This window comes from Ktedonobacter sp. SOSP1-85 (assembly GCF_016587415.1).
Lineage (GTDB): Bacteria > Chloroflexota > Ktedonobacteria > Ktedonobacterales > Ktedonobacteraceae > Ktedonobacter.
Map to the genome: position 1 here is coordinate 2,075,459 of NZ_BNJI01000002.1, position 115,343 is coordinate 2,190,801.

At 55.2% G+C, this 115,343-nt stretch carries 51 protein-coding genes and 5 pseudogenes (2 of these 56 running past the window's edge); 26 read left to right on the plus strand and 30 right to left on the minus strand.

Translation table 11 applies throughout. The features are described from left to right. The 5 genes from KTE_RS37310 to KTE_RS37330 all read left to right on the plus strand — a co-directional run. A protein-coding gene (locus tag KTE_RS37310) for a BTAD domain-containing putative transcriptional regulator (RefSeq protein ID WP_201390766.1) crosses the window boundary here: on the plus strand, positions 1-1,747 show its 3' portion. The gene continues 386 nt to the left of window position 1, outside the view; the window shows 1,747 of its 2,133 coding nt (coding positions 387-2,133); the start codon falls outside the window, past its left edge; it ends in the stop codon at positions 1,745-1,747. Positions 1,748-1,818: 71 nt separating this feature from the next. Next, positions 1,819-2,343 (plus strand): flavoprotein, encoded by a 525-nt coding sequence (locus KTE_RS37315; protein WP_201390768.1) that lies wholly within the window; start codon positions 1,819-1,821, stop codon positions 2,341-2,343. A gap of 862 nt (positions 2,344-3,205) precedes the next feature. Next, positions 3,206-3,424 carry a hypothetical protein gene (locus KTE_RS37320; protein ID WP_201390770.1) on the plus strand — a complete coding sequence of 73 codons (219 nt, stop codon included), beginning with the start codon at positions 3,206-3,208 and terminating at the stop codon, positions 3,422-3,424. A gap of 18 nt (positions 3,425-3,442) precedes the next feature. Continuing rightward, the gene (locus tag KTE_RS37325; RefSeq protein ID WP_201390772.1) at positions 3,443-4,456 is read left to right on the plus strand and encodes an MvdC/MvdD family ATP grasp protein; all 1,014 of its coding nucleotides are present in this window, start codon (positions 3,443-3,445) and stop codon (positions 4,454-4,456) included. Then, positions 4,425-5,585 carry a protein-L-isoaspartate O-methyltransferase gene (locus tag KTE_RS37330; protein WP_201390774.1) on the plus strand — a complete coding sequence of 387 codons (1,161 nt, stop codon included), beginning with the start codon at positions 4,425-4,427 and terminating at the stop codon, positions 5,583-5,585. Before KTE_RS37325 ends, KTE_RS37330 begins: the two co-directional genes overlap by 32 nt. A gap of 152 nt (positions 5,586-5,737) precedes the next feature. Here the strand turns inward: KTE_RS37330 and KTE_RS37335 are convergent, their stop codons facing one another. Then, positions 5,738-7,585, minus strand: a complete 1,848-nt coding sequence (locus tag KTE_RS37335) for a hypothetical protein (RefSeq protein ID WP_201390776.1) — start codon at positions 7,583-7,585, stop codon at positions 5,738-5,740. Between the two features lie 434 nt (positions 7,586-8,019). Here KTE_RS37335 and KTE_RS50125 point away from each other — a divergent pair, with 434 nt between their 5' ends. Further along, a complete protein-coding gene (locus KTE_RS50125) occupies positions 8,020-8,187 on the plus strand; it encodes a hypothetical protein (protein ID WP_374226847.1) in 168 nt (55 codons plus the stop codon). Positions 8,188-8,497: 310 nt separating this feature from the next. Here the strand turns inward: KTE_RS50125 and KTE_RS37340 are convergent, their stop codons facing one another. The 4 genes from KTE_RS37340 to KTE_RS37355 all read right to left on the minus strand — a co-directional run bounded on the left by KTE_RS37340 (position 8,498) and on the right by KTE_RS37355 (position 12,100). Next, positions 8,498-8,959, minus strand: coding sequence for a hypothetical protein (locus KTE_RS37340; protein ID WP_201390778.1), 462 nt, complete (start codon positions 8,957-8,959; stop codon positions 8,498-8,500). A 1,114-nt stretch (positions 8,960-10,073) separates the two neighbouring features. Further along, entirely contained in the window at positions 10,074-10,538 is a 465-nt protein-coding gene (locus KTE_RS37345) for an SRPBCC family protein (RefSeq protein WP_201390781.1), read from the minus strand. A 43-nt stretch (positions 10,539-10,581) separates the two neighbouring features. Further along, entirely contained in the window at positions 10,582-10,818 is a 237-nt protein-coding gene (locus KTE_RS37350; protein WP_201385056.1) for a hypothetical protein, read from the minus strand. A 991-nt stretch (positions 10,819-11,809) separates the two neighbouring features. Continuing rightward, entirely contained in the window at positions 11,810-12,100 is a 291-nt protein-coding gene (locus KTE_RS37355) for a hypothetical protein (RefSeq protein ID WP_201390783.1), read from the minus strand. Between the two features lie 253 nt (positions 12,101-12,353). On the opposite strand from KTE_RS37355, the gene KTE_RS37360 reads away from it, so the two are divergent. The 6 genes from KTE_RS37360 (at position 12,354) to KTE_RS37385 (ending at position 24,621) form a co-directional block, all read left to right on the plus strand. Continuing rightward, entirely contained in the window at positions 12,354-14,462 is a 2,109-nt protein-coding gene (locus tag KTE_RS37360) for a UvrD-helicase domain-containing protein (protein ID WP_201390785.1), read from the plus strand. Between the two features lie 17 nt (positions 14,463-14,479). Then, entirely contained in the window at positions 14,480-16,144 is a 1,665-nt protein-coding gene (locus KTE_RS37365) for an Hsp70 family protein (RefSeq protein WP_201390787.1), read from the plus strand. Positions 16,145-16,488: 344 nt separating this feature from the next. Further along, complete coding sequence (locus KTE_RS37370) at positions 16,489-17,772, plus strand: DNA double-strand break repair nuclease NurA (protein WP_201390789.1); 1,284 nt, start codon at positions 16,489-16,491, stop codon at positions 17,770-17,772. A gap of 40 nt (positions 17,773-17,812) precedes the next feature. Then, positions 17,813-19,537 (plus strand): ATP-binding protein, encoded by a 1,725-nt coding sequence (locus KTE_RS37375; protein ID WP_201390791.1) that lies wholly within the window; start codon positions 17,813-17,815, stop codon positions 19,535-19,537. A gap of 42 nt (positions 19,538-19,579) precedes the next feature. Continuing rightward, positions 19,580-20,905 (plus strand): metallophosphoesterase, encoded by a 1,326-nt coding sequence (locus KTE_RS37380; protein ID WP_201390793.1) that lies wholly within the window; start codon positions 19,580-19,582, stop codon positions 20,903-20,905. Beyond that, on the plus strand, positions 20,902-24,621 hold the full coding sequence (locus KTE_RS37385; RefSeq protein WP_201390795.1) for an AAA family ATPase: 3,720 nt from the start codon (positions 20,902-20,904) through the stop codon (positions 24,619-24,621). The genes KTE_RS37380 and KTE_RS37385 overlap by 4 nt, the downstream gene beginning before the upstream one ends. A 463-nt stretch (positions 24,622-25,084) precedes the next feature. Here KTE_RS37385 and KTE_RS50130 read toward each other — a convergent pair whose 3' ends face one another. The 3 genes from KTE_RS50130 to KTE_RS37400 all read right to left on the minus strand — a co-directional run bounded on the left by KTE_RS50130 (position 25,085) and on the right by KTE_RS37400 (position 27,917). Next, positions 25,085-25,465 carry a DUF488 family protein gene (locus KTE_RS50130; protein ID WP_201390797.1) on the minus strand — a complete coding sequence of 127 codons (381 nt, stop codon included), beginning with the start codon at positions 25,463-25,465 and terminating at the stop codon, positions 25,085-25,087. Positions 25,466-25,737: 272 nt separating this feature from the next. Next, positions 25,738-26,262 (minus strand): hypothetical protein, encoded by a 525-nt coding sequence (locus tag KTE_RS37395; protein WP_201390799.1) that lies wholly within the window; start codon positions 26,260-26,262, stop codon positions 25,738-25,740. Then, a complete protein-coding gene (locus tag KTE_RS37400; protein ID WP_201390801.1) occupies positions 26,259-27,917 on the minus strand; it encodes a hypothetical protein in 1,659 nt (552 codons plus the stop codon). Before KTE_RS37400 ends, KTE_RS37395 begins: the two co-directional genes overlap by 4 nt. A 1,363-nt stretch (positions 27,918-29,280) precedes the next feature. Between KTE_RS37400 and KTE_RS37405 the strand changes: the two genes are divergently transcribed. The 4 genes and pseudogenes from KTE_RS37405 to KTE_RS50135 all read left to right on the plus strand — a co-directional run. Further along, complete coding sequence (locus KTE_RS37405) at positions 29,281-34,686, plus strand: TerB N-terminal domain-containing protein (RefSeq protein ID WP_201390803.1); 5,406 nt, start codon at positions 29,281-29,283, stop codon at positions 34,684-34,686. 30 nt (positions 34,687-34,716) lie between these two features. Further along, positions 34,717-36,072, plus strand: a complete 1,356-nt coding sequence (locus KTE_RS37410) for an ATP-binding protein (protein ID WP_201390805.1) — start codon at positions 34,717-34,719, stop codon at positions 36,070-36,072. Beyond that, positions 36,069-38,402 carry a DEAD/DEAH box helicase gene (locus tag KTE_RS37415; protein ID WP_201390807.1) on the plus strand — a complete coding sequence of 778 codons (2,334 nt, stop codon included), beginning with the start codon at positions 36,069-36,071 and terminating at the stop codon, positions 38,400-38,402. The genes KTE_RS37410 and KTE_RS37415 overlap by 4 nt, the downstream gene beginning before the upstream one ends. A gap of 42 nt (positions 38,403-38,444) precedes the next feature. Further along, positions 38,445-38,579: pseudogene (locus KTE_RS50135) on the plus strand (RNA-guided endonuclease TnpB family protein); the annotation flags it as partial. A gap of 17 nt (positions 38,580-38,596) precedes the next feature. On the opposite strand, the gene KTE_RS37420 reads toward KTE_RS50135, so the two are convergent. Continuing rightward, on the minus strand, positions 38,597-38,986 hold the full coding sequence (locus tag KTE_RS37420; RefSeq protein ID WP_201390809.1) for a secondary thiamine-phosphate synthase enzyme YjbQ: 390 nt from the start codon (positions 38,984-38,986) through the stop codon (positions 38,597-38,599). A gap of 410 nt (positions 38,987-39,396) precedes the next feature. Next, positions 39,397-40,114 (minus strand): annotated as a pseudogene (locus KTE_RS37425) (IS6 family transposase). A 185-nt stretch (positions 40,115-40,299) separates the two neighbouring features. On the opposite strand from KTE_RS37425, the gene KTE_RS37430 reads away from it, so the two are divergent. Continuing rightward, complete coding sequence (locus KTE_RS37430; RefSeq protein ID WP_201390811.1) at positions 40,300-40,797, plus strand: hypothetical protein; 498 nt, start codon at positions 40,300-40,302, stop codon at positions 40,795-40,797. A gap of 898 nt (positions 40,798-41,695) precedes the next feature. Here KTE_RS37430 and KTE_RS37435 read toward each other — a convergent pair. The 3 genes from KTE_RS37435 to KTE_RS37445 form a co-directional block, all read right to left on the minus strand. After that, the gene (locus KTE_RS37435) at positions 41,696-42,043 is read right to left on the minus strand and encodes a hypothetical protein (RefSeq protein WP_201390813.1); all 348 of its coding nucleotides are present in this window, start codon (positions 42,041-42,043) and stop codon (positions 41,696-41,698) included. A gap of 1,039 nt (positions 42,044-43,082) precedes the next feature. Then, on the minus strand, positions 43,083-44,021 hold the full coding sequence (locus KTE_RS37440) for an ISAzo13 family transposase (RefSeq protein WP_307812051.1): 939 nt from the start codon (positions 44,019-44,021) through the stop codon (positions 43,083-43,085). Between the two features lie 8 nt (positions 44,022-44,029). Continuing rightward, positions 44,030-44,350 (minus strand): hypothetical protein, encoded by a 321-nt coding sequence (locus KTE_RS37445; RefSeq protein WP_201390814.1) that lies wholly within the window; start codon positions 44,348-44,350, stop codon positions 44,030-44,032. Positions 44,351-44,881: 531 nt separating this feature from the next. Here KTE_RS37445 and KTE_RS37450 point away from each other — a divergent pair. Continuing rightward, positions 44,882-45,787, plus strand: coding sequence for an SDR family oxidoreductase (locus KTE_RS37450; RefSeq protein ID WP_201390815.1), 906 nt, complete (start codon positions 44,882-44,884; stop codon positions 45,785-45,787). A 280-nt stretch (positions 45,788-46,067) separates the two neighbouring features. Here KTE_RS37450 and KTE_RS37455 read toward each other — a convergent pair whose 3' ends face one another. After that, positions 46,068-47,489, minus strand: coding sequence for an IS701 family transposase (locus KTE_RS37455; RefSeq protein ID WP_201390817.1), 1,422 nt, complete (start codon positions 47,487-47,489; stop codon positions 46,068-46,070). 262 nt (positions 47,490-47,751) lie between these two features. On the opposite strand from KTE_RS37455, the gene KTE_RS37460 reads away from it, so the two are divergent. After that, positions 47,752-49,641: an ATP-binding protein gene (locus tag KTE_RS37460; RefSeq protein ID WP_201390819.1), complete on the plus strand. Its 1,890-nt coding sequence runs from the start codon at positions 47,752-47,754 to the stop codon at positions 49,639-49,641. 363 nt (positions 49,642-50,004) lie between these two features. Here the strand turns inward: KTE_RS37460 and KTE_RS37465 are convergent, their stop codons facing one another. Beyond that, complete coding sequence (locus tag KTE_RS37465; protein WP_201390821.1) at positions 50,005-50,757, minus strand: cyclase family protein; 753 nt, start codon at positions 50,755-50,757, stop codon at positions 50,005-50,007. Positions 50,758-50,979: 222 nt separating this feature from the next. On the opposite strand from KTE_RS37465, the gene KTE_RS37470 reads away from it, so the two are divergent. After that, positions 50,980-51,222: a ferredoxin gene (locus KTE_RS37470; RefSeq protein ID WP_201390823.1), complete on the plus strand. Its 243-nt coding sequence runs from the start codon at positions 50,980-50,982 to the stop codon at positions 51,220-51,222. Beyond that, a pseudogene (locus KTE_RS37475) lies at positions 51,219-52,220 on the plus strand (NAD(P)/FAD-dependent oxidoreductase); the annotation flags it as partial. The gene KTE_RS37470 and the pseudogene KTE_RS37475, both read left to right, overlap by 4 nt. On the opposite strand, the gene KTE_RS37480 reads toward KTE_RS37475, so the two are convergent. Together KTE_RS37480 and KTE_RS37485 are read right to left on the minus strand one after the other, a co-directional pair. Continuing rightward, positions 52,165-53,256, minus strand: a complete 1,092-nt coding sequence (locus tag KTE_RS37480; RefSeq protein WP_201390825.1) for an LLM class flavin-dependent oxidoreductase — start codon at positions 53,254-53,256, stop codon at positions 52,165-52,167. The pseudogene KTE_RS37475 and the gene KTE_RS37480 overlap by 56 nt on opposite strands. A gap of 11 nt (positions 53,257-53,267) precedes the next feature. Further along, entirely contained in the window at positions 53,268-53,801 is a 534-nt protein-coding gene (locus KTE_RS37485; RefSeq protein WP_201390827.1) for a DoxX family protein, read from the minus strand. Between the two features lie 221 nt (positions 53,802-54,022). On the opposite strand from KTE_RS37485, the gene KTE_RS37490 reads away from it, so the two are divergent. From KTE_RS37490 to KTE_RS37500, 3 genes are all read left to right on the plus strand, one after another. Next, positions 54,023-54,442, plus strand: a complete 420-nt coding sequence (locus KTE_RS37490; protein ID WP_201390829.1) for a helix-turn-helix domain-containing protein — start codon at positions 54,023-54,025, stop codon at positions 54,440-54,442. A 146-nt stretch (positions 54,443-54,588) separates the two neighbouring features. Beyond that, positions 54,589-54,849, plus strand: coding sequence for a hypothetical protein (locus KTE_RS37495; RefSeq protein WP_201390831.1), 261 nt, complete (start codon positions 54,589-54,591; stop codon positions 54,847-54,849). 414 nt (positions 54,850-55,263) lie between these two features. Then, entirely contained in the window at positions 55,264-56,868 is a 1,605-nt protein-coding gene (locus KTE_RS37500; RefSeq protein WP_201390833.1) for a UxaA family hydrolase, read from the plus strand. A gap of 13 nt (positions 56,869-56,881) precedes the next feature. Here KTE_RS37500 and KTE_RS37505 read toward each other — a convergent pair whose 3' ends face one another. Beyond that, a complete protein-coding gene (locus tag KTE_RS37505) occupies positions 56,882-58,084 on the minus strand; it encodes an RNA-guided endonuclease TnpB family protein (RefSeq protein WP_201390835.1) in 1,203 nt (400 codons plus the stop codon). Then, positions 58,077-58,475 (minus strand): IS200/IS605 family transposase, encoded by a 399-nt coding sequence (tnpA, locus tag KTE_RS37510; protein WP_201390837.1) that lies wholly within the window; start codon positions 58,473-58,475, stop codon positions 58,077-58,079. The genes KTE_RS37505 and tnpA overlap by 8 nt, the downstream gene beginning before the upstream one ends. Before the next feature lie 447 nt (positions 58,476-58,922). Here tnpA and KTE_RS37515 point away from each other — a divergent pair, with 447 nt between their 5' ends. Both KTE_RS37515 and KTE_RS37520 read left to right on the plus strand, forming a co-directional pair. Next, positions 58,923-59,720, plus strand: coding sequence for an inositol monophosphatase family protein (locus KTE_RS37515; protein ID WP_201390839.1), 798 nt, complete (start codon positions 58,923-58,925; stop codon positions 59,718-59,720). Positions 59,721-59,920: 200 nt separating this feature from the next. Beyond that, positions 59,921-60,793, plus strand: a complete 873-nt coding sequence (locus KTE_RS37520; protein ID WP_201390841.1) for a TIGR03621 family F420-dependent LLM class oxidoreductase — start codon at positions 59,921-59,923, stop codon at positions 60,791-60,793. A 258-nt stretch (positions 60,794-61,051) separates the two neighbouring features. On the opposite strand, the gene KTE_RS37525 is transcribed toward KTE_RS37520, so the two are convergent. The 11 genes and pseudogenes from KTE_RS37525 to KTE_RS37600 all read right to left on the minus strand — a co-directional run. Next, positions 61,052-62,986, minus strand: a complete 1,935-nt coding sequence (locus KTE_RS37525) for an ABC transporter ATP-binding protein (RefSeq protein ID WP_201390843.1) — start codon at positions 62,984-62,986, stop codon at positions 61,052-61,054. Positions 62,987-63,021: 35 nt separating this feature from the next. Then, on the minus strand, positions 63,022-64,011 hold the full coding sequence (locus KTE_RS37530; protein WP_201390845.1) for a TauD/TfdA family dioxygenase: 990 nt from the start codon (positions 64,009-64,011) through the stop codon (positions 63,022-63,024). 24 nt (positions 64,012-64,035) lie between these two features. Then, a complete protein-coding gene (locus KTE_RS50140) occupies positions 64,036-65,073 on the minus strand; it encodes a thioesterase domain-containing protein (RefSeq protein ID WP_374226862.1) in 1,038 nt (345 codons plus the stop codon). A gap of 20 nt (positions 65,074-65,093) precedes the next feature. Beyond that, positions 65,094-76,703 (minus strand): annotated as a pseudogene (locus KTE_RS48275) (amino acid adenylation domain-containing protein); the annotation flags it as partial. A 44-nt stretch (positions 76,704-76,747) separates the two neighbouring features. Beyond that, a pseudogene (locus KTE_RS37570) lies at positions 76,748-78,901 on the minus strand (AMP-binding protein); the annotation flags it as partial. 53 nt (positions 78,902-78,954) lie between these two features. Continuing rightward, on the minus strand, positions 78,955-86,766 hold the full coding sequence (locus KTE_RS37575; RefSeq protein WP_201390852.1) for a non-ribosomal peptide synthetase: 7,812 nt from the start codon (positions 86,764-86,766) through the stop codon (positions 78,955-78,957). 52 nt (positions 86,767-86,818) lie between these two features. Continuing rightward, complete coding sequence (locus KTE_RS37580) at positions 86,819-91,462, minus strand: non-ribosomal peptide synthetase (protein WP_201390854.1); 4,644 nt, start codon at positions 91,460-91,462, stop codon at positions 86,819-86,821. A gap of 52 nt (positions 91,463-91,514) precedes the next feature. Then, a complete protein-coding gene (locus KTE_RS37585; RefSeq protein ID WP_201390856.1) occupies positions 91,515-102,557 on the minus strand; it encodes a non-ribosomal peptide synthetase in 11,043 nt (3,680 codons plus the stop codon). A gap of 19 nt (positions 102,558-102,576) precedes the next feature. Further along, positions 102,577-110,406, minus strand: coding sequence for a non-ribosomal peptide synthetase (locus KTE_RS37590; RefSeq protein ID WP_201390857.1), 7,830 nt, complete (start codon positions 110,404-110,406; stop codon positions 102,577-102,579). 135 nt (positions 110,407-110,541) lie between these two features. Beyond that, positions 110,542-111,594: a TauD/TfdA family dioxygenase gene (locus tag KTE_RS37595; protein ID WP_201390859.1), complete on the minus strand. Its 1,053-nt coding sequence runs from the start codon at positions 111,592-111,594 to the stop codon at positions 110,542-110,544. Continuing rightward, positions 111,587-115,343, minus strand: partial view of a non-ribosomal peptide synthetase/type I polyketide synthase gene (locus KTE_RS37600; RefSeq protein WP_201390861.1) — the end only. Its footprint extends 4,016 nt past the window's final position; the window shows 3,757 of its 7,773 coding nt (coding positions 4,017-7,773); its start codon lies off the right edge, out of view; the stop codon is at positions 111,587-111,589. The genes KTE_RS37595 and KTE_RS37600 overlap by 8 nt, the downstream gene beginning before the upstream one ends.

A 115,343-nucleotide genomic window follows, 5' to 3' on the forward strand; every position in this document is an offset into this window, starting at 1 on the left:
AGATCAGTCGCGCCTCTGGGTCGATGTAGATGCGTTTGAACAGTGTGTCAGTCAGGCACGTCGATATGAGAATCCAAAGGATGCAGTCGCCCTCTGGCAAGAAGCCAAAAAGCTTCTTGGTGGCGCATTTCTTGGGGAGGATCGTCATCAAGAATGGGCAAGGCACGTCTGGCTGAAAGCCCGTCGTCAAGGTCTCCTCAAAGATCGCCGTAAGATGATTCGTTCGTTGACGGATGCTTACATTCAAATGGGGCAGCTCTCTGCTGCGGAAGACCTTCTCTCGGAACATATTACCAGTTTCCCAACGGATCAAGATGCGCTCCTTCGTCTTCTCATTCTTCTGGTGCAACAAGGGTGTCCTGATGAAGCACTGATGCATTATGAACGGCTGCAACGATTGCTTTCTGCGACTGGTAAATCCCCATCCACTCATATTACTAGCTTCATAGACCAGCTACAAGAATCGCTAAAAGGCGGCGAATTTACCATTCGTGCCGCAGTACATGCGAGCTCTTTTTCTTCATTAGACCTAGAAGCAGCCCCATGGCTGCCTCAATTTCTATCGAATATGGCCTTCTTCTCGCGAGATAAAATGGGAAGTACATATGATGGCGCGCCTTCATTGCTCACAAACCACATGAGTTCCTTGAAGGATACTACTGAGTTAGAGGGGCAAGATGTGAATATGTTGCGCCGACAGTTGATGTTTCAATTAGGAAGAGGTACAGCAGGAGCATTCCTTAGCTCTATAGGGCGTGGTTGGACAGATAGAGAACTTGTGGAACAGTTTGCGAAAGCACTGCAAAAGCCATCGAGCATTGAACAAACTTTTATTGACCACTTAGAGGCTTCCACAAAAAATAATCGTAAGCGCTTTGTTCTCTCCAAGAATTCTGTAGAAGATATTCGCTCTCTGTATCAAGATGTTTCTGCACATTTGCTTACTCTCATGCGCCTACTCGAACAAACGCCTATGAGGCGTTTGCAATTGTGCTCCCTTGCAGGAGAAACATCACAACTCCTTGGTGATATTTGCTTTTTTGAGGGGAAAAATGAGATTGCTCACAGTTACTATGAAACTGCTTTAGAAGCAGCGCAACAAGCGCAGCATGAAGTTTTACAAGCTGTTATCTTAGGAAGAAGAAGTTTTCTTCCACTCTACGCGGGAAATGCTTCACTCGCGCTTTCATTTTTACAACAAGCTCATGCTTTGGCAACTTCCAATGCCTCAAATACAATTCGGGCTTGGTTAATGATTATCGAAGCTGAGATACATGCCAGTCTTGGAAATGCACTTGCTTGCCAGAAGGCCTTGCAGTATTCGGAAGATTTACTTCAGCAATCCGAAACAGGCATGTCTACCTGTACATTTGCAACGGAAGCTCCCTATGCACCTTTCAATGCGTCTAGATTACAAGGATACATGGGGGCCTGCTATCTTCGCCTCGGTCTCTTCCAAAAAGCTGAGCCTATTTTACAAGCAAATCTCGCTGCAACAACAGCCTCTTCATTACATAGAAGATCTATTACATTCATTGATCTTGCGCAAGCCTATGTACTGCAAGGCGAAATAGAAACAATGCACCTTTATACGACCCAAGCAATACAGGCTCTTGAGCAAACACAATCTCCACGGGTTGTTCAACGTCTTTACTCACTGCGACAGCAGTTACATCCCTGGCAAAATACCAGTTATGTGAAACAACTTGATCAATATCTAACAGCTGTTCCCTCACCCCTCCATTAAAAAAAATACAAAATTGATGTGGTATACTGCACGAGGATAGTGAAACGCAGCACGAGGGAGCATATATCTCAATGAAGAAGGTCCTCTACATTATTACGTGCGCTAGCTCTTCAGCTCCACTTATCTATGATTTAATTCAAAAAGCGCAGGATGCTCAATGGGATGTTTGCGAAATTCTTACTCCTCAGGCAAGAAAATTTGTTGATATCTCACTCTTAGCAAATTTAACGGGGCATCCGGTAAGAAGCGAATATAAACATCCTGACGAACCAGATGTATTACCGCGGGCAGATGCTATTATCGTCTTCCCTGCAACCTTTAACACCATCAATAAATGGGCATTGGGTATTAGCGATACCTTAGCCCTCGGATTGCTTGCGGAATACACTGGACTCAAAAAGCCCATTATCGCGGTTCCTTGCTTCAAAACAGGCGGAGGACTTGATACCAATCCCGCATTTCCCAGAAGCGTTCAGTTGCTTAAGCAAGCGGGGGTTTACGTTCTTTATGAACCTGAAACGTACCCGCCAAAAAATCAGGTTCCTCCTCACATTCTTTTGGACGCTTTGCATACTCTCTTCAATGGGGGAATGTAAAGAAAAAGAAAGCGTGAGATGCGCCCCTATTTTCTTAATAGAGAAACTGACTATTGTTTGATGTCTAAGCACATCCGTATCTGCCTATGTGAGTACGAATTATCTGCTGGTTTTATGAGATGACGCGGAAAGGTATCAAGCAGCCTCTCCCTCAGTGTCCGTGATGAATCTCTTCCCAAACATCTTTACTTCTGAGATAGGGATTCACGGGCTTTACCCTCTTTGCTCTCTGATCAGAGCATCTTTGCTAGCTGTGTTTTCAATGCTTGCCATCTGGGTGCGCAAAGTAGCAGTTTGAACAAAGAGAGTACCAAATCTTGGCATCCCGAGCAGATGGGTCAATCGATGGAATGACCTATTTAACTTTAAAAAGGCCGTAGAGAAAACTAAGCTCTTGTCGCCCGCGTCTTTCTATTCGGCCTTCTCTTCATCTTACTCGCAACTGAAGCGTTTTTGTTTTCTCTTCGTGAGTCATACCTCTACCTCATTTTCAATATAAAAAGCCTATCCTACTCGTAATAGTTCTAAGAAACGCCGAAAAACGCCACTAAATAGCTTTATTGGCTTTATTACAGAAATAGTAATGTAATACTGCTCCAATCCCGTCCTATGCCTGTCCCATTTTTGTCCCAGGTATAATGCTAGACTTGGAAAGGCAACAGGTGAAAACGAAGAAAATGCACAAGGAGGTGAAAAGAGCACTGTTTTAAAGAACATCAACGGCACTGCTCAGAGCAATCAAGGGATAAGCAGCAGGTGTTGGGGAGTGCACCTTTCATGAACAAGGGCGATCTCTCTAGATGCTGATACTCGCTGCATTACGCAGGTTTTTACTTGTATAGAAAGAAAGGAAGTGTCAACGATGAATCCAGTGACGATTGTTGCTCCCTCTGGGAGGGTGTATTACTCCTCTGATGTCGCCACAATTCGTGCGCAACGTCATAGCTCCCTGGGTATGCAGTTTGTCGGGATTACTCCTCTGGCAAATGGAGTAGTCAGCGACAAAAACACGACCAGTTCCAACGAGGAGACCTCCAATGACGGAACGAGCAAGTTGGATCCTGTCTACGATGACGACTAGCACGAGAAAGGCACGCGCATGATTCTCATTCTCTCGCGAGATGGTGATTCCCATGTGCGGCATGTGGTGGCCGAGCTTGATCGGCTCGGCCACCCATGGTACCGCTTCGATCCGTTTGATGTTCTAACCAAGGTGCAGGTGACCGTTTTCCCTGGGGAGTTGCAGCGAAGTTGTCTTCGCTTTCTCGATGGCACCATCCTCTACCCGGATGAAATTACCAGTGTATGGAATCGCCGCCCATCTCCGATAGAAGTGCCAAAGGAGCGCACCGATTTGCTTGCGCTGGAGAAGACCTTTATTGAGCGAGAGGGGAAGGCTGGGATGTGGGGGATGCTGCGTGCGCTTCCAGCGTTTTGGGTTAACCATCCCGACGCCGTGAGCGCCTCGTCCTACAAGATCCGTCAGCTTGAAGTTGCAAGTTCCCTTCAACTCTCACTCCCGCATTCTCTCGTGACCAATGTTCCAGAGCGGCTGCGATCTTTTTATAAGGAGCACCAGGGGCGAGTCGTGTATAAACTCATGGGATATCCAGCGTACGAGGATAGCGCTGGAATTCCCCTCTCAACACATACCAGCCTCATACCGCTAGAGATCGTCGACCAAGCAGAACGCGTCTCGACCACCACCCATTTCTTTCAGGAGTACATCGACAAACAGTACGACGTTCGTGTTGTCATCATGGGAGAGCGCGTGTTTGCCACTGAGATTCACGCGCATTCTGAAGAAGCGCATGTTGATTTCCGCGTCGATTACAGTCGCCTGACCTATCGTGTGCATCAGTTACCAGCAGAAATCGAGCAGCAACTGCTCACACTCAACGCGTTCTATGGACTCCACTTTTCCGCGATAGATCTGGTGCGAGATAGTGAAGGGCGATACTATTTCCTAGAATTGAACCCTTCTGGGCAATTTGCCTGGTTGGAGGAGCCAACAGGTATTCCGCTTCACGCCCACCTGGCGCAATTATTGATACAGGGAAAGAAAGAACAATACATCGCCTATGAATCAGCAAATATCCATCCAGTACCGTGAACAACTGGTAAAAAACATAGAGGCCACGCTTGGGCATTGTCTCACACCTATAGTTCGTGATGCCTTTCTGTCCATTCCCCGCGAAGCCTTTGTTGATCAATACTATCGGCAACGCGGCAATGAACTCGCCTGGGATACGATCCTCGATCCTTCATTAAAAGAGATATATCAGGATCACCCTCTGGTGACGAGACTTGATGCGCGCAAGATGCCGAGCAGCTCCAGTTCTCAGCCCTCTGTTATGACAGCGCAACTAGAGGCGCTCGCGCTTGCTCCAGGGCAACGTGTCCTGGAAATTGGTGCTGGCACAGGCTACAATGCAGCTCTCATGGGGTATATGGTTGAACAGGTAGGGATGGTAGTCAGTGTGGATATCGCTGAGGACCTGATCCAGCACGCAGCAGAGCGGCTCAAGCACGTAGGCATCACGAATGTGCACGCATTCACGGCTGATGGCTATCGAGGATACGCTGAGTATGCGCCCTATGATCGGCTGCTCGCGACCTGCGGAGTTCCAGCCATTCCTCCGCTTTGGCTCCAGCAACTTCGGGAAGGTGGTATATTCATCGCTAATGTGCTCCTTCCATTGGCAAGTATCTTCGTGCGCGTTGAGAAGGTCGGTGATATCGGGATTGGGAAACTCCTGCCTATTCAAGCCAGCTATATGCGACTCACCGGCCCCAATAGCGCCGACCCCTTTCCCAGGTTTCATTGGAAGCAGTTATCGACCTTGCCGAAGCAAACCCTCCAGCTTGGTGAGGATCTTGAAGCTCTTCTGGAGCACTCAAGCGGGTTTGCCATTCTCTTGCAAAGTTACTGCCCCACATTGACAAAGCGGTACCGCCGCCAACACGACCAGCAGGAGGGTCGCTTCGATCTGTACCTTCTCTCCCAGCCACAACAAGAAACCATCATCCATGTTCACAACGATTGCCTTACCATCTATGGGCAGGCAGAACTAATCGTAAGCAGCATACAAGCCTGCCTCCAAGCCTATCACGACTTAGGAAAACCGAGAATTGAAGACTATGCCTTTTCCCTCAGCGAGACCTCCATGGTGATCAATCGGAAGGGACGAGATTTTCCATTGCTCCCGGAGCATGAACAAGCATCTTCTTCCCTGAAGTAGGTGACTTCGGTTGATGAGTAACAGAAAAAAACAGGTAGGTACCCACTACCTGTTTTTTCTGCAGGAGGAATAAGTGAATAGTGAGCAGATGTCCTAACGGCTGGCGCTACCCCATGTACAACAAACAGCACATTGTCGAAAGGACTTGTTGATCAGGGCATAAGACAAATATGTCCGGCCCCTTTCATCTTCCCATCAAAGACAAGATAGAGACCATCTTCGTCCTGCAAACGTTCAAACGTAACAGCTTGATCGTTCAATGTGACGGTTGCAGGAGACCATTCTGGCGGCACCAGTACCTGGAACAGCACGTCCTGACCTGAACCACTATAATCCAGGGTCAGCCGTTGTGCAGAATAGTCAATGCTCATGCGATAGGCAAAATAGGCCTGGTTGCAGTCATAACGCGCGCAGACGTACACCTCCTGCACGCCGGTGAGAGCCCAGCGTGGAGAGAGTGAGACGTGCCGCCACAACCCCTCGCGATCCTGCAAGCCAGCCAGGCCTTCCATGAGAGCGTTTGCCCATTGTGCCAGGCCCCAGGAGGCATAGGGAACCTCGTTGGGCGTGCGATAGCCCACTTCGCCATCGGGCCAATACCAGACGTGCGCGCCGTCAGTGCGTCGCAAGTGTTCGGCATACTGGCGCAGCAGTTCAACGGCGTAGTGAGTACGCCCGTTTAAAAATGCTCCCAGGCACAACTCCCCACCAACCCAGGGCATCAGCCCGCCGTTGGCATAGCCTCCCTGTTTGCAATAAGGCTGGGAGAAGTAGCCAAGTTCGTCTGGATAGCCCGGCTGCAAACTCCACCAGGGATAGGCGTCTCCAGTTTCGGCGTGACGACGGCGATATTCATCGATAATGCTCTGCGCGTGCGAACGATCGGCAAGTCCGCGTGTGATAGCCCAGGTGTTGCCCATCGCGAGCTGCTGTGATTCATCGAAGTCACCGTGATCGATGGGTGAGAGATGAACATGATGCAAGAATTTCAGCCCATCCCAGAGCAAAGCCAGCGCCCGCTGCCTGTAAGCCTCTGCCTTCTCAGCCCAAGAGAGAGCACGCTCATCTTCCCCTAACGAGCGATACATCTGTGACATCGCACAAAAGGCCTGGTAGTAGCCGCTCTGGTCGCAGGTTGCGATCACGTGCCGATTCTCGCCGCTGTCGGAGACGCCATCAATGTCAAAGTCCCACGTATCACAACTATGCTGGCGCTTGACCAGGCGGTGCTGCTCATCCCAATGGCGAGGATCTTGCTGAATGTAATGCAATGCGCGTTCAAGTTGCGGCAGCCTACGCCTCAGCCAGGCATTATCCCCCGTGACGAGCCACGTCTGCCAGATGCCTAGCGTCAGAATATACTCGACATCTGACTCCATACCAACCCGCCACGTTTTGCCATCTCGTTCGATCCCATCAGGGACCATGCCATCCGCGCTCTGAGCGTCCAGGAAATGATCCAGGCCACAGGACATATCCTGCTCCCAGTATTTATAGGCTGGCAGTCCATAGATCCAGTCACGCAGCCAGATGCCATCAAAGTGCCAGGTATCGGCGGAGATATAGCCCACGAACTTGCCCATCGGAAAGCGATACTCGCGCCGTCCTAACAACATAAGTTCCTTCGTGCGAGGATAGATGCCCGCGAAATCCTCATCTGCACACTTAATACCAGTCGCACAATCGAGCAGAAAGTTGAGATAACGGCTGTGCCGCTTTCCGCCGGGCCAGGTAAGGTAGATATAATGCACGCCCAGTGCTCCGGCCACAATGAAGCTCACCTCACCATGATTCTCATGCAGATCGATCGCTGCCTCAAAATAGATCTGCTGATCGCTGTCGCAGACTCGAATAAGGGCGCGGTCATCCCCTTGCTGGCGCCCATGAACAGAGACAGTAACGACATCCAGCGGGCGATAGCGATGAGCATCGGTTGTCAAATACCCGTACGCCTGCCAGGTGGCCAACGATAATGGACTGGTGGAATGAGGTTTTTGCATATCCGAATCCTCCTGCCTCAATACGTTCTGTAACTCTCTCCAGAAGCCAAAGAGAGAGGTAAACATGCTTATTGTACTCGACGAGACCTCTGTAAAAAGGGCCTTTAACCATGTTCTAACATATATTCTATGAACAGTAGAGTTGCTTGAAGCTGAGAATGCCCGTATCATTTTGAGCAGAAAGGGAAATTTTGATTTCTTTGGAGGAAAACGATGCAGCTTCGCTCACCGATTCTCACCATGTATATTGACACTCATGCCAGATTGTAGAAACCATGCTCTTTCGGAGACTAGCCTTGGTGGTCTTTATGACACCGACGACGATATCCTCTCAAACAATTTGTATTCCTCAAGTACAAGATATGAGTGGAAGATGCGAGGTCAGAAACCGCATTACCTGGATGGGGTACAGCCAGTGCTTATAATGGGGGCAAGTGCTCGCCTTTCAGGGCAAAAGCTGTTCTCTTGGCGACTCAGGTGCAGTTTTGGTGAGACCTGATGGCTTTATCGCCTGGCGTGCTCACAATGCTGCAACCCCACCGGTTGGAGCTGATGACATTTTCATTGATCTATCACGGTTACTCGGATACGTTTCCCTCTAACGCGACCTCCTTCGCCTATTGTTCCTATGATAGAGAAGAACCCGCTGTAACAACGCCGGGAAGATCACGATTAGCAATTCGCGCCTTATGCCTGGGGTGAAAGTGGGAAGCAATGACAACTCTATCACTCGCAGTCAGGTGAAACCCTGCAACTGAACAGTGAGGCGATAAGCAAGCGGTAAATAGTATACGTAAGGGGATGTTTGAGGGGGAAATATGGTAGCGAGGGGGCGGCAGGGGCCCACAGGTTCGTGGACCCCGCGCTCTCATCCTCCTTCACTCGGTCGGTCCCTCGGTCGGCGGAGGCGTCCTACTTGTCGGACTGCGACTGCCGCTTCAGCTCGTCGAGCTGAAGCTTTGCCTCGTCAAGCCGAAGCTTTAGCGCCTGGCGTGCTCCGGGCAGATCCCCGCGCTGCATCTCCAGCCAGCCACGGTGCTCAGCCGTCTCGGCGCCCCACCTCTGGACCAGCGCAACGCGTTCCTGGTCCAGCTCGGCAAGCCTCCGATCCTGGCGGTTGAGCCGCTCCTTGACCCCCTGGTCCAGCAAGCTGAACCTCTGGTCGAGGTTCAGGTAGGCCTCCCACCACTCGTTCAGCCACTCGGGGAACTCGTCCGGGTGCTCTGACCGATAGGCCAGTGCTTCGAACTCCTCGTTGATCTCCCTGAGCAGAGTAGCTATGTTGTCGGCCAGCATCTCGCACTCGCTGACCAGACCCTCGTAGCCCCCTTTTAGGGACCAATAACTGGCGTCCCTTTCGTTGCCGAAGTTCACGAGACTCCTTCCGGTTGTCCGTCCTCGTGAAGTTGTGGTATCCGTAGCCAGCGATGAAGGCTGTAGCATGGACACCAGAACCTTTCATAGAAGAGTATATCATTTTTGCCTTTAAAGCACAAGCTGCCGCTGCCGCCCTAATCAGAGATCTCGCGGTACAACTGCTGCCCATTCAGACACCCTTGCTCAATCCGTTGTCGAAGGTATTCATGAACTTGGCCTCCTGTTCGAGGGCAAAATGACGGTACCTTAGAAATCCCTGACATAGGTCTTTTTCGTGCCTGGTAAATGACCTGGAATGTGGATCTGGCACACTCTCGATACTGGTGGCGAAGTCCTCTCAGCCCCATGAACATGGCTTGGCAAGAGCATTCTATGAATCGGAACGAGTGAAAGACATTTACATCTTCCACAGATATGCACGATACGTCATCTTTTGCACGATATTTCGGGCACAATGTCGCTCCTCCACTTGGAGGGCCTCGTTAAGCCCTTCATGCCTGGCTGTATCACCGCACGTATTGAGGTTCGCCACCAGTATCAAAAGAGAGACAGATCCAACCTTCGGGGCATTTACCATGTAACTCAATACCTAATGCGAGCAACAGCCGAACTGGCCAAGCCGCTCGGTATCGCCGTGTAAACCAAAGCAGGATGGAGGCAATCGGCCCCTCCTGCTGCTCCTTGGTACTATCGCAAACCTTGCAAATGATGTGGTAGTGGAAAGTGGTCAAATCGGAACAACAGCTAGAGAAAGTTCGTCTTGATGACCTTGAATATATAGAACCTCGCGAGTTAGAAGGCCTACAGAGTAACATCCATGGGTTGCTGGAGAAAAAGGGGATAGTGGTCACAATGTAACCGGGATTTGGTGGTCAAGAGGGAAGAGGCTGAAGTGAAACTGTATTGCTTCAGCCTCTTTTGCGTTCTCTCATGAGAAACACTTCAATTTCCAGGCAAAGGAAACGTTCCTTCTGTTTTTGGCTTCTACTGAATTGGGGTAACTCCACGAGAGCTTCTCCTGCAGACTCGGCGTCTGGAAAGAGAGCCGGAAGAGGAAGCCGGATGTGATCCAACTTCCTCTTCCAGAGCTTGAGAGGGATGTGCTTCGATCTCAGGGATGACGGTCGGCAACAAGATTCAAGATGATGTTGTGTTCAAGGAGCGCCTTGAGTCCTGCGAGCACCAGGGTGAATCCTTCCACTGAAGCCATCGCTTGTTGGACTTGTTCATCCCCATTGCCACTGAAACCGGTGTTGGTGATGCTGACAAACGTGCTATCGTCTTGGCGCGCGGTAAAAATCCACTCGACGAGATTCGGTGTGCCATAGCCAGACCATTCAATGAGAATTCGTTTCCGTTCTTCAATGGCCTTGACACTTACCTGGGAGGAGACATCATACATCTCCCAATCCCATTGGACACGACTACCCGGTTCCAACCGGCCACTACTCCTGGTAAACCAGAATTTGGTGGTGATTGCGGGATTGATAAAAGCTTCAAATACCTCTGCCACTGGTCTCCGAATCAACATTTCCGCTTTTGCCACCGGCCTCTGTGTGAGTTGGAGGTGTTCCATTGTACTGTTCCTTTCAAATGATGCGTTGCTGTTGGCGACTCGATCACAGCGTGACGGTGTCGTCTTCAACGAGATCCTTTAACCGCTGCAGACGCTTGCCCCACTGCTTGCCAATCGTCTCAATCCACGCGCTAACGGTCTGGAGTGAGTGGGGATCGAATACATACTGCTTCTCGCGGCCCTTTGTCTGCGCCTGTACCAACCCAGCATGGGAAAGCGTATCGAGATGCTTCCCGATCATTCTAGCTTCAACGCACAGTGTCGTGTTTACCTCACCCATAAGTACTTCTCTAAATAGCGATAAAATCCAGTATTATTCATAGCATTTGCTCGCTGCTGATCAGCTTCCATCTACAAGGTAGTATTCTCATGAAGAGGGCGCAAAGCGGTTATGTGTCGATCATCAGAAGGTGCAAGCACCTATACGATCGGGTTTAGAGCAGTGAACACGCGCGTGAGCGAGGGCGACGCGCTGCTCCTCGGCTCTTTGGGGAAATTACCAAATTTTTGTATTATATAAATAGTGTAATTGCTTGTTTCATAAGTGAATTTAAGAAACGCTTGGTAAATCCCTGAAAACCTGAGCCGATTGCGTGGACAAATGCGCATTGGCACCGCAGAGGTGTTGCCTGAGAAAGATGGAGAGGCAGTGGTCAAGATCCATCTGAAAGGATAAGCTACCGTCCTCCCTATCTAATAAACCAGAAGGCCACGCAAAGCTCATTGCGTGGCCTTTGTTTCGATTCTGCATAAAACTTTGTGGGAATGCATGGCTGACGGAACCGATAACCATGCCGGTAATGGTTTGAATGGTTGCCCGGGATCGATTTCTAGCTTGAGAGGCAGCGTATGCAGATAGACGCGAAGATAATCCACATCCTCCTGATACCCTTGTCCCCATGCAGTGCGTAATAGCAGACTGATGGGTGAGCACCTTGCCCCCTTCGCGCATGAGGGTGAATAGCAAGGTGCACTCATAGGAGTGAGGCGAAGTATCTGCCCACGAACGACGACGCATCGCTCCGCGCATTGCAAGCGAATCTGCCTGTCCTCACTTTTCAGCACAGAGCAAGGACCACTGTGTCTTGAGGTTTCACAGGTGAATGCGATAGATGCTCGATAGCGTCTTGCAATGCCTTGTAAGCGGGCGTGGAGTTCCAGTTTTCGACAGGAAAAGAAGACATAATCGTCAACCCGGCATCAAGCATTCTGACGATGTGGGCTTCCTCCTCTACGACAGAACAGATCACTATAGGCGTGCAAGGTGTTGTCTAGCTGATGTGCTGGATCTCCCGTGCATGAGTACAGCAGGCAAGACAGACATCGGGTTGCATCAGACGTGTTGTCATCACTGAGGGATGGCCTTCCAGGTGGGTCAGGTGCGTGACTGCGCAATTGCCTCCTCGTGGCCTCTGCTTCAGTATTCTCGCTTCTTCAGGACTACTCAGAAGGAAAATGTGCAGGAGGTGGTGTGGTACGGTCTCTCTGGAGCGCTCAGCAATCATGGTGATCCTCTTCCCGTGTTTGCTGGAGTAGTGAGGTACCAGTTGCCTGATGCCCATAGCACTCCTTTTTTGCGAGCGTTTGGTTATATTGAGCGATGCTGTTTTCTATCCTCGCAAAAAGTTTTTGTGATGTTTCCCCTGCGAGTGTATGCCCTTGCATTTGCAAAGACATACGGAAGAAGAGTTGAATGAATAAGTTTTACCTAAAAAAAGGTATAATATATTTCTCTCTTTTGTGTTAAAAGATGTAATACAGTATTATTTTTGTGCCGGAACAAATTGTTGCTTGCGTGAGAAATGGGAAGCAAAAATGCCTACTCAGTATCTTGTCACCATGAAACCAGAGTTTCTTACGGAAACCAGGAAGCTGCCTGCTAAAGAGGCGCATCAGATCTACAATAAAATCCTTTTATTAGCGCAGGATCCCAGGCCCGATGCGAAGGTGAAAAAGCAGTTAACACACATGTCAGGTGGGAGGGGTCTGCATCGTATCCGCTCTGGAAATTACCGTATTTTCTATACCTTTGATCAGCACTATGTTGGTGTCCTATTTTTTGATAGGCGCGATGACGATACCTATGATAGCGACATTATTGAGGAGTATCTTGGTGGTTTTTCGGTGGGTGCAGAGCCTGCCAGGGAGTCTGTTCCTCAAGACAAGAAAAAAAACTATCAAGAAGTTGACTATATTGCACAACCTCAGCCTGAGCCCCTTCCTGAGCCAATCACAGTTGAGCTACTGACAAAACTTGAGGTGCCAGTGGTCTATCATCAGCGGCTGCTGCGTATTCAAGATCGGGATGCCCTCCTGTTTAATTGTCCTGGCGTGGATGATGATACGAAATCGCGTATTGATGCGTATTTATTTGAAACGCCTCTAGCTGATGTGCTACAGCAGCCAGATCTGTTGTTGCCCAATGTAGAGGATCTCTGGCGCTATCATGAGGGAGAGCTTGTCACCTTTCTCTTAAAACTCTCGCCTGAGCAGGAGGCTCTGGTCAATCGCTCATTGTCCGCGGGCGGCCCAACGCTGGTGAAGGGTGGTCCTGGCACTGGGAAGAGTACGGTCGCTCTCTATCGCGTGCGTACTCTATTGCAAAAGCTACGTTCAGAAGGCGTGACGGAGCCGCGCATCCTCTTTACCACCTACACCAATGCCCTGGTCAAGTCTTCTCAGCAGCTTCTCGAGCACTTGTTGGGACCAGATATGAAGTATGTCACTGTGCAGACAGCGGACAAGATGATTCTGCGTGCGCTAGCCAAACTTGGTCAAAGTAGAGATATTCTGGAGTCGCAGGAGGCAAAGTGGCTCTTTCGCGAGGCCGCCAGCTCACCGCGCTTTGAGGGAAATGCCCTTCAACAGCAGCTCCAGCGCAGTATGCTTGAGAGACTGGGTGAGGAGTATCTCTGGCAGGAGATCTGCGACGTGATTGAATCTCGACACCATCATACCCTGGAGGAGTATCTTCAGGCCAGGCGTCATGGTCGCGTCATCCGCTTGAACGCGCTTAACCGTAAGGTGATCTGGAGTATCTACGAGCGTTTTCGTGTGCTGGTTGAGGCAACCGGAAAAGATACCTGGCAGATACGTCGTACCCGCGCGGCTGAACTGGTGGAGCAGAGCCGTGAGTATCAGGCGTACGACGCGGTGATTGTCGACGAGGCTCAGGATCTTGCGCCCAGTGCTCTACGCTTCTTGGTTAAGTTGTGCAAGACGCCAAACAACATCTTTGTAGCTGCAGATGCTAATCAATCAATATATGGAAGTGGCTTCAACTGGTCTGATGTGCATGAGTGGCTCAATTTCAAAGGGCGCACTGGCCACTTACACACGAATTATCGTTCAACCAGAGAAATCGGCGAGGCGGCATCTTCTTATTTGCAGGCGCAGAGCCTCTTAGATGAGGAGTATAACGATCACGTGTATGTGCACGATGGCCCCATTCCAATTGTGTGTACTATCGAATCCCAGAAAGATGAGGTGGCGTTTCTTGCACGTCTTTTCCGCAAGGCCGTACATGATCTGCATCACCCTCTGGGTTCGTGCGCGCTCCTCTGTCCAGGCGAGCAGAGTGGTAGGGCGCTTGCTCAAGGCTTGAGCGAAGCTGGCGTAGAGGCGACCTATATGAGCAGTACAGAGTTAGATTTGAAGCGATCGGGGGTAAAAGTCTTGACGCTCCAGGCCTCAAAAGGGCTTGAGTTCCCCATAGTCGCGCTCGCGGGTTTTGATGGCAGCCCATATGCCGTGGTTGCAACAGAAGGTTCCGCAGAGGCCCGTGAAGAGGCAATCGCGAAAGATCGAAGAACCATCTTTGTCGGGATGACGCGTGCCATGAAAGCGCTCTTCGTACTTTTGCCCAAGAATGCTGTTTCTCCCTTGATGGAGGGTTTCCACGCCCAGCATTGGAGCTTAAACTAGTTGAAGGATGAGTGGATATGAAGCAGCAGGCAGAAATTTTTGGCATTGACCTGGGGACTACGAATTCCTGCATTGCTTATGCCGATGAACATGGCAGTGCTGTGGTTGTGCCTAACTATGAAGGTGAGCTTACAACTCCCTCGGTCGTGCAATTTGAGGGCGAGCAGCGTATTGTGGGCAAAGAGGCCAGGCAGTATGCACTGCTCTATCCTGATCTCGTGGTTGAGCGAGTGAAACATTGGATGGGAAAGCCAGGGAAGGGGCATCCTTATCAAGGGAAAACCTATACACCAGAAGAAATCTCCTCCTATATCCTGCGTAAACTAGCCAGTGACGCGCAGGCATATTTAAACCGTCCGGTACGCGATGTTGTGATTACCTGTCCCGCTTATTTTGGCATCGCGCAACGAGAAGCCACGATCAAAGCCGGTGAACTGGCGGGTCTGACTGTGCACGAGGTTATTAATGAACCGACGGCCGCAGCCATGCTCTACGGTTTACTCTCCTCGCCCAAGGATCAGGTAGCCATAGTGTACGATCTTGGAGGAGGAACCTTTGACGTAACCATCATCGAGGTCCGTAATAATGCATTGACGGTGGTAGCCACTGATGGTGAGAGCGAATTAGGCGGGTACCGTTGGGATGTCAAACTGGTCGAATACCTGGATAACCAGTGGATGCTCGAAACGGGTTCAAACGAGAGTCCCGCGAGTTCTGGTGAGATGTCATTGGAGTTGTTGCGCCTGGCTGAAGAGGCGAAGAAGTCGCTCTCTGTACGTCAGAAAACGCCAGTCATGATCAACTATACTGGGAGTCGGGTTGTAATTGAGGTAACACGCGAACGGTTTCAAGCGTTGACCGCCTCATTGTTGCAGCGCACGATTGATGTTACCAAGGCCACAATGGATGCGGCGCGGGCACATGGCGTCAAGCGTTTTGATCAGATTTTGCTTGTTGGGGGATCAACGCGTATGCCCCAGGTTCGTGAGCAACTGGAGGCCGAATTCCATTTGCCCATCCAGATACTGGAGCCCGACCTTGCTGTAGCCAAGGGGGCGGCGTTATATGGTCAAAAACTCCTGGTTGATGAAGTGGTGGAGCGGAAGGTGGGCCAGCAGCGCGGTGTTTCTTCACTCGCGAAAAATGGAATGCCTGTTTTGGTTGAGTCGAAAAGAGAGGCGGTCAGACAGGCTGCTAGTGAAATGCAGCGCGATATTGCTGTGGTAGCAAAGGCCGCGGAACTACAGGTCGTGAATGTTGCCAGCCATAGCTTTGGCGTTGTTGCGACCGATATGCGTCTGAGGAAGCAAGTTATTTCCAATATTGTGTTAGTTAATGAGCCCTTGCCGGTGAAGAAGACACGTATCTATCGGACTGCCGAGGAGTATCAAGCGAACGTAGAGATTCAGGTCTTAGAGAATAGCAGTTCAGAAGCGCGTGTAGAGGATCTGATGCAGGGCGAAGAAATCGCTTATGCTATATTGCGTTTGCCGCCTAGGCTCCCACAGTATTCTCCCATTGAGGTCTCATTCGAGTTACTTCGGGATGGGAGATTGCAGATTACCAGCCGTGAGCCAAAAAGCGGTGTGTCAATAGAAGTCGAAATTCAGGCAAAACGTAGTATAACCGGAAACGCATTCCGGCAGGCGAAAGAGAGAGCATCCAAAATCACGGTTGTATAGCTATTTGCTGAACGCTTTCAGCTTCGAAAAAACTCTTCAGCGGGTGAGGTGGACGGATTAGTGTATTAGATTCAACAGAGATAAACAAAAAGATTGACATTTGTGATATACTTCTGCTTAGCATAATTTACTACACATGTATTTCGGGAAAAGAGAATATCTGGACTTGTATGCTTTGTTAATAGTTATTGGTATGTTTAGAGGGGGAAATCAAGGACTAGAGCAAGAACAGGGGGGCGCCTGATCTCTATTCTGCACTCTTATTTATGCATTACGTGATACCTGCGCTTTTATGTTGAGTGGGCCGTGTGATCGTTGATGATCATCAAGAAGTGGTTTGGAAAATGGCTTCATTTATCGACTTAATTGCTGAGAGTATTCATCTACGGCGAGATGAGTTTCTGACAGGATTTACCGAAAAACCTCACGGAGATATTGAGCAGAGGCTCGCTGCAGGTATCCAGGCGCATTGGCATCCGTTGTCGCCGGAAGTTGTGGGAGATGCGCTCCACCAGAAGCCTCAGGCTGGTGCAGTAGATGGGTCGCGAGCTATACGTGCTTTGAGCATTGGAGCAGACTGGATTGTTGCTCAAGCACTGCTGCTTGGGCCAGACGGTCTGCGCCTATCTGTTGCTGATACCCTGTTGCTGCGTGGGGAGATTGAGCTTCCTGCTCTCAATCGCTGTGCATCGCTACTGATGCGTTCACTTGAACTGGACCTGGCCCTAAAATTTGTACGAGAGGGGTTAGGGAATGTTCTCCTGCTTGATGGATCTCTCTACGCGGACCTCCCCTATTTATTGTACAACCTCGCTATTGGTGGCTATGAAGACCTCCCTTCGAAGGTATTAGGACAATATCTGGATCTCTTTGATCTCTGCCAGCAGCGTGGTGTTCTCTTGCTAGGAATTGCGAAAAGGACTCGCTCAACGATTTTGGGCCATGCCTTGCTTGCAGAGCGTCAACCTGCCATAGCTGCTAATCTTCAGCAAGGAGACCTTGATCAGACGCCAGAGGCGACTATGCAGGCAGTGAGCGCAGAAAACGGCTCTTCCAATGGTAATCAGCACCATCCTGACTTGCTAAGAAGAGATCTCCCTCGATTGCCATCAGATGGTGAACTTCTTTATCGCTGGGCGGTGGGCAGTGGTATCACTGATCCTGTGCTCCTTGGCTCAACGTCCTTTGGCCACACCAGCGCACAAAAGGTGGCGGCTCTGGCTGCACAACTTCGGCAAGCCAAATCAGCGCAGGGGGGGCAGGAACAGTTGAGCCCCTTACATGAGCGCCTGCTTGTTGCCCCAGCAATTGGAACCTTCTACGTGCGCCTGGCTCCCGGTGAGGATGTGTTGCGTGTCGATACTCTGGCTCCCACCTTTGGCCGGGACGATTTACATTTGCTGGAGTTTGATCACACGCTCGCCTCATATATCACTGCGCTGCCTGTTGTGTCCTATTTATTAGGAGAATATGGAGGCCTCTCGGTCTACAATGCAGCATTGTATGTAGTCGATCGGGAAGTGCGCCTTCACTCTGCAACCGTTGACCAGGTCTATCTCCCTGTCTTGCGTCGTCAACTCGGCTATCCCATTCAGTATGATCGCTCGACGAGACGCTTCATCGGCTAGATGGTAAAACGTCTCTATTCCAGATACGAAGAGTCGAAATATGCAAAACGATCGTTCCTCTGTTTGCGGACGCGAGGCTGGTTTTATCGTGGGGGAAACATCTCCTCTTGAGTTTACCTTTGTCAGTAGTCGAGAATTACTTCCTCCACGTTTGGAATACCTGGTTATTCCGGGTGTGGAGGAAAGGGGAAGTGGCGATATAGCTTCAAACGGGGTTGCAGGCTCATTTGTGGATATGCTAGCCCAGGTCGTCGAAATTGGGATAGATTCAGAAATTCTTTCGGAACATCTTACCTATAGCGAGACACAGGCGATCCTAAACGGTTCTTATGCCCCACAACCGAAGATGTACGGGCGTGCGCGTGTTATTGGTTACCTTTCCCATGGTGCCGTGCTTCTGCCTCGCTGCGCAGCCATTCCGGGAAGTAAGGTCTATGTGGCCTCTGACGCACTTCTGCGACAATTTTTTAGCGTAGATGTGGCCGCTGGCGTCCCCATTGGCTCATTGATTAACCGCTCGAATGTTCCTGTTTTGTTGGATCCCAATGGCCTGCGTCGTCATCTGGCCATTATAGCCCAAACTGGTGCTGGCAAATCGTATCTGGCAGGTACATTTTTTGAGAGCCTGCTTCAGCAGGGGGCAACTATTGTCGTCTTTGATCCGAATTCGGACTACGTTCAGTTGCGCAAGCGGGCAGGGCAGGAGGAGCGCCCCTACCATAGTGCCGATAAAACGCCTTTTGCTGATGATATTTTCATTTATCGAATTCCAGGTATTCAAGGTAGACGCTTCCCTGATAGCCTCATTGGCAATGTTCGTCCTTTTACTGCACGCTTTGCTGACCTCAATCACGATGAGATTGCAGACCTTGCAGGTATCTCAGAGCGAGCGTCAAATCAACGTAGAGCAATTGAACTTGCCTGCGAGCGATTGCAAAGGGAAGGGGCGGATTACCGCCCCGAGGAACTCATTGCAACGTTAAAGAGCCTTGCTGCTGGAGATGAAGAGGAAGAGTTGCCAGAGCGGGAGGCGCAAAAGAGTTTCCAGATAGAAACCCTGGGAAACGATGAACGGCGCGCGGCTCGGAAGGCAGCCCAGTATATTGAGGATTTGCGCCGTTTCCCTATTTGGGATTATCACGATGTGGATCTCCAGGAACTTCTACAGCCCCAGCGGCTAACTGTCCTCGACCTTGCCGGGGCTGATAAGGTTGTTGCTGCGTATGCTGCGGAGCGCATTCTGCGCGAGGTCTGGAAGCGAGCAGTGACCGGGCGGCTACAGCATCCGCTTTTTATTGTCCTGGAAGAGGCTCACAATCTCATTCCAGCTAACAGCCAGACCCGAGCCAGCCGTATTATTAATACTATCGCCGCCGAAGGTCGTAAATTCCGTGTCTTTCTTACCATCATTACCCAACGTCCCAGCAAGATTAATCCTGACGCTCTCTCGCAATGTGGTAGCCAAATGATTATGCAGCTCACGAATCCGGACGATCAACGCGCTGTACAGCGAGCTTCTGAAGCGATCTCGGCAGAACTGTTGGAAGATTTGCCTGGACTGAACAAGGGTGAGGCAATTGTATTGGGTCAGTTGACGCGCATTCCTGTGATGGTGCGAGTCACCGGGCGTGCCTCGGCTGAGGGGGGCAGTGATGTGGATATTGTGCGTGAATTACGACGAGCAAGACAAGATGTCAGCGCAGCACGCTTGGCGGCTCAAATACGCAGTCAACCTGTAGTAACACGCCAACAAGAGGAATGGTAGGGCAAGAAATGAAACCAACAAAGATCTTGTGTGGAGGCTGCCATGAATGATGAACGGTTAGCGAAACCAGATGATGGCATACTACGGGTAGTGCTGACAGCCGATAATCACCTCTCAGCATACAGTCCGAAACTCTCACCGGCAAAGCTCATGGAACGGAGAAGACGGCTGGGCATGGCATTCAAACAAAGCGTGGATACGGCTATTGAACGGCGTGCTCACATCTTTGTACAAGCCGGTGACCTTTTTGATACGGTTGATCCACGCAATAAGGAACGCGATTTTGTTGCGGAGCAACTTGGTCGCCTACGATCAACAGGTATTTGTACATTTGGTGTAAGCGGCAATCATGATACGCCACGCCAGCGAACGGAACAGGGTGGTATTGCCCCGCAAGGTGTTTATCATCGCCTGCGTGGGATGCACTTTTTTGACTCTTCAGACAGTATAGAGCCCGTGTTGATCGATGTTGCAGGACTGCATGTAGCGATTGCTGGTTTGAGTTATCGTCCCAATATTCCTCCTGGGGGCGATCCTCTTGATCAGATACAGATAGCCGATCCGCAGGGCTTGCTTGCCCAGGCTGATCTGGGCATCCTAATCCTGCATGCGGCAATCGAGGGGCATGCCTTCCCAGGCGAGATGGAGACTTTTGTACGTCGGAGCAGCCTGCCCCGGCTGGAAGGCTTTCATGTAGTACTGGCCGGGCACGTTCATGCCTATGATCGTTTCTCGATTGGCGATAAGACGATTGTTGTCTGTGGGGCCACCGAGTTGATGGAGTTTGGCCAGAGCGCGGACACCGTTGGTTTTGTCTATTTGGAGTTGACTCAGCGTGGACTGCGCGGTGCCGAGCACGTACCTATTATGCCTCAGCCTCGTCATGTGATCACGCTACGCACTACCGAACTCTGGCCTGCTCAATTGCCCCAAAAAGAGACATCTTTAGCATATGCCCAAAGTGGTGTCGTACAGGATGATGAAACTCTCCTTCCAACTGTCACTGAACGGATTCTGCAAAAGATAGAACCGTATTGTACCCCTGATGCCCTGGTTCGGTTGAGGCTAGAAGGTCCGATCACGCGCGATCAGTACCATGAGCTAGATTTGCGCGGCATCTGGTTATATGGTCAACAACGAGCTTTCTCATTTGAGATAGATGAGAGTTACCTCTCTCTCTCCAGCGACTTTTCGTTGGAGGACATCGAGCGGGGTGAGCGTGTAGCGCCGCGTGAAACGCTGGAGAAGGTTATCCAGGAACAGATGGTACAGGCTGACAATCCTGAGTTCCGTGCTCTTTTGACCAAAACGCGTCAGCGAGTCCTTGATCGTTATGATGAACTCTCTGGAAAGGAGCCAGGCCAATGATTACTTTAAAGTATTTGCGTGCGAACAATTTCAAGGGCCTGCGCTCTGTATATATAGCTTTCCCTGATCAGGGGAGTATCCTGATTGAAGGGCAGAATGAGGCAGGGAAATCCACCCTGTTTGAGGCGATATACGTGGCTCTGTATGGGAAGCCGCTTGTTGGTGAGGAGAAACTCGCACGGCAAGATGAGGTAATACAGCATGGTCAGGCAAGCGCGTTTGTGGAGTTAGCGCTCAGCGTTGGGTCGCAAATATTGATTGTAACGCGTTACTTTGAACGCGGCAAAACCCAACAGGTTACACTTAAAATTCAAAGGCCTGATGGGTCAGAAGAGATCGTACAACGCATACGGGCTGTGAATGACCGTATACTCAAAGAGTTGGGCAACCTTGATGGAGACTGCTTGCGCAACTCCTGTTTTGTGGAACAGAAAGAGTTAGGGCGTATTGAGGATCTGGCTCCTACTGACCGTGAAAAGGCTGTCCATAAACTGCTGGGCTTGGATCGTCTCACCAAATTGATAAGCGAATTTAAGTTTAAACCTGACCAGCGGGAGGAGCTTAGGTTGGCGGAGCGTCGTCTAGTATTGGCTCAACTACAAGCAAAAGAAAGGGTAGCTACGGCCCGGGAAGCTGAGCTGGCCGAGCGGTTGGATGCGGTTAAGGTTACTAAGCATCTAGGGCGCGTGAGCGATCTGGCAGCCCAGCGAGCGGCACTTGAGACTGCTTTGAGCGTATGCAAGCAGCGTGTGCAAGAGGCGCGTGAGCGTTTGGCCTACTGTGAAAAACTGAAAGAGCAGATCGCATGTAGCGATCAGGTGAGCCAGCGCTTGATCTCTCTTGATCACACTTGTGAAGAACTACGCCGTAGCGAAGAAGAACTCGCCCGGCTAAAGGAGATTAAGCAAGCCGCGCTTCCCGCGGCTTCTGCCTATCTGAGCGATGTCACTATAGCTGCCGAGGCTGTAGCCCAAGTCGTGCAAGCACGACAAGACGTTCAGCAAGCAAAAATGTCGCTTGATGAAGCGCAACATCAACTTCGAGAACTAAAGCAGGCCGAAGAGGAGCAACAACGCAAGGAACAAGCGCTGGTCGATGCTCAGGAGCGTCTGAGGAAACGACGTGTAGATGCCGCTATCGAATCCCGCCGACTTGTCCAGGAGTTGAGTGCTCTGGAGGAGAAACGAACACGCCTGGAGCAGGCGCTTACACTGGTTAGGCAATGGGAAGCAGCTTGCGAACAGCGCGACGGTGTCCTGAGAGAAATCGATGCCGCACAAGCCAGGAGACAAGAGCTGCTGAGGCTTCAGGATGCAATACAGCAGTGGGAGAGGGAGGTCCAACGTGCAGAGGTGGCGACTTCCCAGGCCGAACAGGAACTACAGCAGGTGATGAGTGATATTCGCTTGTCTACAGCACATGATGCAGTCTCCGCCTGGATTCGCCTAAAAGGCGTAGAGATGGCAATTAGCGACTATGCGAGGCGACAAAGTATCGTACTTACTCGGCAACAGGCAACAGAAGCGGAGCTTGCAATCGCCCGCAATCGGACGCGTTCCCCACTTTACGCTGGCGTAATTTTGATGGCCCTGGCGTTGCTGGCGTTTATGCTGGGAGTTCTCTGGGCACCAGCCCTCGTCCTCTTTCTCTGTTTGCTAGGAGGGGCTATTGCCTGCTGGCTCTGGTTTATGCAAGCGAGAAAGAGAATGAGAAATCCATCTGCTGTATTGGATCAGTGTAAGCGAGAGTCTCAATACCTCGATATGCAGCGCCAGGCAGCGATTCAGGCAGGAGGCGATCCATTGGCGCTGAGACATTATGAACAACAACTCCAGACGTCCGGCTTTGCCATTCCCGCAGACGTTGTGACTGGTAGTGATCTCCAGGAGAATTTGCGCAAGCAACTGGAGGCGAAGCCAGGGCTCCACGCTTTACAAGAGGCGGCACAGCGGGTACAAGGGAAACACGCAGCCTTAACAGAACAACTAAAGCAGGCACGTGCCTGTGTCGAGGAAAACAGAAACGCGTTGTCTCTTGTTCAAGAGATGGGAGATCCTGCGCCAGTAATTGACGTATTGCAAGCGCGTCTCGCGGAGCATGAGGGATGCGTAACCACGATAGCGCAACAGGCGCAGCAATTCTGGGTGGACGGACTGTGGCCGTCCACTAGCTCCACTGTGCAGTTGGCTCTTGCTACCTGTACAGAAAAGCTAAATGCGGCGAAGGCAGCTCAGGAGCAGCATGAACGTAATACGACGACCTTCATTGACGAGGCTGAGGCTGATCGAAGAAAAGCAGAGATGGCTGTGCACCAGGCAAAAGATCTCGTTATCGCTCGGCAAGCGGGAGATCCAATCACGGGAGTATTACAGGCACAGGAAGCTCTCAACAGAGTAGAGGCGCTCTGTTTGCAGCAGGAAGCAGACATGCACTCTTTGCTACAAAAGATTGCTGTACCAACTGAGAAAGAAGTAGAACTGGAACGCGGGCGGGCGCAGTCGCGGGTGCAGTCATTAGAGGACGATTGGGCGAAGTATCCCTCGCTTCAGAAGGATTATCAAGAGCAGAAAGACCGCTTTAACCAGGAACTGACCTCGACCTCAGTTCAACTCAGAAATCTTCTGGATGCCTGCCAGCTCCTACATATTACGGGATTGCCTTCGTGTCCCGTGATGCCAGAGGAGAGTGCGTTCAATCTTCCTTATGAAGAGGTATTGAGAACAACCCTAAGCATTACAGGAAGTGCCCTCCAGAATGCATTGGATGTGATGGATGAGCTAGGCACGCGCACTGATCTAGAGAAGGCCCTCGGCGAACAGGGGCAAATCGCGCAAAGGATCAAGAGCAACGAAGTAGATGTCCAGCAACATCAGCAAACCATCAATAGCATTCTCACTGGCCGCGGTCTGGCACACCCGTCAATATATACCACTGATAGCCTGATAGTTTGCTGGCCACTTATCGCAGTAGTGTCCTCTGATGAGGAGAACCAGGTGACAAACGACCTGGAGCAGATAAGGAAAGATCTTTACGCAGTTGGTCAACAGGTACGTTCTCTCTCCGACGAATTGCAACAACCTGAGACGCCACTTGATATTGACGAGTGTCAACAGAAGGTAGATGAACTGCGGGAAGAGCGCCAGATCTGTGATTTGGGAGCGAGACTTATTCAGGAAACAAGAGATCGCATCGCGCGTCATGTTTTGCCTATTACTGAGCGCAACATGCAGCCGCTGCTCCAACAATTAACCGGTGGACGCTATCGTGATGTGCGCCTGACTTCGGAAGAGAGCAATGGCGCGCCCAGCACCGTAGACTATCGCATCCGTGTTTGGGATCCAGCGGCAGGGCGCTTTGTGGCAAAGAACCTCTTCTCTGGTGGAACCCGTGATCAATGTTCATTGGCCCTGCGCCTGGCCTTCGCGTTAGCAACTCTCCCCCAGGAGTTAGGTGTAGCACCGGGATTTATTTTCCTGGATGAGCCACTGAGTGCCTTTGATTCCCAGCGTGCCCAGGCCCTGGTTGAATTGTTGTCCACTGGCATCATTGCGCAACAATTCAATCAGGTAATCTTAATCTCCCATGTCCACGCCTTTGATCGCGATGCCTTTCACTATCATGTCCATATGGAAGGGGGACAGATAGTGGCGTCGGATCTGCCTCTGGAAGAGTCAGAAAAGGACGTGCTGGCAGTGTCAGCAACGCGGGGGGGATGATAATTGAAGGCCTTTCAATGCACATGAGTAGAGGAGGCTTCCTTTTTCTCAGGAAACTCTTCGTGTCTGTTGCATTCAGAGCAATGGAGTGTACAGCGAGCTGAGGTCAGAGTAATGGAGAACAAGGAAGCCCTGATTATAGCATGAGTACTTATCCATCCTTGCGTGTTGCAGCATACTTTTTGCGTGAAAAGTTCATTCGATCATCCAGGGATGAAGCAGCTTGCTCATCATTAAATAACGTTTGCTGTTTATTCGAACCCTGGTGGCTAAGTATGAGTTTTTTGATATCTTCTTGCGACTTTAATTCACCAAATTCGTCAATATGTTTGACCTCGATGTTCTCATCTGTAAGGGTATTTCCAATCAATTTGCTGTGATGGCACTCGTGTGGCTTGAACTCAGCACACATCAAAGCTACTGGAATTTGTTTCTCCCATGCCGTGCGTAGTCGATTAATGCCTTATCGGTAAAACTCTCTTTTTCTCACTTTCGCATACGCAACCCGCCCATCGACATAACATGTTTCATCATTGGGGCGCCCTCCCAACGTATCTCCTATGAAGAGATAGCGTATATGATGCTGATGAAGAGCCTTTTCAAGCGACTGCTTTGAAAATTGCTGATTGAAACGGGAGTGAGGTTGAGATCGAACATCTATTAACCACTCTATCTCATATTTGTGTAGCAGGCTTATGAACTGCCCAAACGAGCGTCCGCCATATCCAATAGTGTAGATAGGAACATCAGATAGGGAGGCTTGCAGGGAACTTTCCCATTCTAATTGCACAAGCCCTTCTTGTATCCTACTCATCTTGCTCATACAGATACATGTTTCATTCATATTTTATGTTCCTATCCTAGAACAAGTATACAAATCAACATTACTTCAGGTCAATTTCCCCGTACTCTCATGCTGTGTATATTCTTTGTTCACCTTGTAGGGATTGCACTTATGCAGTGCAAGTCGATATGAAATAGATTTATTGATCTTGCATAGAAAAGACTCAGTTAAAAGTTCAGCAGCACGATAAACCCTTGGAGCAGGTCTAGACCTGCTCCAAGGGTTTATCGTGCTGCTGAACCGACAATGATCGTCAAATGTAGAAAAGCTTACTACACCTTGAAAAGAAATACGTCAATGGTTACGGTGTCGGGCGAATCTCCAAGGCGATAGAGCTTTTCAGTGTAATAGGATGCGTTTTCGAAAGCAAAGCGATCTCTACCTATGCTCTTGCATACATCGTATGTTTTGGCGGCAATATCAAGGGCTGTGGGAATATTATCGGTCGTCGGTGCCCCTCCATAGGCAATCACAAGGCCGACACTTCGCCCATTGAGAAAGCCCTGGCTGCGGATCTGCTTCTTTGCGTTATTGATGGCATCCGCATTATTGCTGAGATAGCCATTGGCATCGATAGTGATGGTAAAGCGATGCGGCTGTAGCTCAAGCCTTGGAATAGGTACAGGCGTTGGCGATGGCGTGGCTGTCGGCGTTGGCGTTGGTTTTGGACGAATGCTCGCTTTAAGTGGCGTAATGTTGGTGTTCGCGATGAGAAAAATCATCGCGAGCGCCAGCAAGAGATCGGCAAAGAGCCAGCCAACAGAGACAGGCGAACTGCGGAAGGACCGTTTCCTCATGCATGTCCTCCCGCGGTAACGGTACTTCTAGTGCGACGTTTTCTAAAGGGCCAGGATACCTCGACGTCAGACAAATCCTCACTTGCCTGCTTGAGATCCTTGACGGATTGAACAAGTTCAGGGCCAACTTGAGCTAGCACGCTGCTGGTCTTATGCAGATCTTTCGATGTTAACTCAAGGGTCTTGTTGGCTTCACTCTCAAGATGTTTGACGGCATGGTCCGTCTGCGTTTGCGCATACTCAAGATTGCGTGACATTTTTTCAATGGTCTGATCGAAGTCAGTTCCTAGATGTGTTGCGAGATCTTCAATTTTTTGTGTGGCACTGATCATATTGGTACTGGCGCTGTTCATGTGCTCTGCCGCGGTGGTCACTCCTCCAACCACACTCTCAATTTCGCGCAGGACATCCCTTTGTGTGGCATTGAGTTCGGCTATTTGTACACTAATCTCCTGCCCAATATTGACGTATCTATCCGCGTTATCAACCAGACTTTGTGAGGCCCCTGCCAGTCCCTGGCTTGCTGTGGCGAGTTCATGGCCGACCTGCGAGAGATCGTTGAGACGTCCCTGATAATTTGCCAGCTCAACATGCAACGACGTCATATCCTGGCGGAAGTCCTTCATCATGGGGACAACGGTCTCTGTCACCAACTCGTGGACGGTGGTTACCGAGTCCGTCGCTGCATTCACCATCTCTTTGGTAGTAGTGCTGGTCTCGTTCAGGACTGTTTGTAGCGCTTGCTCAAAGCGTTCTAGGCGCTGGTTCTGACTCTCTGTAGCGTCATCAATATATTGTTTGACTGTTGTATGGGTGTTGTACAGGAGTAAGTCGAGGGATTGTTCTACTTTCTCGAGCGCACTCTCTTGTGTCTTGGTGGCATTGTCAATGCTCGTTTGTACAAGCGCGGTATTCTCGCTCAGGCATTGCCTAAAGTCTTTGAAGTTCTGCTCCATCATGGTGTTGAGCGAGGTTACGGTATGATTGACAATTTGTTTCAGTGCCTCTGTCGTGCTATCAACGACACTTTTGATGCCATTGACTGCTCGATCCAGGTCTGACTGATCGGTGATCAGGGGGTAGCCCTCTTCCGCGACGCAGGTGACCAGCTCATCAATTTTGCTTTGAAGCTTCCTGGTATATTTTGCGGCTTTGCTCGTCACCTGGCTCTCCAGGTACTGTTCATACAAAATGAGGAGAAGATAGCCGACCAGGAAGATGACGTCCAGGAGAGCGGTCATGGTGAAGGGAAGGACGCGACCATCAAACCCCGCCTGCCAGAGGGCCAGAAACGATCCCTGTTTGTTGCTGCCCGGGGTGGCGATATATTCCTGGTAAGCATTCACACCTTCATAGAGGCCTACCCAGGTGGTGATCAGTGGTGCCAGGCTAAAAATATTGCGCAGACCTCGTACAAAATGCATCCAGCGTGTATTGGTTTGAGCATCTTCAATCTCGTGTTGGAACCCTGGGGGATCGAGCCATAAGTAGGCGGAGTGAGGGGTCAGCGATTTGTATTGTTCACAGATTAATTCAACGCGTTGTATTCCTTCTGAGACTCCTAGCTTTTGCCCCTCGTCCATCAAATCGGCGAGATCGGTTGCGATATGGCTATAGTTTGTATTCTGAGCAAGTCTAGATTCGCGTATGCCCATAGTTGGTCTCCGTTACATTCCTTGTGAGGAGGAAATATTTGTACGAAAAAGAGATAGAAGCATAAAAATTAAAAGACTGACTGATTAAAAACATTTGCTCTGATGTTCTCGAAAATGTTACAACGCTCTCTCATCCCACGACCTTCATTATGATCATTACAGTTGTATTGTGTTAAAAAAGAGCGTGAAAGATCAAGCTATAATCTTTTATAGTTTGATAAAAAAAGCGTTCTGACGATTTTGGAATTTTCGAGGAATCAGCGCATTTGAACGAGCTGGATTTTTATAATGGGTTTTACCCAGAATGCTTACAAATTTATAACTCATCCAAACTATTTGTTATATTAATGAAATGGTATATACTTGTCAAGTATTAAATGCGTAAATATTCTTAGGTGAAAAAAGGTGGTAACAGGCCAAGAGAGAGCAACTATCATTTTTCTCTCATCGAACACCTTCTTGAAGATATTATTTATATGATAGTCTGCGTAAAAAGCAGATGAGCAAGGGAAATACCGCGTTTTTTGCTAAAAATGTCTATTTTTTCTTGACAGTAAACATAGAAATCGATACACTGCTAGCAATAATAAAGCTCTTCAAAAAAGAATATCCCGCAGATGGCATCAGATAGATAGGACAGAGAGAGCAAAACTTTTAGGAAGTGCCAAAAAAAGGTTTCTCTCATGGTGGCAATATTTATGAAAAGAAGTCATTTGTCTCCGCTATCATTTTTATTTCCTGGACATTCACCGCTGATTATTTCATTTGCGTGCGCCCTTTCACGGGTAAAGGAGTTTCTCAAAAGAGATATGCTTGAGTAATGGCATAAGGGTTGAGCGGCATGCGTAAAGCCTCAGCAAGGCTTTAGGTGTGAAGCCCGCTGACAAAGGAGCTTGTGATCCTAGCCGAAAGGACCCAAGACCGAACCCTGTGACCTATGCCGACGAGAGAAACCTTCGTCCGAAGCGTCGTTAGATAAGACGGGTGAAATGGCTGACACACCCGACCCAAAATGGGATGGCGGCTGTCCGGCTATGTGTAAATTATGGCTGGAATTGCTCCGAAGTCCGCCCGGCGTATAGGAGGCGAGCTAAGGGTCACTAGAACTTCTTTACTTGGAATGGGGGAACTCTCAAACCGCTTTACTCGACAGAGACGCGAGAATGCTAGCGTGCGGCAGAGAGGGCGGAGGCGGCATAGTAACCGAACGCCACGCTGTAATGGCGAGGACATGGTGAAGGTCCGCCAGGGAAAGACGCTTGACGAGAGGAAGAATGGATGCAGTGAGGAAAGCAGATGACGGTTGGAGTAGTGGCATCATGTTCTCCAGCAGAGTGGGGGATGCCATGCAACAGGTTGTGCTGTGCTCAAACTGGTGCTCTTCACGGGGGCAACCCAAATCCACCACCTCATACGCAAGGGCCGAATAGGTCATGTCGAGTACTGGAAAGCGCAGTGCGGGGAAACTCGCCTGCTGCGTTTGGACGGGGGGAAAGGACGTAAGTCCCTACCTATCCGTACAATTGTTGATGGTGGCATCGAGGTCAAGTTATCTCAGAACAACCAGTTGCTCAAAGATTGGCAGCCATCACAACTGCGCCATGTATTGCCAGAGCCACTTATTCAGTGGATAGAGAATCAGCGTATTCACCTAGGACCTCAACCTTATCCATTGATAAAACAGTTCTTGCAGAGCCTCTTTCCTCATGTATCGAAAAAGCTTCTTGTTGATTCATCTGCACTCGCTCAACTAGTGGAAGGAACTCAACCACAAGATTTCGCGCTGGTCTGGGAGCTTAATCGCTCTTTGGAGTGTATTGAGGGGCATTATGAAGGTGCGGATCGTTACCTGGGAATGGGCTGGTTTCAAAAAGGGGCGAATATCTGGCCGTTAAAACTTCCCCTTTCGGCTAGCCTGGATGCGCATTTAAAAAATCCGGTGTACTCTCCGCAGCATGCCACTGTCCTGTTAGAGTCGAATATTTCTTACCTACAACAGTATCTACCCACGCGTGCTCATTTCCAGGTTATCACTGACTTTGTCCCACAGGTAGTTGTTCACAATGTGAGTAGTAGCGCTGTTACCCTTGCCTTGCAATGTAATTACCCTCAATTGCTCTCTACGATCAGAGTGCCTCAAGGGGATTTTGATGCGTTGTTAGCTGATCGGACGGTGATTCAATTCTCACGCGAGGCCTTAACCCCTGTCATGACCTATTTGCTGCAAAGCAGTTCGGCGATTACTCTCGAAGGAGAAAGTATTCCCCTCTTTATTCGTGAGCAACTGCCGACCATGCAGCGTTATCACCAGATAAGCGATGATCTGGCGGCTAAAATAAGCCAGGCTCACCCTGTTGTGTCTATTCCTACCTTAAAGCCAACCGTCTCGCTTGCTCATGCATTTGAGAACGGGATTGGTGCGTATAGCATTACCACAACATATAAGTATCAACAGCATGCTCTGAATATAGATGCTTTACTCACTGCGTATCAGCGCTCTCAGCGTTTTGTGCGACAGCATGGGATCTGGTTTGAGTGGCCAGAGAACGCACGCGATTTTGTTGACACGGTATTGCAGCAGCGAGCAGCAGTATTACGACTAGAAGAGGTCATGGGTTTTGACACCCAGCGCCTCGCTCTTCTCCCCGACCAGGCACCTGCTCGCACAATTAAGCCTGTTGGCGCAACATATGTTGAACGAGCGCGTTCTTTATTCATGCAACTGCGGCAACATGGCATACCCGGTGGAATTGTTGCCCCTCATCAGACGGGACTGACAATGATGCTTGAGGCAGCCTGGAAGGACCTGGTGCGGGACAATCCGCAGGCGCGTATTCTCTGGGTAGTTCCTGCGAAAAAGAGAGCGGTTGTGGCAAGCGCTATTCGGAGCCGTCATGTGACTGTTGCATCACCAGAGACCTTGCGTGAAGAGCCTGAGCTCGTATCGCACGCATGGACACTGGTGATTTTCCAGGAACTAGATTACTTGTTGGAGGCAGAGCATGCATCTGAAATCTGCTCCAAAATTTCATGGGCATGGGCGACCTTTTCCATCGCCTCAAAGAGTGCATTAACCCCAGCAATTTTGCGAGTATTACATGTGCCAGAAAAATATTGCGAACAGCTTGGCGCTCATTATCTTTTTGACCCACTGAAAGGCTCTGTTGATATAGTTGCTAGCAATCGTTCAGCTGAATTGAGTAGAGCGCAAAAAGAGTCCGGGCAGTCTGAAATGGAGAAGCCAGCCGTGTCAGGTAGCACTGCAATACCTGATGCGTTTGGGCGTAGCGATGAAGCTCAGAGAGAGAAAATTGCGCAATACCTCGAAATGCTGAAGCAAAACCGGCTGCAGCGTGCCCCTGTAGAAACAAGTAGTAAGCCAAAAGAGTCAACTCTCCCCGAGAGTGCAACAGCTTCTCCATCATCCAAAGCAGAGAAGCCAGCAACTTCTGATCACGCTTCATTAGAGACGGAGGTGGCTGGAAGGAAATATGAAGCTCAACAAGAGAAGCTTCTGCAACATTTCGAGATGCTGAAGCAAAGCCCGGTACAGTATCTCTCAGCTGAATTGAATAAAGTGCCAAAAGAGTCGAAGCCGCTCGAGGAGGAGATCACTTTACCATCGTCAGAGCCAAAAGAGTCGAGGCCAGTCGTTACAAATAGTACTCCAGTAGAGCCCGGAGCAGTTGGAAGGAAATACGAGGCTCAACAGGAGAAGCTTCTGCAACATTTCGAGATGCTGAAGCAAAGTCGAGTGCGGCGCCCCTTATTATCTACCGCACCTGCCATACGGCCTTCTCTTTCATCTGAGTCAAAAATAGAGCAAGCAGCCTCAAATGGTAGTGTAGCTCCCCCAGCATCTGTTCGAATAAATGATGAGCGTGATCCCAATCTAACCATTGCTCGAAAAGCCTTTTTGACGGTGCTTGTCGAACATATCTCTAACCTAAATGTTGCTCACAAAGTGTTTCTAAATTTGCTAGATAAACGCGTATCTGTTCTGCGTTCAGCTCATGGAAGTGCTGAAATTCAACAAGAGACTGTAGAATCAGCAAGCCTATACCGTGCTATTCACACGCAGGTGCCTCTTGCACAAGCTCAAAAGCAAAGCTGGGTGCAGCATGTCTCAACTGAAGCGAATATCGAGCAAAAAGAGTCCAAACAGCCCGAGGGATCGTCTGTCCCTTTACCATCTTCTTCGCAGCCTAAAACGGAGAAACCAGCCGCTTCAGATAGCTCTACGGTAGTATCTGAAGCGGGCACTGGGCATAAATACGAAGCTCAACAGGAGAAGCTTCTGCAACATTTCGAGATGCTGAGGCAAAGCCCAGTACGATATCCCTCAGCTGAATTGAATAAAGTGCCAAAAGAGTCGAAGCCGCTCGAGGAGGAGACCACTTTACCATCGTCAGAGCCAAAAGAGTCGAGGCCAGTCGCTACAAATGGTACTCCAGTAGAGCCCGGAGCAGTTGGAAGGAAATATGAGGCTCAACAGGAGAAGCTTCTGCAACATTTCGAGATGCTGAAGCGCAGTCAGGCACAGCACGTCTCATCTTCCCCCGCTGCACCCGCCACTGGTGCGTCACGCGCAACAGGAGGAACTGACAGCGCTGTTTCTCAGAGTGTAGAGTCCAAACCTGCTTCTGCACCCAAAGGCCGTTCTATTGAACTTAATCAGCATATCATTGTGCGATTGCAGCATGAATCTGAGCAATTGAGAGAACGTCTGACCGTTGAGGATGAAGAAGATCTGCGCTCTTTGTCATCTACAACTCAACAGAATGCAGATATCTTCGGAGGGTCTAGCGATTTACCCAGGACAGAGGCGAAGCCAGTGCCTGTACCACATGAGAAGGTTACTGTCAGGCCAGATATCAAACAGGGGCAGAAGAAAGAGCCAGCCTTACCCCTTATGCGTACAGAAACGCTTTCCTTCTGGGATCAGGCTCGGCAGTGGAAAGATCGGTCGCATGGCCCTGTACCACTGGAGAAATTTAAGCACTACCACCCTGATTTTACGCTTATGAACACCAGCCAGCTCAACTGGTATTTCTACTGGCGTAGTGAGGTCCGTTCTGGTCGCTATCCAGCCACCGATGTGGGCTATATCTTTATTCATGCGTACGAAGCACTGGGATGTATTGGCTTTACGAATCCAGCCCAGGCCTGCGATCGGCTCTTCTCGTTGTGGAAACACTATCGCGAGAGTTTTGCGGATCTCGATAAATATCTGATTCCCTGGATCGCCGATTTTTGCGTAGTGTATACCGTGCCACTGACTCCAATGCAGTGGTATATCCAGGTATTAGCTGTTCCTGATTGTGATATTGATGCACAATTAGTTGCAGAAGCATGGTTGCGCCAGGGCGGTGATTGGACACAAATACCGCCAGCTGTGCTCTATAAACTGACCGGTTTTAATACCCAGACAAAGTTTTACCAGAAGATGCGGCAAAAGCATGCGCTCGACGATGGGTATAAACGGGCGATTGCAGCGGTTGATAACTATCTCAGCTCGAAATTTGATCGTCCCGCATTGATTGCACGGTATGGGAAAGGAAAACGTCAAGCTGTTGAGAGGGAACCGTTTAAATGGGCGTTGGTAGAGAAACCATATGCACCTATCACCGTGGCACATATTAATGCAGCCTTCACTGATGCAGGCTTTTCCCAGGCATTGTCGGGTATCCTGAAATATGCAGATCATGTTCAGCGAAAGTTGTATCAAAGCGCCGTCTCGCCTTTTGCCCCCACAATTGACGTGAATTGGCAAGAAGCAATTGAGGTAGTATTAACGAACAAACCATCTGTCCAGGCGAAAGAACCTGAAAGGCAGACAGTATCTAAGATTGTGATTTCCGCTTCGCCCCAGATACTCCCATCTGCTGTTCCACTGGATGCGGAAGCTCTGGAAAAGTTGCAAGAAGAATCTGATCAATTGCAAGAGCGATTGACTGTTGGGGTGGGGGAAGGAGCTGTATCGCTGAATACAGAGGCTATTTCAAGGTTACGGGCAGAATCTGACCAACTGCAAGGGCGATTAACTATTGAGAAGGAGGAAGACCGGGAAGAACAATCTCCGCAAAGTATATCTATACCAGAGGTGGTACCTGTCGTCACTCCTGTGATCAGGAACACCTCTGTCTCTGAGTTAGAGGTAGATGAAGAGTGGAAGGGTATTGTACAGCAGTGGGGACCTGAACACTGGGAAGTGATTCGACTGCTTCATCACGCCCAGCATAAAGAACTGGTGCTGGTGGAACGTCAGACTCATCGCCCGGTTTCGCGGCTTATTGATGAGATCAATTCCCCTGTCGAAGAAGTCCTCGGTGATTTATTGATTGACCCTGATACGAAAACGATTGCCAGTCACTTGCAAGCAATCGTTGAGACTCTCCTAAGGACGACACATAAATCTATCAAGTTGGTTGTTGAACGTTCTGAGGAGGAGCTTGCCACTCCTGTCAGAAGTAATATCTCTGTCTCTAAGTTGGAAGTGAGTGAAGGGTGGAAGGGTATTGCGCAACAGTGGGGACCTGAACACTGGGAAGTGATTCGACTGCTTCATCAGGGAAAGCAAACAGACCTGACGTCAGTAGAGCGGCGGGTGCATCGCCCGGTTTCGCGGCTTATTGATGAGGTAAATTCTCCTGTTGAAGAAGTTCTCGGTGACTTATTAATTGACCCTGATACGAGAATGATTGCCGACCATTTGCAAGCGATTCTTGAGGTCTTGCTTGGCTGGTATCGTGCCTCAAAAGAAAAATAGGCTGTAGTAGAGAAGGAAGAGCACTATTTTATGACGGACCGGAAAATTTCACCGCGCCAGAGCAGCGCTGTTTTACAGGCATTTAGCAATGGGGTGACGCCCCGTATTGGTCTTGAACATGTCGTGGTGGGGCGTAAAACCGAGGTCGAGGCGATGCTCGATGACCTGGATTACCGGGTTCAAAGCGGTGGGGCGAGCTTTCGCCTGCTGGTGGGACCCTATGGCTCGGGCAAGAGCTTTATGCTCCAGGTCATTCGTAACTACGCGCTCCAGCGTAATTTCGTCGTGGCGGATGCCGATCTGAGCGCTGAACGTCGTTTGACCGGGACGAAAGGCCAGGGGCTTGGCCTCTATCGCGAACTCTTGAAGAATATGGCCATTCGGACGCGTCCTGAGGGCGGCGCTTTTGCCCCTCTGCTGGAACATTGGATGAACTCGATCCAGGAAGAGACGATGCGCTCCGCCAATCTACTCCCTGATGACCCCAAATTCACGCTCTTGCTTGAGCAGAAGGTGCAGGAGACGCTGAGTTCGATCAGCTCCTTATCCAATAGTTTCGATTTTGCTCGTGTTCTGCTCCGATACTGGCGGGCGTATCAGGCAGGCGACGATACGAAGATGGAACACGCCATACGCTGGCTGCGTGGTGAATACCAGGTGAAGAGTGAGGTCTTTGCCGATCTGCAAGTCAGATCGATGGTGACTGATAAAGACTGGTATAACTACCTCAAGCTCTTCGCTGCCTTCTTTCAATTGATCGGGTACAAGGGGTTGATCGTCTTCTTTGATGAAGCAGTCAATCTCTATAAGATCAGTAACGCTGTCTCACGTAACAACAACTATGAGCAACTCTTAACGCTTTTCAATGACGTCAATCAGGGTGTCGCTCAGCACATTGGCTTGATCTTCAGCGGCACGCCTCAACTGGTGGAAGATACGAAACGCGGCCTGTATAGCTATGAGGCGCTGCGTTCGCGTTTGCAGGAGAGCCGTTTCTCCCAGAATGGGCGGCGTTCCTTTGCAGGTCCCATCATTCGCCTGGATACGTTGACTAATGAAGAGCTCTTTGTCCTGTTGCAGAAGTTGCGGCATATTCACGCTCTGCATTATAAATACGAGACCACTATCACGGACAACGATATCCAGCAGTTTATGGAAGTGGTGACGGCGCAAATCGGCTCGGCGCAGTATCTGACGCCACGCGAGGTCACGCGCGACTTTATCGCTGTGATGGAGATAATGCGGCGCGACGAAACGCTTACCTTCACGGGTATTATTCACAAGCAGGAATTTGTCGCCTCGCGCCAGCAGACGAATCCCGAGGAATTGACCGCTCAGACTGAAATTATTGATGACGATTCAGCATTCGCTAGCTTCACCCTATGAGCCAGAGAGACCCCTTTGAACGCTTAGCGCCGTTCATTCAGAGCTATATTTACCGCCATGGCTGGACTGACCTGCGAGAGATCCAGAAGGCCGCGATCCCGGCTATTCTGGATACCAATGAGCATATCTTGATTATGAGTGGCACCGCGAGCGGGAAAACCGAGGCCGCCATGCTGCCAGTGCTCACCCTGCTCGATGAAGCACCAGCCCAGTCGGTTGGTGCCCTCTACATCGGGCCGCTGAAGGCACTTATCAATGACCAGTTTGAGCGGATACAGGGGCTACTACAGGAGAAGCCTGATATTCCGCTGCAGGGTTGGCATGGGGACATTGCCCAGAGTCAGAAGACACGCTTTTTGCGGCAGCCGCGTGGCATTCTGCAGATCACGCCTGAATCGCTGGAGGCGTTGTTGATGAACCGCGCAGGGGAATTGAAGACAATCTTCGGCGACTTGCGCTTTATCATTATCGATGAGATTCATGCGTTTCTCGGAACTGAGCGCGGTCAGCAGGTGCTTTGTCAACTGCAGCGCCTGGAGCATGCTTTGCGTCGACCAGTGAGGCGCATTGGTCTCTCCGCAACCATTGGTGATACGGGTATTGCGTTACAGTGGTTGGAGAGCAGCGATCAATTTTCTCTACCAGCTCGCTTGGTAGAGGATTCAACGCAGGGCCGACGTGTGGAACTGCGGGTGAATCATTTTGTCTTAGCCCCTGAGAAGGGAAAGTACCAGGCTGATATGGCTCCAGTTGAGATCGGGATACGTCGCCGTAAGGCAACTTCGTCGAAAGTAGTATCATCAGTGCAAGAGATATCAGAGCATGGAGAGTTGGAGACTGCCAGCCCTCTCCTCGATCCGCGCAGTGAGTTGCAGCAAGAGATGGTGAGTTACTACCAGGATCTCTATGCCCTGATCAAACGGTGTCAGAAAACCTTGATATTCACGAATCGGCGAGATAAGGTGGAGCGTCTCGCGGCTGAGTTACGCTCTCTTCTGGCGAAAGAGCAGCCAGGTATGGACTGGTTCTATGTGCACCATGGAAGTATCGCAGCAGACTTGCGTGAGGCCGCGGAGACAAAGATGCGCGATATGTCACTGCGTGCCTGTACCATCGCGACCTCCTCTCTAGAACTGGGTATTGATATAGGGCATCTCGATCTCACGGTACAGGTCGATGCACCACATACGGTTTCCAGTTTTGTCCAGCGCCTTGGGCGTTCTGGTCGTCGCGGTACCCCCTCGCGCATGTGCTTTTACACATTCGAGCAGCTGGAAAACAGGGAACAGTTACCAGCTGAGTTAGAGCAGATGCCATGGAATTTTCTGCAGACAATAGCGATTATTCAGCTCTATCTTGAAGAGAGGTGGATTGAGCCACCTGATATTCCCACCATGCCGCTTAGTTTGCTCTATCAGCAAACGATGAGCATATTACGAGCGCGTACGGAATTGACGCCGCCCCAATTAGCGCAGGCGGTACTCAAGCTATCGCCATTTAAAGCGATTAGCCTGGAGGACTATCGGCTGTTTCTCCAGCACCTTGTGGCTCTTGATCATCTCCAGTTGATGGACGAGGGGGCTTTGATTGTGGGGATGAAAGGTGAGCGGCTTTCTGGTTACTACCATTTTTACGCCATCTTCGCCAGTGAGCAGGAGTGCCGGGTTCTGGCGGGAATGCAGGAGGTGGGCATCATCCAGCAGTTGCCCGAAGTGGGTAGCGTCATTGGCCTAGCAGGCTATGCGTGGCGGGTGATCTCTATCGATGAACATGGTCGAATCGTGCACGTTGAGCGAGCGAAAGGCTCTGTCACGCCAGCATGGTTGAGTATGGGGAGTGTGAGCTTCCATGAGCACATAATGCAGCGTGTGCGCCAGGTATTGCAGGAGGAGACGGTGTATCCGTATCTTTCCCCCATTGCTCAACAACGGTTAGCGTTAGCGCGTGAGCTTGCCGGGCGTGCCGAATGGCTCAAGAGTAGTGTGGTTCCTCTTGCCGAAGGGCGTTTTGTGCTGTTCCCCTGGACGGGATCACGTGTCCACCGGACGTTGCTGCTCCTGTTAGCGTATCTGGATTGGTATAGTCGGGATCAAACATACTACATCGAGGTTGTCTATGGAGGGAGTGCTGCTGCACTGTGCGCCGAATTACGTGCCATGAGTTCTCGAGTTCCTGAACTGGTCGAAGGCAAAGTCAAGGAACTCAAAGACGTCGAGTTGTGGCGTGGCAAGTACGATAATCTGACTCCGCGTGCCTTGTTAGAAAAAGCATATATCAATGATGTGTTAGATATCCCTGGAACAATGAACTGGCTTGCAACCTGTTTTTAGTGAAGAGGAACTTTGCTGATCAAATTAATACAATATTCACTCCGCGCCAGTACAGGCAAGCGCATCAATGTTGATGTGAATGGCAGTCTCAATATCATCCGAAAAGCAATCCCCAATTCCTTCGGGCAGGGGATCGAGGGCGTGGCAGTCCGTCCAGTGGGTGCTTCCACATACTGAGCAATGCTTGTCATTGTTTAGATGAACTGTAGATGGAGAGTTCGCTCGCGGGGGCCATCCAGTTCGACCAGGATCACGCTCTGCCAGGTGCCGAGCATAAGCCGGCGATCTGAGTAAGGTATCACGAGACCAGGACCAATAATCGAAGAGAGCAGGTGATCGGGGGTATGCTGTGGGTCATGTGGATGGCGATAAGAGAGTTGAGGAAGCATATGGCGCAGGGCATCGAGCAGGTCCAGGTCAGTTCCCGGATCCAGGTCCGCGGTAGTTAATGCGCAGGTAGTATTAGCCACGAAAATGGAACAGAGTCCATCCTCCGGGCCCTCCTGGCTCAGATATTGCTCAACGAGATCAGTGATATCAATCACCTGATCTTTCTGCTGGGTTCTTACGATAATGGTCTTCATATTATGCCTCTAGAAGATGATTACTTGCTATCGCTAGTCTTAGCACGCCCGTTTTAGGCAAAAGGTTTTAAATGTCTTACCACAAAAACCAATCATGCCACAAAGAAACCAGGAACCAGGCTCTCTTTATTGTAAATCCCAACATTAAACGGCTCTTGTCCACTTCGGGGGCTTAGTGCCTGCTTCTTTGGCTCAGTTTCCTTGCTTTGTTGAATGACGCCTTCAGCGATAGTAACCGTGTTGGCAGTAATATCGCTGGCTGCCAGTTGCGTCGATAATGGGAGCGCCCAATACCCGCTTTGTGAGAACGACTGCCGGTATTGTCAACTTGTTTGCAGAAATGCAATACATTAATGAGCTAGGAAGAGGAAAAGTATTGAAGGCCAGGAAGCATAAGGGGATCTGTGTGGCTACGTGACCAGTTTGACTCCAGTCACCTCATTCCAAGTTTGAAATCTGCCTCGTAAAATGGCATGGTATTCCTCGGCCTTCAAACGGTGACGTCGGGGTTGAAAATGCCCAGCAATGGGACCGGAGGCAGAGAGAAAGCGTTGTGCCTGTTTGGCGGACTTGAATCGCCGCATCTTCTTTTCACGCAGTCGCGTAGGTTGATGCGAATTTTTAGCACGATTGTTCAACACGCGAGTGCTGACGGTGCTCCACACCGGGCAAGATTTCACGTTTCGCCGCCCCATACCTTTTCAGCTTATCAGTGAGAATCACACGCGGAACGTATTGTAGCTCTTTGAGCTGCTTGCAGAAGAACCGTTTGGCCGCCTTTTTGTTGCGTCGGCTCTGTACCAGAATATCCAGTATAATTCCGTTTTGATCCACCGCTCGCCACAAAGAGTGTCTTTTGCCACGAATCGTGAGAAACACCTCGTCCAGATGCCATTTGTCACCGCAACAGGGATGACGACGTCGCCATTCATTGGCGTACGTTTGCCCAAATCTCAGACACCAGTGACGCACTGTTTCATACGTCACGCCAATCCCGCGTTGTGCGAGAAGTTCCTCAACATCGCGGAAACTGAGCGAGAAGCGGAAATAGAGCCACACGGCGTGGCTGATGATTTCGGGTGGGAAGCGAAAGCCTTTGTAGCTCGGAGCAGCGGTGTTTGTTTTCATGAAGCATAGTAGCATACTGTTCAGTTCTCTACCAAGTTGACAATACCAAAAAAAGTATTGCGGAGTTGCATAATAACAGCAAATATGCTACATTCCCAAAAGCGGTCCTGTCAACGCCAAAGTGTCACCAGGTAGCATTCAGAGAACAACCCACACACTCTCCAAGCAATGGCGGAGCTATGGTTGTGTCTCCACCACCGATGAAGGTTGTTCATTTCAGCCCCTCGGGTATTAGGGGAACCCTCGATGCGCCCGCTGATTGTTGGATGACCTCCACGTCAGCACCGCGCGCCAATGCCTGGCGTTGTGGGGTGAAGCATATCATTCATGATCCCTGTTTCAGTACATCTGCACAGGCGAACTACGTGATCTGTGACGCCGACCCTACCGGTGATGGTCGCGGTTTGAAAGCAACGCTTGCCCACCCGTTCCCAGCACCAGGTCCCTATAGTCGTGATATTCAGGCATGGGTGATGAGCTTGAGCGATGGCTCAGGTTGCACATTCGCGAATGGCGCCACGGGTCTATTCGGTGGGGAGCGCCTCAATTACAACTGTACCAGCGGTTGGTGGATTGTCGGTTTTCCGCGTATTGGATCCGTCTGGATGGTCGGGCTCGTAAAATGGGGGCAATCTCCACAAACTCAACCGGTTATGATGTTGGTCCTGGAGGTCTGGTGGTAAATGGGATGTAAGGTGTGTCAATGCCGAGGGTCTTGCTCAATTGACGAAAAGGAGACTCAGAAATGGTTCGGATATTCCATCAGTGTCTTCTGGCGATTGCACTTCTGTTGAGTATGGTATTGATGTTGAGTGATATGTGGAGTCAAGGTGGAGCGCCTGTGCTCCTGTTTCCAGAAGTAGGTTTCTCCACCGTGCTCCCTCAAACTGAGCGGACCCCTTTCGGCGTACTCAGCTTTCCCTGTTGACTCTTGCTTTTTGGCAAGGTGTGTTTGTTCCTGTTTGACGTTGTTCAACTAGTTCCCTCGTCTTTCGGTACTAAAACACGGTCAACACTACCGCCCTTCCCCATGCTCGCGGCTCTCCCGCGCTCAGAGTACTACGGCGGTTCCGCCCCATATGCCCCCTTCGGTGTCCTCACCACCTATCCTTCAAAATTGGAGGAGCGAGAAGCACATGGTTCTCCGGTAGCGCCAGATCACTTTACCCACTTGACCGTAGGTAGGACAACCACATGCGTAGCCTTTGCTACGCTGAGACCATTCCTGCTTTGGTGATGAAGCCTCTACAGCACTCGTGGAGCGAGGGAACGGCTACGACACACAAGTAGCCTGTTCGTCTGATCTCATCGGCTCTTCAACCGTCCTGAGCCGGGTGTGCTATCTTAGTGGCTCTATCCTTCGCGGATTCGACCCGCTTACCCTAGTCAGCTCTCCTCGCAGCACATGCCTCTTGGTACGACGATTTCCCGCACATGCGCCGCATGTCCCTCTCCGGGCTAACCGGTACGCACAGGGCTTATTTGCTTCGCCACCTGCGCCCCCTATCGAGTGAGATCGACAGGGCGGGAGAGGTTAGGAACGGACAACTTCATCTTGTCCGTAGGCTGTTCACAGCCTGGTCATCTGGCACCCGAACGGACGCCCTCAATCGAAGCACACCATGGTGCTGAATCGCTCCCCAGGCGACTTCTCCCTGATGAGGTCCGCGACGGATTCTCCGTGGGAAGAGCAGATGATGTTGATGAAAGTGGCGCACGGTCGCACAGGCGGACCCGGTGTGTTGGAAGCTGAGAAAGACCTCGCGGATGGCAGATTGTACGTGGCCGTTCGGGATCAAGCACAATCGCGTCGGCTTCAGTGTAACACAGCCCGATGGGCAAGGTCAGTTTGAGGGCACCACGCCGAGCCTTGTTGAGGATACTCCCTTGCAGGCGGGCGCGCATGACAAAAAGCTCAGCCTCTGACATGGCACCTTTCAACCCGAGCAAAAGCCCACGCATTGCGCAACGAGGTGAGGAAAAGGAATGAAAGTGACCTGTCATGCGGCTTGGGAGGGCTTTCCAGAGCAGAATAAACCAGGCATCATCAAGAAACCCAGCAGTTAGCCCCCGTCCTGGAATGGTCTCGATTCAGGAGGCGTGATAACAATGGGTATTTGCTATCGGCCACACTTTCTCCTTCCAACATGTCATATGAGTGTGTAACTCTGATGAAATCTGGCGAGCGAAAGGCAACGACAGACATATGATAAAGAGCGAGAGTCAACCGAGCGACGGTGAGGAACAAAACAGAACTGTGTGGGCAGGGTATGCATCTCTAGGGTGGGTCATTGTCTTTATTGTGTTTCATGTGTATTGGGCGTTTGGGGGGCAGTTTGGCTTAGGGGATGCTCCCGCCCTGCTCCCTGCCTTCCCTCACAGTGTGGGGGCATGGCTATTCACTATCCTAGTGTTAGGAATGTTTGTGTCGGGAATCATTGTTCCCCTGGCTATAGTTCAATCCTGGGGGCGTGTCTTACCTCGGTGGATGCTACTTAGGACTCGTTAAAAAATAACTTTCTGCTCTTCTGAGGTCTGAGTCGCCCCAGCGAGAACGGCGAGTGTTGTTTGCAGAGATTGTCTTCGTTTCTCCGCAGGATAACTTTTAGTAAGAGTAGTGTGAATCAGCCAGCGAAGCCCGATTACATGTTGCTCAAAAAAAAGTGTGGTGCAGCATAACTTTTCCAGGCCAAACAGGAGCCTTTTTCGCTCCTGTGCCAGGTCAAAACACGCTCATTTCTGCACTATAACTTTTCATCTGTCCTATTGCAGATGGCTTGAGAAGTGGCTTTATGCAGCGCAGCATAACTTTTCGTTTCTCCAGGAAAAAGGCCGTTTCGGCGGTCTTGATAGAGAAGAAGTGAAAGTGAGGTTGCATGGAAAAGTTATGCTGCAAAGTGTGCCCGTCCTGCATTTTAGATGCCACAATACGCTGAAAAGATATTCTTCAAACCGAAAAAGATTTGATTCAATCGACAGCGAGACGTGGTCGGATGGTATAGTTCCATTGGCGACAGACGCTCTGGTGTTCAATGTTAAGTTGCTGCATTTGATCATCGGACACTTTTTGTCCTTTCTCAAAGGTGCCGTCCACCATCGCAGCCTGAACCGTCAAGCCGGTCTGGGTGGTGGTGCCACGAATAGAGTTGAGCATGATGTCCAGACTACGCAGCGGCTTGCCCGCCCAATTCAGGCTAATTTGGCTAAAGAGCCGATGCTCAATGGGATTCCATTTCGAGCATCCGGTGGGATAATGACACACCGTCACGCTCAGCCCATAACGATCGCTGAGTTGCTCTTGCAGGTGGAGTTTAATGCTGCGCGTCCGAGCACCATTACTGCCTCCGGCATCAGCCAGGATCAACAACTGCGTGGTAGAGGGGAACCGCTGGCGCCCTTCATCTTCCCACCAGCGGGCCAGAGCAGTGACGGCAAACTCTGGGGTATCGGCGGAGGTGCCCACATAGACCGAGCCACGATTGTTGCTGACGTCATAGATCCCATACGGAACGGCTCGCATCAAGGCATCGTGCGGAAAGTCATGCACATTGACGGTCTCGGCTTCTTGCCCCCAAGCTCGCCCGGCGTTTTTGAAGTTGCCAATTAACTCTTTCTTTTTGGTATCCACACTGATGATCGGCCAGCCAGCGGCTTGAAAGATCTGCCTTTGACTCGCGATGATCTCAAACTGCGGCTCGCGATCGGGGTGGGCAGTGCTCGCTTCGCGCTTTTTCGCATTCACACGCAGTGAGTAGCCAAGCTTGCGTAACAGGCGGCCCACAGTGGGGGGACTGGCAGGATGACCTGCGTCCTTCAAGCGCTGAGCGAGATGGCGCAGACTGCTACGCGCCCATTTCTGCTCGCTCATGGGATTCCCAGCCGTTTCTGGCTCGACCAGCCCCTGCAGGGTGTTTTCTAGCGCCGGGTCTTTTTTTCGGCACGTGGCCGACCGGCCCCTGGCAGCCGGACCCGCTGCTCTGGTCGCTCCTCCAGCGAGATGGCGAGTTCCTGTCGTCCCCGCTGGATGGTCTTTTCATCCAGGCCCGTGATTTGAGCGAGCAAGCGATCGCCACCAGTCCCAATGCGGTTGGACTCCACCGCCACATACCAGCGACGTTGTTGTTCATCCAGGCGGCTCATCAGCAGATGAATCTGCTGATGCAGCTTTTGATCCGGAGGAGGCGTGTCTTGCTGGCAATGAGGACACTCGCATTGATGCACTTCTGCTTGTGGCATAGTTTGTTCCCCTCATCTTTGGTTGTACTGCTCGCCTATTCTACCTCTTCTCTTCTCGTTTCACCAGACTGGGAACTTGGTAGTTGGCACGGAATCTCGAACAAATTTGAGCTTGAGAAAGCACCTTGTTCGAAGATTGCTATCTACAGCCTGAACATCAATCTTCGAACACATTGCGCGCTCTCCTTTCAGTAAAAATGGGAAAACGAAACGTGAAAGGTCTTTCATCAGAGACAAACCACCATTGCTCCTTGCTTCAGGTTGCATTTTGAGAGCAGGTGAGACATGTTAGAAGCGACATCCGAGAGTGTGTCATCCTCTTCCAGAAAGCGGGGAAACGGTTTGAAAGGGAAGCACGCGCCATCAGATATGATGACAGGCTTCGAGGAGACCATCACTGCGACATTGGGGGAGAGCAACCTGGGACGTTTCTGTCTCTGCTCTCCGAACTGGCAGAGGCAGTCCGTTCGTTTTTTGCTCTGAAGAGCGGAGAGACGCTCATGCTGTTTTGAGAAGAATGGAAACCTATCGATGGCGCAAACAATACTTGTCACTGGGAGTACCAGTGGCTTTGGTCGTCTGACGGTTGAAACCCTGGCACGCCAGGGATACACCGTTTTTGCGGGAATGCGTGCTGTGGCCGGAAAAAATGCCCCTGCGGCAGCAGAACTCCGCGCTCTGGCGGAACGAGAGCAGCTTGCCTTGCAAAGCATTGAAATCGATGTCACGGACGACACTTCCGTGGAGCAGGCAATCGAATCTCTTGTAGGAATCACGAGTCGTCTTGACGTCGTGGTGAATAATGCCGGGGTGTCTTATAAAGGCCCGCTGGAAGCGTTCACCCTTGAGCAAGTTCAACAGCAATTCGAGACCAATGTTTTCAGCGTGTTGCGGGTGAATCGCGCGGTTTTGCCTCACATGCGCAAGCAAGGCAGTGGGTTGCTCCTGCAAATTGGCTCGATTGCCGGGCGTCTGGCGTTGCCCTTTATTGGACTCTACGCAGCGACGAAATTTGCCCTGGAGGGACTCACGGAGTCGTATCGCTATGAACTCGCTCCCTTTGGCATCGACGCTGCCATTCTTGAGCCTGGAACCTATCCGACGCCCATCTCTGCGAAACATCAGAACGCAGCAGATACCGAGCGTGCTCTCCTGTATCAGGCCGCTCTTGAGGAGTTTCTGGCGGCGTTTTACGCGGAGAACCGATCCGCCATGCCTCCCGATCCCCAGGAGGTGGCCGACGCAGTGGCCAGAGTCATCGCCCAACCAATGGGAGAGCGGCCATTGCACACGGTTGTTGCTTCAGTTGCCCAACGCCAGGCACCCCAAGCGATAAACGACGCTGTCACACAGGAGACCCGGTCCTTTTTTGAGACACTCGATCTCCCCCTGGTGACCCTTGCCCCAAAGGGAGAGCAACAGGAGCAGAAGAAGTGAGCCTCACGCTCCTTTTTAGGAGGAGAGGAGTGATCTCGAACGCTTCGACCGTTCGAGATCACTCCTCTCTGTGTATCGTCAGCGGGAGCACCTACCGCTAGTTTGTTGCCTCGGGGAATCACGCCGGATTTCGAGTGAATATCCTGAGTAATATGAGCTCAATTGGTCACTCTTTGATGGGCTTCAAATGGACCAAAATCCGCAGTCAATAAACCAGCGCTACCGGTACTTTGTTGACGAAGGTTAAGCGGAACTGTAGAGAGCGAGGCCCTGCCCCCGCTCAAGCCCTTGAAAGAGGCGTTGCACGGCAGGAGGCGGGGGCAGTGATGACCAACCGCTCCAATAGCGCCTGAGCATGATCCAGGGCTCGAGCCATCCCCGCACGGCTCGAAGGGCTGCTGGCCACGACACCTGCGGCCGTCTCTCGTGGGCCGTGGTGATTTTTTTCCCCCGCGTCGGCTGGTACGGCCGAGGCACTGGTGGCGGCAGCGGTTGCTGGTTCAGGCGGCTGGCTGACCACGTGGGTCGCACAGACGGTCGGATGACGGAGATGGTACCAGCAAAAGGAGAACGCGCAACAGACCAATTGCCAATGCCGGCGGATCGCGGTGTCGCTTCTCACCTGATATTGTGACCAGCCCAAGGCGTGTTTGACCTGTTTGTAGCTCTGTTCAATCCACATGCGCAACCCATAGAGCCTCATCACTTCTTCCAGCGTGGCTGCAGGCCATGAGGCTTCCATTTCAGAGGAGGCCGGCAGGTTCGTGACCAGGTACGAGGTCGTGGTGTCAGGCAATTGCTGGGGGTCGGTCGTCACCACCATGGCCCGTTCCTTCTGATCTGCTCCAAATGGCCCCGCCACGATCTCCAGCGCCCACCAGTCCTCTTGACTCCCATCGCGAAAGGTCCTGCAGATGCTCACCCACTTGCCTGGATGCTTACTCCCCTTCCATCCAGCCTCGTGGGCGACATCTTGCAAGGTTCCGGCTTCTTCTTCTGGATGCCACCAGGCATGGGAAGGCTTGAGGGCCAGCACATACGGGACCTGCAGATCGGCTAAACCGCTTCGAAAGCCGCGATCCTCGCCATAAAAGGAATCGGCCACCACCGCTCGAAAAGGGAGGGCCTGCTGCACGGCTCGTTGCACCAGTTGCAGGGCAATCTTAAGTTTCGTACGAAAGGCTGGATCGTGTTCCCCCTTGGCAAAATAGAGCGCCGGGGTGTAGGGTTCGACATCCAGCGGGTAGTAGACGTGCTCGTCGGCCCACAGACTGCTGACGGAGACCACGCCATTGTCAATCTTGCCCACATTGGCCAGGTACTGGCGGCTCACATGAGCCGTTTTGTGGCCATCCTTGCGATCCCCTGTCTCATCGATGACGAGGACTCCGTCCTTGGTCGGCATTGTGCTGGGATCCTCGCGCAAGATGGTGAGCCGCTCGGCTTGCACCTTGCGCTCATCCCAGTCCGACTCGGAGAGAAACCATTGTAAGGCTTGCGCTCGTGGCTGGTGCGCTCCCACCAGTGGCTCGGTGTTGACCAGCCCGGTAAGGGTCTTGTTCCGCTCGCTTGGCAGCAAGAGCCCCTCGAGATAGCGGCGGAACCCTTCGCGCTGATTGCTCTTGCCAAAGATGGGGTCAAAGTGCCTCGCATAGTCCTCCAGTGGCCCTGGAGCTGCGGCGACCTCGATGCGTTTCGTCATCTTCTTCTCTCCTCTTTCTCTCTTCTTCTCCTTTCATTCTACTCCCCCTTCCATCCTCGTCAACAAAGTACCGCTACAGCGGTGTTCACAAAGATTGAGCTACCTCATTACTCGGCCTTCCTTTCAAACCAGCGTGCTCGCCCTGGCAATCATCGTGTGGTGAGATTGAAGTCTCTTTTCTACGACACATATAATGACCTTAGAATAATGTTCTTTTTCTCAGCTTGCAGCGCAATTGAGTATTTCCGAAAGAAGCTCTGAGGTGGGTAAAAGCTCGCACCATGTCAAACAACGCACATTGAAACGGGGGGGAACGTCTGCAGGGAAGCCGGTTCCTCACTCCCGCTCTTTGGGGATCACACCTCACGACCAGATGCAACCTCACCAGTTGAAAGCCGTCTGGGAGTCTTTCCCGGATAGTCTTATTGCCTGTGATCGCAACCAGAAGATTGTACGGATCAATGCCGCTGCTTGCAAGCTCTTTGAAGTGGCTTCCCAAGCTCAATGCCAAGGAAAAGACTACAAACAGTTTCTCAAGCACTACATACACTCTGGTGAGCCGTTACCATCCGTTGCCTCAGGGCAGTGGCTGATGTACCTCGCTCTTGCTGGGAAAGCAGGAGCCAGCCCGCCAGAACAGACGCTTCTGCTGGATCTGCCTTCCGGGCGCAAGATCACAGTCACTGTTCGCTCCTTTCCCGTGATTGATCAAGAGCACGGCACGGAAGAAATCGTCTTTGTCTTCCAGGAACGTACGGCAATCTCCCACCTCCAACGTGTCCACGAGTCGATGTTGGACCTACTCACCGCGATCGAGCAGATTCCTGAGCAGATGGATTACACCTTGCCAGAAGAGACCTTCCTCCTCTCGCCTCCGGTGCTTTTCGTGGCCCAGCAGGTAGTGGATGTTATCCGGTCTGTCCTGGATTGTCACCGGGTGAATATGCTCGCGCTCGGTCATCGAACGGGCCATCTGTATTTTGTCGCGGGAAGTGGTTATACCGCTGCACAAGAACAGTACTGGCGGGACATCGGGGGATACTTCCATGGTTCAGAAGTGCTTGACGACGTCGCATTCGCTCGCCTGGGCGCCCACCAGGAGGTGGTGCTTGCGATAAATCAGTTGCACACCATTGAACGCCTCGGGAAACAACTGCCTTTTCCGGCGTCTCTTTACCCCGTGTCCCCTGGCTCCGAGACCATCCTGTTACTTCCTCTGTTTCTGGAACAGCAGTGGGTTGGTGTGCTGATGGTCGTCAAAGCGAGTTCGGAAGGAGCATATACGCCAGAGGAGATCGCGCTCGTGAAAGCCGTCACCGCGCAGACCATGCTGCTCATTGAGGGTATTCACTGTTTTTACGCGCAGGAAGAGAAACAGAAGAAAGCACTTGCCCAGCGCGAAGTGAGTCGCCTGGCGGGCGACTTTCTGACCCTGGCCACGCATGAACTGCGCACTCCACTGACGAGAGTCCTGGGCAATCTGCAATTAGCACAGCGCCGATTGCAGACCTACAAAGGGCAGCTCGCTCCTCCGTGTGCTCAGCTAAACGAACCCATTGCCCATGTTCAGCAACCCCTGGCAGCCGCCTCGCAGAGTGCCCAACTTCAGCAGCAGATGATCAATGACTTGATCGATGATGCGCGTATCCAGACCCATATGCTCGCGTTGTCCTTGAACCCTGAGGATCTGCTCACCCTGCTGAGAGAGGTGGTAGCCGGGCAGCAACACGCTGCGCCAGAGCACACCATCGTATTGGATGCTCCGCCTTTGGAACAAGGCGTGCCTATCCTCGCCGATGCTGAGCGAATCAAGCACGTTCTTACCACCTACCTGACGAATGCGCTCACCTATTCTCCCCCAGGACAGCCTGTGCTGGTGCAGTTACGAATTGCGGAGGCGCTCGCCCGTGTCTCAGTCCATAACGAGGGATCGGGTATTGCGAGAGAAGAGCTCGATCATATCTGGGAACGCTTCTATCGCGCCAAAGGCAGTGCCGTCCAGCATGAACTGGATCTGAGCTTCGGATTGGCCCTCTATTTATGCCGGGTGTTTATTGAACGGCATGAGGGGAGCGTTGGGGTGGAGAGCGCTCCTGGTCAGGGAGCCACCTTCTGGTTTACCTTGCCCATCATCCCATCTCCGGGAGCGTGACACAAGCTCCATGGTAGGGGAGCTCAATCTTTGTGAACACCACTGTAACGATACTTTGTTGATTCGGGAAAGCGCTCCTAAATGTGTGTATCTATTCTGAGCCATTTGCGCTCGATTCAACATCATTTGATGGGTTTACTCTGGGATAGAGTCCCGAATCAACAAAGTACCGGTAAATGAGAGATGTTCGAAGATTTCTGTCGCTGTTCGAAGATTGATGCCTCATCTGTTCGAGATTCTGTGTCAATTATCAAAATTGCTTCAAATAACCACCACTCCTCACACCATTCAACATACTTCTCGGCTTATTATGCCTCCTCTTTTTGCAACACAACCCGTGTACTTGAGGTATCTCCCGGAGAACTATTGTGGATCAAAAAGAGCGATTGGACGCAAGGGAGAGCCGGACCCTCCCTTAATCTTGAGAGGTAAGGCCATAAAATAGAAGCTGGTTGGTACCTTTGCTAATCCATAGAGACCCTCTATGATGAAGATGCCATTGGGCAAAAAATAACGCCCGTGGCCAAAGCCCGCCGTTACCTTGCCATTGACCTGGGCTACATCACAGGCTGGTGTGTCTGATCCAACAGCTTTGATGCCTGTTTCAGAGAGAAAGCGGCAGACATCCTCGGCCAATCCAGGCTCGTTTTCTCCCCACCAGTTTCGTTGGTGAGGCGGTTTCTTTTCTCCATCGATCAGGTATTTGTCGTAGCCAAAGTCAAAGACCACAATATCCCCTTTTTCAATGCCGATGTTTGCCTGTTGCAATACCTCTTCGACCTTACGTAATGGCACAAGATCACCCGGGGCATAGTTTTCCTGGGTGAGGTCTATCTTTTTCGCCGGGCCAAACAAGGCGTTTGCTGGAAATATATCGATGGTTTGCTCCGCTTTGTCAGGAAGGGTATGAGCGGGAGCATCAACGTGGCTGCCGCTATGCTCTGGCAGGATAATGGTCTGGAGAAAGTACCCGTTCTGGGCAAAATTGCGCGCATCCTCCACAATCATCACATTTGGATGGGCATGCCAGCCCGGCATATTTGTAGAGAATGTTGGGGAGAGATCAACAACCTGCATGCTGTTTAATACCTGTGCTAATGCTTGTATTGATGCCATCTGTTCTATTACTCCTGACCATGCATCGCAAGAGGTATGCTGATGCATGGGTTTCCTCTTCTCTTCTCTATCTTCTCAGTTTAGGCCCCCTCTCCAAGCCGCGCCGGGTAGGCGCAGCTAGCGCTTTCTGGTTGATCTTTGTTTCCGGGTTCATACTGAGGAAGGAGTACCTCTCGTCGATAGAGGTGGACGAGAGAAGAAATGGTATGAAGGAGTGTTCACATGAGGATTGTGGTGGATCTGACCCGGTGTCAGAGTTATGGACAGTGCGTCTTTGCTGCCCCGACCGTCTTTCGGTTTCACGGCGAGGAAATCCTTGAATATGATTATACCCCGGATGATGCGTTGCGGGAGCAGGTCAGGCAGGCAGCCGCCGCGTGTCCGGTTCAGGCCATCATGCTTGATTACCAGGATGCGTTCCCTGAGGCGGAAAAGCCATTGGAGCAGGTTGGAGGGAAGGCATGACAGGCCACTCATCAACCAGTTTCTCCAATGGGAGAGTGGTGATCGTCGGTGCCTCTCTGGCTGGTCTGCGCGCCGCAGAGACCTTGCGCTCAGAAGGGCTTACTGGTCATCTGACCCTGATTGGCGACGAGCCCTACGAACCCTATGATCGCCCTCCGTTGTCCAAGACCGTCCAGATGGGATGGATTTCGGAGGAGCATACCACCTTACCCCGACAACGCGATATTGCCGCCGAATGGTTGCTGGGTGTCCCGGCGACTGCACTCGATGTGTCGAACAGGCAAGTGCGGCTCTCCGATGGGCGCCAGGTCGCCTTCGATCGCTTGCTGATCGCCACAGGCACACGCGCCCGCCCCTGGCCCGACTCACAGCAGGCGGCTCTCGATGGGGTCTTTACGGTGCGCACGCGTGACGATGCGGCTCGACTCCGCGCACGCCTGGCAGCCGGTCCCAAACGCGTCCTGGTCATCGGTGCAGGTTTTACCGGCTCTGAGGTAGCCTCTGTCTGCCGTGAACTCGGCCTGGAGGTGACAGTCACCGAACGCAGCGCCACACCGTTGGCAGGTGCCCTCGGCCAGGCAGCCGGGACCTTTGCCGCGGCTTTACAGCGCCAGCACGGCGTGGATCTGCGTTGCAACACCACCGTCATGGCCCTGGAAGGTGATACCTAGAACAAGCTGTGTCGTGCCCGGCTCTCTGATGGTGACGAACTGGATGTGGAGGTGGCCGTGGTGGCTCTTGGCTCTCTGCGCAATACCGAGTGGTTACGAGGCGCCGGACTCGCTGCCGATGCACGCGGCGTCGTCTGTGATGCGTCCTGCCGCGCCTTCGACGCAGACGGGGTGGTCACCGATGACATCTTCGTGGCAGGCGATGTGGCCCGCTGGCCTCATCCACTCTATGATGGGCAACTCCTGGTGGTCGAGCACTGGAGCAACGCCGTCACCCAGGCTGAGACCGCAGCCCACAACATGCTGGCCAGTTCGGCGACCCACCGCGCATGTAGGTTGATTTGACGCGGGCATAGGTGACGTCCCCCGGCTCAATTACGGCATCGGCCAGGAGCGCGGGCACATGGTCGTAGTTGATCCCCGTGTGCCGCCTGGCCCGCACGGCAGCGCGGCGCCTCTCAGGTTCTGAGAACGCCTCGGGTAACTCACGCGCTACCGCTTCGCGCAAGGCCGGAACAACCTCGTGGGCGAACTGTTCCAGCGTCTTCAGATCATCCGACGCAAGAATAAAGGTGCCGATACCGTTGTTAGCAACAAGTGGGAGAAGGTCATCGACCCACTGATTGCTCGGCCCATCGAGAAATCCACCGCGCTCGGGCGAGAATTTTCCTGAGATGTTTACCAGCCGGCGAATCTCACGCGGGTCTCTTCCTGCTTCGCGAGCAGCCTCGTCGATGATCGTATTTGCGGACTGGAGTTCGCCGGGTTGCAGGTACTCAATCGAAGGTAGCCAGCCGTCGGCCTTCTGCCCGATCAGCCGCAGCATGCGCGGTTTGGTGGCTCCCAGCCAGATCGGGATGTCATGGGCCGGCAATGGCCCTCGTTGCGTCCCCTTGAGATGGTAGAAGTCGCCATCGAAGTGTAGTGGTCTGCCGTTGCCACCGTCCCACACGCCGCGGATAATATCGATGGCTTCACTCAACGCAGCAACCGCTTCACCCGGTGTCAGCCGCTGCCCACCCATTGCCTCAATCGCGTCCCAGAATGCTCCGGCACCAAGCGCGAGGTCCAGCCGACCAGCGGAGAGCTGGTCCAGGCTCGCCGCAGAGCGCGCGAGGACCGCAGGTGAGCGCAGGGGCACGTTGAGGACATTCGCGGCGAGGTGAATACGCTCGGTCTGACCGGCAACCCATGACAGGAGCGTCCAGGTATCAAGAAACGCCGGCTGGTAGGGATGATCTTGAAATGTAACGAGGTCATAGCCGAGTGCTTCGCTGTGCCTCGCCAACTCAACGACCGTCTCTGGCGCTTTACTCAGCGGCGTGATGAATGTCCCAAATTTCAGTGAGTGACCGTAGTTCATAGCGAAGATCCTCAGGAAGCGCTGGATGGACGCTCAGGCTGGACACTTGCGCTGGCGCGGGAAGTGAGCATGATTCCAATGAGATCGACCAGCAGGGCCGCGCCTGCCAACACACCAAACACGGGTACTTCTGGCAGGGCGATGCTCAAGAGGGTATCCAGCGCATAGCTCCCAGGCCCGATGAGGCCGATGGTCAGGCTGGCAGTCGCCAGTACCAAGGTATATTCATAGCCGCCTTTTTGGAGGAAAAAGCCGTTTTTCCAGTGCGTCCTGGCCGCCATGACCATCGCGCCGAACATGCCCGCAGCTCCCAATGGTGTCAGGAAGCCGAACGCAAAGGAGAGGCCGCCGCCAAGTTCTCCGACAATAGCCAGGGCGACCCAGAACCACGCTGGCTGATATCCCTGCTTCTCAAAGCCCTGACGCAGTCGAACAGGACCGGAGCCTCCAAACCAGCCAAAGAGTTTTTGCGCTCCATGCCCCGCCATTGTAAGTCCGATGACGATGCGAAAGAGCAGGAGCGCGCTATTCATGGTGACTGTCATATCGTTTCTTTCTTTCTAGCACTGTAGTACATAGAGATCTGATGGAGAGCCATGGCAGACTTCTGTGTCTCGCTTCTCGCGTGTTTGCAGCCAGGCGAAAAGAGTGAAGCAGAAAGATTTCGCTTTCCATCTAACTTTCCTTACGAAACTAATGTTAAGTTAGAAACTAGAATTTGTCAAGGAACTTGTTTTCTGAAGAAAAAGAGAGTATACTTGTCCCTATGAAAGAATCCGAAGCGAAGCATCCAACCGATACGCATCAAGCCTGTGGAAAGACTCCTTTAGGAAGGGCTATCCATCTGCTGGGTGATAGCTGGGTATTGCTGATCGTCATGAACCTGTTGCAAGGTCCTCTGCGTTTTAACATGTTACGTGCGACGCTGGGGCACATCAGTTCCAAGACGCTTGCCAGCCGTCTCAGGCTCCTGGAAGAGTTGGGATTTGTGCAACGGCAGGCTTTCCTGGAGATCCCTCCACGGGTCGAGTACCATCTCACCGAAAAAGGCCGAGAGTTGGGTGACGTGATTGCCGCCCTTGAGCGGTTTGGCAACAAGCATCTTTCTGATTCGGTTGTCTCACCAACGTGTGAGGAGTGCATCGCTCTCGATGGGGAGGCTACCGCTGTTAAAGACGTTAGGTAGCCGGGGCATCTTCATTTGAGAGGGCAAGTCTCTCACCAGCATACAGCTATGCCTTGCTGAAGGTGGTGAACTGAGCAACTCCTCAATACCCCAATCAAACTCCTTCGATGCTGCTCCTCCTGCCTTCCTAGCAGGACCGCCTCGATGTGCTCGGCAATCCAGCCATCCCCCCGACGCGCAGGCCTTTTCTCGCGAACCAGAAAGGGGTTCGCCTTTGTCTGGATTTGGCACCAGGACCAGCGGGACACATCGGACAAATCATTGCCCTCGATTTCGACTCTGGAGATATTTGCCCTCCTGTCATTGCGACAAGTTGGCAGGCATTGTTGTCGGCGTTTGCTGATGATTTAGAAGCAGGGGGCTACTCTTTGTGGGAAAATAGTGCCGGGCAGATCTTTTTGTCTTAATAGCCCTATCAGATCTCCGCTTTCAAAGCCTCTTGACGTTATTGGAGGCGATTCCTTCTGCCCCAATGGGATGGTTCTCTTCCAAAATCATGAAGAGATCTGTTGTCCCAGAAGTTCTGTTTGTTCACAGCAAAAGTAGTCACAAACCCGCTGCCGAAGTTCACGGGCAGTCAATAATCGAGCAGGTTCGACAATCGCTCGCTTCCCATGGATCCACTTCGGCCCCCAGCCTGCCTTCCTGTTCGTCTTGACTGACGTTTGATTCTGTTTGCCCTCGCGGTCTAGGTGCTCAAATGTGGCGAGGAGCACACCCGTCGCATAGGTAGTCTCCCTCTCTTCTCGCACCGTGCCAACATGGAGATATGGTACATTTAAAGCAAGAATATACTCTCAAAGGAGCGAGGAGGAGAATGTATGGACAAGCGATCACAGCCGCGTTTGCAGATACAGGGAAGTGCTTTCTCTCATGACAAACCCATCGACCTCCAGGAGGCTGCTGTCCTCTTGCAGGCAGGCGATGATGTTGCTATTGCTCGCCTGCCATTGAGCAGGGGTCTTGTTCTGCGTTTGCCTGATGGCCGTTTGCTTGAGGTCGGGCAGCGTATCCAGGCAGGTCACAAACTGGCGTTGCGAGGGATTGCGCAGGGCCAGCCAGTGCTCCGCTATGGCTCGATCATCGGTTTTGCGACACAAACGATCGCAGCAGGCTCTCATGTGCATACACACAATCTCGCGGTGGGTACACTCCACCAACAGTATACGTATGGGAGCGAGCTACGCCTGGTCGACCCTGTCCCGCTTCACCAGCGGCGCACCTTTCTGGGCTATAAACGACCCGATGGCAGGGTTGGCACGCGCAACTACTTGGCACTGATTGGCACCGTCAACTGTTCCGCCAGTACGATCCGGGCTATCCAGAAGCGTTTTGGGCCAGAGATACTGTGCCGCTATCCTCAAATAGATGGAATCATCGGTCTAACCCATAAAAGTGGCTGTGCGATGGGACGCCAGGGGATCAACACGCTGCAGCGTGTGCTGGCAGGTATGGCCTCCCATCCAAATGTTGGCGCCTACCTGCTGGTGGGCCTGGGCTGCGAAAGTAATCAGATCCCTAACCTGATCAATGAGATGGGACTGAGTGCAGGGAGGCAGTGGAAGGAACCACTCTCGCTCACCCTTCAGGAGCATGAGGGCGTTGCGCAGACCGTTGAAGAGGGAGTGCGCCTGATCAGTGAATTGCTTCCACGGGTGAATGAAGTGCGACGTGAACCAGTTCCCATCTCCGAACTCACGCTGGCGCTTCAGTGTGGTGGGAGCGATGGTTGGAGCGGTGTGACGGCGAATCCTGCGTTGGGGTACTGTGCTGACGAATTGATCAGGCAGGGAGGGACCGCCGTCCTGAGCGAGACGCCTGAGATCTATGGGGCCGAACACGTGCTGTTACGACGTGCGCGTAGCCAGGAGGTGGGCGAAAAGCTGCTCGCGCGGTTACGCTGGTGGGAGCAGTATGTGGCAATCAACGACATGGAAATGGATAATAATCCCTCCCCTGGCAACAAACTTGGGGGCTTGACGACTATTTATGAGAAGTCACTGGGAGCGATTGCAAAAGGGGGTTCCTCACCATTGAATGCCGTGTACCAGTATGCCGAGTCAATTGCGGAACGTGGCCTGGTCGTCATGGATACGCCAGGATATGATCCTGTCTCCGTCACGGGCCAGGTCGCAGGAGGAGCAAACATTGTGGTCTTTACCACCGGCCGTGGCTCCTGCTTTGGCTTCAAACCTGCTCCCTCTATCAAGGTCGCGACGAACACTCCTCTGTATGAGAATATGCGCAATGATATGGATCTCAATGCTGGCGCCATTCTCGAGGGCGAGGGGGTGAGTGCGGAGGAGATCGGACGGCAGATTCTCGAGGAGGTGATTGCCGTGGCCAGTGGCAAAAAGAGTAAAAGTGAGGCCCAGGATATCGGTGAAGAAGAGTTCGCTCCCTGGATTCTGGGGGCAACCATGTGACGACTCCCCACGGCTACAAGCCGGGGGCTTCTGGAATGACTCGGCCTGCTCGTCCACAGGCTTGACGTGCATTTGCTAAGATATTGAGACTCCCATTGTGGTCGCGGTGGATGACCAGACCACACTGAGGGCACTCGTAGACCCGCACTGACAGCGGCATCGGTTGACGACGACCGCAAGCAGAACAGGTCTGGGATGTATACGCCGGGTTGACTTTCACGACCTGCCTCCCAGCTTCTTCCGCTGTGGCGAGCAAGCGCATGAAAAACTGTGACCACGACGCATCGGCGATCGATTTCGCAAGGCGCGGGTTTTTGACCATATTGCGTACGACGAGCGCTTCCACAGCAATGAAGCCAAAGCGGGCGACCAGTTTGCACACTTCTTGCTCAATGAAGTTTTTGCGTCGATTGGCAATCCGCTCGTGCGTGCGCGCAACAATTTTGCGTTTCTTTTCGCGCTCTTTGCTTCCCTTGGCAGCTTTGGAGAGTTTGCGTTGGGCGCGCGCCAGCCTTGCTTCGTCCTCGCGGAAAAAGCGGGGATTGGCTATCTCTTCCGCTGTGCTCAAGTAGGCAAAGGTTTTCAAGCCAACATCAATGCCGACTTCTTTCTCTGAAGGCGACATGTGGCTCTCCTGGGTCTGCTTCGGAGAGCGTTCCACCGTGATATTCACGAACCATTTGCCCGTCGGAGTGCGTTTGACAATCGCTGTCTTGGGGGTTCCTGTGATCGGGCGATGCAGAACCATTTTCACCTGACCGAGTTTTGCCAGTTCCAGCATTCCTCGGTTCTTCCGGCCCTGGGTATGGATCTTGAAGCTATTGCCACATTGTTTGAAGGTCAGCGAATGATAGCGAAAACGTGATTTAAAGCGGGGAAAGCCCGGTTTTTTCCCTTCTTCGACACGCTGAAAGAACGCGGCAAAGGCCAGATCCACTCGCTTTACCACATCCTGGAGCACCTGGGAGGGCACAAGAGCCAGATCTGGGCGAACTTCTTTGCAGCCGGGCAACTCGGCACATTGATCCTCATACGAGAGAGAACCCCCTGCGATGCGATAGGCGCTTTTGCGTTCATCGAGAGCCGCATTATAGACTTCACAGCAGAGCACCAGCCATGCTTCCAATGTTCGCTCTTGCTTGTGTGTCGGATACAGCCGGAATTGATAGGTTCTGGTCGGCTTTTTCTCTTTTGGTGGTTTCTCTCGCTTAGACATGCTTTTGTTGCTCAATATACTGCTTGATCAAGGAGAGGGGCGCTCCCCCAGTTGTTTCGACAAAATAGGAATTCGTCCACAAGCTCGGCAAGCGGCGTTTCAAGGCAGGAAATTCCTGTCGCAGAAACCGGGAGGAACGTCCTTTGATGAGCTTTATTAGGCGGTGAATGCCGAACTGAGGATCGACACTGACCAGCAGATGCACGTGATCGGGCATGATTTCCAGTTCTTCCACCTCGGCCTGGCATTCCTGACACACCTGGGCAATGATCTCTTTCAGGCGTGTTTCAATTGGCCCGATCAACACTTTTCGCCGATATTTCGGGCACCAGACCACGTGGTAGTGGCAACTATAATACACGTTATGTTTGCTCTTGTAGGTTTCACTCATCGTATACAGTATACAGCTAAGAGCTATTTGCTGTCAAGAGCATTTGTTCGCATTATCCATTTCCCTCCACGCCCTCGCCCCGAAAAAGGAACGCCGCTTTCATCCCCATGACTGAAGTTCAGGGGCTTTTAGTGGCGGTATGGGGTAAACACTCTGGCGATAAGGCAACGATAGAGTCCGCAAAATCTTTGATACGAGAGAGGCGAAAAGTCTTTTTCTACCATCTGGCGGCCTGGCCATGCTGATGATGTGCTTATCAAGCTCTCGCGCGACTTTGCCATTACAAGTGCCGAAGCGCTCCCGTCGGCCATCTACAACTGGAGGGCTAGAGAAGCGCTTCGAAGACACAACATCTCGACAAGTTGACAGACACAACCACAATGCTATACAACAAGAATGGTTATGCATTCAATCATGTATTTAACTAGAAGGATGAGCATATAACATATGGCGTCAACCACTTTTTTATCACTGTCAGAGGTACCCGCTCTCGTCAAAATTGCAGAGGAGGCTATTCACGAAGCTGGAAGTTATCTTCTGGAGCACCTGGGCCGAGCACAGGTACAGCACAGGAAGGCCTACAAAGATGACCTCTTGGACGTGGATCTCGGATCGGAGCGAATTATCCTCTCTGTGTTGCAAAAGGAAGCTCCCTCTATCGGTGTCCTTTCCGAAGAGGCTGGCGTTATTGGAAGGCAAGACCAGTACTGGACTATTGATCCAGTGGATGGTTCCGCCAATTTCCAACATGGGAGTCCTTCCTTTGGTATCGCTATTGCCTTGATTGCAAACCAGGAAACGGTAGGAGGCGTCATCTACCTTCCCACAAGGAATGAGTTATTTACAGCGATACGGGGTCAGGGAGCCTATCTCAATGGAGAAAAAATCAGCGTTTCACGAGCGGCTACCTTAGAGCATGCATTAGTCCATGTTGGGGATCTCTCCTCGTCTAGCGATCCCCGCGTTGTTGAAGAAGGATTGAGAGACTTCGCAGCGATAACTGCTCATGTACACCGAACACGCATCGTCGGTTCCATTGTCACCGAACTTGCAGATGTCGCCTGTGGTAGAGCAGATGCACTGGTAAGCCGTACCTCTAATCCATGGGATATTGAGGCTGGAAAACTCCTTGTTAGCGAAGCCGGAGGCAAGATCACAACCATCACAGATAACAGAATCAAGCCACTGTACCTCTACAGTAACGGCATCATTCACGACACATTTCAGAATCTCCTTGAGCAATAGAGTAGAGAACTGCATACTCTTGTGATTAGCTTGAACCGTGCTAGAAAGCCTCTAGCACGGTTCAAGCTAATCACAAGAGTATGCAGCAGGGAAGCTTCATGGTTGAACAAGAGGTTACTCTCAAAAACAGGCAAAACGCAAGAGTAAGAGCACTGATGCTATAATGGGAGAGGATCTATTCTCTTGAAAGAAGGGTGTTTATGGCGAAAAAAGCATTTCGTTTCGGGGTTGTCACTGGCGGTCACCCATCCCGTTCAGCGTGGATGACGCTGGCACAACGCGTAGAGGAACTGGGCTACTCCACTCTTCTCGTACCAGATGTTCTGGGGACACCGTTGGCAACGATTACTGCTCTTGCCGTGGCGGCCATCGCCACCACGTCACTGCGAGTCGGGAGCTATGTTTTTGTCAATGATTATCGCCATCCTGCCCTGCTGGCTAGAGAGATAGCGACGCTGGATCAACTCTCCGATGGTCGCGTAGAACTTGGACTGGGTGCGGGCAACTGGCCGCGAGACTACCAACAGCTCGGCATTCCATTTGACAAGGCTGGCACACGCGTCTCTCGTTTTGCGGAGGGGCTGTCCATCATCAAACAGTTCTTTACCACCGAAACCGTTGATTTCTCCGGCAAGTACTACACGGCAACAGCACTGCGCCCCGTTCCCAGACCGGTGCAGCAGCCACATCCTCCCATTCTTATCGGCAGCTCAGGTCGCCGCATGCTGACTCTTGCGGCGCGTGAGGCCAATATCATCATGCCAGTATCAGTTGATCCTACCGATGCACCGTTAGAGGAGAAGATCGGCTGGATACGAGAGGCCGCGGGTGAGCGCTTTGAGCATCTGGAGTTCAGCCGAAATGAATTTGGGATTGAATTAACTGACAATCCCATCACCGCTGGCCCCCTCACTCAGGGAGGGATACCAGTGCAATCACGCCCAATGACCACGGCGCAGGCAGTGGAGTATCTGCTGGAGCAGCGTGAGCGCCTGGGCATCTCTTATATTCAGATTCAGGAAAGGCAATCAGAGAACTTTGCTCCAGTGGTTGCTCACTTGAATGGCAAATAGTTTTCCAACGCTTTGCGTAGATGTGATTGGCGGCAGTCCACTGCCAGTTGGAGCGCTTTTTTGAACCTCCGGCCTGTAATGGCGTGGACGTGGCCGTTCAATGGTCAGTTTGGGAGCGACTGGATGGCTCAAGAGCTGAATCGCATACTTGCGTGCATTGCCAGTCGCTGCCACAAACTCGCCATGGATAACGCTTTTTAGTGCTGGTGATGCCTCTTTGTATCGAGGCGCAATAATGAGGTGAGCTTAAAAGCTGATTCAGGCATCTACTTTTTCAAGAACAAATTGTTTCTGATAGAGATCTGCATATAACTCGGATTTCGTTAGCAGCTCCTGGTGCGTTCCCTGGGCCACGATACTACCGTGGTCTAGCACGAGAATTAGATCTGCAGTCAGAATGGTCGAAAGACGATGGGCAATTGCCAGGGTGGTGTGATTCTTAATAAGTGGCTCTAATGCTGTTTGGATCAGGCGCTCAGAGTGGGTATCGAGGGAACTGGTCGCCTCGTCCAATATTAAGATGCGCGGATTCTTGAGCAGAATCCGAGCCAGGGCCAGACGCTGCTTTTCGCCGCCTGACAGGCGATAGCCACGCTCGCCCACCAGAGTATCATAACCATTGTCCAGTTCCAGGATACGCTCATGGATTGCTGCCGCCTTCGCCGCAGCGATCATCTCGTCTTCTGTCGCCTCTGGTCGTACATAGAGCAGATTCTCGCGTATTGTCATATGGAACAGGTACGTCTCCTGCGTGACGGTGCCTATAAGCGAGTTGAGCGAACTTAGCTCCACCTCTCGAATATCATGTCCATCGATTTCAATCACTCCATTATCGATGTCATATAATCTTGACATAAGATAGGTGATGGTTGTTTTTCCTGCGCCACTCGGTCCTACCAGCGCTACGAGCTGTCCTGGCTCAATGTGGAAGGAGATGTTCCTTAAGGTCGCCTGCTGAAAAGGCATTAGCGTTGGATCGTCATTTTCACCCTGGGCTACTGACTCCTCCTCGCTTGCTTCTTTTGTATCATCTTTTGCTATCAGTGGGCCAAATTGTGCATACTCATCATTTTTATACGCAAAGGAGACATTCCTAAAGCGTATCTCGCCTCGTACTTGCTCAGCAGGCAGCCGAAGCGCATTGGGAGCGTCCTGAATACTGTTAGGCAGATCGAGATATTCGAAGATGCGATCAAAAATCGCCAGCGAGCCTTGCAACTCCACCTGCATTGAGAGCAACCGCGAGAAGGGCGCGAAAAACATGCCTTGCAGATACATGAATGCAATCAGATTGCCAACGGTAATCGAGACAAGCTGTATTTTATTGATAATCAGAAAGCCCGCAATGATGTAAACCGCAATGGGCGAGAGGCTCAGAAAGGTATCCATAAACGAGAAGAAGACACGTCCCACTCTCTGCTGACGTATTCCCAGATTTGTCAACTGCTGATTGCCCTTTTCAAATTGTTCTTTGGCAAAGTCTTTGCGCCCATACGTTTTGATTAGTAGCACGCCACTAACTGAGAGAGTCTCCTGCATCAAGGCATTGAGTGATGCCAGACTCTGCTGAGTTGAGGTGTTTAAGCGCCGCCGCACATTGCCTACTTTATAGGTGATCCAGCCGAAAATGGGTAACAGCAGGAATGAGAAGATCGTCAAGAGTGGGCTAAGATAGAACATAGCCACAATCGTGCCAACTGTGTTGATGACGTTGGTCAATGAATTGACGAAGATATCAGTGACCGCGATCTGCGCCCCTGAGATATCATTCGAGAGGCGCGATTGAATCTCGCCAACGCGGGTTGAGGTAAAAAAGCGGAACGGTAGCTCTTGTAAGTGGAAATACAACCGGTTGCGCATATCACGCATCACATGTTGTCCCACAAAGCTACTTAGATATGTCTGCGCAATGCGGGTGAACGCGGTCATGCCGACAGAGATGGCCATAATCAACCCATAGAGCAGCAGGTGATTCATATCGTTATGTGCAATAGCATCGTCAAAGACCTTGGGCAGGAGAAGTGGAAAGACCAGGTCTCCCGCAGCCGTAAGGATAATGACGATGACGATCAGAATAATATGTATTCGGTAGGGGCGAAAGACGCGCCAGACGCGACGAAGCGTTTGAGGCTTCTCCGCTTGCTGGCTATCCGTATGCTTCTTCTTAGAGGCATTCACTGAAGATACTATCATGAGTCTCTATCCTTCATGTGCAGAGAAACACGGTGTTAGTCCTGGAGGTCGTTCAGGTTTAGCATGTTTCCCATCGAAACATAAATCTTGCGCTTCCCCTGGAAGGGGTTGCGGGCATGTGCCATGAGCATGTTGTCGAGGAGAAGAATGTCACCTTGCTGCCAGGGGAAGCTGACTTCAACCTTCTGGTAAGCCTGATTGATCGCCCCCATGACCTCATCTTCGATAACGCTGCCATCGCCATAGAGGCAATTTCGTGGCAGATCCTCGGGCTCAAAAACTGATAGCAGTGTCTCACGAACTTCTTCATCCAGGCAGGCAGGGTGCCAGTGCGGCGCTTGATTCCACCAGACAAGTTCGCGCGTCTGGGGGTGTTTGATAATGGCTGGACGAACCTGGCGTGTCCTTAGCTGATCGCCATCCTTCCACTCAAACTCAATGTTGTTTTTACGACACTGTGCCTCAACTTCCGCGCGCTCCGTTGTGCGAAAAACCTTCTGCCAGGGTAGCCCCAGCCCTTCGGCGTAGTTGCGTACATACATGATCTCTTTCTGGAGAAAGGTTTCTCGTATGGCTGGCTCGATAAGCTGGAAGACTTTCCGACTGTCCGCGATGGGGGTTTCGCCTCCCTGATCAGCAGGTTTGGCACAGTAGAAGAGGATGTTCTTCGGCCACTCGGCATTGAATGAGTTTTCATTGTGCCAGAGTAGTTTCTTCTCGGGCGCATAAAACACGGGTGTATAGAGATTCCCCTTGCCAACCTCTGGAGCCGGAACATGCTCGCCATTCTCGCTAAAGAGTACCGGGCAGATCAATGAGGCGAAACGCTCAAAATCGTCCGGTGTGGGAACTTGAAAATCCCGTAATAGAAGCGCACCATACGTAGAAAGCTCCTGCTCAAGCCAGGATAGGTGACTTTGGGCCCAATCACTGAGATCAAGTGTAGTCACCTTCGGACGTATCACCAGGGGAGACTGCCCCTGCTCAGAAAGGTATCCCGTTTGAATAAGTTGCTCTAATTGCATGTGTCTGGCTCTCTTTCTTTTATGCTATAAACATTGCTTTAGCTTGCTTGCTAACTCGCTGACATATGGTTCCTCGACGACTGTGAGATGGTTGCCTGAGACCAGGTCGAGATGGACGCCCTCAGTGGCTAAATTTTCCCAGCCTTTCACTACTCTGTCGGTGGCGGCGAAATCTTCAGGGCTCTGATCTTTGGTCTGCTCGTCTGTCTCCAGGACACGGAATAGCGTAATCGCACCTGCATAGGGCTGGGGGCGATAGCGCTCTCCCGCAGTGACGATTGCTTTCTGAATACGCCCAAAGAAGCGCACCTGTTCCATGCTCAAGTCGCGTGGAAGAACATCGCGTTGCTTGAGCTGTTCCCCAATATAGGCGAACTGTTCCGCAGGGTCATTTCGCTCTTCAAGCGCTTCGGGTAAGGTGATGCGATAGTGCCTCATGGCATATCTGGCCAGGGCCGCGTCGCTGAATCCTGCCTCCTCTTTTCGCCAGACCTGCTCATCAGGGCTGGGCAGATAGGTATCAATCAAGGCCAGGAGCGCGACATCATGACCCTGACTCCGCAGCTGTTGCGCCATCTCGTAGGCTACCAGACCTCCAGAAGACCAGCCGCCAAGCTGGTAGGGCCCCTGTGGCTGATGCTCCTGGATGGCTGCTACATAGTGGGCTGCAATGCCTTCGAGTGTATTGAATTCCTTCTCGTGCTCGTCGATATTGTGGATCTGCACACTATAAAATGGCCGCTCCGCTCCCATATACCGAGCTAGCTTTCTGTAGACAAAGGCACTCCCACCAGCAGGATGGATACAGAAAAAGGGAGTTTCGTCCCCATGCGGCTGGAGTGGTGCTACGAGGGGATAATGCTCGTATGCCTCCTGATCGCGTAAGAGCGTTGCCAAATCCGCCACGGTCTGGTGTTGGAAGAGCGCAGCCAGGGGCAGTTCTCTGCCGAGGGTCAGCTTGATTCGGGCCATTAAACTCGCTCCCAGAAGCGAGTTTCCTCCCAGGTCAAAGAAGTTGTCGATAACGCTCATAGGGCGTACATCTAGTAACTCTTCCCAGATCTGCCGTAGCTGATACTCTAGCTCGTCACGTGGTCCCACAAATGCCTCAGCTTCTGTGGCAGGGCGTAGAGTGGCAAGCGCATGCCGATCGACCTTGCCATTGGGCGTCAGAGGGAAGGCGTCAAGCTGGACATACTGGCTGGGCACCATGTACTCTGGGAGCACCTGCTTCAGCTCATCGCGCCATGCTTTGACCTGTCGCTTCTCTTCGCCCTCTTCCCCGACGAGATAGGCAACCAGGCGCTGCTCCTCGGGTGTGTCTCCCAGCAGGATCACTACGCTTTGCTTCACGCCCGCCAGCCCATTGAGCGCCGCCTCGATCTCGCCGAGCTCGATGCGGTAGCCACGCAGCTTGATCTGCTCATCGCGTCGCCCCAGGTACTCCAGCGTGCCATCCGCGCGGTAGCGCGCCCGGTCCCCAGTGCGGTAGAGCCGCTCGCCTCCTCGCTCGCTGAAGGGATGAGGCACAAAGCGCTCGGCGGTCTGCTCCGGTCGTTGGCGATAGCCACGCGCCAGGCCCACCCCTCCGATGTAGAGTTCACCCTCCACACCGATAGGGACCAACTCCTGGTGCTCGTCGAGGACGTAGAGCTGCGTGTTCGCGATAGGCCGCCCAATGGGCACCTCGCCCTCCACTGTATCTTCTGCCCCGACCTCGTGGACACAGCAGCCCACCACGGTCTCGGTGGGTCCATACTCGTTGATCAGCCGAGTCTGCGGAGCATGCCTGCGCCAGGGGGCTACCACCTCGCTGGCGAGGGCCTCGCCTCCGATGACCAGCACGCGTACCTTTCCCGCCAGCGCGCGTTCCCCCAGGAGCTCGGTCAGGGCGCGTAGTCCCGCCGGGGTGATCTTGAGCACGCTCATCTGCTGGCTGTTGCGCACCTGCTGGGCCAGGGCCTGAAGGTCTTGCTCCTGCGGGAGCAGCCGGACGCCGCAACCAGCCAGCAGGGCCGGGTAGAGACTGGTCACGGTCAGGTCAAAGCTGGGAGAGGAGTGGACCAGGGCCGCCGTTCCCCCGGCAACGTCATAGGCTTGTCGACTCCACGTGACATAGTTGAGCAGACCCTGCTGGGTGATCATGGCGCCCTTGGGCTGGCCGGTGGAGCCGGAGGTATAGATCATATAGGCCAACTGCTCTGGGAGCACCTGCACCTGGAGGTTCTCCGCGCGCTGCTGGCTGATGGTGGGCCACTGCTGATCGAGACAGAGCACCGGGACCTCGCTGTGGGGCAGGCGTTCGCGTAGCTCCTGCCGGGTGAGCAGGACGCGCAGGCCCGCATCCTGGCTCATGAAGGCCAGGCGTTCGCGAGGATAGGCCGGGTCGAGGGGCACATAGGCTCCCCCGCCTTGAGCACGGCCAGCAGCGCGACGAGGAGCTCAGGAGTGCGCGAGAGGCACAGGCCCACCAGGACCTCGGGTCCCACGCCCTGGGCACGCAGGGTGCGTGCCAATTGGTTGGCGCGCGCATTGAGGGTGGCATAGCTGAGCTGCTCCTCAGCGCAGATGAGGGCGATGCGCTCGGGAGTGCGGGCTACCTGTGCCTCAAAGAGCTGCTGCACACTCAGCGGTGGCAGGGGCTCCTGTGCCTGGTTCCAGTAGTGCAGGAGCTGGTCGCGCTCGTCCTGACTGAGCAGGCAGAGGCGCCCAATGGGCTGCTCGGGTGCGTCAAGGAGCTGCTCAAGCACCAGTTGCCACTGGCGCAGCAAGCGAGCGATGGTGGCAGGGGCAAAGAGGGCCGTGGCGTACTCGATGGTGGTACGCAGGCCCTGCTCGCTGGGGGCGACCACGACCTGGAGCTCGAACTTGCTCGTGTGCTGCTCCAGGCGGAACTCCTCGGTGGCGAGGGAGAGCGGCTCCTCGGCCTGGGTGGGCAGGTTGGGTTGGCTGAAGAGGACCTGGAAGAGGGGCGAGCGGCTGCGGTCGCGCTGGGGCTGGACGGCCTCGACGACCTGCTCAAAGGGGAGGTCCTGGTGGGCATAGGCCTGCAAGCAGACCTGGCGCACCTGGGTGAGCAGGTCGAGGAAGGAGGGCGTGCCCGAGAGGTCGCAGCGCAGGACCAGGGTATTGACGAAGAAGCCAATGAGGCCCTCGACCTCGTCGCGGGTACGATTGGCGATAGGGGTGCCTACGGCGATATCCTGCTGTCCACTCAGGCGTGCGAGCAAGACCTGGAAGGCGGCCAGCAGGGTCATAAAGAGGGTGACGCCCTGGCGCTGGGAGAGGGCTTGCAGCCGGGTGAGCAGGTCGAGGGGCACGAGTTGGTGCAGGCGAGCGCCCTCCACGCGCTGGATGGCGGGACGAGGGGCATCGGTGGGCAGGGTCAGGGGGGTGATGCCCGCCAGCTGGGTTTTCCAGTAGGAGAGCTGCTCCTGCAAGACGGGGCCCTGGAGCCACTGGCGCTGCCAGAGGGCGTAGTCGGCGTACTGGATGGGCAGAGGTGGCAGGGTGGGTAGCAGCCCCTGGGAGGCAGCCTGGTAGAGCTGAATGAGTTCCTGGGTGAGGATGCCGCTGGACCAGCCATCGGAGATGATATGGTGCATCGAGAGCAGCAGGACCTGGTCCTGGGAGTCGAGCTGGAGCAGCCAGCTGCGCAAGAGCGGGCCATGAGCCAGGTCGAAGGGCAGGGCAAGATGCTGCTGGAGGATGCTGCGTGCGATGGGCTCGCGTGCAGCCGGAGGCAGGGAGCGCAGATCGAGTACGGTGAGCGGGGAGGAGGGGGCAGCACCGATATGCTGGACAGCCACTGCGCCCTGGGAGGGGAAGGTGGTACGCAGGCTCTCATGACGCTGGATGACGAGGTGCAAGGCCAGGTCGAGGGCCTGGATATCGATGGAGCCGCGCAGGCGGACGGCATTGGGAATGGTGTAAGCGGTGCTCTGAGGATCGAGCTGGTGCAGGAACCAGAGGCGTTGCTGGGCGAAGGAGAGCGGTAGCGCCTCCTCTCGCGAGACTGGCTGAATCGGCGAGAGGTCCGTGCTCTGTCCCTGGCGCAAGATTTGTTCAATTACCCTGGCCAGGCCGGCTATCGTTGGCGTCTCGAATAGTTTATGGAGAGGGACTTCGATCTGTAACACACTCCGCAGGCGCGAGACCATTTGCGTTGCCAGCAGCGAATGCCCTCCTAACTGGAAGAAGTTCTCGTGAATGCCAACTTGCTTGCTATGAAGCACCTCTTTCCAGACCTCGGTGATGATCTCCTCAAGCGGATTACGCGGCGTGGCAAGCTGTTCCTGGACCTCGTCCTCCGCTGGATTGAGCGCCGCCAGGGTACGGCGATCCACTTTGCCATGGAAGGTACGTGGGAGAGCGTCCAGCATCACGATACGCGAGGGGATCATATACTCGGGGAGCGTATCCTGCATATAGTGTCGAAGCTCTGGCTCCACCTCTTGTAAGCGACTTTTGTGTGCTGGATTGTTGACATAGTCAGACCAGGATTTGCGCGGTACCAGCTCTTCTGGTGGGAAGGGGAGCGCGTTTGGCGTCTCCTGGCGCCTGAAGAGAATATTAAAGCTTCCATCATCGCTGGCGCTGGACCAGCAGATGTCCACCAGGTAGGAGAGCTCCTGGCCTAGCGCCCATATTTCCTGCGGGTCAATTCCTGTCGCCCCAGGCACATTCTGCATGTATGCTTGCACATCTCTTACTGTGGCTAGCTCTTCTTGCTTCCTGGCAAGCAGTTCCACAGCCCTGGCATCGGCCAGGAGACGCGCATTGGGAACCTGTTTAATTCCCAGATTTGCAGGCTTGCTCGCCTGGAGATATATGCGCAGTTTGGGTACCGTCAGCGCCTGCTCGCTCCAATCCAGCCAGGGCGTTGTGCCGGGCAAGGCGCTCTTTCTCTCTCCCACCTGCAACACGACATCGTATTTGAAGCGGGTAATCTCATTGGGGAAGTCACTGCTCTTCAGTTGTACCCGCGCCAGGCTGAGCTGCGGTAGATGCGTGTGTAGCAGCGCAAAGTATGCAGGATCGATCACAAAATCTTTCTCGGATGACATCAGCTCTCGAATACGCTCTTGCATCTGTGCGATAGGCAGCGAGGGCGCCGCCCGATATATCTGCACTGATGTATGAAATGTTGTGAGGAGCGAGAGGCTACGCAGCCCACCAATAAAGATCGACCCGCCTTTTTTAACAAGCGGCGTGATCTGTTCCAGCACGCGCTCAAAGTAGTCAAGATTGGGGAAGTGTTGTACCACTTCATTCAAAATGACGACATCGAAGCTCTCCCTGGCAAAACCCATCTGTGATACCTCGTGCGCTGCTCCCGGTGCGAGCGTGACATTGGCAAACTCCGGCTCACGCGCGGCTAATTGCGCTCGCAGGTGTCGCAGGGCCGCCTCTGAGAGATCTACACCGCTGTACTGGCGACACTGAGGGGCCAATCTGAAGAGGAGGAGACCGGTGCCACAGCCAATCTCTAGTATCTCTAATGTCTCTAATGACCGCTCGGGTTGAAGGGCTGCGACGCGCTCTACCACACCGTTCACGCTATCGAGCACCTCTGCGACTGGCAAGGGGGTATTGGTATAGCTGCTCGTCCAGATATTGGTGTTGATGGCCTCATCTTGTGCTGAAAACGCCTGCTCCTGAGAGTAGAGTTGATCATATACCGTTTGGAACAAGGAAACGTGTTCTGTCTCCACGGTCGCGTCGGTCGTGTCTATCTCCGCGGTCTGCTGTGCGACATAGGCTATCAGGTGTTTCTGGCTGGCTTCATCTTCGTGAACGACAACGGCACATTCCCGTACGACTGGATGCTGCTGGAGAGTGGCTTCGATCTCGCCCAGCTCGATGCGATAGCCCCTTATTTTTACCTGCTGGTCGACACGCCCCAGAAACTCAAGCGTTCCATCAGGCAGGTAGCGGGCCAGGTCGCCCGTGCGGTAGATGCGCTGGCCTGGTTGCTCGCTGAAGGGATGCGGGATAAACTTTTCTGCGGTCAGCTCTGTGTGATGGAGATATCCGCGTGCCAGTCCCGCCCCGCCAATACACAGCTCGCCTGCCACGCCAACGGGTACAGGTTGCTGATAAAGGTCGACCAGGTAGAGCTGCACATTGGGAACCGGGCGACCAATGGGGACGGTAGCTCCCACTCCCTGAGGCCGGTCATGATAGACGCTGCTCCACACAGTTCCCTCTGTCGGCCCATACTCATTGAAGAGCGCGATCTCTGCGTACAGCTCGTGATGCAACTGGCTCAAGGAGGGGGCGCACGCCTCGCCAGCGACGATCACTGTGCGTAAACTACGCAGTTGCTCCTTGCTTGCCTGCTGAAGGATGAGCGTGTAGAGCGAGGGGACCGTCAGGACATGCGAGACGGCGAGACGCGCGATGATCTCAGAAATATGGAGGAGTTCATCCCGCAGTTGCGCGGGTGGAAGCACAAGCGTTCCTCCCTGCGTCAGCGTCCAGAAAATGCCCGCCACCGAGCTATCAAACGTGAAGGGCGAGAGCAGGAGATAGCTCGTGACAGGGTCAGCATAGTAATGGTGACGTGCGAGTGTGGAATGGACAACATTCCGGTGGCTGATAAGCACTCCCTTTGGTCGGCCAGTAGACCCTGATGTATAGATGATATATGCCAGGTTATCGGGCGAGACCTTTGCGGCTGGGTTGAGGGTGCTGGTCTGCACAAGGGATGGCCAATCACTATCCAGGCAGAGGATACGCGCCGCCTGCTGAGAAAGCCTTGTGCGTAGGTGCCCCTGCGTCAGGATGATGGTGAGTTGGGTGTCTTCACGGATAAAGGACACCCGCTCCTGAGGCTGACTGGGATCCAGGGGAACGTAGGCGCCTCCAGCTTTGAGGATTGCCAGCATCGCCACGAGAACCTCGAAGGAACGCTCCATGTAGATGCCCACCGGCACATCTGGTCCGACCTGCAAGGTGGAACGCAGGAAGTGCGCAAGCTGATTCGCGCGCTGATTAAGCGCCGCGTAGGAGAGAAAGCCTCCCTCAAAGGTGACTGCCACCTGATCTGGAGTCCGTTCGGCCTGGGCTTCTATCAATTGATGGAGGCAGAGATCGACCTGAGGCGTGACCTGAGCCTGGTTCCACTCAATCAGCATCTGCTGGTTCTCCGCTGGTGTCAACAGGGCTAATTGCGCCAGGGGGAGCTGGGGTTGGCTCACAATCTCTTGCAGAAGCACATGGAAATGTTGCAGTAGCCGGTCAATCGTCTCAGCCGCGAAGAGGTCAGTGCTATACTCAGCCGTGCATCGTAGCCCTTCCTGCGTATCTGTAATGTTAAGCATCAGGTCGAACTTTGTGGTCAGGCCCTCTCGTGCCAGGCCACTCACGCTGAGCTGTGGAAGTACTTCAAGGGCCTCTGCTTCCTGCTGCGCTTGTTGCAGGCTAAAGGAGACCTGGAAGAGAGGCGAGCGGCTGCGGTCGCGCTCGGGTTGCAGCACTTCAACCAGCTTCTCGAAGGGGATGTCCTGGTGGGCATAGGCTCCCAGGCAGACCTCGCGTACCCGCGCGAGCAAGGTCTGAAATGTGGGATTCCCTGTTAGATCGGCGCGCAAAACCAGGGTATTGATAAAGAAGCCAATCAACCCTTCCAGCGCCGCGTGCGTGCGATTGGCTATGGGAGTTCCCACCGCGATATCATCCTGCCCGCTGTAGCGTGCAAGTAAGTGCTGGAAGGCCGCCAACAGGGTCATGAAGAGGGTGGCCCCTTCGCGCTGGGAGAGGGATTGCAGATCGTCGCGCAGAGGTGGTGGCAAGAGGAGGCTCTGGCGCGCTCCTCGGAAGGTCATCACCGCCGGGCGCGGATAATCGGTTGGAAGTTCGAGAGGCGTGAGCGCGGCCAGCTGATCCTGCCAGTAGCGCATCTGCTCCTCCAGTGCATGGCCCTGGAGCCATTGGCGCTGCCAGAGCGCAAAATCGGCATATTGGATTGGTAGGGGAGGTAGGGTCAAGGCGCGACCCATGGCAAAGGAGACATAGAGAGCCGTCATCTCACGGATAAAGATCTCCATCGACCAGCCATCGGAGACAATATGATGCATTGTAAATAACAAGGCATGCTCTTCTTCATCCAGGCGCAACAGGATTGTGCGTAATAGAGGTCCCTCGGCTAGATTGAAGGGGCGCCCCGCCTCCTGGTACATGAGTTGCTCAACTATAGTCTGGCGCTCCTGGCCTGTGCAGGCCCGTAGATCAAGTAGCGGCAGATATGCCTCCTGCGTTGGAGCGATGATCTGTACCGGCTGGTCATAGCGTACATGGAATGTGGTACGCAGAGTCTCGTGGCGCCGGATCATCTCCTGCAAGCTCTGATGCAGGGCCTGAATCTCTAAGCGCCCCTGTAACCTGATAGCGGTAGGGATGGAGTAGAGGGCCGTATCTGGCTGCAACTGCTCCAGAAACCACAGGCGCTGCTGCGCGAAGGAGAGTGGGATATCGTCCGTCTGTCTCCGAGGCTCCAGAGCTGGAACTTCGAGCCCCTTCCGGCCATACAAGGTTGCCTCTACATGCTGTGCTAATCCTGCAATCGTCGGCTCTTCGAAGAGCACGCGTAGCGGGATATCCATTTGCAACACCGCCCGGATACGCGAGATAACCCGCATCGCGAGCAGTGAATGTCCCCCCACTTCAAAGAAGTTATCGTACATATCTATGTGTTGTATGCCTAGCACATCGCGCCAGGTACCCGCTATGACCTCTTCTATGGCCGTGCGAGGAGCGACCAGACTGGCCCCTCGCTCTCTAGCAGAGATATCCGGCAGGGGGAGAGCGCGCCGATCCACCTTCCCATTCGTCGTCAGGGGCAAGGCATCCAGTTCCACAAAGGCCGATGGGAGCATATACTCTGGTAGCTGTTGTCTGAGATGCTGCCGTAGGGCCTGGATCTTGATGGTGTGCTCCCGCGTAGGAACCAGGTAGGCTATCAAGCGTTTATCGTCCAGCGCTTTGCCCACAAGCTGTACGACGACTTCGCCGATGCCTGGATAGCGACTGATGGTGGCCTCAATCTCACTCAATTCAATGCGGTAGCCGCGCAGTTTTACCTGGTGATCGAGTCGACCCAGATACTCGATATCGCCGCCCTCCAGGTAGCGCGCCTTGTCCCCAGTACGGTAGAGCCTTTCGCCCGGAATACTACTCAGGGGATTAGGGATGAAGCGTTCGGCTGTCAGGCCTGGCTGATGAATATAGCCTCGTGCCAGGCTAACGCCGCCGATATAGAGTTCGCCCGGCACGCCGATCGGAACTGGCTTGAAGGCAGAATCCAACAGATGGATCTGCGTCTGGCTTATGGGACGTCCGATGGGAGGATAGGCAACCCAGCTCGAAGGAGCCCCACTCAGGGTATAGGCTGTAATGACATGGCTCTCGGACGGCCCATAATGGTTATGTAAAGGACAGTCTAATACAGTCTGGAAAAGCTTAATCACCGACGAGGTAATCTGCATTTGCTCGCCTGTTGTTGTCACTTCCTTGAGGTAGAGTGTGCTCGCTTCCCGACGCGTATACTCTTCCGCGAGCTGATGCAATACGACTACCGGAAGTATTACCTTCTCAATCGCCATCAGGGAGAGGAAATCTGCCAGGCCGATGATGTCTTGTCGTAATGCTTCGTCCGCCATCAGTAGCGTTCCACCTGATCCCAAGGTAGAGAAAATCTCCATAAAGCTGACATCAAAACCCAGGGATGCGAATTGGAGCATTCTAGCCTCGGTCAACAAGGTTGCCAGATGCCAGCGGAAGAGATTGCTTAGCGTGCGATGTGGCAAGCCGGTGCCCTTTGGCCTGCCAGTCGAGCCAGACGTATAAATCACATAGGCCAGTTGTTCCTGGCTGATGATTCCCTGCGGGTTCGCTGTTGGAAACGAGGCAATGCTCGCCCAATCTATATCCAGGCACACAGTAGTGGCTTGCCGGGCTGGTACCTTGCCATGGAGCCGCTGCTGGGTTAGCAGCACTGCGATCCGCGCATCCTCGACCATCAGCGCCAGGCGTTCCTCGGGATATGTGGGATCTAGCGGAACACACACGCCTCCCGCTTTAAAAATTGCGAGGACTCCCATGACCATCTCAGGCGAACGTTCCATACAGACGCCTACCGTAATATCCGGCCCAACCCCCAGCGACTGGAGGTAGTGAGCAAGCTGGTTCGTATGCTGGTTTAAGGCTTGATATGTGAGTTGTTTGTCTGCATGGACAATCGCTACTGCATCCGGTCTTGCCTCAACCTGTCCTTCAAAGAGCTGGTGGGCGCAACTGTCTTGCTGAGAGGCCGTTACAGGCTGATTCCAATCGACCAAGAGCAGGCGCTCCTCCTCGCTGGTCAAAAGCGGAAGATCCGCGATACACTGCTGGGGATTGCTCACGATGCCTTCTAATAAGACCTGCCAATGGGTAAGGAGGCGCTCGATGGTTCTCTCCTCGAAGAGATCTCGACAGTACTCGACGTTACAATATATCCCCTCCTCGCTCTGGGTCAGCGCTAAGGTCAGGTCAAACTTGGATGTCGTCTTCTCCTCGGGAAAGCCTTCTAGTTCGAGGCCCGTGGTGTCCTCAAGCGTTTGCTCCTGCTTGTGCTGCAAGATAAACATTACCTGGAAGAGCGGTGAGCGTTGCAAGTCACGTGAAGGCTGTAGCTCCTCAACCAGGCGCTCGAAGGGGAGATCTTGATGTCCATAAGCTCCCAGAGCCGCCACGCGCACCCGCGAGAGTAGCTCTACAAATGAGGGATTGCCTGAAAGGTCGGCGCGCATGACCAGCGTATTGACGAAGAAGCCAATGAGTCCCTCTACCTCTGGATAGCTCCTATTCGCGATAGGGGTCCCAACCGCGATATCGTCCTGCCCGCTATAACGAGCCAGTAGGACCTGGAAGGCTGCCAGCAAGGTCATAAAGAGCGTGACGCCATGCTGCCTGCTCAGATTAAGCAAAGCTGCCGACATGGAGGCCGGGAGTTCGCTATGCGCGCTGGCCCCCCGGAAGGTCTGTATGGGTGGTCGCGGATGGTCAGTTGGTAGCTCCAGCGGCACGATCCCCGCCAGGTGCTCTTTCCAATAATCCATCTGCTGCTGTAAGACCGCCCCTTGCAACCAGGAGCGCTGCCAAAGGGCATAGTCGGCGTATTGTACTGGCAGGGGTGCCAATGGATTGGGTTTCTGCTGGCTGAAGGCCTGGTAGAGCTGGAGCATCTCGCGTGAGAATATCCCGCGAGACCATGCGTCCGAGATGCAGTGATGCATCGTCATCAGCATTATATGCTCCCTGATGGAGAGGCGAACGAGGTGCATACGCAAGACAGGCCCTCGCTCCAGATCGAAGGGCAACTGCGCCTCCAGCTGCGCCAGGCGTTCCCCTTCCTCAACCTGGTCCTGCCCCACCAGCTGGCTCAGGTCAATCCAGGTGACATTTGCCTGGTTGGTTGGATGAATGATCTGTACCGGCTGCCCATCTCGGGTGGCAAAGGTGGTGCGTAGCACTTCATGTCTGTTCACTACCTCCTGCAAGCTCTGCTCAAAGGCGTTGGCCACGATGGAGCCTTTGAGCTTCAAGGCCGTCGGTACATTGTAGGTCGCCTGCCCTGGCTCTAACTGGTCAAGGAACCAGAGGCGTTGCTGGGCGAAGGAGAGCGGCAGCGCCTCGTCCTGGGAGCGCGGCATAATGGCTGGAACCGCCAGCCCCTTCCCACTGAGGACCTCCCGCTGTAGAAGAGCGGTTAGCTGCGCGATGGTCGGGGCCTCAAAGAGCCAGGGAATGGGGACCTCCACGCCGAAGACCGCCCGCACCCTGGCGATCAGCCGCGTCCCCAACAGGGAATGCCCTCCCAACAGGAAGAAGTTCTCCTGCCTGCCCAGTCCCTTCCTGCCCAACACCTCTTCCCAGATGCCCAGCATTAGCTCCTCAACCGGGGTACGCGCCTCCTCTCTCCGCTCGGGCGTCGCCTGTGACTCGCGCTCAGGCCTGGGGAGGCGCTGGCGGTCAAGCTTGCCATTGCTTGTCAGAGGCAAGCGTTCCAGCTGCACCCAGGCGCTGGGAAGCATATAGGCAGGAACCTGAGTCTCCAGGGCCTCACGCAACTGCTGGGCACCGGGTCCCGGCATCTCCCACGGCACGACGTATCCCACGAGTTGCTCGGGTTCGCCCTCCTCCTGCCAGAGCTGGACCACGGCCTCGCGCACCCCTCCATGGTGGCGCACTTGCTCCTCAATCTCTCCCAACTCGATGCGGTAGCCGCGCAGCTTGATCTGGTCGTCGCGTCGCCCGAGGAAGGTCAGCGTGCCCTCCTCGCCCTCGCGCACCCAGTCGCCTGTGCGATAGAGGCGTTGCTTCTCTCCTCCCACGAGAAGCTCGAGGAAGCGCTCCTGGGTCTGCTCGGGTTGCTGGACATAGCCTGCCGCCAGGTCCGCGCCACCCAGGTAGAGTTCCCCACTGACACCGGTGGGCACCCACTGCTGCTGCTCGTCGAGGATGAAAGCCTGCATGTTGGCGATGGGACGACCCAGCGGCACGCTCCGCCCACGCTGCTCCTGGGAAGGAATCGCCACCTGCTCGATGGGTCCCAGCTCATTGATGAGGGCCCCGATGGTGGTCTCGGTGGGTCCATAGTGGTTGTAGAGCCGGTAGGAGCCGCCCAGTTGTTGGAGTTGCTCAACCAGCGACCAGCGGAGCTCCTCGCCCCCAGGAGCAAGTGTGCTCGTGGCAGAACATCACTTCCGCCACCAGCGAGCAAGGCTTGCAGGTGAGAGGGCACGATCTTGAGCACATCGAGAGGAGAGATGCGTGCATAGTCAGCAAAGGCGGCGCCATCACGGATCTGTTCCTCGGAGAGGAGGTGCAGGCAGCCGCCGCAGGCCCAGGCGCAGAAGATGCTGGTATTGCCCAGGTCGGCAGCCAGGCTCGAGACGGTAGCCAGGTGCAGCCCTGGCGTGAGGGCCAGTTGCTCACAAAGGGCCTGGGTGTAGTTGCTCACGCCCAGGTGGGTGACCTCGACGCCTTTGGGCCAGCCAGTGGAGCCGGAGGTATACATCACATAGGCGATTTGGTGTGGCGTGACCTCCACGGAGGGGGGCGTCTTGGGACAGGTCGCCAGCTGCTCGCCAAGGGTCTCCCAGAGCAGGAGGGGAGCGTTTGCCTGAGGGAGACGCTCCTGGATCTGCGCGCTGCTTATGATGAGAGCAGGCTCGATCTGTTCAAGGAGATGAGCCAGGCGAGCGGTGGGAGCCTCCAGGTCGAGGGGCACGTAGGTGCCTCCAGCCTTGAGTACGCCTAGCAGGCTGATGAGGCCAGTGGCCCCTCGGGGCAGGCAGAGGGCGACGCGCCCACCAGAGTGCAGCCCTCGCTGCTGCAAGAGATGAGCGAGCTGGTTGCTCTGCTGTTCCAGCTGCTCATAGCTCCAGAGGTCCAGGCCCCAGCGCAGGGCGGGAGCCTGGGGGTGCTGCTCTGCCTGGTGGGTGAAGAGGGTGTGCAGGGGAGCAAAGAGCCAGTCGCGGTGGATACCTTGCCAGCGGGTCTGGACCTGGCGCTGCTGCGTTTCGTTGAGGAGGGTCAGGGTGCCCAGGGAGGTCTGAGGCGCCGCGATTACCTGCTCGATGACGTGCTGAAGCATGCTCAGGAGTTGCTGCGCCTGGGTGGAGGTGAAGAGGGTTGGCTGGTAGCGCAACTGGAGCGTGAGGCGCTCGCCCATCTGGAGAACGTGTAAATGGAGGGAGGCAGGCTCTTGCCAGGTGCTCTGGCGCAGGAGGCGAGCTTGGAGACCACCAACCTGCCAGTGCTCAGGCCATTGCTGGTAGGCGAAGCTGAGGGGAAAGCGCTGCTCCTGTCGCTCCAGTTCAGGCGCCAGTTCCTCCCAGCGAAAATAGAGCTGCTTCTCCTGTACTTCTTGTAGCGTGAGCACTGTCTCATCCAGGGCCTCTACAAAAGGCATGCTGGCATCGAGGGTGAGGGCGAAGGGAACTGTGCGGGCGTAGGGACCCGGCGCGCGGCGCAGGTCTTCGTCTCCTCGCCCATCGCAGGCCACGCCGATGAGGGGATTTTCCCGCGTGAGCCGCCAGAGCACAACCTGCCAACAGGCCAGGATATATGCTTCCAGCGATGTCTCACTTTGCGTGCTCAACTCCTGTATCTCTAGCTGCCAGGCCCTCTCCAGATATATTTCGAGTGCGTGAGTCTGTCCTCCTGCCAGGCGTACCAGTCGCCCCTCGCGCTCAAATGGGAGAGGTGCCAACCGCTTCTCTTTCACGCCAAAGCCACGCCAGAACTCCTGAGGACCATTGTTCCCTCCCTCCTGCACTAGCTCCTCTTGCCAGGCGCTGATATCGACGTATTGCAGTTCTTCCTCGTCCTGCATCCGGCCCTCCCCATTGAGAATGGCTTGATAACGCTTCAAGAGGTCGTCGAGCACGACCTGGAGCGTCTCGGCATCTGCGCAGAGTGCCGACAGGCGTAGGAGAAGTACATGCCTCTCCTCTTCCAGCTGAAAGAGTTCGATCTTGAGCGCTTCCTCCTCCAGGTGCCCTCCCCGCTGTATGCACTGGGCCTGCCAATGCTCGTCGAGTACAGCCTCTTGCTGGACCTCATTCAGACGACTCAGATTTACGAGTGGCGGGAGGAGCCTGGTGGGTGCTCCTATGAACTGCATAGGCTGATCCATGCCTGCCAGGATGGCGAAGCTAGTTCGCAAGATCTCGTGGCCTTCTACCAGCTGCGTGAGAGCCTCCTGCAATGCTCCAAAGGAAAGGGGTCCCTCGAACAGGAACATTCCCTGTGTGCGCTCGACCTCGTGGTTCTGCAACCATCCCCACAGGCGCTCCTGTTGCTGGGAAAGATGAACCGCTTGTACATCTGCTGTTTGCATGAACTTGCTCCTCTATACCAGATAAGAACTGTCTTTTTTTTCAATAATGATGATCATTCCGCGTTGCCAGGCAATTGGAGGCGTCCAGCCCGGCGCCCCTTGAGTTGCTGGCGCATGGCCTGCTGCTCCTTTGTCTTCCGTTCCTTCTCGTCCTCGGTTGCCATCTCCAGGCTTATTATCTTTGTGTTAGGCTGAGCGACAATCGAGCGCAGTAGGGCTTGATAGCGTTCTGCAAAAGCCACGATGCTCTCTTCGCGGAAGAGGTCAGTGCTATAGTTGATCGAGACATACAACCGGTTCTCGTCTTCGGTGACAAAGAGTGCCAAGTCGAATTTGGCCGTGTTTTTCTCACGATCAACTCCCTCAAGTACCAGGCCGGGCAGCTCGACCTCTGTTGTGGGGACGTTCTGCATCACAAAAAGTACATTCACGAGCGGCGTCCGGCTGCCGACGCGCTCCAGGCGCAGATGTTCAACCACCGTCTCAAAGGGGAGTTCCTGGTGCATGTAAGCCCCCAGGACCATCTCGCGCACTCCTCGCAGAACACTGAGGAACTTGGGGTTCCCGCTCAAGTTGGTGCGCAAAGCCAGCATATTAATGAAAAAGCCGATCAGCCCTTCGGTCTCTAGCTGGGTGCGGTTGGCGCTATCGGTTCCCACGACGATGTCCTCCTGCCCGCTGAGCCGATACAAGAGCACCTGTAAGCCTGACAGCAGTAACATAAAGAGTGTGGCTCCCTCTTGCTGGCTGAGCTTCTTCAGCCGCTGCGTCAGCTCCTCATCCAGGCGAAACGCGTAGCGAGCCCCGCTCTGGCTCATGACCTGTGGGCGTGGGTAATCGCCGGGCAGCTCGACTGCCCGTGCCTCGCTGAGCTGGCGCGTCCAGTAGCGCACCTGTTCGCGCAACACCTCGCCCTGTAACCAGCGCCGTTGCCAGGCGGCGTAATCCGCATACTGGATGGGCAATGGTGTCAGGGGCGAGGGCTGATGCTCCACAAACGCCTGGTAGAGTGCGCTGAGCTCCCGTACCAGGACCCCCATCGACCAGCCATCAGAGATGATATGGTGCATTGAGAGCAGCAAGATATGCTCGTCCTCTCTCTCCTTGAGCAGGGTCGCCCGCCAGAGGGGACCTCGCGAGAGATCAAATGGTTTTTCCGCTTCTGCTTGTATCAGCTGGCTTAATTGCTTTTCCCTATGCTCGCTTGCCGAGTCAGAGAGGTCCACGACTTGCAGGTCCACCTGTGCCTGGAGATGCACGCGCTGTACCACCTCCCCATCCTGCTCTTCAAAGGTGGTGCGCAGGCTCTCATGGCGCTGCTGTAATGCCTGGAGGCTCTGCTGGAGCGCAGTTTGACTCAATCGACCTTGCAGACGTACGGCGTTAAAGATTGTATAGGCGGTGCCCTGAGGATCGAGCTGATGGAGGAACCAGAGCCGCTTCTGAGCGAAGGAGAGTGGTAGATCCTCCGTTCGTGGCACAGGGACAAGCGCCGGTATAGAATCGACTTGCTTCTGGTGCATCTCCTGTTGCAATTTGCCCGCCAGGGCGGTAACCGTAGGAGCCTCAAAGATACTGCCAGGGACCAGCTTCACGCCAAACAGACGATTCACGCGCGAGATGACCTGAAGCGCTCTCAGGGAGTGACCGCCAATCTCAAAGAAGTTCTCGTTCAGACCAATCTGTGGAAGCTTGAGGAGCTCTTTGAAGATCTGTAGCACCTGTGCCTGTATAGGCGTGAGAGCATCTTCATCATCGTCCTGCGCTGGCATTCCCACCTCATTCTCGCCGGGAACTGGTAGATTACGCCGATCGACCTTGCCATTGGGTGTCAGGGGGAAGGCGTCAAGCTGAACATACTGGCTGGGCACCATGTACTCTGGGAGCACCTGCTTCAGCTCATCGCGCCATGCTTTGACCTGTCGCTTCTCTTCGCCCTCTTCCCCGACGAGATAGGCAACCAGGCGCTGCTCCTCAGGTGTGTCTCCCAGCAGGATCACTACGCTTTGCTTCACGCCCGCCAGCCCATTGAGCGCCGCCTCGATCTCGCCGAGCTCGATGCGGTAGCCACGCAGCTTGATCTGCTCATCGCGTCGCCCCAGGTACTCCAGCGTGCCATCCGCGCGGTAGCGCGCCCGGTCCCCGGTGCGGTAGAGCCGCTCGCCTCCTCGCTCGCTGAAGGGATGAGGCACAAAGCGCTCGGCAGTCTGCTCCGGTCGTTGGCGATAGCCACGCGCCAGGCCCACCCCTCCGATGTAGAGTTCACCCTCCACACCGATAGGGACCAGCTCCTGGTGCTCGTCGAGGACGTAGAGCTGTGTGTTCGCGATAGGCCGCCCGATGGGCACCTCGCCCTCCACTGTATCTTCTGCCCCGACCTCGTAGACACAGCAGCCCACCACGGTCTCGGTGGGTCCATACTCGTTGATCAGCCGAGTCTGCGGAGCGTGCCTGCGCCAGGGGGCTACCACCTCGCTGGCGAGGGCCTCACCTCCGATGACCAGGGCGCGCACCTTTCCCGCCAGCGCGCGTTCCCCCAGGAGCTCGGTCAGGGCGCGTAGTCCCGCCGGGGTGATCTTGAGCACGCTCATCTGCTGGCTGTTGCGCACCTGCTGGGCCAGGGCCTGAAGGTCTTGCTCCTGCGGGAGCAACCGGACGCCGCAACCAGCCAGCAGGGCCGGGTAGAGACTGGTCACGGTCAGGTCAAAGCTGGGAGAGGAGTGGACCAGGGCCGCCGTTCCCCCGGCAACGTCATAGGCTTGTCGACTCCACGTGACATAGTTGAGCAGACCCTGCTGGGTGATCATGGCGCCCTTGGGCTGGCCGGTGGAGCCGGAGGTATAGATCATATAGGCCAACTGCTCTGGGAGCACCTGTACCTGGAGGTTCTCCGCGCGCTGCTGGCTGATGGTGGGCCACTGCTGATCGAGACAGAGCACCGGGACTTCGCTGTGGGGCAGGCGTTCGCGTAGCTCCTGCCGGGTGAGCAGGACGCGCAGGCCCGCATCCTGGCTCATGAAGGCCAGGCGTTCGCGAGGATAGGCCGGGTCGAGGGGCACATAGGCTCCCCCCGCCTTGAGCACGGCCAGCAGCGCGACGAGGAGCTCAGGAGTGCGCGAGAGGCACAGGCCCACCAGGACCTCGGGTCCCACGCCCTGGGCACGCAGGGTGCGTGCCAATTGGTTGGCGCGCGCATTGAGGGTGGCATAGCTGAGCTGCTCCTCAGCGCAGATGAGGGCGATGCGCTCGGGAGTGCGGGCTACCTGTGCCTCAAAGAGCTGCTGCACACTCAGCGGTGGCAGGGGCTCCTGTGCCTGGTTCCAGTGGTGCAGGAGCTGGTCGCGCTCGTCCTGACTGAGCAGGCAGAGGCGCCCAATGGGCTGCTCGGGTGCGTCAAGGAGCTGCTCAAGCACCAGTTGCCACTGGCGCAGCAAGCGAGCGATGGTGGCAGGGGCAAAGAGGGCCGTGGCGTACTCGATGGTGGTACGCAGGCCCTGCTCGCTGGGGGCGACCACGACCTGGAGCTCGAACTTGCTCGTGTGCTGCTCCAGGCGGAACTCCTCGGTGGCGAGGGAGAGCGGCTCCTCGGCCTGGGTGGGCAGGTTGGGTTGGCTGAAGAGGACCTGGAAGAGGGGCGAGCGGCTGCGGTCGCGCTGGGGCTGGACGGCCTCGACGACCTGCTCAAAGGGGAGGTCCTGGTGGGCATAGGCCTGCAAGCAGACCTGGCGCACCTGGGTGAGCAGGTCGAGGAAGGAGGGCGTGCCCGAGAGGTCGCAGCGCAGGACCAGGGTATTGACGAAGAAGCCAATGAGGCCCTCGACCTCGTCGCGGGTACGATTGGCGATAGGGGTGCCCACGGCGATATCCTGCTGTCCACTCAGGCGTGCGAGCAAGACCTGGAAGGCGGCCAGCAGGGTCATAAAGAGGGTGACGCCCTGGCGCTGGGAGAGGGCTTGCAGCCGGGTGAGCAGGTCGAGGGGCACGAGTTGGTGCAGGCGAGCGCCCTCCACGCGCTGGATGGCGGGACGAGGGGCATCGGTGGGCAGGGTCAGGGGGGTGATGCCCGCCAGCTGGGTTTTCCAGTAGGAGAGCTGCTCCTGCAAGACGGGGCCCTGGAGCCACTGGCGCTGCCAGAGGGCGTAGTCGGCGTACTGGATGGGCAGAGGTGGCAGGGTGGGTGGCAGCCCCTGGGAGGCAGCCTGGTAGAGCTGAATGAGTTCCTGGGTGAGGATGCCGCTGGACCAGCCATCGGAGATGATATGGTGCATTGAGAGCAGCAGGACCTGATCCTGGGAGTCGAGCTGGAGCAGCCAGCTGCGCAAGAGCGGGCCATGAGCCAGGTCGAAGGGCAGGGCAAGATGCTGCTGGAGGATGCTGCGTGCGATGGGCTCGCGTGCAGCCGGAGGCAGGGAGCGCAGATCGAGCACGGTGAGCGGGGAGGAGGGGGCAGCACCGATATGCTGGACAGCCACTGCGCCCTGGGAGGGGAAGGTGGTACGCAGGCTCTCATGACGCTGGATGACGAGGTGCAAGGCCAGGTCGAGGGCCTGGATATCGATGGAGCCGCGCAGGCGGACGGCATTGGGAATGGTGTAGGCGGTGCTCTGAGGATCGAGCTGGTGCAGGAACCAGAGGCGTTGCTGGGCGAAGGAGAGCGGCAGCGCCTCCTCTCGCGAGACGCGCTCAATCCCCGGGATCACACTCTGCTCTCCTCCCTTGATCTGGCCCTCGACGCGCTCGCTGAGTTGTGCGATGGTGGGGGCCTCAAAGAGCCAGGGAATGGGGACCTCCACGCCAAAGACCGCCCGCACTCTGGCGATCAGCCGCGTCCCCAGCAGGGAATGCCCTCCCAACTGGAAGAAGTTCTCCTGCCTTCCCAGTCCCTTTCTGCCTAACACCTCTTCCCAGATGCCCAGCATCAGCTCCTCAACCGGGGTACGCGCCTCCTCTCTCCGCTCGGGCGTCGCCTGTGACTCGCGCTCAGGCCTGGGGAGGCGCTGGCGGTCAAGCTTGCCATTGCTTGTCAGAGGCAAGCGTTCCAGCTGCACCCAGGCGCTGGGAAGCATGTAGCCGGGAACCTGAGTCTCCAGGGCCTCACGCAACTGCTGGGCACCGGGTCCCGGCATCTCCCACGGCACGACGTATCCCACCAGCTGTTCAGGCTCGCCTTCCTCCTGCCAGAGCTGGACCACGGCCTCGCGCACCCCTCCATGGTGGCGCACTTGCTCCTCAATCTCTCCCAACTCGATGCGGTAGCCTCGCAGCTTGATCTGGTCGTCGCGTCGCCCGAGGAAGGTCAGCGTGCCCTCCTCGCCCTCGCGGACCCAGTCGCCCGTGCGATAGAGGCGTTGCTTCTCTCCTCCCACGAGAAGCTCGAGGAAGCGCTCCTGGGTCTGCTCGGGTTGCTGGACATAGCCTGCCGCCAAGTCGGCGCCACCCAGGTAGAGCTCCCCACTGACACCGGTGGGCACCCACTGCTGCTGCTCGTCGAGGATGAAGGCCTGCATGTTGGCGATAGGACGACCCAGCGGCACGCTCCGCCCACGCTGCTCCTGGGAAGGAATCGCCACCTGCTCGATGGGTCCCAGCTCATTGATGAGGGCCCCGATGGTGGTCTCGGTGGGTCCATAGTGGTTGTAGAGCCGGTAGGAGCCACCCAGTTGTTGGAGTTGCTCAACCAGCGACCAGCGGAGCTCCTCGCCCCCTAGGAGCAAGTGTGCTCGTGGCAGAACGTCACTTCCGCCACCAGCCAGCAGGGCTTGCAGGTGAGAGGGCACGATCTTGAGCACATCGAGAGGAGAGATGCGTACATAGTCAGCGAAGGCTGCGCCATCACGGATCTGCTCCTCGGAGAGGAGGTGCAGGCAGCCGCCGCAGGCCCAGGCGCAGAAGATGCTGGTATTGCCCAGGTCGGCAGCCAGGCTCGAGACGGTAGCCAGGTGCAGTCCTGGCGTGAGGGCCAGTTGCTCACAGAGAGCCTGGGTATAGTTACTCACGCCCAGGTGGGTGACCTCGACGCCCTTGGGCCAGCCAGTGGAGCCGGAGGTATACATCACATAGGCGATTTGGTGTGGCGTGACCTCCACGGAGGGGGGCGTCTTGGGACAGGTCGCCAGCTGCTCGCCAAGGGTCTCCCAGAGCAGGAGGGGAGCGTTTGCCTGAGGGAGACGCTCCTGGATCTGCGCGCTGCTTATGATGAGAGCAGGCTCGATCTGTTCAAGGAGATGAGCCAGGCGAGCGGTGGGAGCCTCCATATCCAGGGGAACATAAGTCCCTCCAGCCTTGAGTACGCCTAGCAGGCTGATGAGGCCAGTGGCCCCTCGGGGCAGGCAGAGGGCGACGCGCCCACCAGAGTGCAGCCCTCGCTGCTGCAAGAGATGAGCGAGCTGGTTGCTCTGCTGTTCCAGCTGCTCATAGCTCCAGAGGTCCAGGCCCCAGCGCAGGGCGGGAGCCTGGGGGTGCTGCTCTGCCTGGTGGGTGAAGAGGGTGTGCAGGGGAGCAAAGAGCCAGTCGCGGCGGATACCTTGCCAGCGGGTCTGGACCTGGCGCTGCTGCGTTTCGTTGAGGAGGGTCAGGGTGCCCAGGGAGGTCTGAGGCGCCACGATTACCTGCTCGATGACGTGCTGAAGCATGCTCAGGAGCTGCTGCGCCTGGGTGGAGGTGAAGAGGGTTGGCTGGTAGCGCAACTGGAGCGTGAGGCGCTCGCCCATCTGGAGAACGTGTAAATGGAGGGAGGCAGGCTCTTGCCAGGTGCTCTGGCGCAGGAGGCGAGCTTGGAGACCACCAACCTGCCAGTGCTCAGGCCATTGCTGGTAGGCGAAGCTGAGGGGAAAGCGCTGCTCCTGTCGCTCCAGTTCAGGCGCCAGTTCCTCCCAGCGAAAATAGAGCTGCTTCTCCTGTACTTCTTGTAGGGCTAATGACGTTTTGGTTAGAGCGCGCTCAAAAGGCATGCTGGCATCGAGGGTGAGGGCGAAGGGAACTGTGCGGGCGTAGGGACCCGGCGCGCGGCGCAGGTCTTCGTCTCCTCGTCCATCGCAGGCCACGCCGATGAGGGGATTTTCCCGCGTGAGTCGCCAGAGCATAATCTGCCAGCAGGCCAGGATATATGCCTCCAGCGATGCCCCGCTTAGCCGTATCCTCTGTTGCCAGGCTCTCTCCAAATTCACCTCAAGCGTTTGAGCGCGCCTGGGAGGGCGTGCATCTCGCTCCTCTCGTTCAAATGGCAGGCGTACCGAGCGCCTCTCCCCCACGTCAAAGCCGCGCCAGAATTCCTGCTGACTATCATTCTCGTCCCCCTGTCCCAACTCCTGCTGCCAGGCGCTGATATCGACGTATTGCAGTTCTTCCTCGTCCTGCATCCGGCCCTCCCCATTGAGAATGGCTTGATAACGCTTCAAGAGGTCGTCGAGCACGACCTGGAGCGTCTCGGCATCTGCGCAGAGCACCGACAGGCGTAGGAGAAGTACATGCCTCTCCTCTTCCAGCTGAAAGAGTTCGGCTGTGAGTACATGCTCTCCCTGGAGATCCCTTCGCTGCATGTGCTGAGTCTGCCAATGCTCATCAAGTATGGTCTTCTGCTGCTCCTCGTCCAGGCAGCTCAGATTCATGAGTGGCGGGAGGAGCGCGGCAGGTGATTGGATCATCTGCATAGGTTGATCCATGCCTGCCAGGATGGCGAAGCTAGTTCGCAAGATCTCGTGGCCTTCTACCAGCTGCGTGAGAGCCTCCTGCAATGCTCCAAAGGAAAGGGGTCCCTCGAACAGGAACATTCCCTGTGTGCGCTCGACCTCGTGGTTCTGCAACCATCCCCACAGGCGCTCCTGTTGCTGGGAAAGATGAACCGCTTGTACATCTGCTGTTTGCATGAACTCGCTCCTCTATACCAGATAAGAACTGTCTTTTTTTCAATAATGATGATCATTCCGCGTTGCCAGGCAATTGGAGGCGTCCAGCCCGGCGCCCCTTGAGTTGCTGGCGCATGACCTGCTGCTCCTTTGTCTTCCGTTCCTTCTCGTCCTCGGTTGCCATCTCCAGACTTACAAGTTGCGCATCTGGCTGGGTGACAATCGAGCGCAACAGGGCTTGATAGCGCTCACAGAATGCCGCTATACGCTCTGCGCGGAAGAGGTCAGTGCTATAGTTGATCGAGCCATACAACTGTTGCTCGTCCTCAGTAATAAAGAGGGCCAGGTCGAATTTGGCCGTGTTGCGCTCACTATCTATTCCCTCAAGTACCAGGCCGGGCAGTTCAGCCTCGGTCATGGGAACGTTTTGCATCACGAAGAGCACGTTGATGAGTGGCGTTCTGCTGCCGACGCGCTTCAGGCGCAGATGCTCAACCACCGTCTCAAAGGGGAGTTCCTGGTGCATGTAAGCCCCCAGGACCATCTCGCGTACCTGCTGGAGCGCTTCTCGAAAGGACATTTTGCCGTTGAGCTTTGTGCGCATAGCAAGGATGTTAATAAAGAAGCCGATTAGCCCTTCGGTCTCCAGGCGCGAGCGGTTGGCGCTATCGGTCCCCACGACGATATCTTCCTGCCCGCTGAGCCGATACAAGAGCACCTGTAAGCCTGACAGTAACAGCATAAAGAGCGTGACTCCCTCTTGCTGGCTGAGCTTCTTCAGCCGCTGCGTCAGCTCCTCATCCAGGCGAAAACTTGCGTGCGCCCCGCGCTGGCTCATGACCTGTGGACGTGGATAATCGCCGGGCAGCTCGACTGCTCGTGCCTCGCTGAGCTGGCGCGTCCAGTAGCGCACCTGCTCGCGCAATACCTCGCCCTGTAACCAGCGCCGTTGCCAGGCGGCGTAATCCGCATACTGGATGGGCAATGGTGCCAGGGGTGAGGGCTGATGCTCCACAAACGCCTGGTAGAGTGCGCTGAGCTCCCGTACCAGGACCCCCATCGACCAGCCATCAGAGATGATATGGTGCATTGAGAGCAGCAAGATATGCTCGTTCTCTCTCTCCTTGAGCAGGGTCGCTCGCCAGAGGGGACCTCGCGAGAGATCAAATGGTTTTTCCACCTCTGCTTGTATCCGCTGCTGTATCCGCTCTTCCCTGTGCTCGCCTAGAGATTCAGAGAGGTCCACGACTTGCAGGTCCACCTGTGCCTGTGGATGCACGCGCTGCACCACCTCCCCATCCTGTTCTTCAAAGGTGGTGCGCAGGCTCTCGTGGCGTTGCTGCAATGCCTGGAGACTCTGCTGGAGTGCTGTGGGATGCAGAGTGCCGCCCAGCCGCACAGCATTAAAGACCGTATAGGCAGTGCTCTGAGGATCGAGCTGATGGAGGAACCAGAGGCGTTGCTGAGCGAAGGAGAGCGGCAGCAGCTCCTCTCGTGAGACTGGCTCAATCCCCGGGATGACTGTCTGCTCCCCTCCTCTGAGTTGGCCCTCGACGCGCTCGCTGAGTTGTGCGATGGTGGGGGCCTCAAAGAGCCAGGGAATGGGGACCTCCACGCCGAAGACCGCCCGCACCCTGGCGATCAGCCGCGTCCCCAGCAGGGAATGCCCTCCCAACTGAAAGAAGTTCTCCTGCCTGCCCAGCCCCTTCCTGCCTAACACCTCTTCCCAGATGCTCAGCATCAGCTCCTCAACCGGGGTACGCGCCTCCTCTCTCCGCTCGGGCGTCGCCTGTGACTCGCGCTCAGGTCTGGGGAGGCGCTGACGATCAAGCTTGCCATTGCTTGTCAGAGGCAAGCGTTCCAGCTGCACCCAGGCACTGGGAAGCATGTAGGCAGGAACCTGAGTCTCCAGGGCCTCACGCAACTGCTGCGCACCGGGTCCCGGCATCTCCCACGGCACGACGTATCCCACGAGTTGCTCGGGTTCGCCCTCCTCCTGCCAGAGCTGGACCACGGCCTCGCGCACCCCTCCATGGTGGCGCACTTGCTCCTCAATCTCTCCCAACTCGATGCGGTAGCCGCGCAGCTTGATCTGGTCGTCGCGTCGCCCGAGGAAGGTCAGCGTGCCCTCCTCGCCCTCGCGCACCCAGTCGCCCGTGCGATAGAGGCGTTGCTTCTCTCCTCCCACGAGAAGCTCGAGGAAGCGCTCCTGGGTCTGCTCGGGTTGCTGGACATAGCCTGCCGCCAGGTCCGCGCCGCCCAGGTAGAGCTCTCCGCTGACGCCGGTGGGCACCCACTGCTGCTGCTCGTCGAGGATGAAGGCCTGCATGTTGGCGATAGGACGACCCAGCGGCACGCTCCGCCCACGCTGCTCCTGGGAAGGAATCGCCACCTGCTCGATGGGTCCCAGCTCATTGATGAGGGCCCCGATGGTGGTCTCGGTGGGTCCATAGTGGTTGTAGAGCCGGTAGGAGCCACCCAGTTGTTGGAGTTGCTCAACCAGCGACCAGCGGAGCTCCTCGCCCCCTAGGAGCAAGTGTGCTCGTGGCAGAACGTCACTTCCGCCACCAGCCAGCAGGGCTTGCAGGTGAGAGGGCACGATCTTGAGCACATCGAGAGGAGAGATGCGTACATAGTCAGCGAAGGCTGCGCCATCACGGATCTGCTCCTCGGAGAGGAGGTGCAGGCAGCCGCCGCAGGCCCAGGCGCAGAAGATGCTGGTATTGCCCAGGTCGGCAGCCAGGCTCGAGACGGTAGCCAGGTGCAGTCCTGGCGTGAGGGCCAGTTGCTCACAGAGAGCCTGGGTATAGTTACTCACGCCCAGGTGGGTGACCTCGACGCCCTTGGGCCAGCCAGTGGAGCCGGAGGTATACATCACATAGGCGATTTGGTGTGGCGTGACCTCCACGGAGGGGGGCGTCTTGGGACAGGTCGCCAGCTGCTCGCCAAGGGTCTCCCAGAGCAGGAGGGGAGCGTTTGCCTGAGGGAGACGCTCCTGGATCTGCGCGCTGCTTATGATGAGAGCAGGCTCGATCTGTTCAAGGAGATGAGCCAGGCGAGCGGTGGGAGCCTCCATATCCAGGGGAACATAAGCCCCTCCAGCCTTGAGTACGCCTAGCAGGCTGATGAGGCCAGTGGCCCCTCGGGGCAGGCAGAGAGCGACGCGCCCACCAGAGTGCAGCCCTCGCTGCTGCAAGAGATGAGCGAGCTGGTTGCTCTGCTGCTCCAATTGCTCATAGCTCCAGAGGTCCAGGTCCCAGCGCAGGGCGGGAGCCTGGGGGTGCTGCTCTGCCTGGTGGGTGAAGAGGGTGTGCAGGGGAGTAAAGGGCCAGTCGCGGCGGATACCTTGCCAGCGGGTCTGAGCCTGGCGCTGCTGCGTTTCGTTGAGGAGGGTCAGGGTGCCCAGGGGGGTCTGAGGCGCCGCGATTACCTGCTCGATGACGTGCTGAAGCATGCTCAGGAGTTGCTGCGCCTGGGTGGAGGTGAAGAGGGTTGGCTGGTAGCGCAACTGGAGCGTGAGGCGCTCGCCCATCTGGAGAACGTGTAAATGGAGGGAGGCAGGCTCTTGCCAGGTGCTCTGGCGCAGGAGGCGAGCTTGGAGACCACCAACCTGCCAGTGCTCAGGCCATTGCTGGTAGGCGAAGCTGAGGGGAAAGCGCTGCTCCTGTCGCTCCAGTTCAGGCGCCAGTTCCTCCCAGCGAAAATAGAGCTGCTTCTCCTGCGCTTCCTGCAATACATGCCCGGTCTGCTTGAGGACCCAGGCGCAAATATGCTGATCCGTGAGAGGCGTATTCAGCGTGAAGGGGACCGTCCAGGCGAGGGGGCCGGCCACAGCCTCCAAGGCCTCATCTGGTCTTCCATCACAGGTGAGACCAATGAAAGGGGTTTCTTTTATTAAGCGCCAGAGCAGGATTTGCCAGCATGCGAGCAAGCAGGCTTCAGGTGTTACTTCGTGATGGTGGCTGAGCGCTAAGAGCTGGCGTTGTTGCGCTATCTCCAGTGTGGCCTCGACCTGCTCAGGTTGTGGTGCCTCTCCCTTGCCTTTATTGACGCTTTTCTTTCTATCAGCCTGAAAAGGAAGGGCCATGTGTATATACTGCGAGAGCTTCTGCTTGCGCCAGAAGGCTTGTTGTTGTTCCGCGTCCTCATCGTGTAAAATCTGGCTTTGCCAGGAGGAGACATCAATGTATTGCAATTCATCCTCGCTAAAGCGCACGTCCTGTCCCTCTTTATATGCTTGGTAGGCTCGCAGCAAGGCGGGAACCAGCAGTTTTAGCGTGAAGAGATCTGTACAGAGGGCGGGCGCGCTTAGCAATAGCGTGTGTTTCTGATCAGTGATGCGGATCAAGGTCGCGCGTACCTGGGGGCCATGCGCTAAATCAAAGTTGCTTCGCTGGTGCTTGTTCCATTGCTCCTCTAAAAGACCCTGCTGTAGCTCTTCATCCAGGTGCGCGATATCGATGAATTGATAGGAGGCCTCGCTGCTATTCAGCACCTGCATGGGGAGTTCCATCCCTGGCGCTGTATAAAATGTGGTGTGAAAGATTTCATAATGCTCCACCACAAGATGTAGCGCTTGCTGAAGGACAACCGTATCCAATGCCCCTTCCAGTGAGAGCGCGCATTGAACGCGATATGCCTGGCTTCCTGGAGCCAACCTCCAGAGATGCTCTTGTTGAAAAGAGAGATGAAACCCTTTTATTGGTATCGCCTGCATCTATCTGTCTACTCCTGACTTCTTCTCTAGCAAAAAAGCATATGAGTACAAATCATCCAAGTTCAATCCCTGTGCGCTCCACCCTCTTTAACCTGCCCTGGCGAGCGCGTGTATTCTGCTGCTTCATCCTTTCCTCCTCTCCTCTTTCACCTGTTGAGCGAATCTCCAGGCTGTCTACTGGCCATTCAGGATGGGCCACGATGTCATCTAACAGGGCTGTATAGCGACTCATTACCTGTGCGATTGTTGCCTTGTCATAGAGATCTGTGCTGTATTGGACGGAACAGCTCAGACCCTCAGCGTTTTCGAGCAAGAAGAGGGCCAGGTCGAATTTCGCGAGGGTCTGCTCGCGATCTACAGACTCCACATGTAGATCTGGAAGTTCGGCATCGGATGCTGGCACGTTCTGCATCACAAAAAGCACATTGATGAGCGGCGTGCGATTGCCCACGCGTTCCAGACGCAGATGCTCGACCACCATCTCAAAGGGAAGCTCCTGGTGCATATAGGCTCCCAGAACCATCTCGCGTACCCCTCGCAGGACATGCAGAAAAACAGGATTTCCGGCTAGGTTTGTCCGTAGGGCCAGTAGATTGACAAAGAAGCCGATCAGCCCCTCGGTCTCCAGGTGGGAACGGTTGGCGCTATCGGTCCCCACGACGATATCCTCCTGCCCGCTGAGCCGGTAGAGCAAGGTCTGCCAACCTGCTAGCAGCAGCATAAAGAGCGTAACCCCCTCTTGCCGGCTCAGTTGCCTCAGCCGCTGAGCCAAGTCCTCTGTGATAGTCCACTCATAGCTTGCCCCCTGCTCGCTACGCATGACCTGTGGTGCCCGGTCTCCTGGGATCTGTACGCTCCTGGCCTCGCTCAACTGCTGGGTCCAGTAACGAATCTGCTCGCGCAGGACCTCGCCCTGCAACCAGGAGCGCTGCCAGAGCGCATAGTCGGCATACTGTATTGGCAGAGGAGGCAGGACGACCTCGCTGCCGGTATGCAGCCCCTGGTAGAGGCTGGTCAGTTCTCGCACCAGGATGGCGCTGGACCAGCCATCGGAGATGATGTGATGCATGCTCAATTGCAGCCAGTGGTCTTGCTCGTCCAGGCGCAGCAGGCGGCAGCGCAGCAGTGGCCCCTTCTCCAGGTCAAAGGGGACGCTGACCTCTTGCGCGCTCAAGGTCTGGGCCTCACGCTGACGCTGTGCAAGCGGGAGGGCTTGCAGGTCGACCAGGGCAATCTGGACCTTGGCTCGGGGGGCTATGACCTGGAAGGGCTCGCCCGCCTGCTGGTGGAAGGTGGTGCGTAAGACCTCGTGCCGCTGGATCACTTGCTCCAGGCTCAGCTGGAGGGCACGCTGGTCGAGTTGTCCCTGGAAGGAGACAGTAAAGGGAATGGTATAGGCGCTGCTCTCGGGAGCGAGCTGGGAGAGGAACCAGAGTCGCTGCTGGGCAAAGGAGAGCGGAAGGCGCTGGTTGCGGGAGACGGGGACTAGTGGTGGAACCTCCCGCTGCTGGTGTCCCTGGCTCAACAGCTGCTGAAGGCGCTTGCTCAACTGGGCGATGGTGGGAGCCTCAAAGAGGGTGCGGACCGGGATGTCGGCGCCGGTCATGTGGCGCAGGCGAGAGATGACCTGGGTAGCGAGCAGGGAGTGGCCGCCGATCTCAAAGAAGTTCTCGAACAGCCCGGGCTGTTCGCGCTGTAAGACCTCTTGCCAGCTCTGCAAGACTAACTCTTCCACGGGCGAGAGTGCATGCTCTGCCTCCTGTGGTTGAATAGCATCGTTATCAGGCGCGGGAAGCTGTTTGACGTCGACTTTGCCATTGGCCATAAGTGGTAGACTGGTCAGGGGCAGAATAAAGGTTGGTAGCATATAGCCAGGTAATTTATCCTGGGCAAAGCGCCTCAGCTCGCTTATGGAGGGGAGGGAGGCTTTTTCGTTGCCTACCAGGTACGCGACCAGGCAGGTCTCTGCTCCCACGTCATTTCTTACCAGTGCAACGCAGGTGCTTACGTCCGGGTGCTCCATAAGTACATGTTCTACTTCGCTCAGCTCAATACGCTGGCCGCGTAGCTTCACTTGCTGATCAATGCGCCCCAGGTATTCAAGCATGCCATCTTCGCGATAGCGGGCCTGATCGCCTGTGCGATAGAGCCGCGCACCCTCACCCGGGCTATAGGGATCTGGTACAAACTTCTCGGCAGTCAGATTGGGGCGCTGCCAATAGCCGCGTGCCAGCCCGCTTCCGCCAATATAAAGTTCTCCAGGCGCCCCAATGGGTACCGGCTGCATATGACTATTGAGCAGGTGGATCTTGCTATTCGCGATAGGGCGCCCAATAGGCACAGCCACCCTCCTCGTTTCGCGTTCACATTCCCAGGCCGTGACCTGAACTGTTGTTTCGGTCGGGCCATACAAATTGATAAGCTTTGCTGGTGAAAGAGCGAAGAAGCGCTCCTGTAGATCCTGCGTGAGGGCTTCACCCCCGCAAAAGACTGACTTCAGGCTCTGGCAATGCTCTATGCCAGGCTCTTGCAAGATGAGGCGAAGCATAGTCGGGACAAATTGAATGGTCGTTATCTGATGCTGCACAATAAGCTTGAGCAGGGCTGCGCTATCCTGGTGACTCTCGGGTGGCGCAAGAATAAGCTGGCTGCCAGCCGCTAAGGGGGCATAGAACTCCCATACTGAGGCATCGAAACTGATGGGAGTCTTTTGTAAGATCCGGTCAGCAGCGGAGAATCTGAAGCGGTCCTGCATCCAATGCATGTGATTACAGATGCCCCCGTGTGTGACCATGACCCCTTTGGGGCGGCCCGTAGAGCCTGATGTATAGATCATATATGCCAGGTGACCCGCGCGAACCTCCACAATCTCCTGGGGATTACTTTCCTCAACTGACCAGTCTTGATCGAGGCAGAAGACCTGGCCCGCGTAGGCTGGCAGGTGCTCACGCAGCAGAGAGTGCGTGAGAAGCACTGCTGCCTGGCTGTCTGCTAGCATAAATGCTATGCGCTCCTGGGGATAGCCTGGATCAAGGGGGATATAGGCTCCTCCGGCCTTGAGAGTTGCCAGCAGGGCTATAACCATGTCCAGGGAACGTTCCATATAGATTCCGACAAGCACATCCGGCCCCACTCCGAGCCTGCACAGATGTTGAGCCAGCAGGTTGGCCCGCGCATTGAGCTGTGAGAAGCTGAACTGCTCATCCTGATAGACCAGCGCGATAGCGTCCGGCGTGCGCGCGACCTGGGCTTCTACCAGGTGATGCAGACAATTTTCTTGTGGAAAGGCAGCTTCGGTCTGGTTCCAATCTAAAAGCACCTGCTGACGTTCCTGCTCGCTGAGCACAGGCAGGGCCTGGATAGAAGCCTGGGGGGTATCCACAATCGCTTGCAGCAGGGTTTGCCAGTGCGAGAGCAGAAGCGTGATTGTACTCTCCTTAAAAAGGTCAAGATTATATTCCATCTCACACCAGAGGCCCTGCGAGGCTTCGGTCAGTGTAAGCGTCAGATCAAATTTCGCCGTGACCCCTGTCTGAGGGAAATCTTCGATCTGCAATCCCAGGGGCCTCTGTTCAGATGCTAGCGAGGAAGCCTGCTGCAAGGTGAACATAACCTGGAAGAGTGGAGAACGGCTCAGGTCACGTTGTGGCTGGATGGCCTCGACGACTTGCTCGAAGGGGAGATCCTGGTGTGCATAGGCGCCCAGACAGACCTCGCGAATCCGCGTGAGCAGCTCTACAAAGGAGGGATCGCCCGAGAGATCACCGCGCAAAACCAGGGTGTTGACAAAGAAGCCAATCAGCCCCTCGATCTCTTGCCGCGTGCGATTAGCGATGGGGGTCCCCACCGCGATATCGAGCTGGCCACAGGAGCGCGCCAATAAGACCTGGAAAGCGCCCAGCAGGGTCATGAAGAGCGTGACGCCCTCACGCCGTGACAACTCGTGCAATTGTGTTAGCAGCCTGGCTGGCAGTATTTGCTGGACGCGTGCGCCTCGCAGCGTCTGGATAGGTGGGCGCGGATAATCAGTTGGCAGGGCCAGTGGCGTAATCCCGCTTAACTGCTCTTTCCAGTAGGCCAGTTGCTCCTGTAAGACCGCCCCTTGTAGCCAGGAGCGTTGCCAGAGCGCATAGTCGGCATACTGTACCGGCAATGGTGGCAGAGGGTTGAGCTCGCCCCGTTGCAGGGCCTCGTAGAGAACGGTCAGCTCGCGCATCAGAATCTCCAGGGACCAGCCATCGGAGATAATATGGTGCATGCATAGCAGCAGGACCTGGTCATCTGTGTCCAGTTGGAGTAGCCAGCCGCGCAAGAGTGGTCCACATGCCAGGTCGAAGGGTTGTGCCAGCTCTTGTTGAACTAGGTTCTGGGCGATGTCTTCACGCGCTGCCGATGGGAAGGAGCGCAGATCCAGAAATGTTAGTTGTGTCTTTGGCGTCGTACCGACCTGCTGAACTGGCTCGCCTTGCGTATTCACAAAGGTCGTGCGCAGGATCTCGTGTCGCTGGACTACTGTATTGAGCGCCCGGTCCAGCGCTTGAGCATCCAACACGCCACGCAGGCGTAAGACACCAGGAATGATATAAGCCGTACTGCCTGGTTCAAATTGATCCAGGAACCAGAGCCGCTGCTGGGCAAAGGAGAGGAGGAGGGGCGAGCTACGGCGTACCGGCACAATGGCTGGCGCCTCTGTCTGCTGCTCCTGGCGCAACTCTCGTTGGAGCTGCGCGGTTAACTGGGCGACGGTGGGAGCTTCAAAGAGTGCTCGCACTGGCACCTCGATCCCTGTCAGGCGCCTGAGGCGCGCGATGACCTGGGTGGCGAGCAGTGAATGCCCACCGATCTCAAAGAAATTCTCGTAGATGCCGAGCTGCTGCTGTGGCAAAACTTGCTGCCAGCTCTGAAGGACCAGTTCTTCCAGTCCATCTCGGGGACCCTGCCTCTCCTCTGTGCCTTTCGCCTCCTCGCCTGCTTGTATATCGGGCAGGAGTTTGCGGTTTACCTTTCCCGAGGGACTGAGTGGCAATCTCTCCATCTCCACCAGCCTGACTGGTAGCATATACTCTGGTAGTTGCTCGCCTGCGTATCTGCGTAGCTCACGTAAGGAGAGTGACTGGCCATCTTTGATGACCACGTATGCCACCAACTGCCTCTCCCGGCCTTCCACACCCTGCACTTTTAGCGCGGCCTCGTTCACCAGCGGATGTCCACTGATAACCGCCTCGATCTCGCCCGGCTCGATACGATACCCCCTTATTTTTACCTGCTCGTCGCTGCGCCCTAAATACTGAATGGCCCCGTCTCGGCCATAACGAGCCAGGTCACCTGTCTTATAGAGTCGCCTGCCTGCGACACGTGCGAAGGGATCAGGGATAAAGCGTTCCGCCGTCAGATCTGGCCGGTTAAAATAGCCACGTGCCAGGCTGACCCCGCCAATATAAAGCTCTCCAGGGACGCCCACGGGTACCAGGTTCAGTGATCGATCCAGGAGATAGATCTCGGTATTATAGATGGGGAAGCCAATGTCTGGTATGACCGTCCACTCCCGGGGCGCGCCCTCTAGCCTCAACGCCGTTACGACGTGGCTCTCCGATGGCCCATACTCATTGATAAGCTCCAGGGCAGGCAGGCGCTCGCAGAAGTCACGAATGGCCTGGTTAACCTGTAATGCCTCGGCGGTCGAGACCACCAGGCGCAGATGTGCTGGCAGCACCTGGGAGAGCGAGTGGGCCTCCGCCAGGTGGAGCAAGGCGGAGAAGGGCAAGAATGCCCTCTCGATGGCGGTCTGATCCATATAACGCAACAAGGCCACCGGGTCCTGCTGCATTTCAGGCGAGATCAAGTGCAGGCTCCCACCGGCATACCAGGTCGAGAAAGCCTCCAGAAACGAGACATCGAAGCTCAGCGATGAGAATTGCAATACCCGCGCTGGCTCGCTATATCCCGGTTGCGCATACTGCCATTCAACCAGGTTCCTCAAGGCCCGGTGAGGCATGGAGACCCCTTTGGGCCTCCCCGTCGAGCCAGAAGTAAAGATAATGTAGAGTAGCTGCTCAGCATTGCCCGCGCCACCTGGATTCTCTCCGCTCTCTTGCGCAATATACTCCCAATCCTGTTCAACATCTATGCTCTGAAGGTTGGGTAGAGGGAAGAGGGTTGCGAGCTCAGGCTGCGTCAGCAAGACAGAGACGGCGGCCTCTTCGAGCATAAAGGCCAGGCGCTCCGCCGGATAGGCTGGGTCGAGCGCCACGTAGGCTCCCCCGGCTTTAAGGATGCCCAGCACACAGATAAAGGCCTGTATTGAGCGTGCGACGCATAGACCCACCGCCGTGTCTTGCGTTATCCCTCGGGTTTGCAGGTAGTGGGCAAGCTGATTCGCGCGCCTGTTTAGCTCGCTGTACGTAATCTGTTCGCCATCATTGAGCACGGCCACAGCGTCTGGCGTGCGCCTCGCCTGCTCGGCAAAGAGTTCATGCAGGCACATCTGTGAGGAAGAGGTGACCTGCGTGGCATTCCAGGCGTCGAGTATCTGCCTGCGCTCCTCCTCAAGGATCAGGGGAATATCCTTGATGCGCTGTTGCGGATGGCTCACAAGCGTTTCTAGCAGTAACTGATAGTGCTTCAGGAACCTGACCATTGTCTCTTCATCGAAGAGATCGCTGCAATACTCGACCTCGCACTCCAGTTCCTGGCCAGTATCAAAGAGCGAGAGCGTCAGATCAAACTTGGCGGTCTCATCTCTAGCTTGTATGGGACTCAGACTCAGGCCGTGTAGCTCTTCTGTCGCGGACTCAGCGTGGACCAGGATAAACATCGCCTGGAAGAGTGGCGAACGACTGAGATCTCGCTCGGGCTGGAGCACTTCGACCAGCTTCTCAAAGGGCATTTGCTGGTGTAGGTATGCCTCCAGGGCCACCATTCGCGTCCGTTGTAGCACCTCTTCAAAGGATGGATTTCCCGTGAGGTTGCCACGCATTACAAGTGTATTGGTGAAGAAACCGATGAGTTCTTCTACCTCCGTATGGTTACGCTCCTCGATAGGCGTCCCGATAGCGATATCGTCCTGGTCAGTATAGCGGGCAAGGAGGACCTGAAAGGCTGCTAGTAAGAGCATAAACAGGGTGGCGCCGTTGTCCTGGCTTAACTTTTTCAATGCTTTGTTGCATGCCGCAGGCACGACCAGCGAGGTAGAAGCGCCATGCAATGACTGTCGCGGCGGACGTGGCCGGTCCGTTGGCAATGACAGAGCTGGAATGCTGTCGAGCTGTCGTGTCCAGAAGTCTAGTTGTGCCTGGAATACCTCTCCCTGGAGGCAGTTGCGCTGCCAGGCGGCAAAATCGGCGTACTGGATGGGTAGCTCGGAGAGTGAAACAGTCTCTCCGCCTGTAAATGCATTGTAGAAAGCCGCCATATCACGCTGCCAGAGCAGGTGTGACCACGCATCTGAGATAATATGGTGAGCTGTATGCAGCAACACATATTCATCTTCAGCTCTCTTGATCAGCGTCACACGCATCAGGGGTCCATGTGCTAGATCGAAGGGAGCCTGCGCCTCCAGCCTCGCCAGGCGCTCTTCCTCCTCTGCCTGGTTCTGCCCCGCCAGTCGGCTCAGGTCAATCCAGGTGACATCGACCTGGCTAGTTGGGTGAATGATCTGTACCGGCTCCCCGTCTCGGGTAGCAAAGGTGGTACGTAGCACTTCATGTCTGTTCACCACCGCCTGTAAGCTCCGCTCAAAGGCGCCGGCTACGAGAGTGCCTTTGAGCTTCAGAGCCATTGGCACATTGTAGGTCGCCTGCCCCGGCTCTAACTGGTCAAGGAACCAGAGGCGTTGCTGGGCGAAGGAGAGTGGCAGCGGCTCCTCTCGCGAGACTTGCCCGATTCTCGGAATGGCTGTCTGCTCCCCTCCTCTGAGCTGGCCCTCGACGCGCTCGCTGAGTTGTGTGATAGTAGGAGCCTCAAAGAGCCAGGGAATGGGGATCTCCACGCCGAAGACCGCCCGCACCCTGGCGATCAGCCGCGTCCCCAACAGGGAATGCCCGCCTGCCTGGAAGAAGTTCTCCTGCCTGCCCAGTCCCTTCCTGCCTAACACCTCTTCCCAGATGCCCAGCATCAGCTCCTCAACCGGGGTACGCGCCTCCTCTCTCCGCTCGGGCGTCGCCTGTGACTCGCGCTCAGGTCTGGGCAGGCGCTGACGATCAAGCTTGCCATTGCTTGTCAGGGGCAAGCGTTCCAGTTGCACCCAGGCACTGGGAAGCATGTAGCCCGGAACCTGAGCCTCCAGGGCCTCACGCAATTGCTGGGCACCGGGTCCTGGCATCTCCCACGGCACGACATACCCCACGAGTTGCTCGGGCTCGCCCTCCTCCTGCCAGAGCTGGACCACGGCCTCGCGCACCCCTCCATGGTGGCGCACTTGCTCCTCAATCTCTCCCAACTCGATGCGGTAGCCCCGCAGCTTGATCTGGTCGTCGCGTCGCCCGAGGAAGGTCAGCGTGCCCTCCTCGCCCTCGCGGACCCAGTCGCCCGTGCGATAGAGGCGTTGCTTCTCTCCTCCCACGAGAAGCTCGAGGAAGCGCTCCTGGGTCTGCTCGGGTTGCTGGACATAGCCTGCCGCCAGGTCCGCGCCGCCCAGGTAGAGCTCCCCACTGACACCGGTGGGCACCCACTGCTGCTGCTCGTCGAGGATGAAGGCCTGCATGTTGGCGATGGGACGACCCAGCGGCACGCTCCGCCCACGCTGCTCCTGAGGAGGGATCGCCACCTGCTCGATGGGTCCCAGCTCATTGACCAGAGCCCCGATGGTGGTCTCGGTGGGTCCATAGTGGTTGTAGAGCCGATAGGAGCCGCCCAGCTGTTGGAGTTGCTCAACCAGCGACCAGCGGAGCTCCTCGCCCCCCAGGAGCAAGTGTGCTCGTGGCAGAACGTCACTTCCTCCCCCCGCGAGCAGGGCTTGCAGGTGCGAGGGCACGATCTTGAGCACATCGAGAGGAGAGGTGCGTGCATAGTCAGCAAAGGCTGCGCCATCACGGATCTGCTCCTCGGAGAGGAGGTGCAGGCAGCCGCCGCAGGCCCAGGCGCAGAAGATGCTGGTATTGCCCAGGTCAGCTGCCAGGCTGGAGACGGTAGCCAGGTGCAGCCCTGGCGTGAGGGCCAGTTGCTCACAAAGGGCCTGGGTGTAGTTACTCACGCCCATGTGGGTGACCTCGACGCCCTTGGGCCAGCCAGTGGAGCCGGAGGTATACATCACATAGGCGATTTGGTGTGGCGTGACCTCCACGGAGGGGGGCGTCTTGGGACAGGTCGCCAGCTGCTGGCCGAGGGTCTCCCAGAGCAGGAGGGGAGCGTTTGCCTGAGGGAGACGCTCCTGGACCTGCGCGCTGCTTATGATGAGAGCAGGCTCGATCTGTTCGAGGAGGTGAGCCAGGCGAGCGGCGGGTGCCTCCATGTCGAGGGGGACATAAGCCCCTCCAGCCTTGAGCACGCCCAGCAGGCTGATGAGGCCAGTGGCCCCTCGGGGCAGGCAGAGAGCGGCGCGCCCACCGGAGCGCAGGCCGTGCTGCTGCAAGAGATGGGCGAGCTGGTTGCTCTGCTGCTCCAATTGCTCATAGCTCCAGAGGTCCAGGCCCCAGCGCAGGGCGGGAGCCTGGGGGTGCTGCTCTGCCTGGTGGGTGAAGAGGGTGTGCAGGGGAGCAAAGGGCCAGTCGCGGTGGATACCTTGCCAGCGGGCCTGAACCTGGCGCTGCTCCTCTTCGCTTAGCAGGGGCAATGTATGTATGGGTGCTTCCGGGTGCTTTATCGCTACGGTAAGCAGCTGTACAAATAATTTGCCCAGATAGTGGATTTGCTGTTCCGCAAAGCGCGAAGCATTGTACCGAAGCCGGAATTGTAGCGCGCCATCACGCTCCTGAATATGCAGTTGCAACTGGAATGGCTCTAGATGGCTCTCCTGACGCTGGAGCGAGAATGTGACAGGATTGTCGGTGCCGGGATTCGGCCAGGACTCATAGGCAATGCTTGCCGGGAAGTAGCGCGGCTCGCGCGTAACCGAAGGCGTGTTCTCCCAGGTGAAATAGAGCTGTTTTTCAAGGGATTGCTGATAATCCTGCTCAAGCTGCTGGAGATGCCAGGCGAAGGAGCGACCCTCCATGATGCGTGTGCGAACCGGTACCATGCGAGCATAGGGGCCTACGAGGTCCGCAAGCTCTTCATAAGGGCGCCCGTCGTAGAGCATGCCCAGCACTATATCCTGATTATGCGCCAGGCGCCATAAGAGCATTTGCCAGACCGTCAGCAGCAGTGTCTCAGTCGAGACCCCTAAATGCTCTCTCGCGCTCCGCATTGTTTGTTGTGCTGTGTCTCCTAGAGCCAGCGCAACATGTCGAGGTTCAAACGTGAGCTGCGCTGGTCCCTGCCAGTCTGGCACTTGCCTGCCCTGCTCGCGCGCAAAAGGCAGGGTCATACCCTGGAGCTGAGAGAGATCTATCTTGCGCCAGTGCGCGAATTGCTCCTCCGCCTCATCCTCTTGGAGCAGTTCATTCAGCCAGGCGGTGACGTTCACATACTGGAGCGGCTCTTCCTCATCTTCATCATCCTGATGACGCGAGGCGTCTGCATATGCTTGCGAGATGGCGATACTGAGCTGTTTGAGCGTCGTCATATCGGCGCAGAGGGCATGTACGCTGAGCAAGAGAATATGCGCTTGAGGAGCCAGGCGCAACAATTGCGTATGCAGCAACGGCCCTATTTCCAGGTCAAAGGGACGCCACAGCAGATCCTGCCAATGCTCTTCTAACGCGCTTTCTTGTGCCGTTGCATTAAGCTGCTCAAGACTGATAAGCGGGCATGCTACTTCAAGCTGTTCGCCGATTACCTGTACGGGTAGCTCCATACCGGGCACGCGCTCAAAGGTCGTACGCAGGATCTCGTGGCGCTGGCAAACATGCTGTAGCACCTGTTGCAGAAGGCGAGGATTTAGATCGCCCGTGATCTTCAGCGCGCACTGAACACGTAGCCATGGTTTATCCTGCAACCAGGGCCAGAGACGAGCCTGCTGTGGCGAAAGGTGAGCACCTCTTTTATCGGTTTTTTGCATCTATCTCTTTGCTCCTCATCTAAGAAAGATCAGTACCATCTTTAAAGCCTTTGAGCTTGCTCAGATGCTGACTCAAGCGCTTCTTCTGTTGCGTAGCGCGTAACTGCTTTTCTTCCTGGGTGTAGTAATCCAGCGTGTCTATGACGCTATCAGGGTGGGCCACAATGTTGCGCAGCAACTCATTGTAGTGGCTCATGATCCTGGCGATTGTCTCTTCTTCATACATGTCTGTACTGTAATTCAGGCCGCAGGCCAGGCCCGCTCCAGGTACCTCAGTCACAAAGAGGGCCAGGTCAAATTTCGCGAAGGTCGTGCCGCTATTAATTGAGTTCTCGTGCAGATCGGGCAATTCGACCTCGATGGCAGGTACGTTCTGCATGACGAAAAGGGTATTCACAAGTGGTGTTCGGTTGCCCACGCGTTCAAGGTGCAGATGCTCGACAACTATCTCAAAGGGAAGCTCCTGGTGGGTATACGCCCCTAGTACCGTTTCGCGGACCTCATGCAGAATGTCTCGAAAAGGTGCGTTGCCAATCACCCGTGTTCTTAGCGCTAGCAGGTTGACAAAGAAGCCGATCAGTCCCTCGGTCTCCAGGTGGGAACGGTTGGCGCTATCGGTCCCCACGACGATATCCTCCTGCCCGCTGAGCCGGTAGAGCAAGGTCTGCCAACCTGCTAGCAGCAGCATAAAGAGCGTAACCCCCTCTTGCCGGCTCAGGTGTTTTAGCTCCCGGGTCAGATCTTCCGTGATAGTCCACTCGTAGCTCGCCCCTCGCTCGCTGCGCACGATCTGTGGTGCCCGATCTCCTGGGATCTGTACGCTCCTGGCCTCGCTCAACTGCTGGGTCCAGTAACGAATCTGCTCGCGCAGGACCTCGCCCTGCAACCAGGAGCGCTGCCAGAGCGCATAGTCGGCATACTGTATTGGCAGAGGAGGCAGGACGACCTCGTTGCCGGTATGCAGCCCCTGGTAGAGGCTGGTCAGTTCTCGCACCAGGATGGCGCTGGACCAGCCATCGGAGATGATGTGATGCATGCTCAATTGCAGCCAGTGGTCTTGCTCGTCCAGGCGCAGCAGGCGGCAGCGCAGCAGTGGCCCCTTCTCCAGGTCAAAGGGGACGCTGACCTCTTGTGCGCTCAAGGCCTGGGCCTCACGCTGACGCTGTGCAAGCGGGAGGGCTTGCAGGTCGACCAGGGCAATCTGGACCTTGGCTCGGGGGGCTATGACCTGGAAGGGCTCGCCCGCCTGCTGGTGGAAGGTGGTGCGTAAGACCTCGTGCCGCTGGATCACTTGCTCCAGGCTCAGCTGGAGGGCACGCTGGTCGAGTTGTCCCTGGAAGGAGACAGTAAAGGGAATGGTATAGGCGCTGCTCTCGGGAGCGAGCTGGGAGAGGAACCAGAGTCGCTGCTGGGCAAAGGAGAGCGGCAAGCGCTGGTTGCGGGAGACGGGGACTAGTGGTGGAACCTCCCGCTGCTGGTGTCCCTGGCTCAACAGCTGCTGAAGGCGCTTGCTCAACTGGGCGATGGTGGGAGCCTCAAAGAGGGTGCGGACCGGGATGTCGGCGCCGGTCATGTGGCGCAGGCGAGAGATGACCTGGGTAGCGAGCAGGGAGTGGCCGCCGATCTCAAAGAAGTTCTCGAACAGCCCGGGCTGTTCGCGCTGTAAGACCTCTTGCCAGCTCTGCAAGACCAGCTCCTCAAGAGGACCGAGCAGGCGCGCTTCATCCTGTTGCTCCGTGGCCTGCCATGTGACCGCAGGCAGCTGCCGTCGATCCACCTTGCCATTGGGAGAGAGAGGAAGGGCATCCAGCAGTACAAACTGCGCTGGCAGCATGTACTCTGGCAGCCGCTCCTTGAGCGCGCTTCTCAGCTCGCCCTCGCTGCCCGGCTGCACGACCTCGCCCGCCTCTGGTACGATATAGGCCACCAGGCGCTTTTCCTCCCCCGTCTCGGCTCGCAGGACTACCACGCTCTGCTTGATCTGCCGCTGCTTGTTGAGCGCCGCTTCGATCTCCCCCAGCTCGATACGGTAACCGCGCAGCTTGACCTGCTCATCCTGTCGCTCGACAAACTCCAGTTGTTCATCACCCCGGTAGCGCACGCGGTCCCCCGTGCGGTACACCCTGGCACCCGCCTTGCCACCGTAGGGATCAGGCACAAACACGCCCGCCGTCTTCTCCGGCTCGTTGAGATAGCCACGACCAACCCCCATCCCACCCACATACAGCTCACCAATAACGCCCGCTGGCACCGGCTGCATCTGCTCATCCAGGACATAGAGCTGGGTGTTGGCAAGCGGCCTGCCGATGGGCACCCGCCACGTTCCCGCCTGTTCCTCTGGCTGCTGGAGGACGGCGTGAGTCACATCATCGGAACACTCGGTGGGTCCATAGGCGTTGAGCAGGGCGGGCAGGACCTGTTCCTCGCGCCACCAGCGGCGGCATAGCTCCACCGGCATGGCCTCCCCCGTCACGCTGACCCAGCGCACCCGGCTCTGGGAGAGCACCTGCCCACCTTCTTGATCGAGGAGCGCTCCCAGCAGGGAGGGGACGACTTGCAGGATGCTGATTCCACCTTCCTCAACGGCGCGCAGGAGCTGCCAGGGATCATGGGCCACTGCATCGGGCAGGATGGCAACCCGTCCCCCATGCAGCAGCCCGGCGAACAGCTGCCAGACAGAGATATCGAAGCACTGCGAAGCGGTCTGGGCCACCACATCCTCCTCTCCCAGGGAGAGGGCCTCGACCTTGGCCCAGAGATGGTTGCGCATGCCCTGCTGAGTCACCATGACGCCCTTGGGCTGGCCGGTGGAGCCGGAGGTGTAGATGACATAGGCCAGCTGCTCGTCCAGCAGCGGAGGTTCGACCCAGGTCTCGTGCTCTGAGGTCTCAGCCAGCTCGTCCAGGCACAGCACGCGTGTGCCCTCCGAGGGCAAACCATGGCGGAGCTGGCTCCTGGTGAGGAGCAGGGGCAGGGCGCTCTGCTGGAGCATGGTCTGCACGCGTTGCTGAGGATAGGCAGGGTCCAGGGGGACAGAGGCCCCGGCGCAGCGCCAGGTGGCCAGGACACTGATCAGGAAGGCAGCTGAGCGTTCGAGATAGAGGCCAACCAGGGTCTCGGGACCCACGCCCAGGGCCTGCAAGCGCCGGGCCAGCCGCTGCACCTGTTGTTGGAGGGCGGCATAGGTAAGCTGTCCATCGGGACCACTCACGGCGAGCCGGTCAGGGAAGCGCTCTGCCTGCCGGGCGAGCAGGGCATGGATATGCAGTGGTGCCTCCCATTCACGCCGGGTCTGGTTCCATTGGACCAGGAGCTGTTCGCGCTCGGTGGGTGAGAGGAGTGCGAAAGCCGAGAGGCGCTGGCGTGGCTCAGTGACCAGGGTCTGTAAGAGTTGCTGCCAGTGCTGCATGAGTCGCTGGATAGTGGTGGCATCGAAGAGATCTGTGTTGTACTCGACGCTGGTCTGGAGTCCCTGCTCGCTCTCCTGCACCTGTACGGTAAGGTCAAATTTGCTAGATCTGCGCTCAAACTCGACCACCTCCAGGGTGGCTTGATCGAGAGCCATGTTCTGCTGGGGGACATTCTGCAAGGCGAAGAGAACCTGGAAGAGGGGAGCATAGCTCAGCGAGCGCTCGACGGGCAGGCTCGTGACGACCTGTTCGAGGGGCACATCCTGGTGGGCATAGGCTCCCAGGCAGACCTCGCGCGTTCGGGCCAGCTGCTCCAGGAAGGTAGGATCGCCCGAGAGGTCGCCGCGCAGGGCCAGGGTATTGACAAAGAGACCAATCAGGCCCTCCAGCTCGCGGTGGCGGCGATTGGCCACGGGGGTCCCGATCACCAGGTCGCTCTGGCCGCTATAGCGCATGAGCAGGAGCTGGAAGCTGGCGAGCAGGGTCATGAACAGGGTTGCTCCCTGCTGCTGGCTGAGCGCCTCCAGCCCTTGCCGCAGCTCTTGTGCCAGGTGGAGACTGAACTCGGCTCCTACATAGCTCTGGACCTGTGGGCGCGGGCGGTCGGTGGGCAGGTCCAGCAGAGGTGGGGCATCCGCCAGGTGAGCCTGCCAGTATTCAAGCTGTTGTTGCAACTGCTCATCCTGGAGCCACTGGCGCTGCCAGAGAGTATAGTCGGCGTACTGGATGGGCAGGGGAGTCAGTTCAAGTGACTCACCGCGCACGGCGGCCTGGTAGAGCGTGGTGAATTCGCGCACGAGGACGCCGATGGACCAGCCATCGGAGATGATATGATGCATATTGAAGAGCAGGATATGCTCCTGGGGCTGAAGGCGTAGCAGGCGTACACGCAGGAGGGGACCGTGCGCGAGATCAAAGGGGCGATGGACCTCCTCCCGCGCCAGTTGCTGTATGAGTTCTTCTCGCTGGTCCGGCACGAAGCCGCTTAGCTCGATGAGTAGGACCTGGAGAGGGATATCTGTCGCGATATGCTGAATAACCACATCCTGTTGAGTGATAAAGGTGGTGCGCAGGCTCTCGTGCCGCTTGACGATCTGCCGCAGGCTTTGCTCCAGGGCTTCAAAGGAGAGGGAGCCCGTGATCCGCAGCGCCGATGGAATCGTATAGGTGATATTACCTGGCTCCAACTGGTCGAGGAACCAGAGCCGCTGCTGGGCAAAGGAGAGAGGAAGCAGTTCTGGATGAGCCATAGGCACCAGCGGAGGGAGCCCCTCGGAGGACCCAAGCTGCTGTAGGGCTTCGATGCGTTGGGCCAGCTCGGCGATGGTGGGGGCCTCAAAGAGGGTGCGCAGGGCCAGTTCCACTCCCAGAGCCTGCTGGACATGTGCAATGACCTGCATTGCCAGTAATGAATGCCCTCCCAACTCGAAGAAGTTATCGGTGATACCCAGGTGTGGGCGTAGCAGCAGCTCGCTCCAGATGGAGGCTAGCTGCTGCTGAAGCGGGGTCACTGGCGCGGCATAGCGCTCCCGCTGCCAACTTGACTGGTGTTCCTCGGGTAGGGGCAGGGCCTTGCGGTCCACCTTGCCATTGGTCGTCAGGGGGAGCTGCTCCAGGGCGACAAAATGGGTGGGGAGCATGTACTCGGGCAGGCGCTCTTTCAAGAATGCGCGTAGCTCCTGTTCGCCTCCCGAGATGGCCCGCTCTTCCTCGGTGACTACATAGGCTACGAGCCGCTTCTCCGCGTCTTCATCCCCCTGGACAAGCACAATGCTTTGCTTGACGCGAGGGTGCTGGTTAAGAACAACTTCGATCTCTCCCAGCTCAATGCGGTAGCCGCGTAATTTTACCTGGTTATCCAGGCGCCCGAGATATTCGAGGGTGCCATCAGTACGATAGCGCGCTAAATCGCCTGTGCGGTAGAGTCGGTCGCCTGCCAGCGTACTAAAGGGGTTGGGAACAAAGCGCTCGGCGGTTTGCTCGGGTCTCTGCCAATAGCCTCTCGCCAGGCCGAGGCCTCCGATGTAGAGCTCGCCGATTATGCCTATGGGAACTGGCTGTTGCTGAGGGTCGAGCACGTAGAGCTGGGTATTGGCGATAGGTTTGCCAATTGGCACGCTCCCTTGCTCTGGCGCCTTTCCCGCAGGCACTTCATAGACGCAGCATCCCACCACGGTCTCGGTTGGCCCATACTCGTTGATCACGCGACAGTTCGGTGCCCACTGCTGCCACCAGGCAAGCGTCTTATAGCCAAGCGCCTCGCCACCAAGTATAAGAACCTGGGCACTCTCTGCCAGTTCTTGCTGCAAGTGCGTCGTGCTTAACGCTTCCAGGTGGGCCGGTGTCACCTTCAAAAGGTTCCACTGTGGGCGCTGCTTCAGCCTCTCCACCAGTCCTTCCAGGCCCTGCCCCTCGCCCAATATTTCCACTGCTTGCCCACTCAGCAGGGGGAGGAAGATGCTGGTCACGGTCAGATCAAAGCCAAGGGGAGAATGCAGGAGCGCGCCCCTCCCTGGTTGCGAGCAATACGCCTGCCTGGCCCAATGCACATAGTTTACTAATCCCTGCTGCGTTATCATGACCCCTTTGGGGCGCCCGGTAGAACCCGAGGTATAGATCATATATGCCAGGTTCTGGGCCGTGCCTCGCCAGCTTGGAGCAGTATTCTTCTCCTGGGTTAACTGCTCCTGAAGCTGATCCAGGTGCACCTCCTCTATACCGGGCAGGGCGAGTGTATGGGTTATCTCGTCCTGTGTGATGAGCAGCGATATGCTGGCGTCGTGCATGATGAAGGTGAGTCGCTCTGGAGGCAGCCCCCCATCGATAGGCACGTAGGCGCCCCCAGCTTTGAGCACGGCCAGGATTGCTACAAGCACCTGCGGCGAGCGCGGTAAACAGATGCCCACACGTACTTCTGGACCGACGCCATGCCGACGCAGATAATGTGCCAGGCGATTCGCCTGGCTATCCAGGTCCCAGTACGTGATCTGCTCATCTCCCCATAACACCGCAATGGCAGCGGGGGTGTGCTCCACCTGCTCTTCAAAAAGCTGCTGGACCCCCCGCTCAGAGGGATATTCAGCCCAGGTGGCATTCCACTCATGCAAGATAAGGCGCTGTTGCTCCGCATTGAGTAGTTGCAGGGCATGCAGCGTTATGTCAGGATTGACAAGCACCTGCTCTAATACATGCTGCCACTGCATAAGGAGGCGCTGCATATCCTCCTGCTCAAAGATGCTCTGATCATAGTGGAGGTTTACGCTCATGCTCGCCAAACTTTTCAAGCAGGCAAGGGCGACATGAAAGCGATCCTGATAGATTCCTTGCTCCGCGACTCTCCATGTGATACTGCCTTCTTGCCAGGGAGGTGGCAGCGTCTCATAGGCGAAGCCATAGGGACAAAACGGCTCCACGCCCTCGATACTTGCCTGCACCCGCTGCCAGCTAAAGTATTCTTGCCAGGCATGGCCCTCATCGATCTTCCTGGCTGTTTGTTCCACTACTTCACGAAATAGGGCGCCTGCGGGAAACCGATAGACAAGGGGCAGGGTTTTGGCAAAGGTGCCGATGGCCGCCGCTAACTCTGCATACTTCCGTCCATCGTGCTCTGTGCCAATCAGCAGCGTCTCCTGGGCCGTCAGGCGCGAGAGGACGCTGCCCCAGCAGGCCAGCAGGATGCTACTCTCGGTAACATCCAGGCGCCGCGCCAGATCGCGCAATTGCCTAAGCAGTGCTGGTGCAAGTTCAAGGCTACAGCTCTGAGGGATAAAAGGTAGCAGCTCATTTGCCAGGTGCGCATAGGGAAGGGAAGCGGGATGCTGTAATGCTGCGCCATTTGTGCGCCAGTAGACTCGCCCTGCTGCTGCCTCTTCGGCTTCCAGTACCTCGTATTGCCACTCCGCCAGGTCGGCATACTGATATGGCTCCTCGTCCTCCTGGCGATCTTCCTCCGCATACTCCTGGCTCAATTCTTGCAGCAAGATATGGCATGTCTGCATATCCGCATTCATGGCCGCCAGGTCCCAGAGCATCCAGTGCTGTTGCGTATCACAGCGCATTATTTCTACCCGCCAGGCAGGCCCTTTAGCGAGATCGAGAGGCCTGTTGCGGAGCGCTTCACATGCGCTGAGCAGTTCCGCCGCCTGTTTCTGCGAGGAGAGGTGAGAGCAATCATGCACATTCAGCGAGAGCTGTGTTTCGGGGTTGATGACCTGTACTGGCATGGTAAACGCTGGGAGCGTGGGGAAATCCGTGCGTAGAATCTCATAGCGCTCGACCAGGCGCTGCATGGCTCGGCGCAAACGGGAGACATCGAGAGACCCTTCTAGCTGGATGGTGAGGTGCGTACGGTAGGGAAAAGTCTCCTCTCCGTGCATCAGCGCGCACAGATGCCGTTGCTGTGGAGAAAGGCGAAAGCTCTCTCTGAGTGTCTCCTGCATTAATGGTCGCTCTCTTTCTATCTCTAGTGCATTTTTACTTAACCTATAGGGGAAGAGAAATAAGGGTAACCCCTTAACCCCACCAGGGGCTTCCCCCTGGACCCCTTTCCCTTCCTGGCCTCTGTGATTGCTTTTTTATAGCTTGCTACTATAAGGCATGCTCATTCCTGTCAGGATCTGGCGTGGACCAGAGAATGGCGTGCGTCCGTGTGCGACGAGCATGTTGTCTAACATCAGAACATCCCCTTTTTGCCAGGGAAATAGGACCGTTTCCTCCGCGTAGGCGTGGCGCAACTCGTCTAGCACGTTCTCTTCAATGGGTGAACCATCGCCGTAATAGCTATTGTTTGGCAGGTCTTCTTCCTTAAATTGTTTGAGCAGAATGTCGCGTGTTTTGGACTCCAGGGTGGTCACGTGGAAGAAGGTGGCGTGATTGAACCAGAGCATCTCGCCGGTCTCCGGGTGGGCGATGATCGCCTTACCTGTGCGTCGCACTCGCAAGCGATTATTGTCCTTCCATTCACACTGGAGGCCAGATCTCTGGCAATACTCCTCGACAGCCTCCCGGCTGGTAGTCTGGAACACGGTCTGCCAGGGCAGGCCCATCCCATCTCCAAAATTGCGGATGTAGAGCACCTGCTTCTGCCGAAAGCGCTCACGAATCTGGGGGTCGATGCGCTCATAGACTCTGCGTACATCCGCGATGGGTGTTTCTCCACCCTCAAGGGCAGGCGTTTTACAGCAGAAGAAGATTCGTAGAGGCCAGGTCTGCTGATAGGAGTTTTCGTTATGCAAGAAGATGCTTTGATCGGCGGGATAGTCGGTCGAGGTGTAGATATTGCCGCTGATCTGGCTCCGGGGTGAGGAGCGCTCTCGATACTCCAGCGCGCTCCCCGCGACGCGCGCAATAAACTGCTCAAAGTCGTCGGCAGTATTGATCGCAAAGCCGCGAAAGAGAATGCCCCCATGTTTTAGCAAATAAGTCTTGAGCAACTCTTGATTGCTGGAGGCCCAGCCCATGAGGTCCAGGCCATCGACCGCTGGCTGCACGAGTAATGGGAGCTGCCGCGCTGGATCGAGCTGCTCTATCTTTACCAGGTGTTCCTGCAATGTATTCGCCGTCGTCAGCGCTCTCCGCTTTATTGACCGCAACGATTTCAGGCCGAACTCGTCAGGTTGCTTAGTCATTGGCTACCTCCTTCTGGCTATGCAGAACATTGGCCTTACGCCTCGCTTTGTGCAATTTTTGCATATTTCCCTGTTGTCGCTCCCTGGCCTCGATGGCAGCGAGCATGACTATGGTTTCGTGTAGTGACGTGTCCGGATTCTCTACAAGATGTTCAAGCGTGCGCTCGAAGAGCTGTAAGAAGCGGGTCATCGTCTTCGCACTGAAGAGATCTGTTCTATATTCGAGTTCGCCAGAGAGGGCCTCTTCGCCTTCCCATACATTGAGGAGTAGATCAAACTTGGCGCTTCCACGCTCAAATTCGACTGGCTTGACCTGGAGATTAGGCAGCGAAGACTCCTGCAACGGCACATTTTGTAAGACAAATTTAATCTGGAAGAGTGGAGTGCGGCTGAGGTCGCGTTCAGGATTGAGTTTTGAAAGCACCTGGTCGAATGGCACATCCTGGTGCGCATAGGCCTCAAGCGCAATCTTTTTGACGCGCTGGATTATCTCGTGGAAATCGGGGTCGCCGGCGAGGCTTGTGCGCAACACTAGCTGGTTCACAAAAAAGCCAATCAGTCCCTCCGTCTCGGCTCGATTACGATTGGCGATATCCGTTCCTATAATAAGGTCTCGCTGATCTGTGTAGTATGCCAGGAGTACGTTGAAGGCGGCGAACAGGACCATGAATAGTGTCGCCTCTTCCCGCTGCCCCAATGCCCTGAGTTGACGTGAGAGATCGAGGGGCAAGGTAAAAGTACAGGCACTTCCCCTAGCTGCTTGTACGACCGAGCGCGGGTAATCCGAGGGCAGCTCCAGGGGAACCATGCCGCTGAGCTGCTGGTGCCAGTACTCCAGTTGCCGTTGCAATACGGGTCCCTGTAACCATTCCCGCTGCCAGAGGGCATAGTCCACATATTGAATGGGGAGCACTGGCAGGATAGCGGCCTCCTCGCTTAGCTCGGCCCTGTAGAGCGCGGTAATCTCCCGCACCAGCACCTCTATTGACCAACCATCCGAAATGATGTGGTGCATCGTGAAGAGCAAGACATGCTCCTCTGCCTGTAGCCTCAAGAGCAAGACCCGCAACAATGGTCCGCGCGCCAGGTCAAAGGGCCGCTGGAACTCCTGCCGAGCCAGGTACAGCGCCAGCTCTTGCTGTTCCTGCGCCTGCAAGTTCTGTATGTCGATGAGCGAGAGGGCGATGTTAGACTCGACGGCGATCACCTGCGCTAGCTTTCCATTACGCATAGTAAAGGTCGTGCGTAGGCTCTCGTGGCGCGTTACCACGCTCTTCAAGCTCTTCTCAAGAGCCGCAAGGACCAGCCTACCCGAGAGTCGCAGCGCCGTTGGCATGGTATAGGCACTGCTCTCTGGTTCGAGCTGAGCCATGAAGTACAAACGTTGTTGCGCGAATGAGAGTGGTAGTTGTTGCGTACGAGGAGCGGTGGTAAGCGGCGGCTCGCTTTCGCTTGCCTCTTCCGCGCGCAACTGTTCCACCTGTTGGGCCATGCCTGCAATCGTTGGTGTTTCAAAGAGTGTGCGCAACGGAAGCTCTATATGCAACTCTTTGCGCAGGTGCGCCACGACCTGGGTCGCCAGCAGCGAATCGCCGTTCAGCTCAAAGAAGTTATCGTGGATGCCGATGTGCTCAATTCCCAGCAGCGCCTGCCAGATGCGGGCAACGCGCTTTTCCAGGTCCGTGCGCGGTTCGACATAGGTAGTTGCCAGTTCTGGACGGTCATCGCACTCCTCCTGAGCCGGGATTTTCTCGCTCTGTGCCTGCTCAGAAAGCGAGACAGCGACTGGAGATAGCTGTACGCTTGCTCTATCTGGCGCGATCCAGAAGGGTTTGCCTTCAAAGGGATAGGTTGGTAGGGGGATGCGTGTGCGCCGCTCACCTGTATGTAGCCCCGCCCAATCAAGGCCAACTCCGGCATTCCAGAGCTGCCCGCAGGTCGCGAGGAGGAAGCTCCGGTCAGAGTCCTGGTCATGAGGATGGCGCAGGGAAGAGAACACGCTCTGCTCGACGTGCCTGGCCGGATGGCGCCGGGCGAGCATACTCAAGGTCCGTCCTGGTCCCACCTCTAAGAGCAGGCACCTGCGCTCTTGCAACAGAACCTGTAATCCCTCCGCGAAGCGTACAGGCTGCCGCAAGTGTGCTACCCAGTAGCCTGGATCGGTCGCTTGCTGAATTGTAATCCAGGTTCCGGTGAGGTTGGAGATATATGGTCGTCCGGGTGGTTTCAGGGTGATGGCCTCTACCTGGAGCCTGAACTGCTCTAGAATGGGGTCCATCATCTGCGAATGAAAGGCATGAGAGGTATGCAGGCGGCGACAGAAGATGTCTCTGGCCGTAAGTTCTCGTTCCAGCTCTTCAATCTTCACATGTGGACCCGAGAGGACGCAGTTGGCCTCACCATTATGGGCCGCTAGCGAAAGCTCTGCGAACTCTGCCCGCAGATATGCCTGGACCTCCTCCTTCGCCAGTGCCACCATCAACATCGCGCCCTGGGGTAGCGCTTGCATCAAACGACCCCGGGCAGCGACCAGTTGTAGCGCGTCTGCGAGTGAGAACACGCCTGCCAGGCAGGCCGCTACATACTCGCCAATGCTATGACCAAGCATGGCATCCGCAACGACACCCCGCTCTCGCCAGAGTTGTGCTAACGCGTACTCTGTGACAAAAAGCGCTGGCTGGGTAAGCCAGGTCTGGTCCAGTAGTTCCCGGCAGGCCTCGCGCTGTTCCGCATCAGGATAGAGGATCGTGCGCAGATCAAGTTGAAGGTGTGGCTGCAACAGTTCGGCACAGGTATCGATGGCCTCGTGGAAGGTTGGCTCCGTGCGATAGAGTTCCTCGCCCATGCCTACATACTGCGCTCCCTGCCCCGAAAAGAGAAAGACTAGCTCCGGATGATTCTCTGCTATCATGCTGCGCCTGGTGATGGGCGAGTGCGGATCTTGCAATTGTTTCACAGCATCGTCGAGATCTGAGCAGACGACCGAGAGGCGGTGGTTGAACGCTTGCCGTCCCACTTGCAACGTATATGCGACATCGGCTAGTTTCAACGATGGGTGCAGCCTCAGATGACTCTCCAGGTTACTGCGTGCCTGGTCGAGAGCCGCCTCGCTGCGCGCTGAGAGCACGATGAGCTGAGGCGCCAGGTTCGTGTTTACTGCCTCCTCGCGCAAAGGAGCTTCCTCTAGCAGAAGATGCACATTTGTCCCGCCAATGCCAAAGGCGCTGACCCCGGCCCGGCGCGCCTCGCCATGTCGTGGCCATGGCTGTAAGCTAGTATTGACGACAAACGGACTTTGCTCCAGTTCCAGTGCCGGATTGGCTTGCTGGAAGTGCAGGCTTGGTGGCAGTTGTTGATGGTGCAGTGCCAGGACGCTTTTGAGTAGGCCCGCAATACCAGCGGCGGCATCCAGGTGTCCTATATTGGTCTTGACTGAGCCAATAGCGCAGTGCTTCTGACTTCCATCTGTGCCATAGACCTGGCGTAGCGCGGCCATCTCGATGGGATCACCGATGAGGGTCCCTGTTCCATGCGCTTCTATATAGCTGACTGTTTCCGGACTGATCCGGGCCATAGCCAGCGCCTTCTGGATGACCCTCGCCTGCCCCGCCACGCTGGGAGCGGTATAACCGACCTTCTGCTTGCCATCATTATTTATGGCCGAGCCTTTGATAACCGCGTAGATCGTATCGTTATCCGCCAGAGCCTCGTCGAGCCGTTTTAAGACCACCACGCCCAGACCATCCCCG

What these genes read in the sequence shown, in the direction of transcription:
- KTE_RS37355 (WP_201390783.1), bottom strand. Translation starts at nt 12,100, where the DNA reads ATGGGCATCAGGCAACTGGTACCTCACTACTCCAGCAAACACGGGAAG.
- KTE_RS37375 (WP_201390791.1), top strand. Translation starts at nt 17,813, where the DNA reads ATGCAAAACGATCGTTCCTCTGTTTGCGGACGCGAGGCTGGTTTTATC.
- KTE_RS37520 (WP_201390841.1), top strand. Translation starts at nt 59,921, where the DNA reads ATGGCGAAAAAAGCATTTCGTTTCGGGGTTGTCACTGGCGGTCACCCA.
- KTE_RS37455 (WP_201390817.1), bottom strand. Translation starts at nt 47,489, where the DNA reads ATGACGAAACGCATCGAGGTCGCCGCAGCTCCAGGGCCACTGGAGGAC.
- KTE_RS37490 (WP_201390829.1), top strand. Translation starts at nt 54,023, where the DNA reads ATGAAAGAATCCGAAGCGAAGCATCCAACCGATACGCATCAAGCCTGT.
- tnpA (WP_201390837.1), bottom strand. Translation starts at nt 58,475, where the DNA reads ATGAGTGAAACCTACAAGAGCAAACATAACGTGTATTATAGTTGCCAC.
- KTE_RS37360 (WP_201390785.1), top strand. Translation starts at nt 12,354, where the DNA reads ATGCCTACTCAGTATCTTGTCACCATGAAACCAGAGTTTCTTACGGAA.
- KTE_RS37395 (WP_201390799.1), bottom strand. Translation starts at nt 26,262, where the DNA reads ATGAGGAAACGGTCCTTCCGCAGTTCGCCTGTCTCTGTTGGCTGGCTC.
- KTE_RS37595 (WP_201390859.1), bottom strand. Translation starts at nt 111,594, where the DNA reads ATGACTAAGCAACCTGACGAGTTCGGCCTGAAATCGTTGCGGTCAATA.
- KTE_RS37485 (WP_201390827.1), bottom strand. Translation starts at nt 53,801, where the DNA reads ATGACAGTCACCATGAATAGCGCGCTCCTGCTCTTTCGCATCGTCATC.
- KTE_RS37585 (WP_201390856.1), bottom strand. Translation starts at nt 102,557, where the DNA reads ATGCAAAAAACCGATAAAAGAGGTGCTCACCTTTCGCCACAGCAGGCT.
- KTE_RS37470 (WP_201390823.1), top strand. Translation starts at nt 50,980, where the DNA reads ATGAGGATTGTGGTGGATCTGACCCGGTGTCAGAGTTATGGACAGTGC.
- KTE_RS37320 (WP_201390770.1), top strand. Translation starts at nt 3,206, where the DNA reads ATGAATCCAGTGACGATTGTTGCTCCCTCTGGGAGGGTGTATTACTCC.
- KTE_RS37515 (WP_201390839.1), top strand. Translation starts at nt 58,923, where the DNA reads ATGGCGTCAACCACTTTTTTATCACTGTCAGAGGTACCCGCTCTCGTC.
- KTE_RS37415 (WP_201390807.1), top strand. Translation starts at nt 36,069, where the DNA reads ATGAGCCAGAGAGACCCCTTTGAACGCTTAGCGCCGTTCATTCAGAGC.
- KTE_RS37410 (WP_201390805.1), top strand. Translation starts at nt 34,717, where the DNA reads ATGACGGACCGGAAAATTTCACCGCGCCAGAGCAGCGCTGTTTTACAG.
- KTE_RS37590 (WP_201390857.1), bottom strand. Translation starts at nt 110,406, where the DNA reads ATGCAGGAGACACTCAGAGAGAGCTTTCGCCTTTCTCCACAGCAACGG.
- KTE_RS37500 (WP_201390833.1), top strand. Translation starts at nt 55,264, where the DNA reads ATGGACAAGCGATCACAGCCGCGTTTGCAGATACAGGGAAGTGCTTTC.
- KTE_RS37480 (WP_201390825.1), bottom strand. Translation starts at nt 53,256, where the DNA reads ATGAACTACGGTCACTCACTGAAATTTGGGACATTCATCACGCCGCTG.
- KTE_RS37505 (WP_201390835.1), bottom strand. Translation starts at nt 58,084, where the DNA reads ATGTCTAAGCGAGAGAAACCACCAAAAGAGAAAAAGCCGACCAGAACC.
- KTE_RS37580 (WP_201390854.1), bottom strand. Translation starts at nt 91,462, where the DNA reads ATGCAGGCGATACCAATAAAAGGGTTTCATCTCTCTTTTCAACAAGAG.
- KTE_RS37330 (WP_201390774.1), top strand. Translation starts at nt 4,425, where the DNA reads ATGAATCAGCAAATATCCATCCAGTACCGTGAACAACTGGTAAAAAAC.
- KTE_RS37445 (WP_201390814.1), bottom strand. Translation starts at nt 44,350, where the DNA reads ATGCCACAAGCAGAAGTGCATCAATGCGAGTGTCCTCATTGCCAGCAA.
- KTE_RS37350 (WP_201385056.1), bottom strand. Translation starts at nt 10,818, where the DNA reads ATGGGTGAGGTAAACACGACACTGTGCGTTGAAGCTAGAATGATCGGG.
- KTE_RS37370 (WP_201390789.1), top strand. Translation starts at nt 16,489, where the DNA reads ATGGCTTCATTTATCGACTTAATTGCTGAGAGTATTCATCTACGGCGA.
- KTE_RS37575 (WP_201390852.1), bottom strand. Translation starts at nt 86,766, where the DNA reads ATGCAAACAGCAGATGTACAAGCGGTTCATCTTTCCCAGCAACAGGAG.
- KTE_RS37380 (WP_201390793.1), top strand. Translation starts at nt 19,580, where the DNA reads ATGAATGATGAACGGTTAGCGAAACCAGATGATGGCATACTACGGGTA.
- KTE_RS37530 (WP_201390845.1), bottom strand. Translation starts at nt 64,011, where the DNA reads ATGCAATTAGAGCAACTTATTCAAACGGGATACCTTTCTGAGCAGGGG.
- KTE_RS37465 (WP_201390821.1), bottom strand. Translation starts at nt 50,757, where the DNA reads ATGGCATCAATACAAGCATTAGCACAGGTATTAAACAGCATGCAGGTT.
- KTE_RS37435 (WP_201390813.1), bottom strand. Translation starts at nt 42,043, where the DNA reads ATGTCAGAGGCTGAGCTTTTTGTCATGCGCGCCCGCCTGCAAGGGAGT.
- KTE_RS37315 (WP_201390768.1), top strand. Translation starts at nt 1,819, where the DNA reads ATGAAGAAGGTCCTCTACATTATTACGTGCGCTAGCTCTTCAGCTCCA.
- KTE_RS37365 (WP_201390787.1), top strand. Translation starts at nt 14,480, where the DNA reads ATGAAGCAGCAGGCAGAAATTTTTGGCATTGACCTGGGGACTACGAAT.
- KTE_RS50130 (WP_201390797.1), bottom strand. Translation starts at nt 25,465, where the DNA reads ATGAATGAAACATGTATCTGTATGAGCAAGATGAGTAGGATACAAGAA.
- KTE_RS37400 (WP_201390801.1), bottom strand. Translation starts at nt 27,917, where the DNA reads ATGGGCATACGCGAATCTAGACTTGCTCAGAATACAAACTATAGCCAT.
- KTE_RS37385 (WP_201390795.1), top strand. Translation starts at nt 20,902, where the DNA reads ATGATTACTTTAAAGTATTTGCGTGCGAACAATTTCAAGGGCCTGCGC.
- KTE_RS37420 (WP_201390809.1), bottom strand. Translation starts at nt 38,986, where the DNA reads ATGAAGACCATTATCGTAAGAACCCAGCAGAAAGATCAGGTGATTGAT.
- KTE_RS37525 (WP_201390843.1), bottom strand. Translation starts at nt 62,986, where the DNA reads ATGATAGTATCTTCAGTGAATGCCTCTAAGAAGAAGCATACGGATAGC.
- KTE_RS37325 (WP_201390772.1), top strand. Translation starts at nt 3,443, where the DNA reads ATGATTCTCATTCTCTCGCGAGATGGTGATTCCCATGTGCGGCATGTG.
- KTE_RS37345 (WP_201390781.1), bottom strand. Translation starts at nt 10,538, where the DNA reads ATGGAACACCTCCAACTCACACAGAGGCCGGTGGCAAAAGCGGAAATG.
- KTE_RS37335 (WP_201390776.1), bottom strand. Translation starts at nt 7,585, where the DNA reads ATGCAAAAACCTCATTCCACCAGTCCATTATCGTTGGCCACCTGGCAG.
- KTE_RS37450 (WP_201390815.1), top strand. Translation starts at nt 44,882, where the DNA reads ATGGCGCAAACAATACTTGTCACTGGGAGTACCAGTGGCTTTGGTCGT.